The 112,145-nt window shown below is 61.5% G+C and carries 108 protein-coding genes, 3 tRNA genes and 4 pseudogenes (2 of these 115 only partly in view); 45 read left to right on the top strand and 70 right to left on the bottom strand.

Annotation, left to right across the window (positions count from 1 at the left end):
- From FJ936_RS13580 to FJ936_RS13565, 4 genes are all read right to left on the bottom strand, one after another.
- On the bottom strand, positions 1-368 hold the 5' portion of the coding sequence (locus FJ936_RS13580) for a TadE/TadG family type IV pilus assembly protein (protein WP_140723667.1). 58 nt of this gene lie to the left of the window's left edge; only the first 368 of its 426 coding nucleotides appear in the window; the start codon lies at positions 366-368; the stop codon falls past the left edge of the window.
- A gap of 21 nt (positions 369-389) precedes the next feature.
- Entirely contained in the window at positions 390-1,619 is a 1,230-nt protein-coding gene (locus tag FJ936_RS13575; RefSeq protein WP_181174582.1) for a pilus assembly protein TadG-related protein, read from the bottom strand.
- A gap of 114 nt (positions 1,620-1,733) precedes the next feature.
- Positions 1,734-1,997, bottom strand: a complete 264-nt coding sequence (locus FJ936_RS13570) for a DUF6074 family protein (RefSeq protein WP_023769988.1) — start codon at positions 1,995-1,997, stop codon at positions 1,734-1,736.
- A gap of 158 nt (positions 1,998-2,155) precedes the next feature.
- The gene (locus tag FJ936_RS13565; RefSeq protein ID WP_015317559.1) at positions 2,156-2,452 is read right to left on the bottom strand and encodes a DUF982 domain-containing protein; all 297 of its coding nucleotides are present in this window, start codon (positions 2,450-2,452) and stop codon (positions 2,156-2,158) included.
- 326 nt (positions 2,453-2,778) lie between these two features.
- Between FJ936_RS13565 and map the strand changes: the two genes are divergently transcribed.
- The 5 genes from map (at position 2,779) to FJ936_RS13540 (ending at position 8,313) form a co-directional block, all read left to right on the top strand.
- Entirely contained in the window at positions 2,779-3,606 is an 828-nt protein-coding gene (gene map / locus FJ936_RS13560; protein ID WP_140791034.1) for a type I methionyl aminopeptidase, read from the top strand.
- 593 nt (positions 3,607-4,199) lie between these two features.
- Positions 4,200-4,859 carry a DNA repair protein RadC gene (radC, locus tag FJ936_RS13555; RefSeq protein ID WP_141906664.1) on the top strand — a complete coding sequence of 220 codons (660 nt, stop codon included), beginning with the start codon at positions 4,200-4,202 and terminating at the stop codon, positions 4,857-4,859.
- Between the two features lie 147 nt (positions 4,860-5,006).
- Positions 5,007-6,260, top strand: a complete 1,254-nt coding sequence (locus FJ936_RS13550) for a site-specific integrase (protein WP_141906663.1) — start codon at positions 5,007-5,009, stop codon at positions 6,258-6,260.
- Positions 6,261-6,884: 624 nt separating this feature from the next.
- Positions 6,885-7,541, top strand: a complete 657-nt coding sequence (locus tag FJ936_RS13545; RefSeq protein ID WP_141906662.1) for a hypothetical protein — start codon at positions 6,885-6,887, stop codon at positions 7,539-7,541.
- Between the two features lie 331 nt (positions 7,542-7,872).
- Positions 7,873-8,313 (top strand): hypothetical protein, encoded by a 441-nt coding sequence (locus FJ936_RS13540; protein WP_246680466.1) that lies wholly within the window; start codon positions 7,873-7,875, stop codon positions 8,311-8,313.
- Between the two features lie 50 nt (positions 8,314-8,363).
- Here the strand turns inward: FJ936_RS13540 and FJ936_RS13535 are convergent, their stop codons facing one another.
- Positions 8,364-8,888, bottom strand: a complete 525-nt coding sequence (locus FJ936_RS13535) for a helix-turn-helix transcriptional regulator (protein ID WP_181763135.1) — start codon at positions 8,886-8,888, stop codon at positions 8,364-8,366.
- Between the two features lie 122 nt (positions 8,889-9,010).
- Complete coding sequence (locus FJ936_RS13530) at positions 9,011-9,568, bottom strand: hypothetical protein (RefSeq protein WP_141906660.1); 558 nt, start codon at positions 9,566-9,568, stop codon at positions 9,011-9,013.
- Positions 9,569-9,703: 135 nt separating this feature from the next.
- Here FJ936_RS13530 and FJ936_RS30885 point away from each other — a divergent pair, with 135 nt between their 5' ends.
- Complete coding sequence (locus FJ936_RS30885) at positions 9,704-9,934, top strand: transcriptional regulator (protein ID WP_246680465.1); 231 nt, start codon at positions 9,704-9,706, stop codon at positions 9,932-9,934.
- Here FJ936_RS30885 and FJ936_RS13520 read toward each other — a convergent pair.
- Together FJ936_RS13520 and traA are read right to left on the bottom strand one after the other, a co-directional pair.
- Entirely contained in the window at positions 9,925-10,128 is a 204-nt protein-coding gene (locus tag FJ936_RS13520; RefSeq protein WP_141906659.1) for an AlpA family phage regulatory protein, read from the bottom strand. The two genes, FJ936_RS30885 and FJ936_RS13520, sit on opposite strands and share 10 nt — an antisense overlap.
- Positions 10,129-10,256: 128 nt before the next feature.
- Complete coding sequence (traA, locus tag FJ936_RS13515; protein ID WP_141906658.1) at positions 10,257-13,292, bottom strand: Ti-type conjugative transfer relaxase TraA; 3,036 nt, start codon at positions 13,290-13,292, stop codon at positions 10,257-10,259.
- Positions 13,293-13,463: 171 nt separating this feature from the next.
- Here traA and FJ936_RS13510 point away from each other — a divergent pair, with 171 nt between their 5' ends.
- From FJ936_RS13510 to FJ936_RS13500, 3 genes are all read left to right on the top strand, one after another.
- Complete coding sequence (locus FJ936_RS13510; RefSeq protein ID WP_141906657.1) at positions 13,464-13,790, top strand: conjugal transfer protein TraD; 327 nt, start codon at positions 13,464-13,466, stop codon at positions 13,788-13,790.
- 1 nt (position 13,791) lies between these two features.
- Positions 13,792-14,040, top strand: a complete 249-nt coding sequence (locus tag FJ936_RS13505; RefSeq protein ID WP_141906656.1) for a conjugal transfer protein TraD — start codon at positions 13,792-13,794, stop codon at positions 14,038-14,040.
- Between the two features lie 386 nt (positions 14,041-14,426).
- Positions 14,427-14,957, top strand: a complete 531-nt coding sequence (locus FJ936_RS13500; RefSeq protein WP_141906655.1) for a MucR family transcriptional regulator — start codon at positions 14,427-14,429, stop codon at positions 14,955-14,957.
- 484 nt (positions 14,958-15,441) lie between these two features.
- On the opposite strand, the gene FJ936_RS13495 is transcribed toward FJ936_RS13500, so the two are convergent.
- Positions 15,442-16,194 (bottom strand): zinc-binding alcohol dehydrogenase family protein, encoded by a 753-nt coding sequence (locus FJ936_RS13495; protein WP_181763134.1) that lies wholly within the window; start codon positions 16,192-16,194, stop codon positions 15,442-15,444.
- Between the two features lie 13 nt (positions 16,195-16,207).
- Between FJ936_RS13495 and FJ936_RS13490 the strand changes: the two genes are divergently transcribed.
- Positions 16,208-16,603 carry a hypothetical protein gene (locus FJ936_RS13490; protein ID WP_246680464.1) on the top strand — a complete coding sequence of 132 codons (396 nt, stop codon included), beginning with the start codon at positions 16,208-16,210 and terminating at the stop codon, positions 16,601-16,603.
- Between the two features lie 868 nt (positions 16,604-17,471).
- On the opposite strand, the gene FJ936_RS13485 is transcribed toward FJ936_RS13490, so the two are convergent.
- From FJ936_RS13485 to FJ936_RS13470, 4 genes are read right to left on the bottom strand one after another with little or no spacing between them, the layout of a single operon-like run.
- Positions 17,472-18,491, bottom strand: coding sequence for a S1 family peptidase (locus FJ936_RS13485; RefSeq protein ID WP_181763133.1), 1,020 nt, complete (start codon positions 18,489-18,491; stop codon positions 17,472-17,474).
- Positions 18,491-19,795 (bottom strand): hypothetical protein, encoded by a 1,305-nt coding sequence (locus FJ936_RS13480; protein ID WP_141906652.1) that lies wholly within the window; start codon positions 19,793-19,795, stop codon positions 18,491-18,493. Before FJ936_RS13480 ends, FJ936_RS13485 begins: the two co-directional genes overlap by 1 nt.
- A gap of 53 nt (positions 19,796-19,848) precedes the next feature.
- Entirely contained in the window at positions 19,849-21,159 is a 1,311-nt protein-coding gene (locus FJ936_RS13475; RefSeq protein ID WP_141906651.1) for a hypothetical protein, read from the bottom strand.
- A complete protein-coding gene (locus FJ936_RS13470) occupies positions 21,156-22,235 on the bottom strand; it encodes a hypothetical protein (protein WP_141906650.1) in 1,080 nt (359 codons plus the stop codon). The genes FJ936_RS13475 and FJ936_RS13470 overlap by 4 nt, the downstream gene beginning before the upstream one ends.
- Before the next feature lie 306 nt (positions 22,236-22,541).
- Between FJ936_RS13470 and FJ936_RS13465 the strand changes: the two are divergent.
- From FJ936_RS13465 to FJ936_RS13455, 3 genes and pseudogenes are all read left to right on the top strand, one after another.
- Positions 22,542-22,842: pseudogene (locus tag FJ936_RS13465) on the top strand (arginase family protein); the annotation flags it as partial.
- A 387-nt stretch (positions 22,843-23,229) separates the two neighbouring features.
- On the top strand, positions 23,230-23,508 hold the full coding sequence (locus tag FJ936_RS13460) for a hypothetical protein (protein ID WP_141906649.1): 279 nt from the start codon (positions 23,230-23,232) through the stop codon (positions 23,506-23,508).
- A 690-nt stretch (positions 23,509-24,198) separates the two neighbouring features.
- Positions 24,199-24,738 carry a hypothetical protein gene (locus tag FJ936_RS13455; RefSeq protein WP_141906648.1) on the top strand — a complete coding sequence of 180 codons (540 nt, stop codon included), beginning with the start codon at positions 24,199-24,201 and terminating at the stop codon, positions 24,736-24,738.
- Between the two features lie 210 nt (positions 24,739-24,948).
- Here FJ936_RS13455 and FJ936_RS13450 read toward each other — a convergent pair whose 3' ends face one another.
- The 3 genes from FJ936_RS13450 to FJ936_RS13440 form a co-directional block, all read right to left on the bottom strand.
- Positions 24,949-25,854: a serine protease gene (locus tag FJ936_RS13450; RefSeq protein WP_141906647.1), complete on the bottom strand. Its 906-nt coding sequence runs from the start codon at positions 25,852-25,854 to the stop codon at positions 24,949-24,951.
- 15 nt (positions 25,855-25,869) lie between these two features.
- On the bottom strand, positions 25,870-27,729 hold the full coding sequence (locus tag FJ936_RS13445) for a caspase family protein (RefSeq protein WP_181763132.1): 1,860 nt from the start codon (positions 27,727-27,729) through the stop codon (positions 25,870-25,872).
- Positions 27,730-27,942: 213 nt separating this feature from the next.
- Positions 27,943-29,406 carry a hypothetical protein gene (locus FJ936_RS13440; protein ID WP_141906645.1) on the bottom strand — a complete coding sequence of 488 codons (1,464 nt, stop codon included), beginning with the start codon at positions 29,404-29,406 and terminating at the stop codon, positions 27,943-27,945.
- Between the two features lie 894 nt (positions 29,407-30,300).
- On the opposite strand from FJ936_RS13440, the gene FJ936_RS13435 reads away from it, so the two are divergent.
- From FJ936_RS13435 to FJ936_RS13425, 3 genes and pseudogenes are all read left to right on the top strand, one after another.
- A complete protein-coding gene (locus FJ936_RS13435) occupies positions 30,301-30,759 on the top strand; it encodes a MucR family transcriptional regulator (RefSeq protein WP_141906644.1) in 459 nt (152 codons plus the stop codon).
- A gap of 441 nt (positions 30,760-31,200) precedes the next feature.
- Positions 31,201-31,425 (top strand): helix-turn-helix domain-containing protein, encoded by a 225-nt coding sequence (locus FJ936_RS13430; RefSeq protein WP_141906643.1) that lies wholly within the window; start codon positions 31,201-31,203, stop codon positions 31,423-31,425.
- A gap of 119 nt (positions 31,426-31,544) precedes the next feature.
- Positions 31,545-31,703: pseudogene (locus FJ936_RS13425) on the top strand (JAB domain-containing protein); the annotation flags it as partial.
- 154 nt (positions 31,704-31,857) lie between these two features.
- Here the strand turns inward: FJ936_RS13425 and FJ936_RS13420 are convergent.
- Positions 31,858-32,358: a hypothetical protein gene (locus tag FJ936_RS13420; protein ID WP_246680463.1), complete on the bottom strand. Its 501-nt coding sequence runs from the start codon at positions 32,356-32,358 to the stop codon at positions 31,858-31,860.
- 175 nt (positions 32,359-32,533) lie between these two features.
- Entirely contained in the window at positions 32,534-34,018 is a 1,485-nt protein-coding gene (gene tig, locus FJ936_RS13415) for a trigger factor (protein WP_140791036.1), read from the bottom strand.
- A gap of 360 nt (positions 34,019-34,378) precedes the next feature.
- Here tig and FJ936_RS13410 point away from each other — a divergent pair.
- Positions 34,379-34,461, top strand: a tRNA-Leu gene (locus FJ936_RS13410).
- A gap of 111 nt (positions 34,462-34,572) precedes the next feature.
- Here FJ936_RS13410 and FJ936_RS13405 read toward each other — a convergent pair.
- Together FJ936_RS13405 and FJ936_RS13400 are read right to left on the bottom strand one after the other, a co-directional pair.
- Positions 34,573-35,157 (bottom strand): GDYXXLXY domain-containing protein, encoded by a 585-nt coding sequence (locus FJ936_RS13405; RefSeq protein WP_140661128.1) that lies wholly within the window; start codon positions 35,155-35,157, stop codon positions 34,573-34,575.
- The gene (locus FJ936_RS13400) at positions 35,154-36,272 is read right to left on the bottom strand and encodes a DUF2157 domain-containing protein (protein WP_140791038.1); all 1,119 of its coding nucleotides are present in this window, start codon (positions 36,270-36,272) and stop codon (positions 35,154-35,156) included. Before FJ936_RS13400 ends, FJ936_RS13405 begins: the two co-directional genes overlap by 4 nt.
- Before the next feature lie 236 nt (positions 36,273-36,508).
- On the opposite strand from FJ936_RS13400, the gene FJ936_RS13395 reads away from it, so the two are divergent.
- The 5 genes and pseudogenes from FJ936_RS13395 to FJ936_RS13375 all read left to right on the top strand — a co-directional run bounded on the left by FJ936_RS13395 (position 36,509) and on the right by FJ936_RS13375 (position 39,494).
- Positions 36,509-36,649, top strand: coding sequence for a DUF1127 domain-containing protein (locus FJ936_RS13395; RefSeq protein ID WP_140791040.1), 141 nt, complete (start codon positions 36,509-36,511; stop codon positions 36,647-36,649).
- Between the two features lie 49 nt (positions 36,650-36,698).
- Positions 36,699-36,839: a DUF1127 domain-containing protein gene (locus tag FJ936_RS13390; RefSeq protein ID WP_013531314.1), complete on the top strand. Its 141-nt coding sequence runs from the start codon at positions 36,699-36,701 to the stop codon at positions 36,837-36,839.
- A 571-nt stretch (positions 36,840-37,410) separates the two neighbouring features.
- Positions 37,411-38,823 (top strand): methylenetetrahydrofolate--tRNA-(uracil(54)-C(5))-methyltransferase (FADH(2)-oxidizing) TrmFO, encoded by a 1,413-nt coding sequence (gene trmFO / locus FJ936_RS13385; RefSeq protein WP_141906642.1) that lies wholly within the window; start codon positions 37,411-37,413, stop codon positions 38,821-38,823.
- Positions 38,824-38,894: 71 nt separating this feature from the next.
- The gene (locus tag FJ936_RS13380) at positions 38,895-39,197 is read left to right on the top strand and encodes a type II toxin-antitoxin system ParD family antitoxin (RefSeq protein WP_015317549.1); all 303 of its coding nucleotides are present in this window, start codon (positions 38,895-38,897) and stop codon (positions 39,195-39,197) included.
- Positions 39,169-39,494, top strand: a pseudogene (locus tag FJ936_RS13375) (type II toxin-antitoxin system RelE/ParE family toxin). The gene FJ936_RS13380 and the pseudogene FJ936_RS13375 overlap by 29 nt, the downstream one beginning before the upstream one ends.
- A gap of 8 nt (positions 39,495-39,502) precedes the next feature.
- Here the strand turns inward: FJ936_RS13375 and FJ936_RS13370 are convergent.
- The 6 genes and pseudogenes from FJ936_RS13370 to yajC all read right to left on the bottom strand — a co-directional run bounded on the left by FJ936_RS13370 (position 39,503) and on the right by yajC (position 45,178).
- Positions 39,503-40,448: pseudogene (locus FJ936_RS13370) on the bottom strand (sterol desaturase family protein).
- Entirely contained in the window at positions 40,448-40,882 is a 435-nt protein-coding gene (locus FJ936_RS13365) for a hypothetical protein (RefSeq protein ID WP_140616091.1), read from the bottom strand. Before FJ936_RS13365 ends, FJ936_RS13370 begins: the two are co-directional and overlap by 1 nt.
- Positions 40,883-40,966: 84 nt before the next feature.
- Positions 40,967-41,815, bottom strand: coding sequence for a phytoene/squalene synthase family protein (locus tag FJ936_RS13360; RefSeq protein ID WP_140791044.1), 849 nt, complete (start codon positions 41,813-41,815; stop codon positions 40,967-40,969).
- 1 nt (position 41,816) lies between these two features.
- Positions 41,817-42,209, bottom strand: a complete 393-nt coding sequence (locus FJ936_RS13355) for an Mth938-like domain-containing protein (protein WP_015317544.1) — start codon at positions 42,207-42,209, stop codon at positions 41,817-41,819.
- A 26-nt stretch (positions 42,210-42,235) separates the two neighbouring features.
- Complete coding sequence (gene secDF, locus FJ936_RS13350) at positions 42,236-44,785, bottom strand: protein translocase subunit SecDF (protein WP_015317543.1); 2,550 nt, start codon at positions 44,783-44,785, stop codon at positions 42,236-42,238.
- A gap of 51 nt (positions 44,786-44,836) precedes the next feature.
- Complete coding sequence (gene yajC / locus FJ936_RS13345; RefSeq protein ID WP_010909882.1) at positions 44,837-45,178, bottom strand: preprotein translocase subunit YajC; 342 nt, start codon at positions 45,176-45,178, stop codon at positions 44,837-44,839.
- A 291-nt stretch (positions 45,179-45,469) separates the two neighbouring features.
- Between yajC and FJ936_RS13340 the strand changes: the two genes are divergently transcribed.
- Positions 45,470-46,345 (top strand): ATP-binding protein, encoded by an 876-nt coding sequence (locus FJ936_RS13340; protein ID WP_140821919.1) that lies wholly within the window; start codon positions 45,470-45,472, stop codon positions 46,343-46,345.
- Between the two features lie 39 nt (positions 46,346-46,384).
- On the opposite strand, the gene FJ936_RS13335 is transcribed toward FJ936_RS13340, so the two are convergent.
- A complete protein-coding gene (locus FJ936_RS13335; RefSeq protein WP_140791048.1) occupies positions 46,385-47,206 on the bottom strand; it encodes an AraC family transcriptional regulator in 822 nt (273 codons plus the stop codon).
- A 115-nt stretch (positions 47,207-47,321) separates the two neighbouring features.
- Here FJ936_RS13335 and FJ936_RS13330 point away from each other — a divergent pair, with 115 nt between their 5' ends.
- On the top strand, positions 47,322-48,218 hold the full coding sequence (locus FJ936_RS13330) for an NAD-dependent epimerase/dehydratase family protein (protein WP_141906732.1): 897 nt from the start codon (positions 47,322-47,324) through the stop codon (positions 48,216-48,218).
- A gap of 103 nt (positions 48,219-48,321) precedes the next feature.
- Here the strand turns inward: FJ936_RS13330 and FJ936_RS13325 are convergent, their stop codons facing one another.
- From FJ936_RS13325 to FJ936_RS13265, 13 genes are all read right to left on the bottom strand, one after another.
- Positions 48,322-49,854: a peptidoglycan DD-metalloendopeptidase family protein gene (locus FJ936_RS13325; RefSeq protein WP_140791050.1), complete on the bottom strand. Its 1,533-nt coding sequence runs from the start codon at positions 49,852-49,854 to the stop codon at positions 48,322-48,324.
- Positions 49,855-50,018: 164 nt separating this feature from the next.
- Positions 50,019-50,678 carry a protein-L-isoaspartate(D-aspartate) O-methyltransferase gene (locus FJ936_RS13320; RefSeq protein ID WP_015317538.1) on the bottom strand — a complete coding sequence of 220 codons (660 nt, stop codon included), beginning with the start codon at positions 50,676-50,678 and terminating at the stop codon, positions 50,019-50,021.
- The gene (surE, locus tag FJ936_RS13315; RefSeq protein ID WP_140661118.1) at positions 50,675-51,433 is read right to left on the bottom strand and encodes a 5'/3'-nucleotidase SurE; all 759 of its coding nucleotides are present in this window, start codon (positions 51,431-51,433) and stop codon (positions 50,675-50,677) included. The genes FJ936_RS13320 and surE overlap by 4 nt, the downstream gene beginning before the upstream one ends.
- Positions 51,433-53,001 carry a serine--tRNA ligase gene (gene serS, locus FJ936_RS13310; protein WP_140791052.1) on the bottom strand — a complete coding sequence of 523 codons (1,569 nt, stop codon included), beginning with the start codon at positions 52,999-53,001 and terminating at the stop codon, positions 51,433-51,435. The genes surE and serS overlap by 1 nt, the downstream gene beginning before the upstream one ends.
- A 101-nt stretch (positions 53,002-53,102) precedes the next feature.
- Entirely contained in the window at positions 53,103-53,978 is an 876-nt protein-coding gene (tatC, locus tag FJ936_RS13305) for a twin-arginine translocase subunit TatC (RefSeq protein ID WP_140791054.1), read from the bottom strand.
- Positions 53,975-54,727: a Sec-independent protein translocase protein TatB gene (gene tatB / locus FJ936_RS13300; RefSeq protein WP_140791056.1), complete on the bottom strand. Its 753-nt coding sequence runs from the start codon at positions 54,725-54,727 to the stop codon at positions 53,975-53,977. Before tatB ends, tatC begins: the two co-directional genes overlap by 4 nt.
- 29 nt (positions 54,728-54,756) lie before the next feature.
- Positions 54,757-54,978, bottom strand: a complete 222-nt coding sequence (locus FJ936_RS13295; RefSeq protein WP_015317533.1) for a twin-arginine translocase TatA/TatE family subunit — start codon at positions 54,976-54,978, stop codon at positions 54,757-54,759.
- 180 nt (positions 54,979-55,158) lie between these two features.
- Complete coding sequence (scpB, locus tag FJ936_RS13290; RefSeq protein ID WP_140791058.1) at positions 55,159-55,923, bottom strand: SMC-Scp complex subunit ScpB; 765 nt, start codon at positions 55,921-55,923, stop codon at positions 55,159-55,161.
- The gene (locus tag FJ936_RS13285) at positions 55,920-56,720 is read right to left on the bottom strand and encodes a ScpA family protein (RefSeq protein WP_140791064.1); all 801 of its coding nucleotides are present in this window, start codon (positions 56,718-56,720) and stop codon (positions 55,920-55,922) included. Before FJ936_RS13285 ends, scpB begins: the two co-directional genes overlap by 4 nt.
- A gap of 62 nt (positions 56,721-56,782) precedes the next feature.
- On the bottom strand, positions 56,783-57,802 hold the full coding sequence (nagZ, locus tag FJ936_RS13280) for a beta-N-acetylhexosaminidase (protein ID WP_023783178.1): 1,020 nt from the start codon (positions 57,800-57,802) through the stop codon (positions 56,783-56,785).
- Positions 57,803-58,045: 243 nt separating this feature from the next.
- Positions 58,046-61,546: an SPOR domain-containing protein gene (locus FJ936_RS13275; RefSeq protein ID WP_140791066.1), complete on the bottom strand. Its 3,501-nt coding sequence runs from the start codon at positions 61,544-61,546 to the stop codon at positions 58,046-58,048.
- A gap of 103 nt (positions 61,547-61,649) precedes the next feature.
- A complete protein-coding gene (gene argS, locus FJ936_RS13270) occupies positions 61,650-63,407 on the bottom strand; it encodes an arginine--tRNA ligase (protein WP_140791068.1) in 1,758 nt (585 codons plus the stop codon).
- 60 nt (positions 63,408-63,467) lie between these two features.
- Complete coding sequence (locus tag FJ936_RS13265) at positions 63,468-64,682, bottom strand: deoxyguanosinetriphosphate triphosphohydrolase (RefSeq protein ID WP_140716620.1); 1,215 nt, start codon at positions 64,680-64,682, stop codon at positions 63,468-63,470.
- Positions 64,683-64,758: 76 nt separating this feature from the next.
- Between FJ936_RS13265 and erpA the strand changes: the two genes are divergently transcribed.
- The 4 genes from erpA to FJ936_RS13245 are packed head-to-tail and all read left to right on the top strand — an operon-like array spanning position 64,759 to position 66,679.
- Positions 64,759-65,106 (top strand): iron-sulfur cluster insertion protein ErpA, encoded by a 348-nt coding sequence (gene erpA / locus FJ936_RS13260; protein WP_140661113.1) that lies wholly within the window; start codon positions 64,759-64,761, stop codon positions 65,104-65,106.
- Positions 65,107-65,113: 7 nt separating this feature from the next.
- Positions 65,114-65,506 (top strand): VOC family protein, encoded by a 393-nt coding sequence (locus tag FJ936_RS13255; RefSeq protein ID WP_140791070.1) that lies wholly within the window; start codon positions 65,114-65,116, stop codon positions 65,504-65,506.
- Between the two features lie 7 nt (positions 65,507-65,513).
- A complete protein-coding gene (gene xth, locus FJ936_RS13250; protein ID WP_015317524.1) occupies positions 65,514-66,311 on the top strand; it encodes an exodeoxyribonuclease III in 798 nt (265 codons plus the stop codon).
- 50 nt (positions 66,312-66,361) lie between these two features.
- Entirely contained in the window at positions 66,362-66,679 is a 318-nt protein-coding gene (locus FJ936_RS13245) for a hypothetical protein (protein ID WP_015317523.1), read from the top strand.
- A 23-nt stretch (positions 66,680-66,702) separates the two neighbouring features.
- Here FJ936_RS13245 and FJ936_RS13240 read toward each other — a convergent pair whose 3' ends face one another.
- The 8 genes from FJ936_RS13240 to FJ936_RS13205 all read right to left on the bottom strand — a co-directional run bounded on the left by FJ936_RS13240 (position 66,703) and on the right by FJ936_RS13205 (position 77,712).
- Positions 66,703-67,551 carry a tetratricopeptide repeat protein gene (locus FJ936_RS13240; RefSeq protein WP_041163432.1) on the bottom strand — a complete coding sequence of 283 codons (849 nt, stop codon included), beginning with the start codon at positions 67,549-67,551 and terminating at the stop codon, positions 66,703-66,705.
- Entirely contained in the window at positions 67,538-69,262 is a 1,725-nt protein-coding gene (gene ilvD, locus FJ936_RS13235; protein WP_140791072.1) for a dihydroxy-acid dehydratase, read from the bottom strand. The genes FJ936_RS13240 and ilvD overlap by 14 nt, the downstream gene beginning before the upstream one ends.
- 290 nt (positions 69,263-69,552) lie before the next feature.
- Complete coding sequence (locus FJ936_RS13230) at positions 69,553-70,776, bottom strand: OmpP1/FadL family transporter (RefSeq protein WP_140791074.1); 1,224 nt, start codon at positions 70,774-70,776, stop codon at positions 69,553-69,555.
- A 360-nt stretch (positions 70,777-71,136) separates the two neighbouring features.
- Positions 71,137-73,920, bottom strand: a complete 2,784-nt coding sequence (locus FJ936_RS13225; protein ID WP_140791076.1) for a valine--tRNA ligase — start codon at positions 73,918-73,920, stop codon at positions 71,137-71,139.
- Positions 73,921-74,235: 315 nt separating this feature from the next.
- Entirely contained in the window at positions 74,236-75,060 is an 825-nt protein-coding gene (locus FJ936_RS13220) for a PopZ family protein (RefSeq protein WP_140791078.1), read from the bottom strand.
- Between the two features lie 253 nt (positions 75,061-75,313).
- Positions 75,314-76,699 (bottom strand): TolC family outer membrane protein, encoded by a 1,386-nt coding sequence (locus FJ936_RS13215; RefSeq protein ID WP_015317517.1) that lies wholly within the window; start codon positions 76,697-76,699, stop codon positions 75,314-75,316.
- 180 nt (positions 76,700-76,879) lie between these two features.
- Complete coding sequence (locus FJ936_RS13210; RefSeq protein WP_015317516.1) at positions 76,880-77,548, bottom strand: protein-L-isoaspartate O-methyltransferase; 669 nt, start codon at positions 77,546-77,548, stop codon at positions 76,880-76,882.
- A 90-nt stretch (positions 77,549-77,638) separates the two neighbouring features.
- Positions 77,639-77,712: transfer RNA gene (locus FJ936_RS13205), tRNA-Cys, on the bottom strand.
- A gap of 216 nt (positions 77,713-77,928) precedes the next feature.
- Between FJ936_RS13205 and FJ936_RS13200 the strand changes: the two genes are divergently transcribed.
- A complete protein-coding gene (locus FJ936_RS13200) occupies positions 77,929-78,171 on the top strand; it encodes a hypothetical protein (protein WP_140791249.1) in 243 nt (80 codons plus the stop codon).
- A gap of 47 nt (positions 78,172-78,218) precedes the next feature.
- On the opposite strand, the gene FJ936_RS13195 is transcribed toward FJ936_RS13200, so the two are convergent.
- Entirely contained in the window at positions 78,219-78,479 is a 261-nt protein-coding gene (locus tag FJ936_RS13195) for a hypothetical protein (RefSeq protein ID WP_015317514.1), read from the bottom strand.
- 222 nt (positions 78,480-78,701) lie between these two features.
- On the opposite strand from FJ936_RS13195, the gene FJ936_RS13190 reads away from it, so the two are divergent.
- A tRNA-Asn gene (locus tag FJ936_RS13190) sits at positions 78,702-78,776 on the top strand.
- A 141-nt stretch (positions 78,777-78,917) separates the two neighbouring features.
- Here FJ936_RS13190 and FJ936_RS13185 read toward each other — a convergent pair.
- The 3 genes from FJ936_RS13185 to FJ936_RS13175 form a co-directional block, all read right to left on the bottom strand.
- Complete coding sequence (locus tag FJ936_RS13185; protein WP_023791605.1) at positions 78,918-79,217, bottom strand: DUF982 domain-containing protein; 300 nt, start codon at positions 79,215-79,217, stop codon at positions 78,918-78,920.
- A gap of 43 nt (positions 79,218-79,260) precedes the next feature.
- Positions 79,261-79,713: a hypothetical protein gene (locus FJ936_RS13180; RefSeq protein WP_140791251.1), complete on the bottom strand. Its 453-nt coding sequence runs from the start codon at positions 79,711-79,713 to the stop codon at positions 79,261-79,263.
- A 68-nt stretch (positions 79,714-79,781) separates the two neighbouring features.
- Entirely contained in the window at positions 79,782-80,270 is a 489-nt protein-coding gene (locus FJ936_RS13175; RefSeq protein WP_140616045.1) for an Hsp20 family protein, read from the bottom strand.
- A 340-nt stretch (positions 80,271-80,610) separates the two neighbouring features.
- On the opposite strand from FJ936_RS13175, the gene FJ936_RS13170 reads away from it, so the two are divergent.
- Positions 80,611-81,042: a cupin domain-containing protein gene (locus tag FJ936_RS13170; RefSeq protein ID WP_140714930.1), complete on the top strand. Its 432-nt coding sequence runs from the start codon at positions 80,611-80,613 to the stop codon at positions 81,040-81,042.
- Positions 81,043-81,137: 95 nt separating this feature from the next.
- Here FJ936_RS13170 and FJ936_RS13165 read toward each other — a convergent pair whose 3' ends face one another.
- Positions 81,138-81,593 (bottom strand): carboxymuconolactone decarboxylase family protein, encoded by a 456-nt coding sequence (locus FJ936_RS13165; protein WP_141906641.1) that lies wholly within the window; start codon positions 81,591-81,593, stop codon positions 81,138-81,140.
- A gap of 103 nt (positions 81,594-81,696) precedes the next feature.
- Positions 81,697-82,125 carry an SRPBCC domain-containing protein gene (locus FJ936_RS13160; protein ID WP_140792302.1) on the bottom strand — a complete coding sequence of 143 codons (429 nt, stop codon included), beginning with the start codon at positions 82,123-82,125 and terminating at the stop codon, positions 81,697-81,699.
- A gap of 199 nt (positions 82,126-82,324) precedes the next feature.
- On the opposite strand from FJ936_RS13160, the gene FJ936_RS13155 reads away from it, so the two are divergent.
- Positions 82,325-83,083 carry a copper homeostasis protein CutC gene (locus FJ936_RS13155; RefSeq protein WP_181171436.1) on the top strand — a complete coding sequence of 253 codons (759 nt, stop codon included), beginning with the start codon at positions 82,325-82,327 and terminating at the stop codon, positions 83,081-83,083.
- The gene (locus FJ936_RS13150; RefSeq protein ID WP_141906640.1) at positions 83,080-83,568 is read left to right on the top strand and encodes a GNAT family N-acetyltransferase; all 489 of its coding nucleotides are present in this window, start codon (positions 83,080-83,082) and stop codon (positions 83,566-83,568) included. The genes FJ936_RS13155 and FJ936_RS13150 overlap by 4 nt, the downstream gene beginning before the upstream one ends.
- A gap of 127 nt (positions 83,569-83,695) precedes the next feature.
- Here the strand turns inward: FJ936_RS13150 and FJ936_RS13145 are convergent, their stop codons facing one another.
- The 4 genes from FJ936_RS13145 to FJ936_RS13130 form a co-directional block, all read right to left on the bottom strand.
- The gene (locus FJ936_RS13145; RefSeq protein WP_140616040.1) at positions 83,696-84,718 is read right to left on the bottom strand and encodes an acyltransferase; all 1,023 of its coding nucleotides are present in this window, start codon (positions 84,716-84,718) and stop codon (positions 83,696-83,698) included.
- Positions 84,719-84,977: 259 nt separating this feature from the next.
- Positions 84,978-85,775, bottom strand: a complete 798-nt coding sequence (locus FJ936_RS13140) for a xanthine dehydrogenase family protein subunit M (protein ID WP_140792296.1) — start codon at positions 85,773-85,775, stop codon at positions 84,978-84,980.
- Positions 85,776-85,889: 114 nt separating this feature from the next.
- A complete protein-coding gene (locus tag FJ936_RS13135; RefSeq protein WP_140714916.1) occupies positions 85,890-88,235 on the bottom strand; it encodes a xanthine dehydrogenase family protein molybdopterin-binding subunit in 2,346 nt (781 codons plus the stop codon).
- Positions 88,236-88,359: 124 nt separating this feature from the next.
- Positions 88,360-88,860, bottom strand: coding sequence for a (2Fe-2S)-binding protein (locus FJ936_RS13130; RefSeq protein WP_140661098.1), 501 nt, complete (start codon positions 88,858-88,860; stop codon positions 88,360-88,362).
- Between the two features lie 311 nt (positions 88,861-89,171).
- Here FJ936_RS13130 and FJ936_RS13125 point away from each other — a divergent pair, with 311 nt between their 5' ends.
- Positions 89,172-90,308 carry an FIST signal transduction protein gene (locus FJ936_RS13125; RefSeq protein ID WP_041163431.1) on the top strand — a complete coding sequence of 379 codons (1,137 nt, stop codon included), beginning with the start codon at positions 89,172-89,174 and terminating at the stop codon, positions 90,306-90,308.
- Positions 90,309-90,322: 14 nt separating this feature from the next.
- Positions 90,323-91,663: a hybrid sensor histidine kinase/response regulator gene (locus FJ936_RS13120; RefSeq protein WP_140714914.1), complete on the top strand. Its 1,341-nt coding sequence runs from the start codon at positions 90,323-90,325 to the stop codon at positions 91,661-91,663.
- A 13-nt stretch (positions 91,664-91,676) separates the two neighbouring features.
- Here the strand turns inward: FJ936_RS13120 and FJ936_RS13115 are convergent, their stop codons facing one another.
- On the bottom strand, positions 91,677-92,360 hold the full coding sequence (locus FJ936_RS13115) for a response regulator transcription factor (protein WP_015317499.1): 684 nt from the start codon (positions 92,358-92,360) through the stop codon (positions 91,677-91,679).
- A 230-nt stretch (positions 92,361-92,590) separates the two neighbouring features.
- On the opposite strand from FJ936_RS13115, the gene FJ936_RS13110 reads away from it, so the two are divergent.
- A complete protein-coding gene (locus FJ936_RS13110) occupies positions 92,591-93,286 on the top strand; it encodes a fumarylacetoacetate hydrolase family protein (protein WP_140792294.1) in 696 nt (231 codons plus the stop codon).
- Between the two features lie 3 nt (positions 93,287-93,289).
- Positions 93,290-93,940 carry a maleylacetoacetate isomerase gene (gene maiA, locus FJ936_RS13105; RefSeq protein ID WP_140792292.1) on the top strand — a complete coding sequence of 217 codons (651 nt, stop codon included), beginning with the start codon at positions 93,290-93,292 and terminating at the stop codon, positions 93,938-93,940.
- Positions 93,941-93,944: 4 nt separating this feature from the next.
- Here maiA and FJ936_RS13100 read toward each other — a convergent pair whose 3' ends face one another.
- Positions 93,945-95,177, bottom strand: coding sequence for an MFS transporter (locus tag FJ936_RS13100; protein WP_140792290.1), 1,233 nt, complete (start codon positions 95,175-95,177; stop codon positions 93,945-93,947).
- A 99-nt stretch (positions 95,178-95,276) separates the two neighbouring features.
- Between FJ936_RS13100 and FJ936_RS13095 the strand changes: the two genes are divergently transcribed.
- Both FJ936_RS13095 and FJ936_RS13090 read left to right on the top strand, forming a co-directional pair.
- Positions 95,277-95,738: a helix-turn-helix domain-containing protein gene (locus FJ936_RS13095; RefSeq protein WP_140792288.1), complete on the top strand. Its 462-nt coding sequence runs from the start codon at positions 95,277-95,279 to the stop codon at positions 95,736-95,738.
- Between the two features lie 110 nt (positions 95,739-95,848).
- On the top strand, positions 95,849-96,892 hold the full coding sequence (locus tag FJ936_RS13090; RefSeq protein ID WP_140661093.1) for a zinc-dependent alcohol dehydrogenase family protein: 1,044 nt from the start codon (positions 95,849-95,851) through the stop codon (positions 96,890-96,892).
- Between the two features lie 12 nt (positions 96,893-96,904).
- On the opposite strand, the gene FJ936_RS13085 is transcribed toward FJ936_RS13090, so the two are convergent.
- Positions 96,905-97,795: a DMT family transporter gene (locus FJ936_RS13085; protein WP_140616032.1), complete on the bottom strand. Its 891-nt coding sequence runs from the start codon at positions 97,793-97,795 to the stop codon at positions 96,905-96,907.
- A 107-nt stretch (positions 97,796-97,902) separates the two neighbouring features.
- On the opposite strand from FJ936_RS13085, the gene FJ936_RS13080 reads away from it, so the two are divergent.
- Entirely contained in the window at positions 97,903-99,303 is a 1,401-nt protein-coding gene (locus tag FJ936_RS13080) for a PLP-dependent aminotransferase family protein (RefSeq protein ID WP_140616030.1), read from the top strand.
- Positions 99,304-99,534: 231 nt separating this feature from the next.
- Here the strand turns inward: FJ936_RS13080 and FJ936_RS13075 are convergent, their stop codons facing one another.
- The 3 genes from FJ936_RS13075 to FJ936_RS13065 form a co-directional block, all read right to left on the bottom strand.
- Entirely contained in the window at positions 99,535-100,032 is a 498-nt protein-coding gene (locus tag FJ936_RS13075; RefSeq protein ID WP_140792287.1) for a MaoC family dehydratase, read from the bottom strand.
- Positions 100,033-100,291: 259 nt separating this feature from the next.
- Complete coding sequence (locus tag FJ936_RS13070; RefSeq protein ID WP_140616026.1) at positions 100,292-100,720, bottom strand: phasin family protein; 429 nt, start codon at positions 100,718-100,720, stop codon at positions 100,292-100,294.
- Between the two features lie 106 nt (positions 100,721-100,826).
- Positions 100,827-102,122, bottom strand: coding sequence for a DUF445 domain-containing protein (locus FJ936_RS13065; protein ID WP_140792285.1), 1,296 nt, complete (start codon positions 102,120-102,122; stop codon positions 100,827-100,829).
- Between the two features lie 267 nt (positions 102,123-102,389).
- Here FJ936_RS13065 and rirA point away from each other — a divergent pair, with 267 nt between their 5' ends.
- Positions 102,390-102,854: an iron-responsive transcriptional regulator RirA gene (gene rirA, locus FJ936_RS13060; protein ID WP_015317488.1), complete on the top strand. Its 465-nt coding sequence runs from the start codon at positions 102,390-102,392 to the stop codon at positions 102,852-102,854.
- 32 nt (positions 102,855-102,886) lie between these two features.
- Here the strand turns inward: rirA and FJ936_RS13055 are convergent, their stop codons facing one another.
- Genes FJ936_RS13055 through hemP form a run of 5 tightly spaced genes read right to left on the bottom strand, consistent with a single transcriptional unit; the run spans position 102,887 to position 107,002 of the window.
- Complete coding sequence (locus FJ936_RS13055) at positions 102,887-103,678, bottom strand: heme ABC transporter ATP-binding protein (RefSeq protein ID WP_140792283.1); 792 nt, start codon at positions 103,676-103,678, stop codon at positions 102,887-102,889.
- Positions 103,679-103,685: 7 nt separating this feature from the next.
- Positions 103,686-104,786 carry an iron ABC transporter permease gene (locus tag FJ936_RS13050; protein WP_140792281.1) on the bottom strand — a complete coding sequence of 367 codons (1,101 nt, stop codon included), beginning with the start codon at positions 104,784-104,786 and terminating at the stop codon, positions 103,686-103,688.
- A 5-nt stretch (positions 104,787-104,791) separates the two neighbouring features.
- Positions 104,792-105,700 carry a hemin ABC transporter substrate-binding protein gene (locus tag FJ936_RS13045; protein WP_140723818.1) on the bottom strand — a complete coding sequence of 303 codons (909 nt, stop codon included), beginning with the start codon at positions 105,698-105,700 and terminating at the stop codon, positions 104,792-104,794.
- A 10-nt stretch (positions 105,701-105,710) separates the two neighbouring features.
- Positions 105,711-106,772 (bottom strand): hemin-degrading factor, encoded by a 1,062-nt coding sequence (locus FJ936_RS13040; protein WP_140792277.1) that lies wholly within the window; start codon positions 106,770-106,772, stop codon positions 105,711-105,713.
- A gap of 23 nt (positions 106,773-106,795) precedes the next feature.
- Positions 106,796-107,002, bottom strand: a complete 207-nt coding sequence (gene hemP, locus FJ936_RS13035) for a hemin uptake protein HemP (RefSeq protein WP_140792275.1) — start codon at positions 107,000-107,002, stop codon at positions 106,796-106,798.
- Positions 107,003-107,200: 198 nt separating this feature from the next.
- Here hemP and FJ936_RS13030 point away from each other — a divergent pair, with 198 nt between their 5' ends.
- The 4 genes from FJ936_RS13030 (at position 107,201) to FJ936_RS13015 (ending at position 111,336) form a co-directional block, all read left to right on the top strand.
- A complete protein-coding gene (locus FJ936_RS13030; protein WP_140792273.1) occupies positions 107,201-109,390 on the top strand; it encodes a TonB-dependent hemoglobin/transferrin/lactoferrin family receptor in 2,190 nt (729 codons plus the stop codon).
- 2 nt (positions 109,391-109,392) lie between these two features.
- Positions 109,393-109,830: a hypothetical protein gene (locus tag FJ936_RS13025; RefSeq protein ID WP_015317481.1), complete on the top strand. Its 438-nt coding sequence runs from the start codon at positions 109,393-109,395 to the stop codon at positions 109,828-109,830.
- Positions 109,831-109,911: 81 nt separating this feature from the next.
- Entirely contained in the window at positions 109,912-110,964 is a 1,053-nt protein-coding gene (locus tag FJ936_RS13020) for a TonB family protein (protein ID WP_348643157.1), read from the top strand.
- A gap of 57 nt (positions 110,965-111,021) precedes the next feature.
- Complete coding sequence (locus FJ936_RS13015; RefSeq protein ID WP_015317479.1) at positions 111,022-111,336, top strand: antibiotic biosynthesis monooxygenase; 315 nt, start codon at positions 111,022-111,024, stop codon at positions 111,334-111,336.
- A gap of 8 nt (positions 111,337-111,344) precedes the next feature.
- On the opposite strand, the gene putA is transcribed toward FJ936_RS13015, so the two are convergent.
- On the bottom strand, positions 111,345-112,145 hold the 3' end of the coding sequence (gene putA / locus FJ936_RS13010; RefSeq protein WP_140792271.1) for a bifunctional proline dehydrogenase/L-glutamate gamma-semialdehyde dehydrogenase PutA. It continues 2,808 nt past the right edge of the window; the window shows 801 of its 3,609 coding nt (coding positions 2,809-3,609); the start codon falls outside the window, past its right edge — the gene reads right to left on this strand; the stop codon is at positions 111,345-111,347.

Below are 112,145 nucleotides of genomic sequence, written 5' to 3'. Positions count from 1 at the left end.
AAGGTGACGGGCGGCTGCCAGGTGGCAGATGCCTGGATTTGAACAAAGACCGAGGGCGCCTTCGGCCCGCTGCACAAAGTGGACGCGTCGACCACGGTAGTCCCGCACATATAAATCCGGCTTAGGGCGACCTGGCCGTCCGCCGGCCGCTTTTCCCAGCTCGCAATGGCAACGGCCTGGGTCGCCGTATCATTGGTCGACCCGGCCATGATCAGGTTCGCGGCGGTCTTTACGCCGGCGCGCATCGACAGCGAGCTGGTCACATAGGACCAGCCGTCCAGGATGCCAAGCAACGCCACGCACAGGAAAGGGAGCACCATTGCGAACTCGACCGCGGCGACGCCGGTGTCATCGCTCAGGATCGGCACTGATGGTCGTCCCATGGAAGGCTACTCGACCAGCGCTACGGATTGCGTGGCGGGAATGTCGCGCATTCCGAGACTTGTGCAGTCCTGATTGATGGTCGAGTTGCCGGACCATTGGATCATGTCTGCGACAACCTGAGTGCATCCGTTCTGGCCGGAGAAATTGCCGAGATAATTGACCTGCTGCTTGGGAAAATAGAGCGCGCCTGTCAGCAGCGAGGTTGCCGTGCCGTTGAAGGTGCTCTGTCCGCCGATGGCCGTTCTGTCGCCATACATCAGCACGCCCGAGTAAGTGCCGGACGTCGCCGCGCTCAGATTCACCGTGGCGTTGCCATTCATCGACACACGCGATCCGCCGGCGAGGTAGATAAGGACGCCATCGCCGGCGACGTTGGCGTTCGCGTTCACCTTGAAATCGCCACCCTGGATAACATAAACGCCAGGCTGCAGCGTCACGCTGCCGCTCAAGCTCAGTCCGTTGCAATATGTACCCGGGCCCAGCGCTGATTTGTTGGCGTTCTGACAGGGGTTCGAGGCCGCCGGGGCCGGCAGGCCGGCAAATGGATCCGCGGCAGGCAGCGCCTGGGTGATCGGGGCCGCGCAAACGGTGGTGACGGGATTGCTGAGAGAGACGCCGCCCGCCGTGATCAGACAATCGGCCTGGAGACCCGCCGATCCCTGAAGCTTGATGGCATCCGAGGCAATCGAATTGGCCATCACCGAGCAGCCTGTGACCTTCACGCTGGTGTTGCCTGAGAACAGGGCAGCCTGCGAGGCGGTCGGATCGAGCGCCAGCATGCAGGCCTTCGAAGCATTGGTGATGAGGGCCACGGCCCTCGCCTGTTCTGGAACCTGGGTCTGAGTGAAGATCGAGGTGAACATCCGATTGAGCTTTTGGCCGACGATCACTTCAACCGCTTTCTTGGCCGTGTTCGGTCCGGATGCAGGCGGCGTATTGACGACGATCGTGCCTGCGCCAAGCCCATTCGTCGCGGCCGACTGGGTCGCTGCGGCGACAATCGTCGGCGTGTCGGAACCCGAGATCTGCTCCAGCGCGCCGGCATAGGCCGCGGCATCCGCCGTGGCCTGCAGTCTCAAGCTGTTATAGTACCAATAGGAGGTTTCCACGCCAAAACCCGCCGCACCGACAACGATCGGCAGCGTGAGGGCAAAGATGGTGGCGACGTTCGCGGCTCTGCTGCGACCTATGCCAGCCGCCGTCAGCCGTATCCGGGTGAAGCAGTTGAATACCATGATCAATTAGAAAGCACGCATATATGAACGAATGGCTAAAAACTTAGGCTCATTTTCGATCAGGGGTGCCATTGTTTGATCGGAGATGCCATCGTCTGATCGGCGTCCGCCGCTTCAGGCGGAAAGAACTGGCACGGACTCACCGTTCGACTCAGCCAACAATTCTCTTTGCACGGCCAGGAAGAACCTGCGTACTTCGTCGCTGGCTGCCGTTCTGTCCCTGCCCGTCCCGACAACGAGATCGAGCAACTCCGTCGCTTTTGCCTTCCAGAACGAAGTGGCGGTCTCGCCATGCAGATTGCCGAGCTTGGCGGCAACTTCCCTGACCAAGAATAGCTGACGATCGATCGGGAACGCACGGACTTTTTCTGGGTACATCTTCCGAACCATGAAACTGACGCAACGAATCAACCATTGCCGAACAAGCAATGGCTAACAGCGAAGGTGGAAACGGAAGCTTAACGGTGACCGGCCGATGCGTCGCGCACGCGAATTGTCATGTACTTTCGAACCCGAACTGGTTCACCCGGCGGCCCTCAGGCCGGCAGTGCTCTCGCCTCGCCGCCGCGCTTGCGCGGCACCATCATGTCGCCAGCCATCAGTCCGGTGACACGGCAGAACGCCATGAACGCCCGGCAGGCGTCTTCGGTCTCGACCACATCCACCGTGGCACCGAAACAGGCATTGAAGGCTTTCTGATACACCGGCCCCTGCCGGCGTGCCGGCCAATCCTGCAGAAAATCGAGCGCCTGCTCGACGCTGTAGATTTCCTCGACGGGCAAGCCGGGGCCTGGTGCGATGCGCACCGGCACCTCGAATTGCAATCTGTCCATTCGACATCTCCCGCACCGGCATCGCCCAAGCAACGCCGTTCGTCGTCAAAAGTTGCTTCGTTCGTTTTGTGCCACGGAAATGTGTCGTCACTGCGGAAAGTCGCCGCTTTGCTGCAGCGGCAAAGGCAAAGCCTGCCGGCACCAGGCGGCCCGGCAGTGGAAAGCAACGCCGCGAAAACCGGAAAGGCATTGCCTCGGCAAGCGAATATCCGGGCGGCTGAGACCGCATCAGGCAGTTCTTCCTTGAACCTTTCGCCCCCAAGTGCCAAATCTGGTGCCACTTACGCGCCTCACTCCTGCCGCGCGCCACCTTCTATATGGACAAAATGGTCACCTATCTCGACGCCGCCACTGCACCGCTCAGAAACACCGGCCAGATCCGCCTCTATGGCGAGGAAGGCTTTGCCGGCATGCGCAAGGCATGCGACCTCACCGCGCGCTGCCTGGACGAGCTGGTGCCAATGGTCGGTCCCGGCGTCACCACGGACACGATCGACCGTTTCGTCTTCGAGTTCGGCATGGACAACGGCGCGCTGCCGGCCACACTCAACTATCGCGGTTACACGAAATCGTCCTGCACCTCGATCAACCATGTCGTCTGTCACGGCATTCCCGACAACAAGCCGCTGAAGGATGGCGATATCGTTAACATCGACGTGACCTACATCCTCGATGGCTGGCACGGCGATTCCTCGCGCATGTATCCGGTCGGCACGATCAAGCGCGCCGCCGAACGCCTGCTCGAGGTCACCCATGAGTGCCTGATGCGCGGCATCGCCGCGGTCAGGCCGGGCGCGCGCACCGGCGCCATCGGCGCCGCCATCCAGACCTACGCCGAAGCGGAGCGCTGCTCCGTGGTGCGCGATTTCTGCGGCCACGGCGTCGGCCAGCTGTTCCATGATGCCCCAAACATCCTGCATTATGGCGGCGCCAATGAAGGCGTGGAAATGCGCGCCGGCATGATCTTCACCATCGAACCGATGATCAATCTTGGCCGGCCGCATGTGAAAGTCCTGTCGGACGGCTGGACGGCGGTGACGCGCGATCGCTCGCTGTCGGCGCAGTATGAGCACACGATCGGCGTGACCGACACCGGCTGCGAGATTTTCACGCTGTCGCCCAAAAAGCTCGACCGCCCCGGCCTGCCGGTTTAGGACACCGTGGCGAGGTCTTGAATAGCGGCCTATTTCCAGTGTTTGCGCGGCCGCCAGTCTCGTCCTGATCTCTTAGCCAGCGCATTATTTCCCGGCAACTGCGCGGACGGCCGTCGCTGATCCTGCCATCGGTGCAGGGATCGTAGCATTCGCGCGGGTAATTGTCGTGCCGTTCCCGATAACGCTCCCGGCTGTCCAGCATGCGCAGGAGCTCCCGGCAGTTAACGGCTGGCCGTCGCTGTAACGGCCGTCTGTGCAGGGATCATCGTATTGGATGAAATGGATCGGGAGGTTCTGATCAGAGCGGCTACCGGCGGGTACGGCATCGATCACCAGGGCAGCCATTGCAGGGCTGAAGCTCAGAAGCAGCCCGGCGGACAGCAGGATACGAACGAGGCTGGGCATCTTGGTTCTCCGATGCGGGGCCATCAATGGCGATGCCGTGAGCTTGCGCGACCCCCATTGCCGCAACATTGCGTCGAGGTCGGTGGCTTACTTATTCCTTGCCGCCGAAAAGACCTCGACCGCCCCTGCCCGCCGTCCTAGTGTTTCGCGGGGATCAGCGATCATTGCTCGGGCTGGATGGGCGGCACATGGCGACACAGGGCGATGACGACGAGCGGAGTTTCTTCTCCGAGGTGCCAGTGCGGCAAGCCACGAAGGCCAGACAGGCTCCCGCCGAAAAGCCTCACTATCTCGGCCACCGTGATCGTCTGCGCGAGCGCTTTGCCTCGGCCGGCCCGGATGCCTTGCCCGACTATGAACTGCTGGAACTCCTGCTTTTCCGCCTGATCCCGCGCGCCGACACCAAGCCGGTCGCGAAGGCGCTGCTGGCCCGCTTCGGCACGTTGGCCGAAGTGCTCGGCGCGCCCGTCGGCCTGTTGCAGGAGGTCACGGGCATCGGCCCGACCGTGGCGCTCGAGCTGAAGGTCATCGCGGCGACCGCCCAGCGCATGGCGCGCGGCGAGGTTCAGGGCCGCGAAATCCTCTCGTCATGGCAGCAGCTCCTCGACTATTGCCGCTCGGCCATGGCGTTCGAGGCGCGCGAGCAGTTCCGCATCCTTTTCCTCGACAAGAAGAACGCGCTGATATCAGACGAGGTGCAGCAGACAGGCACGGTCGACCACACGCCCGTCTATCCTAGGGAAGTGGTCAAGCGCGCGCTCGAACTGTCGGCCACCGCGATCATCCTGGTCCACAATCATCCCACTCGGCCCTTTTCAATCACGCTCGATAACGCTTTAGCACGTTGATACATATCGCTTTTTCGACTTGTCGCAGAGTCGGACATTGTGGCATATTGGGGTCGGTTTTAGGGGGATCGAAGCCCGTTTTGAACCCAAGCACAGACCCCTACTACCCGTCAGCCGATCCCATTCGAAAGCCTACGGGAGACCCCAGTGCCAAGCCTTACCGATGGAGAGATTCGCCACGCTTTGAAGCAGGTCGAGGAGACCAGTAAGCAGCAGAACCTTGTCGATGGCGAGGGTCATGGAACAGGCCGCCTCGTTCTAGTGATAAAGCCAATGCCGACCCGCATAACGGCGGACTGGATGGCCCAGCAGTGGCGAGACCAAAAGCGTCTCAAGAAAAAGCTCGGCTCGTATCCGTCAATGAGCCTCAGCCAGGCTCGCGAGATTTTCAGACGCGACTTCGCCGACATGATTCAGAAGGGACGCAGCATCAAGATAGCCGGCGACACACGACCCGGCACGGTCGCCGATCTGTTCGAGGCTTACGTCGCGTCGCTTAAGGCAGATGGAAAACCGTCTTGGAAGGAGGCCGAAAAGGGCTTGAATAAGATCGCCGATTCGCTCGGTCGCAACCGCCCTGCCCGCGACATCGAGCCTGACGAGATCAGGGACCTCATTCGCCCGATTTATCAGCGAGGCAAACGGTCTATGGCCGATCATGTTCGCAGCTATATTCGATCGGCATACAGTTGGGGGCTGAAATCCGAGCATGACTACCGCACAACCTCGGTCCGTCGCTTTCGTCTCGTCTACAATCCAGCTGCGGGCATTCCAACCGAACCGAAAAAAGTTGGAACGCGCTGGTTGGACGAGGAGGAATTTATCCGTCTCTATCGTTGGCTCGAATCTCCCGATGCGCCGGTCCACCCCCCTTACACGCGTGCCGTAAGAATTCTTATGCTGACCGGCCAGCGCGTCGAGGAGATCGCTCGGCTACACGTCGATCAATGGGATGCGGCCGAGCGCATTATCGATTGGTCCAAGACTAAGAATGGAAAGCCTCACGCCATCCCCGTGCCCAAGATGGCGGCGGAACTTATCGGGTCTATCAAGCCGAATGAATTCGGCTGGTTTTTTCCATCCGCGACCGACCCGTCCAAGCCGGTCAGCCATGGCACGCTCTATTCGTTCATGTGGCGCCAACGCGATCGCGAGGTCATCCCCGTCGTGACAAACCGCGATCTCAGGCGAACCTGGAAGACGCTTGCCGGCAAGGCTGGGCTCTCAAAAGAAATCCGAGACCGATTACAGAACCACACTCTGCAGGACGTCAGTTCCAAGAGCTACGATCGCTGGAATTACATGCCGGAAAAGCGTGCCGCCATGGCGCGGTGGGACAAGTTTATCCGCGATATCCTGGTGAAGAAGAAGCGTAAAGCCACATTCAAGGAAGCTGCGTGACGATTTTCCTCCGAAGGCAGAGGTCACAGGTTCGAATCCTGTCGGGTGCGCCAAAAAATTCCTTGAAATCAAGATGTTGCGGACGTAGAAGGCACACCCTTCCCAAGGTGGCGAGAATTGCAACCGTATTGCTACCATTTCGGGGACGAGTGTAGCGTCCATCCTCGGACAAATGGCGGGAGACCTTCGTCCTAAGTACAACAGGTGATCCGGTATTATGGGTATTATGGGTCGGGCGCGCCACTTCACCGGACAAGACTCGAACTGCAGGGCAGTCGCTCCATTCACACCACCGCAGCCGGTCGTCTCATACCCATGGTGGCGCAATTCCAGCGGTCAACTCTGATAGGACGCGCCAAGGACGACGCCGCGAAGGAGTCAGCTAAAGAAAAGGCAGACAAGGACGAGGTCGGAACCGGGCTGGGTCGCGCTCTGAGCCACGCGGAAAGGGTGAGAAGTTTGTCGACTTGTTAGAGAAGAACAGCCCTCACATCTTAAACGCCGTGGGTTGGCTTGGCGCCAAGCCTCATCGATATTTGCCAGCAGCATAGCTGTCGAAGTTCATTCAAGGAGCTTGAACAATCTGATAGTGAACATACAATCCGGAGAAGCGGGGATTCACTCATGGCGAATACGGTCATCGTTGTCGGACTGTTAATTGTTCTTTTTGGCGCTGGCATTTGGGCCTTTCGTCCACCTACGGGAACCGGAACAAGCGTCATCAAGTTTCTAGGCTTAGAATTGACTTTGGACGTTCCCGCGCTCGGAGTTATGGCGATTGGTGTTGTCCTGGTCTTGCTGGGAAGCACAATGTCCCCGAGGCCGATATCGCCAGTTTCCCCTGAACCTGCCGATATAGCGCCGGCTCCGTCGCCTGTAGTAAAACCTCCTATAAACGCCGAGCCCAAAGTGGATGCGCCGCCTGCTCCGGCCAAGCCCGCACCAAAAACCCTCACGCATCCCACGGTTGAGCGGGAGGGGAAGATGCATGGGATTAAGGTAACTCTTATCCCGAATGGGGCCGGTGGCGGAGTGTATAACATCGACTTCTATTGGTCAGGCGGTACCTGGTCAGGAACGCAGAACGCGATCGTGACATTTGTTGGGGATAACGACGCGAGACTGCAGTCGGTTATGGTGCCAATTGATAGAAGCGGATGTTTCTATGGAGGTGGAAATCACCAGATCCAAGGTGGACAACTCACTGTGGATCCGGCAACTATATCTGGTCTCGAAGTAACTCTTTCAGAGGTTCACAACAAAACCGAGGACGGCTGTTAGCACCGTTGTGTATTTGGCCAGTTACCGCTCGATCGCTTCCGCGCTATATGTCACCAAGGCGCCAAGAAAGCCTTTGAAAATTGCTTGCCTTTTAGTCCTCACCAACGCGACCACATCGGCTCGGACTCCGGAATTCAGCCGGTTTTGGAAGAACGGACATCCTTTCGAACCGTATCGCAGCTTGGCGAATGGTGGCCCTCCTGTTTTCCTCTTGGTCAACACACGGCTCGATTAGATTCCCACAGACCGGGCCGCGGTCGTCGCGGCTAGCCAGTGTAGGCTTGAGGCCGCGGGTGTTGATGTTGCCGGCTTCCTGACGCAAAACCTAGAAATGACAGTCCGAAAAAACGAACCCCGTCTTCAGCTGCCGCCGCTTGTTGCAGGCGAATGGCGTGGTGAGATCGTCGGCTCAGCCAACATCAATTTTGGCCAGGTCGTGCAGCCAGGACCGCCCAGCCAATCCGTCGAGTTGACCTATGTCATACTGGCCGCCTCGCTCATCATGCCGAATGCAGCATTCAGATGGCCTGGCGTCGTCATGATCATGGCCCCAACTCCGATGAAGACGGAGCATCCCGACGCCGGCGCTCTTTTTGAAGCCGATCAGTTGGCGTCGCTGAGCCTCTCCCTTGACGTCACCAGGGCGCAATTTTCCGACATGCTGCCACGCTTCGAGGCGAAACGACTCAGGGATTTTCACTTCACGGTAGAGGAAAAGGAGGGCGGCAATAGATGGCCGGTGCGAAGCTGGGGCATGGGAACCCCGCTTTGAATACCTAGTGACGAACTCGCGGGTTGCTACGAAACCGCCGCAACCACTTATCAAGCGGTCTTGGGATTAGCAGGCGTGGGTTCGTCGGTCGCGTTGATGTCCCTATTCGCGTCGAGCTCCGCCAATTGCTCCCCCAATGCGGCAATTACGGCTGCCACGCGACCGCGCACCCTTGGATGAAGCTGCATCAGCCCCTTGGTGAGGCGCTGGCCTTCCGCGCTGGCGATAAAGTCGATGCGCTCATCGACCGGCAGAGGCGAAGCGTTGCGGCTGGTCTCGTCATTTCCTGGCAGGCCTTCGAAAAAACGACTTACAGGAATGTCCAGCGACCTGCCGATCTCGTAAAGCATGGATGCGCTCACGCGGTTCCTCGCGTTCTCGTATTTTTGGAGCTGCTGGAAGCTGATCCCTATGGATCGCGCAAGCTGAGCTTGCGATACGTCCGACTGCACGCGAACGATCGCGATCTGCCTGCCGACGTGCTGATCTGCGGGATGCGGGCTACACTCGGTTTCAGACTTTGGCCATGCCTGGACGGCGCGGGGGCGTGTTGATTCCACCAATGCCTTTAGCAATCGGATCACTCCCTTGTAGAAAAGTTGGTCGCGGTAGGCTTCCTCACGAGACTCGCCAACCTTCCGAATGACAGGGGAGCTGCCAATGCTCGAAACGGCCTGTGCAATCAGCGTGGCTGTGTCTACTCACCGAGCCGACCAATGTCCTCCAGGACCGAGCGGATTTGTGGCCAAGGAAACTCGGCATCGTCCTTCGAGGGCTGCCCTTCCCTGAGAATGGCATCGAGCTTCGCTGCGACGCCGGCAAGGGAGATAGCTGGCGTTTCTGACAGTGCCTCAAGCAACGTCTCCGCCTGACCGGCTGCCTCACTTTCAGCACGCAACGTGGCAGAATAGCCAATCGCGCGGTCAGAGGCGTCCCAACGCGCCTGATGAGCCGCCAAATCGGCCTCGACCTTCGCAGCTACCTCCGTCTCCATGACGCCGAGCACACCGCGAAGGGCCTCATGTGAAGCCGGCGTAGCGGTCCTATCATCTGACAATCGGATCATCACTTTGGGAAAGCCGACTTCTTCGACGAGTTTCCGCTCCAGACGCTGCTGCTCGCGGCACAACCGATCGGTCTCTTCATGAGCAGCTTGCCATTCGCGCCACACTGCGACGGCAGGGTCGGTTGTTGCGCGAAATAGTTCCCTGCGGATGACGGAAGGCAAAGTCGTGCTATTGTCGGAATCAGCCATGATCCGAGCTCCTCAACAGCTTTGGCGTGGCCAGGCCGGATTGGTGTTGCATCACCCATCCGGCCGCCAAGTGAAACCGAGACTACACACAGTGCATTATCTAAGCAACCAAAATCACCATAATATGGTGATTATATGAATCAGGTGCAGTGCCGCATGGCTCGGGCTGCATTGGGGTGGGGTGTTTTGGACCTCTCAAAGGAAGCTAGGGTTTCCACCCAGACCATTGTTCGCTTCGAGCGAGGTGAGGCGTTGAAGCAATCTACTGTAGATCAGATAAGAACTGCGCTTGAAGCTGCCGGGATAGAGTTCATTCCAGAGAATGGCGGCGGCCCAGGCGTGCGTTTGTCTCGCAATCAGAACTGATGCCCAGTTCGCCATGCAACTGGATTTTCGACCCATCGATTAACATCGGATTCATGCCAGCCCGCCCCGTTGATGCTGATCTTGATCTGGGCCGGGAACGTCCCTTCGGAGATCTTGCGATAGATGGTAGAGCGGGACAGGCCGGTCCGGGTAAGGACGGTTTTGAGGCGTATGATACGATCCGGCTCCGACATAGCACGCCTGCTTTTCACTGGTTGTCGCTGGTATCTGTTGGGACAGACAGAACGAACCAATGACGAACGCAAGCAGATTTGCCGCCTCACCCGCCTGCGGCGTGGAAACGGCGGCAAATCGGCGGGGTTCAGATCCCGATGCCGCGTCCCCTGCCGATGCCATGGCTGAATGCGAGTTCCGCGCCAAGGCGACGGCCGGAATCGGTGTGGATGCCAAGATCGCGCTTGCGGTTGGCCAGCAGGGAATCAAGCTGCGGATCGCGTTCGAGGCTTTTGGCCAAATCGGACATTGCCGAGCGGGTTGATTTGTAGCCGGACATGTCGCCGGCCTGGTATTGGCGCTGGCTCGTTCGATCGAGCTTTTGCCAGTTTTCCACGAAACGGTCGGCGCGGCGGCCCGGATCGGTGCGGATTTCCGTTTCAAGCTGAAGTGCGAGAACGATGCGGTTGACGCGGCCGGCGCCCGCTTCACGAACCAGCTCAGGGTTCTTGATATAAGCCGCTTCGGCATCGCGCCAGCCATGCGGCCGAACCTTCTCGAAGGCGCTGCGGGCATCCATCAATTCGCGCATCTGCTCCGGACTGCGCTGCCCGTCCACATTCTCGCTGCCAATAACAGCGTCCAGAGCGCGCGCGTGACGCACAAGCGCCTTGGTGCGAGCGCTGCGCAACGCTGCTTCCGCGTCCACCGGCGCATCCGTGTCGCGCTGCACTCCCATGGCGAGATTTTGTCTGCTCGGCGCAGCACCTGCATCTCCAATCCGCGCTCCAACATTTTCCCTTCCCGGCCTGCGCTCACGTTCCTGGCCGGGCTCGGCGTCTCCGGGCGAGCGCAACTCGTCCAGCAGCGCGCCAATCCTGTCGCGCAACGTCTCCGGAACGATCCGGCGCACGATCTCGACCACGCGCTGACGGAAGGTGATCCCGCGCCGTTCGGCATAGCTCTGCGTTGGATCGGCTTGCTCGTAGTCCGATGCCATGTCCTTGGCGCGGTCGCGTGACAGCGTGCGGACAAGCCGGTCCCGTGTGGCAAAGTCATCGCTGCCGTAGTGCAGATCCATGCCATCTCGATGGCGGGACAGGGCGACGTAGCTGCCGTGTGCATCCATGCCTGGCGTAGCAAGCACATGGGTGCGGTCAACTGTCATGCCCTGAGCCTTGTGGATGGTAGCGGCATAGCCGTGGTCAATGAGGGCATAGTTTTTCAGGTCAAAGCGCACCGACCTGCCGTCGTCAGTGCGCACGGCCATGCTCTGTGTGCTGACTTCTTCAATCATGCCGAGCGTGCCGTTCTTGACGCCGAGTCCGCGCTCGTTGCGCAGGAACATGACACGGTCGCCGCCGGCAAAGGCCCTTGCACCGCGCTCCACATTCACCTGAACATCGTCGCCGAGATCGCCGGCAGCGCGCATGCGCTCGCGTGCTGCCTGGTTGAGCGCGCGCACCTCGTCGTTTGTGTGGGTGAGAATGATCCGGCTTGCCTCAGGCTTCGCCTGCCTGTCGCGATCCCAGCGCTCAACCAGATCGCTGCGCGCCTCGTCGCGCGTTGCGGCTTGATGCACCATGCCTCGCGCATCATAGACGTCGATCGCGGCGCCGATCCTGCCGGTTGCCAGATCGCGCGTTGCCTCACGCTGCCAGTCCTGGCGCTGCCGGCGCACCTGGCCGATTTCAACGCCGCCATGACGCTCGTGGATGGACCGGAATGCAGCGCCCGCTTCGATCGCCTGCAGCTGCTGCGGATCACCAACCAGCACGATTTTTGCGCCAACGTCCGCCGCATGGGAGAGCACGCGCTCCAACTGGCGCGTGCCGACCATGCCGGCTTCATCGATCACCAGGACATCACGGGCGGTGAGCAGATCGCGGCCCCGTCCCCAACCATGTTCCATACTGGCGATGGTGCGCGACGGGATGCCCGATCCGCCTTCGAGATTCTCGGCGGCAATGCCGGAGAGTGCCGCCCCTCGAACTTCATAGCCAGCTGCTGCCCATGCCTGGCGCGCAACGCCCAGCATGGCGCTCTTGCCGGTACCGGCAAAACCGACAACGACACCAAGACCGCATCCATCGGTGATGTGATCCAATGCATCGGCCTGCTCGCCCGACAGGACAAGACCGCGCTGTTTGGCGCGCGCCATAGCTGTCTCGCGGTAAGCGTCACTCACCGCGTGACGCTCCGTCCCCACCATGCGTTCCGCCGCGCGATGCAGGCGTTGTTCGGTCTCGATCATCTGCCGGGTGGTGAAGCGATCTTCGCCGCGTCCGTCCTTGCCGAGTTCGACCAGATCGGGCGCGTTGCTGATGGCGCCCACGACGGCGTTGAACTGCCCAATTCCGTCGCTGTGCCGATGCGCAAACTTCGCGATGTCGCGGCGCGTGAAGGTCGATTGCTGGTGCGTGATGGCGTCCAGCGCCACGGATGGATCCGCAATAATCCGCGCGCCATTGTCGCGCGCAATCTCGCGATGCAGTTCGGCGCGATCCGCTTCAATGCCGGCACCGTCGAGGCCGTCGCCCTCGATGCGTTGTGCCGGTGCTCCGATCTGGGTCTGCGGCTCCAGGGCAATGCCCTGCGCTTCCAGACTGCGATGGTCGATGCGGGCGTCGATATCGAGTTCTGCCAAGCGCTCATTGACAAGCTCGGCCCATCGCTCGCGCCAACGCTCGACCATCTCGGTGCGGTTCCAGTCGCGCACCTTTGCGCCAAAACCATTCTCATTCACGGACCGCATGGTGAGCATGACATGGGCATGCGGTTTTGGACTGCCATCCTCTGCCCTGTCCCAATGCACATTGAGATCGGCGACCATGCCTCGGCTGACAAACTCGGCTTGCACGAAGTCGCGCGCCAGTTCGATGCCTTGCTCCTGGCTCAGCTCGCGCGGGAGGGCGAACTCCACCTCCCGGGCAAGCTGGGCATCCCTGCGCACTTCGAATGCTTCGACATCGTTCCACAGCCGTTCGCGGTCGCTCCAGGCGCCCAGTGCATTCTCCGGCAACAGAACCTCGGAATGGACGACGCCGCGCTTGGCTGAAAAGTCATGGCTGCGTTCGATCCGTTCGTCGCGCAACCGCGATGCCGAGCGGTAGGCGGCGGATGCCACAGCACTTGAGCCTGCCTTGCGGCCAATGACCTTGACGTGAAGATGATAGATCGCCATCGCGACAGGATCATTTGCACGTCAAAGCCCACGTCGGCACGACGTATAAGCGCGCCCTCCCTCGAAAAAATCTCGGGATGGACCAGCCCGTCCCGGACTGTCTCGGCAACCCTGAAGCCTTCCGGCAGGCGCTCGCCTATCATCGCCACATCGACATCGATGGAGACAGCCATGCGCAAACCACGCGACTTCGACGCCGAACTGAAAGCACTGGAAGACAAGGCGCGAGAACTCAAGACGCGAAAGGTGCAACAACTCGGCGAACTGGTGATCGCCACCGGCGCCGATCAGCTCAGCACCGACGAACTTGCCGGCGCGCTGGTCGCACTCGCTGAGACGAAAGACACCGCAAAGCGCGAGGCATGGGCCAAGCGTGGGGTGATGTTTTTCGAGAGCGGCTCCCGGCGAACTACTCCGGCATCTGAGCGCAACCCTCGCGGCGCTCCAGCGCAACCGGGCAGCCCGCAATCGCCGGCAAGCGGCTCGGGCTCGGCATGACATGAGCACCTGGCAGGTCGAACGTCGCCAGCGTACCCGACGTCTGATCGAGCTCGGTGGGCTCGTCGTCAAGGCAGGCATCGTCGAACTGAGCAATGACGATCGCGCTACCATCTACGGCGCGATGCTCTGGATTGCCGCCAAACTGCAAAGCGACGAAGGTCAGCATGCGCGAGACCTATGGGCTGCGAAAGGCAGGCAGGCGTTCGATGGTGAACGGCGTGAAGAGCAGATTGGCTGGCGAACATAGTGATGATCGCCGAACACAGGGCGAGCCGAAGCCGTCCACCTGGTCACACCGAGCCAACAGCCACTTAAGTCTGAGTGGGTATTATACACGGTCGAGCGGAGCTGATGGAAATTGGTGGCCCCTGTGCTGCAGTCGGCAGCTTTGCGAGCCTGCGGCCCTGCTCTGCACAGGCGGCAATGGCGCGGAAGCGAGGAGAAGCTCCTGGGTTTCGAACGGACCGACAAGGGCATCCGCAGTCGATCAGAACGATGAAAGCGAAGCTTACTCCTCTTATAATTCTGTGCAAGAGCCGGGGATTTTACAAAGAAATGTACTATTTTGCCTCGTTTGCGGGACGGGGAAGTCAAACGTAGCTCAATTCGTCCGATACAATCAGAGGAAATTAGATGACCACTGCTCTCGCACAAGACGGCCAACTGGATACAGTGTCCATAGCGGCTGACATTGTCGCCGCCTATGTGTCGAACAATCCATTGCCGGTCGGCGAGTTGCCGAAATTGATCGGCGATATCCATGCCGCTTTGAAACGTATCGGCACGCTCGCGACGGAACCTGTGGTCAAGCAGGAACCGGCAGTATCGATCAAGAAGTCAGTGACGCCGGACTTCATCATCTGCCTGGAGGACGGAAAAAAGTTCAAATCGCTCAAGCGGCATCTTCAGCACTTTAACCTGACCCCCGACCAATATCGGCAGAAGTGGAACCTGCCGACCGATTACCCAATGGTGGCGCCGAACTATGCGGCGACCCGGTCGGCCCTAGCGAAATCAATTGGACTCGGGCGCAAAGCGCCAGCGTCCACTCCTGCCCTGGCAGAAAAGCGCAAACCGGCCGTGCGTGCGGCGACAGCCAAAACAACTGCGGCAGCCGTCAAGTCGCCGCTGAAGAAGGTGCGCAAGGCACCAGCCAAAGCCTAGCGCGCTGGACCTGGCGGACGTGCCAGGCAGTGTAGGATCACAAGATGGCAAAGCCCCCGCCTTATGGCGGGGCCTCGGGTCAAGTCGGATCACTCGGCGGCGGCGGGACCAGATGAGCGAGAACTGGCCCTCGGTTTCGGTCTCGACCAGGTTCGGTGGGGGCGAATGTCGGCGAGCGCAGCTCGGCTTGGCGTCGAGCGGGGCAGATCGGACCAGTTCACAAAATGATGGTCATGGGCGTTCTTGCAAGCGTGCGGTCCCGCTCTGCGCAGGCGGCATTCGCGGGGAGAGATGGCCGAGACCATCACTCCCCATTTTGCACCCAGTGCATGATGAACCCGAATACTCATTGACCGGACGCCTCGATGTCTCGATCAGGCGTCGTGGCGAAGGACAATCTTGCCTTTGGCGCGTCCAGATTCCAGCACTTCATGCGCGTCAATTGCTTGCGAATCGGCAACGACGGCATGAATTTGTGGGTGGATCACACTGCCTCCCAGGTCATCCGCGATGAAGGCATGCTGCCAGCTTCCCAAAGCGTATAGAGGTCGGAATCCCTGATTGCGACGCTCTTGTCGAAATGGAGCATGAGCAAATCGCTTGCGGAATCCTGCGGCGGTCCGCCGAGATGACCAAAGCTTATGATCTGGCCGAACTTGCCGAGCACCTTCAGATCCTGAACGATTGTGGGACCGGCTACCGAATTCAGGCTGAGAGCCACGCCCTTTTCGCCTGTCACTCTCAGTATCTGCTCGACGACGTCACTTGCAGCGCGGTCGATTGCGACGGTTGCGCCTTGCGCCAGGACAAAGTCGAGCTTCGTCGATGTCGTCAGCGCGATCGTCCTGAAGCCGGCGTTGCGGGCGACCTGCAGCGTGGCAACGCCCACGCCGCCCGCCGCCGAATGAACCAGGATCCAGGCTCCGGGACCGGGAACTCCATAGGTGTATAAGTTGTTGCGGGCGGTTGCGTAAGCGACGGGGGCGGCGGCGGCAACCTCGAACGAAATGGAATCCGCGATCTTCGCGACATAAGCGGCGTCGATGACAGTGTATGGCCCGTAACCGCCTGCTCCCAGGCTGCCGAGCCAGATCACATGGTCGGCGGGATTGAGGTTGTCGACGCCCGATCCAACGTCATCAATCTCGCCCGCACCTTCGACACCCAATACATGCGGAAGAGGCGTCGCCTCGGCTGGAAGTGCGCCGCGGCGGATCAGCAGGTCGAGGTTGTTCACTCCCGCTGCTCGATTGCGGACCAGCACCTGTCCCGCCCCCGCCACAGGCTTCGGCAACGATATCCGGTCAAGCCTATCGGCGCCGAATTCGGTCAGTGCGGTCGTCGGCGATGCCCTGCGGATGGTGCTCGACGGCCTCGTCGTGTCCAGCAACGGCGGCGAAGGCGATACCAATTGCGCCGGATCCTTTCATTCGAGCAAGGTCAGCCTGGCGATGAGTCCGGCGAGACACCACGGTTATCACGGCATCACCGTGGTCGCGCAGGCGGATACCGATGAACCCCGTCCCGACAAGAATGGCGAGTGCCAGTCTCGTCCCGGCAAGTCCGTGAAGCGGCCCTACAGGCTGCGCTATGACGGCAGCCGCTATGCGGTTCCGGCGACGCTCAAGGTCCTGGGGCCGCCGTGAGAACGCCGCTCGCGTCCTTGCCGCAAGGATTCGTCTGGGAATAAGTGCTTCAGTCGGACGTCATTAAGGCATCGTGTGCGCGACGCCGTCATTTGCTCCAGCGACGGAGCCTGGGAGCGCGGACTTCTATATACCGTGAACTTATCACCACCAACGCTGACAACCGCTGCTTCCATGAAGTGATCGGGCGTCAGGCCGCGTAAGAAGTGTGGACGGCACCCCCAGCTCGTTGGGCCCGCGACCCCATCGGATCGAGCCCTTAGGAGAATGCCGGCGCCTTCATTGCATCAACCTGTGAGCATATGTCCAGTGAGGGTGACGGACAGATCGTCGAAAGGCATCGTGAAAAAGTTCGGCTCTGACGCGCTGCGTTTGCTTAAGTCCAACATACAGTCTTTCCCCAGCAAGCCGACTTTGCACGAAGAATAAGGAAGTGAGTTTATGACTGTGGAAGAATAGAAGAAGGCAATTCTGGTCGATTGGGAGAGCATTGCACCGGAGGTATGGCCGAGTACGACGAAAACACTGATGGAAGTCTCAAGCCGTTTTACCGGCACGAGATTTCAAAGTCCTACCTGAAAATCTCTTTGAACTGACTGTGGTCAATTTCGGTGAACTGAGCGGCACGAACACCGATCGTCGGCAATTGCGACGGCTACTGAACTTGAACCCCAAAGTGCAGTAAACAGGGATCCGTCGTAGGCAAGATCCCGCTGACCTGAAAGGCGCCGTTCAAGGCGAAATGCAGGAGCATCGGGATGACTTGTCCCTGCACGCCCCTTTAGTATGGGGGATGTGAGTATGCTTTGAAGGATGCACCGGCACGTGAACCGCACGACCCGGGCGCGACCAGATCGACCCCCGGCACTTATTGCTGTGGCGGCCTGGGCCACTCGCGGATAGTCCTTTTCGCGAAGCGCCGCGCCTTCATCCCGACTTCCATCGGCGCACCGTTCTGGCTGAGCCAGACCAGGACATTGACCTGGCCGACGGCGGTGTAGATACCGCCGCCGCCGCAGCCCGTAGCGCCGAATTGCGGCACACCGGCCAAGGCGCGTGAGGTGATGCCGATCAGAAAACGATGTATCTCCTCGGTGCCGTCTTTCGTCTTGACCACACCGAACCAGTACACGGGCCCGCCGCTGTCGCCATCGCAGGTGTCGGTGCCAAGTGCGGCGGCGTTGACCAGATCCGACAGGACAAATTCGCGAAACATCGCGCATGCCGAACCAAAGGCGTTGCCCCGCACGCAAAAGGGATCCTGCAGTGTTGAAAATGCACCCAGCAAACCCCGTGGATAGTCGCCTTGCTCGGTTCTGCCATAGCCGGCGATGAAGGCACGCTTCGCGGTGTCCTTGAAGGGATAGACCATGGGCGCCACCGGTGGAACATCGACGGGGCTCGGCCTGTCGAGGTAGAGGATCGCCAGGTCGCGTCCGGGTTGGGCGGAGAATGTGCCGCAATCATAGTGGGGAAAAAGTACAGGGTCCGCCGCGAGCAGGTATGGTTTGCCAAACCCGTACTGGCCGTTGTCCGCGATTTCGTTCGGGAAGCGGACAACATAGCTGTCGCGCGGTGCGCAGCCGCAGTGGCCGGCAGTCAGCACGCGGTCGGTGGCGACGGCGACGCCCGAGCAAAATCCGCCGCTTGTCAATTCGATCTTTACGACCTCGGGCAGGAAGACGGGATTTCCGTCGATAACCTTAATGCCAACCTCAAGATTGAAGGCCTGGTTCTTTGTGACGCCGCCATTGTCCGGGTCGTCGCCTTGCTGACGGCGTATGAAAAAGTCATCGTCGAGGCTGTAGTCTCGGGCGACCGCTCGAGGAACCGCCAGTGCCAAGAGCAGCACTGCAAACGCCGCGACGGCAAGAAGGCGGGCTGCCATCATTGTCCGCCGCTGGCCACGAGCCCCGCGCAAACGGCAGCGGGGTCCTCGTCCGGATTAATCAGGATCGAGTTCTGGATGCAGGCGTCATACGATAACGACCCGGTGGTTGCCACAGCGGTCGCCGATCTTGCGGTGGAGCGCTGGCTGTTGTTGTCGCCACCCGTGGTTTTGTCGTCTCCTTTGGTTTGCTTGCCCACCTCGTCATTATAGGCACGGATCGTTTCCAGAAGCTGCGCTTGCGCTGCAATCAACGCTGTCCTGTTTTTTGCATCGGTTTGGCCAATCACCAGGGCCCGGACAGGGATCGAGACGATGACCTGCGCCGTCCGCAGAACAAAGCCTGCCAGCGCGTCTGCTTCGCTCGGCTTGACGACCTTAACGGCTCGCAGGACGCCAGCGTCGAAGTCGATCGTCATCTGCCGCTGCACGAAGGCGGAACGCTGGATCTCTAGCATGAAGGCAGGGGAAGCATTGGCCATGGCAACGCGCTGCGAGCCGAACAATTGCCAGGGGGCGCCAACCGGATCGTGGTTGCGCTTCATAGTGACGAGTTTGTGGGTCAGAAGCGGCTTGTAGAGCACTCCATTGGCGCCTGCGGACCTGGGCGGCGGCTTGCTGTCGATGATCTCAAGACCATAGTAGGGAAAACGCTCGGCGGCCGCGGGCCGGTATCCCGAACAGAATTCGTTTTCCCAGTCCGGCACATAGGGATCGTTCATCGGATCTAAAAATACGCAATGGTCGAGCTTGTCCAGCGCGGCATTGGTTCTGACCATTGCGGCGTGATCGAACGGATCAACCTCGTATCGCGCTATGACATATTTCTTGTCGGCGGTGACATCCACCGCGCCTCTGTTCCCGGCAATCGATGCAGCCGCCACGGAGGCCGCCGCATCGACGATCTGATTGGCGATGTCGAGGGTCTGATCATTGTTCGATGTTGAAATCTGTTTAAGCAGCAGCAGGCTGCCGGCCTCGTCGGTGGCCGGTTCGCGCTCGACATGAACCTTGTCCTCCGCCAGGGCTGAAGCGATGAAATCGAGGCAGTAGATGCGGTCAGGATCCGGCTCAGCCACGACGGTTATCGGGCCGATATCGTAGCGAGCGGGAGTGCCGTTGGTGGCATCGGGCTCGGTCTTGGTGACGTCGAATTTGAGGACGTGCCGCGGCAGGGCGTATGCGCCGGCACTGTTTCGGCATGTGACCCCGGTGTCGCGATCACTCGATGCAGCCGGGTCCTCGAAGGAGGTCGTTGTCAGCACGGGCTGGCAGCCCTGCAAGACCAGCGACATCAAAAGCATTGGACCGCCGGTCCACAGGCACCTGGTGACTGACACCGCACGCGCCGACGGGTTCATGGTTCCAGCTTCCCGTCTATGTCCTTGCAAACGGCGGGCAATGCGGCGTCGCCGGAATTGTCCGGGAAGTCATCTTTCATATCCCTCACGCAGCCGGTGCTGGGGCAGCCTGTCTTCCCGGTCACGATCGCCGCCTTATCAGTTGTCGTGGGTTTGGCGTTGGCCTTCGACTGTTCGAAGGCGATGAACTGGCGCTGCGCCGCCAGCAACTTTGTCTGTGCGTCGACAAGCTCTGCCGATTGGTTCTGCCGGTTTATCTCGGCCTTGATGGTGCTGCTTGGCAGCGCCACGACGCCGTAGACGATCTCCAGCGGTATATCGATGAAGCCCCTGACGGAGCCGGATCTAGCCAGGCAGAAGTTCCTCAGCACGCCATTGTCGAATTCAAGGCCAACCCTTGTCTTGGCAAACGCCACCCGGTTGAGGTCCAGCGAAACGATCGGCGAGAGGTTTTCGAGGTAGACCGTTTTCGTCTCGCGCAATTCCCAAGGGCCAGGCCCGTTGGGATCATCACGCGTGTAGACGCTCAGGCCGTAGGGCATGCGGGGGCGATACAAGATGCCACCGCGGTCGGGTTTTTCCCTGAACCACCGCTTCTGTCTCGCTTTGGCAAGCGCCGGCGACGGGGATTGCCCGAGGATCTTCTGCGGATTGTCGCAATAAGCCTGGGGCCGGACGGTGTCCGTGTCGTAGGTATAGCCGTCAAGCGCCAGGCAAAAGCCAAACGACTTGATCCGCACATTGAGCGCGGCCATTTCCTCGGCATCGAGGGGATCTACCTCAAATGCTCCCAGTTTTTCCGGAGTGGCGCCGCTCGGTATCGCTTCCCTTGGATTGAAATCCGAATCCCCGGAAAGAACGACGAATATCGCCCTGATCAGTTTGCGCACGATGACCGACGACTTGTCGACGGCATAGGATGCGACGTAGCTCAGCATCCCGGAGGTGGAGGTCCGGTTTCCATCCGCAGCGGCTGTGTACCCGACCGCCAACGTATCGTCGGCGAACGCGTTGGCCATGTAGTCAAGACAATATGTGAACCGTGAATCGGCATGCGAGACCGGTTTCAGGTTGGTCAGATAGGGCCGGGAATTGGCATACCTGAAAATCTGGAACTGCCATGTCGTCATCGACAGCGAGTACGCGCCGGCTTCTGTGCTGCACCGGGCGAATCCCGGAGCCGTTTCGCCTGGTGCCAACGACACTCTGTAGGATTGGGCCACGGTGCAGCCTGCCGGGAACGAAAGAAGCACCATCGCCCATGCTGCGACAGGCAGGCGCTTTTTCAAGTCATTCCGGCCGCTCATTTGGGCGCCGTGCAATAGAAAATCTGGTTCTCGTTCGCGAGCGATACGGAAAAGTTGGCGCGCTCGTCGGCGGGCACGAACGCATTGTCACGGCCGAGGTTGGCGGTTACCCCGCTCCAGTTCTCGGCCACGTTGGATGCGAGGCAGCGATAGAAAACGACAGCGACCTTGTACTGCGGCAACACGAACGGAACGGGATCATAGCCACAAAGGCTGGCCGGCATGTTCCCGGGTGCCTTACAATCAGGCTTGTTCTCGCATTGCGTGCGCATCACGGCCGTCGCATTGCACCATCGGTCGAGCGAACCCGGCACCGCCTTCTTGCCGCGGGCGAGAACCTGGTTGATTGTGCGGCGGTCGCCGTAGATCGCGGAAACGATATGCACATGCCTTTCGGCGGCGACGGCGACTGGCATGATGGTCGTGGAGAGTGTCTTGATGACTTCGCCGGCCTTTTCGTCATTGGCAAGCATCTTGAGGTTGGCCGCAAGGGTCTTCTCGGTGCCAAGTTCAGCCAGTATGGCTGCGGAAAGCATCTTGATTTTATTCACGAGGTCGTTCTGCCAGGCGGTCAGAGAGTTCGCGACTAGTGTCGATATCTGCTCCGTGACAGCTTTGGGATCCTTCGGATTCGTGGCGGCAGCCTTGACCTGCGCGACCAGGCGTTTGAGCGCGTTCGCAGCGTCCTGTTTGATGAGGAACCTGTCGGCTTCATCCGCTAGCGCGCTCAAAGCGGCCGCATAGGCATCACCAGGGCGGGCTCCATCCTTCGTGTTGAGCGCAACGATCTTTTTGGTGAAGGCCTTGATCTCGTCAGTATCCGGGTCCGGCCGGTCGGCCTTGTTCGCGAGGCCCTGCAGGAGATCAATCAGCTTGATCAGCTTGGTGCTGCTGATGCCGTCGGCACCCTTTGCCTCAAGGTCGGCGATAAGAGCCGTCAGTTCCTTCTCGATATCGGATGGTGCGGGCGCTGGTGCTGGTGGAATTTCCCCTACAGTTGTTCCTGGAGAAACCGGGCCAACAGCGCCTGGGGGGGATACGTCACGCACCACGTTTTCTTGGCCGAAAGCGGTCATGGAACTGATTGTGAACAACAATATTGAAGCAGACCAGACAAATACACGATTGCCGAGTCGCATCCCTTCCCCCCCGAATCGATTGCTAGATAATTCTAGTAGGCGGATTGCGTATCCGCATTGACGATTAAATTTATCCACAAGGGATTTGCTTCAGCCCGCAATGTCGAACTGTGTAGGTGACCATCTCTTCTGAGAAGGTTTATACAGGTTTCGGCGATCATCTTGAGCGGGCTGGGTTTCAAATCCCGAGGCCCGCGATGGGCGACTGCGGTCTGCTGGAGACCGGGCGTGATAGAGTGGCTGGAGCATGGCGTCGCGCCGCCGCTTCGCGCCTTCCTGGCTCGTGTGTCGGCTGAAGACGGACTGCTGCATGTCAGTCTCGACGTCGACTTCCTCGACCCGTCGATCGCGCCGGCTGTCGGCACCAGGTTCCCGGCGGCGCGACCTTCCGCGAAGCACATCTGGTGATGGAGATCCTGTCCGACAGCGGCCTCGTCTCCAGCCTCGACCTTGTCGAGTTGAATCCCTTCTCGACGAGCGCGGCCGAACCGCGACGCTGATGGTCGATTGTGGGGTTCGGCTGCCACCCCTCGATGTCGCATGAGGCATGCGACGCGCGGCTTCCCAGATCGACGAATTCTTTAGATCAGGGCCGAGTCGTCTCCGGGGCAGGTTCGGCTCGAGTGCATCGATTACCTCGTCGAGGTAGAGCAAAAACGTTCCACCTGTTCGTGTAAGCAACAGTTCCTCGGCCATTCCGGCAGTTGTCTTCAGGTATCTTTGGCCAAACCACTCTGGATATGCTAGAATTTTTGCGGATCTACCCCTATCGGTACGACACTAGACAGACGGCCTTTGAGGCTCGTACACTAGATTTATGGCAGGCCAATGGCTATGTGCTTTCTGCCGTTTCTGTTCGACGATCAAACTGAGTAAGCACTCACCACGCTCAACGAGGCGGAAACGCCGCAGCGGCTGAAGGAGACATCCGGTGACGTTAGTGACGAAAATTGGCATTCTATTAGGAATGTGCGTCGTTATCGGTATAGCCGATGAAGCAAAAGCTGTTGCTGGTAAACTAAAAGGCGATGAAATTAGGATATTATTAATTTCCCACAAAATGCAAGTGACGGGCAATTTCTTTGGAAATAGATTCTCCGGAGAATTGCAATGGTTCACCTCCGGAAAATTCCGCGTAGTGGAGGGAATGTACGTGGACAGGTCGGGGAAGAGAACGCCTGCTGTTAATGCAGGGGTACGTGGAATATAGATGGAGATAATTATTGTCGGCATTTGAAAGATGACAATCACAAGGACGACTATCACTGCTTTTCAATTTATAGCGTTAGCGACAAAAAAATACAGTTTAGAAGTTTAGGTGGATTAATTATTATTAGCACAGGGGCTATCAAATAGATCGATGTTTTTAGCGGATCGGAAGTCGATTGGCCCCATGCGTCGTGGCGGGGTACCAGTCATCGCGGTCTTTTGCTATTTGACGGCTGCGCCGCTTAGCGTCACGCCAGCAATATGAATGAGACGGCATTCGTGGCCGGCCTTTCGTGTGTGACCGCTATTCGGGCCAAATGATCGGGGTCAAAAATGACGCGGCGTCACCGTCCCGGCGAGCAAAGGCCTGCCGAACAAAAGCCAGACAGGGCCGCAAACGCGGCCACCCATAGCTTCCACATCAGAATCACCCCTCCTGCAAAGATGATCCCGAAATAATGGACTCAAGGCCTGAGGCGCGGTTCTTTATCCCCAGCTTTCTGCTACTGCGAATTGGTTCGGGCGGAGATGATTTCGTGCCATGCTGAAGTCGATCTCGTTATAGCTGGCATTTTAACGCGAGGCGATATTTCCATTTGCTTGGCGCGTCGGTCGTGCTAAGTCGTGCTAGGCAGATATAATACTCACATTCTCGGTGTCTGTCGTCTTGCGCGGATAAGGTGGAGGGAGCATGGCGGACCTGGCACAGCCGGCCACTATCCAATGGGAAGAATTCTCGCAATTGGCCGCCGTTCCGGCTCATTCGCGCGTTGCCTCTGTAGTCAAATCTCCTGATGGGCGATCGCTGTCGATTCTAATCGAGGGACTTGACGCGCAGTGTGAGGGAAACGGGAAAAAATCGGCTACTGCCGTTCTGGTCGGATCAATTGAGGCGAACATCCCGGCCAAAACAGATTGGACTGCCACACGGGCAGATTTCAGAGGCCAGCTGGCCCTGACGAATGGCGCAAGAGCGACAGTTGAGTTAGGACTGGCTCGATCCGTCGAAGGCCAAACGACGGTCGCTCCCCTTCAAGGAGGGGCCGATAGCATCGAATTCGTCCGAACGCTGTATAGCCCGTCGGAAACCGCATTGCACACCGCTGAAGGCGAGGCTCCTTCATACGCTCCGCTCACGATCTCTGTTCAACTCACGCTCACTTGCCCTGGGAAAGACAGCGCCGCCCTAGCGGCTGTGGATTCCGTTGACCTTGAGCTGTGGCTTCGCTGAGACGAGGCAATCACGTCGCAGAATCGGCCAACAGGTCTGGGCGCACTTGGCAACCACATATACCGGATCAACAACCAGCTCTCTTGCCAGCAGACCAGCACGGCCAGCCACCGTTTCAGAACGTCACCCGGCTCGTCGCTTATCCGAACGCGACCTTTCAGGGGCGCAGCCCGATTGCCTTCGCTGGTGTTGAGCCGGTCAGCCCAAGGGCTATTTTTCGGTGCAATCCGCGGTTCCGGCAATGCAGGCGTCAATCCAACTGGTGAAGCTGGCGACGCGAGCATAGACGCCATATTTCAATGGTTGGGCGCATCCCTTACCCCAACTCACGATACCGGCAAGCCTCGGCGTGGGAGTCATTGTGGTCAACGGACCGCCGCTATCGCCCTGGCAGCTATCCTTGCCGCCTTCGGCAATGCCAGCACAGATCATGTCACCAGCAATTTTCCCGTCATACGACAGGGTTGAATTGCAAACATTGGAAGAAACCAACGGAACGGTTACGACGTTCAAAATCGCGCTTACTTGACCGCCTTGCTCCTTATAGCCAAATCCGGACGTCTTTAAGCTGGCTCCCTCGGCCAATTCCGTGGTTTCCTCCGCGGCTGTCAAAACCGAGATCGGGGACGCGGTGGACGCGTCTAGCTTTAGAGTATCTGTCAATTCGAGCAGCGCTATGTCCGAGCCGCCAGAAGGAGTAACATAGCCGTCCTTGACGATAATTCGGTTGATGTTCAGCCGCTGTCCCGGCTGGGTGAGATCAATGGTTCCGGCCGTGACTATGATGCTGGCAGGCGTGTTGCCATCGACGCAGTGGGCCGCAGTGATGATCCATTTTTCATTGAAGATTGAACCGCCACAGAAATGGGCTTCGGCTGGTGATGCAATCCACGATATTCCGAGCGACACCTGCCAGGGAAGTTCGCCGAGAACCGACGGGACGCCGCCAACGATCTTGTTCAGCTTTTTGTTCAAGTAAGCCTCGACTTTGTCTTTGTAGGGCTGAGATCCAACCGACCGGTCGACGCTTTCCGCCAACGTCGCTGCCGACAAAGTCGGCGGCATGATCGATAGGAACAACATGAACGACGATAGGGCGGCAACAGCGAATTTCATGCGTCCCTCCTCTGATTATTGTGCGTAAAATCGGATACGCAGCGTCTCATTCCCCACGTCGGGATCGCCGATAACTGAAGTGATGTGGTCACGGGATATGCCGTTATTGTTGAGCAGGTATGATACATTGCTGATCATGAAGCCGATGTCGGCCGCCTCTCCGTCGGCGTCGTTACTGACGGGAGCTGCGATGGATACCCACGAGACCGATTTGCCCTCGGTCTTGGCTTGCTGCAAACTTTCCAGGATCGGTTTCTGGTCAACCAGGCCAGTTGGGGCGGTTTCCCTTTGCTTGACGGTCAGTTCCTTGAAGGGTTTTCCGATATCGACATCGTAGGCGGTGTTGTCGGCGTCGATAGGAACATAACCAGCCATTTTGGCGGGGCCGACTGCCATCGACGTCCAGCTCCGTGGGATCCACGTCGGATCAGGTTCGACCTTTGAAACCAGTTCCGGAACATCGTTGCAGACTTGCTGGGTGAGAATTTGAACGCAGACCGTCTTGGCGACGACATCGGTGACGACCTTTGTCCGAGCGGGTTCATTCAAGGCGACTGAATCGAAGGGAGCTGGACTGCCGCGATCGGCTTGTGCGACAAGTTCCGAGTCGTCACGAGGCTCCGCGTAGACCGCGGACGTTTGATTGAACGCGAGACCCTCGTATCGGGTCAGTTGTTCAGACCAGCTGGCCAGAGCCTCCGCCGTCGGTCGGCTGGGTCCGGTGCGGGGCTGAATTCCGTATCGCTTTACAATATCTTCCACACTCATTTTTCTCTGCTCGAAAGGCATCGACGGCGGGAAGGAAACAACGGAGGACAGGCCTTCTACGTTCTGTGAAAGGCGCCATGCCGCGTCAACTCCAAGCGGTGATACCGCAGTTAGCCGCGGGACCGGCTTCTGATCCTGAGGATGATCTTCGAGCCACTTTCTTGCGTCCCGCACATAGGGGTTCAATGTCTTCCTCCGGACGAACTGATTAATCCGTGTGCGGTCGCCGTCCTTAAGCAGGCTGCTCCACAGCTCGCGCTCTGCACCATGCCAATCTTCAGTGATTTTCAAGACAATGTCAGTTCTCGAAGATTGTATCTGAATAGGAACCTGATGGTCATCGGTGGCGTCCAAAACATCACCTTCGACATCCTGGTGAATGCTGTGGAATGTTTTTTCTTCAAGTATTCGCCCAACGAGCGCCTTGGTGTAGGTACTCATCTCGTTGGGATTTGACGATCCCTCCGAAGGGTTGCCGTTGGTCACGGACAACGCCATCACATAATTGGTCGTGCTCTGCGGCCTTTGATCTTGATCCTCGCCTTTGGGAAGCGTGTTGCCATCTTTGTCGACCACCTTGAAATTGGCGACCGTCCGACAGGCGTCGACAATCAAGAGCACCGCCCCAGGTCCTTCGCGGCCAAGAGCGTCGATAACGGCTTCTACCGGAATGGCAGTGGTCGATACCTTCCCTTTGATCAGTGGTAGTGACATATCGCTTGGGGCAAAATATTGGTAGCCACCGTAAGAGAAACCGTGCCCCGAGAAGTACACCACCGCCAGGTCGTCACGTTCGATCTTGTGCCTGAACGGCTTCAAAATATCGTGGTCGAATTCATCCCAAGTCCGGACATTCGAATGTACGTCAATAAGATCAAACCCAAGTTGCTCGAACCTATCTTTGACATTGGTGATGTCGCTCTCGACACCTGGTAGATCGCCAAGATGGGGGTATTTGTAGTTCCCGATGATTAGAACAAGTTTTCGAGGTGGATGCTCGCTCATGTAGGGAGCGGAGGTCTCAGCCGTATTTGTATGGTTCGCTGCCGCCATCGCGGCGTTGTCGATGCACAAACACATCACTGCAAGGAAGAGGATCCTTATCATCCCAAACACCAACATGTTGTGGAAACATAAATCAGCATTTCTTGTTTCTCTTGATGTTTTTTGGTCCCAAGGTTCAGAAAATAAGGGCCTCCCAAGGTTACCTCGTATTGCTGAAATTCTCGCCGGCGGTCCGTTCGGTGAACAGCATTCGGCCATTTGTCGCCTGACCGAGCGCTGGCGGTGCGTTGCCAGCACCACGGCCTCTGCCCGCGGTCAGTCGGGCTTGCGGAAAGTCGTGAATGCGCCAGGTTCTGCTTGTGATGCGCGCCTTACTTGATCGGCCAGGAGCGCGATTATCGCGAGATCGGCCGCTTTGTCGTCTTTCAGCAGGCCCTGGCCCGTCTGTTTTCGGCTATCGAGCATTTGATGGAGCGTGGTTCGTTGGGAACCAATGTTTTTCGGCCCGTCGAGTGCAGCTAGGACGGCGGTGGTAATTGTCGTCTGAACATTGTCGAACCGCGCCGGCAAAAAGTGTTTGGTGAGCAGGTCCGACAGTTGACCGCCTTCATTGATCTGCACAAACCCTAGCGAGTCAGGCCATTTCACCCCGGGGGCGATCTCTGCCCCATTGGAGAAGTTGTGGCAGCCGCCGCAAGTCATTGCTCCCATGCGATTCAGAACCTGCTCAGGGGTGACGCCGCATCGATCTACCTTGGCGTCCGCGAGGGTGCGCGCAATCCCTGCGATTGTGGGCGTGTTGGCTGCATTTACTGCTGGATTGTCGCTGTCGGCTGCTGCGCTTTCGACGGCATAGTACTGATCATCGATGTCGACGCCGAGGTTGTCGATCAGCGTTTCTCCGGACGATGACTGCAGTAAGGCAGTGCGGTCCGTATTGATCAGTTGCCACACGTTCCGATTGACGAAGTCGTTGCCAAACTGCCCGGAAATCCGGTTGTAAGTCTCAGTCGGCAGGGCGGCTGCTGGGGTCCCGCCGAAGAATGCCGGCACCGGAGTTTCGTTGACGGGTGTGTTGCGGAAGACTGGGACCCCTGCCTCGTTGGGTGCAATTTCCCATTGCATGAGGTGCCAAATGAAAGCCTGCGGGTCGGGTATGAACGCGTTGGCGCGCACCTGTCCGTCAGGAAGGCCGTAGTGCTGGTAGTGCACCACCGGCTCAAACTTTACTGTCCCACCGTCAACCACACCGCCGTCATAGTAGAACGCTGCGAGCTTGGTCGCAGCGTCTTGGTCGCTCATACCACTCAGACCATTCCAGAACGTTGCGACTTCTTTACACCCTTCCTTCGATCCATGGGGATCAGCGTTCGGAAGCGCGGCCTCAAAGATAAGGAAGAAGCGATCGGTGGGAGATGAACTCTTCTTCGCATAGACGATCCGGTACTCACCGCAATTGGCATAACTTGCCGGGGCGAGGTCAAGCCTGTTGAAAAGCCCGACCGGCGTCATGAAATTCGCACTGCTTGGATCGAGCAGACTGGCAGCCGTAAGTGCGGCCTCTTTGGATCGAACTGCGATTGGAAACGTCAACTTGCTGCCTGGATTGAACAACGTGTTCTGCTTGAAGCCGGAGAGCAGCGAATTGAGCAGGTCCTCACGCTCGCCTTTAGATACGGGAGCTGAAGCGTCAACCCTGGATGTCCTGATAATATTGTCGAGGGTCCGGTCCAAAGGAAACTTGGCTAGCACATCCGGCTCTTTGCCGGACGTGAACACCACAGTCCTCATCTGCTCTGGGGACAGCGCCCTGCTTGCCGGCGGCGTGAAGCACTGCTGAGCCGACGTCATGTCGCTACAAAAAAGCGCTATTGCAAATGACAAAAGCGAAGCAGGTCTATTCCAAGCCATTTCCAGCCCCCCAATATTTCAAGTGTTAATTAGCAACCCATGTTTTCTTACCATGACTCCAACCAACTCCATTGACCAGCGATTTTTCCAAGACACTGAACGATCTTATGTATTTTTGTTTACAGACCCCCCTTACTGACTGACCCGGTCAACGCCCGCATTGCTGAGTACGGCATGCCAGTGTCCCGCTTCAACGAATACCACTGATGCGCGCCGACCATCCCCACGCTATTCTGCGCGAGTCGGATTGACTGGAACTTCATATCGGGTGTGCCCCGGCCTGTGGCGAACGTCCGCATAACCGCGCCATCTAAGAACCAGGCGACCCTCCCGCGTAGCGGTTCGTGGATGCAGCGCAAAGCTGCCGTTCAGAACATAACACTAGAGGGTCCGTGCAGATGCTCGCTTTTAGGAATGTGCACGTCCCGGAAATTGAGCCCCCCAAATCATTCAAAACCCGAATCTAATGTCCCACTTTGTCCATAAGCACCCGCAGTTCGGGCTGAGGCGCCACCCAGAAAGTTCGAAAGGCTTCCAGGAACCCCAGCCAAACCGGATGCTGGGCAGGCAACTTCGCTCCGCGAACCTCTTTCGTCTACGGTCGCGAATACTTCTGAAATTTATCATCAAAGGGTTGTCCGAAGTCCGTAATGAATTCTGCGTCCGCTCCACTGCAGTTCGATAGACCGGGGCTTAGGAGGGCGGCTGCGTCGTTGATCATCAGCCCATAGAGAGGGTATAAATCAGACAAAAGGACCATCAATGACCAACGAATCCGACACCCGCCCCGCCGAACTCGCTGAGTTAACAGCCGATATTGTCTCAGCATATGTCAGCAACAATCCATTGCCGGTGCCTGGCTTGCCGGACGTGATAGCATCGGTTCATGCTTCGCTGTCCGGACTCGGCACGCCGATCCCGCCTGTCGTTGAACCGCAAACTCCCGCGGTCAACCCGAAGAGGTCGGTGACGCCGGACTTCATTATCTGCCTCGAAGACGGCAAGAAATTCAAATCCCTGAAGCGCCATCTTAGCACGGAATTCGGCCTGACGCCGGATGCCTATCGCGCCAAATGGAACTTGCCGCACGACTACCCTATGACAGCTCCGAATTACGCGGCTCAGCGCTCGCAACTGGCGAAGTCGATCGGGCTTGGCCGCAAGGCTGAACCCGTCGCAGCAACCAAGAAGGCACCTGCGAAGCGGAAAGCCAAAGCGTAGTCCGCCACCACCTGACGCTACGGAAAGACTCAGCTATGTCTGGAGAGTGGCGGACCTGAAAAGGACCGTCTGGCCGGCGCCATTCGGCAACCTCCCAGCGAGGGCGCCGGCCGACACGCGTCTGGAAAAGCCTTAAATCTCGATCGCCTCATTCCAATTCGTCGACTCCCACGTCAACCCCAAGTACGAACGCGTCGAGGCGACGGTGCCGGAGATAGCCCTCCTCATTTTCCGGCTGGCCGGGTCGACCGGCCTTGCACACTTTGTTGGCAGTTGATCCGATTTCTATCCAGGCATATCCCCTGCTTCTACTTCCCTCGCTCAGGGGCTTTTATTTCCAGTGCACATACCGACTCATGGCCGCGGAACTGCATGATTCAGGGTTTGGGAGCGTGCTTAGCCTGCTGACATGCTTCCGACGTCGCACATTTGGGGAGCCTGATGGACAACAAGAAGTTTTTGACAGCTGAGGAAGTGTCGGAACGCTATCGCGGCAGCATCTCTCTTGGAACGCTGCGAAATTGGCGAGCCAAGAGGATTGGACCGGCGTACGTCAAGCTTGGCAAAGCCGTGTTGTACCCAATTGAGGAACTCGAGACATGGGATCAAAAGAATACAGTGGCGTGCCGTGCATCAAAGCGATCCAGCATGAACGGCGGTGAGTGAGCGTGATTCGTGACGGAGATGCATCCAATACCGCCCCCAGAAGCGGCTCCCAATGCTCCCGGAGTGATGGCACTTTTTCGTTAAATTTCAACAAGGTAGCTTACGGCGAGAGGAAGTTCCACAATCACCCCTCCGGCGACCCGACGCCGTCGCGTGCCGATATCGAGATGACGAAAGAGATCATCGAAGCCGCCAAGCGGCTGGGCATTTCCGTGCATGACCACATCATCATCGGGCGAAAGGGCTATTCCAGCATGAAGGGCCTGCTGCTGATCTAGGTCTTGTATTCGCGAGACGGCAACGCCACGGCGCTGGCGATTATCCTGGCCGGAATTTGAAATCATTCAATTGTGGAAAGAACGATGCTGATGCCGCGCACTCGCGGATCATCTTCCAGTGGCGACAGCCCAAAAGATCGCCACTCTTCTAAAATCAAGGCCGATCGGTCTTGCAGCTGCCGGCAATCTGGCTGACCGCCTCGTCGAAGCCGGCGAGGTCGAAATCGGCTTGGCCACGCCCCGACAACAATCCGAAGCGCCATGACAGCAGCAGGCGGTTTGCCGGAACGAGGCGCTTGATGCCATCGGCGCCGTCGCGCATCAGCTGCCTGCCGCGCGTGCCGACGGACCAGCTCTCGTCAAATTTGCCGGCGCCGTCGATGGTCACCGACATGGTGATTTTCCGGCTGGCGGAGACCGCGTCGTTCAATTGCAGCCATTCGGTCCAGGCCGGTTCGCCGTCAGCCCGGCAAGCGATGGTCAGCACCGGGCTGTAGCTCAGCGCGCCGCCTCCGGTGATCAGTTTGTTGGTGGCATAGACCGACGCCGTGACGAGGCCGTCATTGGCCGTGTCAAAACGCCAATTCTCCGTACCGGCCCCGGCAGCGCCGCAGGCCAAGGCAAGGAAAAGCACCGCGGCGGCAGCGCGCCTCATTCCCACGAACACCCCCAACGACATCACCAATTACCTCTGGTCTTCCAACCAACCAGATAATGATCAAGGCTTCGTATCGCCACCGGTGCCCATCAGGAACGAATCCGATGTTGCAGTTTGGCAACGAAAAAGGCCGCCCGGAGGCGGCCTTTCGGAATTCGCTGCAATGGGTGGCCTATTCGGCGTCCTTGGCGGCCTTCTTTTTCGGCGCGGCCTTTTTCTTCGGCTCTTCCGTCTCGTCAGCGGCATCGCTTGCCTTGGCTTCGGCCTTCTTCGACGCGGCTTTCTTGGCCGGCTTCGCCTTGGCCTTAGTCTCGTCTTCCTCGTCGTCGGCCATCAGCTCTTCCTTGCTGACCTTGACGTCGGTGACCGAGATCTGTTCGAGCAGGTGGTCGACAACCTTCTCCTCGAACATCGGCGCCCTCAGCGCGTTGAGCGCCTCGGGATTGCTGCGATAAAACTCGAAGGCTTCCTGCTGCTGGTTGGCCGGGAAGCGGCGAACCTGCTCGAACAGGCCGCGTTGCAGTTCCTCGTCCGAAACCGTGACGCCGGCCTTCTCGCCGATCTCGGCCAGCACCAGGCCAAGGCGCACGCGGCGCTCGGCAAGGCGCATGTATTCGGCGCGCGCATCTTCCTCGGTCGTCTCTTCGTCGGCGAAGGTGCGGCCAGCGGCTTCCAGGTCGCGGTTGACCTGCGCCCAGATGTTGTTGAACTCGGCTTCGACGAGCTTCGACGGCGCTTCGAACGAATAGGCCGCATCGAGCTGGTCGAGCAGCTGGCGCTTGACCTTCTGGCGCGTCATCGAACCGAACTGGTTCTCGATCTGGCCGCGCACGATGTCACGCAGGCGCTCGAGCGATTCCAGGCCAAGGTTCTTGGCGGTCTCGTCGTTGATTTCGAGGTCGCCGGGCTTCGATACTTCCTTGATGGTGACCTCGAAGGTCGCTTCCTTGCCGGCCAGATGCGCCGCCTGGTAGTTTTCCGGGAAGGTCACGGTGATCTGCTTCTCGTCACCGGCCTTGGCGCCGATCAGTTGATCCTCGAAGCCCGGAATGAACTCCTTGGAGCCCAGCACCAGCGGCTGGTCGTTGCCGGCGCCGCCAGCGAAAGCCTCGCCGTCGATCTTGCCGACATAGTCGATCGTGACGCGGTCGCCTTCGGCGGCCTTGCCGGTCTTCGGCTCGTAGCTGCGCGCCGATTCGGCGACGCGCTTGACCTGGTCGTCGATTTCCGAATCCGGAACGTCGAACACCTGGCGCGTCACCTTGATGTCGGAGAAATCCTTGATCTCGATCGCCGGAATGACCTCATAGTTGAGGCGGAACTCGAAGTCGGCGCCTCCTGCCAGGATCTTCTCGGCTTCCTTCTCGTCCTCGGTCATGATGACCTCGGGCTGCATGGCGGCCTTTTCGCCGCGCCCGGTGATGATCGAGCGGGTCGAGTCGTTGAGGATCTCGTTGACCACTTCGGCCATGAACGACTTGCCATAGACCTTGCGCAGGTGCTGCACCGGCACCTTGCCCGGACGGAAGCCGTTGATGCGGACCTTGTTGCGGGCGTCCGACAGCCGCGCCATCAGCTTGGCTTCCATATCACCGGCCGGCACGGTGATCTTGATCTCGCGCTTGAGACCGGAATTGAGAGTTTCGGTGACCTGCATCGTAAAACCTTTGTTTTCACCAATGAGGCTGCCAAACGGCTCCCTGCCGTTCACAGCCTGCCGGTAATTCTTGCCGGGAATGGCTTTTGGTACGGAACCTGGCGATTTGACCGGAAATACGGCTCAAACTCTCCCAAACTGCGTTCCAAAATGTGAATAAGTTCTTGTTTTTCCTACTTCTTATCACATCTTGTAGAAGCGGATCGTCGCGTTCCGTCACATTTGACACGCCTTTTGTCACAGGCGAGCCTAATTTTCAACAGTCTTCGCGTTTAGGCGAATAACCAACATTCCGGCCCTGAGCCGACATCTTGTCTCCGACATTGACAGAATGATGGCTACATGGGATTGCCGGGCCACGCGGGTATGGCGGAACTGGTAGACGCACCAGATTTAGGTTCTGGCGAGAGATCGTGGGGGTTCGAGTCCCTCTACCCGCACCACTTTTTCGCGCTTTGAGCGTCGGGTGGCAGGTCACCCGGGCTCGCTAGACGAAGGAGCGTCCTGCGAGACCTGGCGAAGAGGACCGGCGTCGTTATCGCGCGTCCCACGACCTAATAGAGCGGCTCCTCGAAAAGCGTCTTGTCGCCATCCATCAGCGCCTTGATCTGCGCCGTGCCGTCGGCGGCGAGCGCCAGCTTGATCCCGAACGGGCGCACCCGCATGTCGCTCTGGATCGCCATCCCCTCGCCTTCGGGCAGATAGAAGCGCTCGATGCCGTAATCCGGGGCGATCGTCATGCCTTCGCCGCGAAGATCCCAACCTGCGGCGACATGGCCCGAAATGTCGGCTTCGTCCGCGGCGGCCGGCGTCGGTGCCGTGCCGAACCAGGCGGCGGTCGGCGTCCAGTAGCCGTCGGCGCCCTTCTTCAGCCGGACCACGATCGAGGTGTCGTCGCTGGACTGTTTGTCGGACGCAATGTTGGCGATCATTTTCACCGGTATGCGCGAGATGTCATAGCCGAGGACGATATAGTCGCCGCGCAGCAAGTCGCGCGGATCGACTGGTTGGATCTTCAGCAGCACTTCCTTGCCGTTACGCAGGATCGCCGCACGGCTGGCAATGATCCAACTGAGAAAACCGAGTTGGACGAGCGCCAGCACCAGCGCCGAGATGACAAGCCTCTTCCCGGTCATCATGCCGTGGCTCCCCCAATGGCCGGACCCTTCATGCGTTTTTCGACGCGGATGATGACGATCGCAAGCACGCCCAGCAGCAGCGCGGCGGCAAGGAAGAAGCCGGCGGTGTCGAGCATCGACTGAAGCGTCACGACATAAATGATGGCGAGTTCGAAGGCGAAGCCGAGATAGGCCAGCCAGCGCAGGCCACGGCTCTCACGGCCTGCGAACACGACTGCCGCGACGATCCCCGCCAATGCGACGACCGAAGCGATGGCGAAACCGCTGTTGTAGGTGCTCTCGTCAGCCAGTTCGAACTGGATGATGGCCAGGCCGGTGAGGAAGCCAAGCAGCGCGTGCAGGGGCAAACGACCGCCGAGTTGCACGATCCTGTCGACCGGTTCCGGCGCAAGGGCGGCAGCAGCAAAAAGCGCGACAGAGACGATGACCAGAGGGATCGCTACCGGCAGTGTCGCGTGATCCATGGCCAGGAGCACCAGATAGAAAAGCAGCGACAGGATGATCAGATGCCGCGCCGGCTGGCTGCGGGTCCAGAACGATACGGCAAACAGCACCACCGCCATGACGACGAAGGCGTGCGGAAACTCGCTACGGCTGTAATAGTCGAACCCTTTCAGGAACAGCCAGGCGTCGGCGATGCCGATCGCTGCCACGGTCAGCGCGTTGGAGCGCAGCACCACCGCCGCCAACGCCGTTCCGGCGCCCCAGGTGACCAGGGCGGAAGCCTCGTCGCCGGACAAATGGTACATCTGCCCGATCAGCGCGATCGAACCGCCGAACGCGGCCGCCGCCACGATCCACAGGGCTTCGCCGATCGCCGCATGGTCGCGCGTCTTCAGCACCGCCCCGCCGACATAGCCGCCAAGGATAACGGCGAACAGCGCGGCCACCCGCGCCAGCCGCGGGATTGCTTCCCAATTGGCGGCGACGAAGATCAGGATGGCCGCTCCAAAGAGCAGGGCCGCCATCATCGCGAGGATCGAGCCAAAGCTGAACGACTTGCGCTCGTTGGCCTCGACATCGCGCGTCAATGCGTCGGCCGTCGGAGCATCGATCAGTCCGGCCTGGAGCCATCGCGCAATGTCCGACCTGACCCGTGTCGAGTAGCCCGCCATGTCCCTCCCCCTCTCCGCCGGGTCATTGTTCAGCCGGACCGGCCAAACCTTTGACACCACGGCGCTTTCTGATTCTGGCTTCTTTGTGTCGGGTCGGTGAAGCCGCGTTAATGTTGCATTGCACAATTTGCATTGCTGCCATGCAGCCATAGCGCTTTTAAATCGATATGGGTCCCCCTACTTATGGTTCGTACACAAACGGAATGATCCGCAAGAAAGACGAAACGAGAACTACCATGAACCTGATCCGCAACTACCGCAACTGGCGCCGCTACTGGGACACCGTCTCCGAGCTGAGCCGCCTGAGCAACCGTGAACTGACCGACCTCGGCATCAGCCGCAGCGACATCCCTTACGTCGCTCGCAAGGCGGTCTAATCCTTCGGGCCGCGAATGGTCCGAACCAGTTTTGAAAAAGAGAACGACAATGAACCTGATCCGCAACTATCGTAACTGGCGCGTTTATCGCGAGACGGTTACCGAGCTGGGTCGCCTTTCGAACCGCCAGCTGCATGATCTCGGTATCGTCCGCGACGAAATCAAGATCATCGCCCGCCAGGCGATCTAACCAAGGAATTTCGCTGGGGTCGACCTCCTCCCCGACCCAAGCGAATTCGGTCCGCCCTTACCTCCTCCCAAGGGTTGACCATCAAAACGGCGCCCGCCGCACCTCCTCCCGCGGCGGGCGTTGTTTGCCCGGGGCAAAAGGATTTTGCCCCAGAGGTTTCGCCCTCTGTAAAAATGCGAAGAGAATTTCGTCAAAGCCGACCTCCTCCCCGGCGATGACGAATAGGCCCAACCTTCACCTCCTCCCGAAGGTTGGCCACCCAAACGGCGCCCGCCGCACTTCCTCCCGCGGCGGGCGCTGTTTCCCCGGGGCAAACGAATTTTGCCCCAGAGGTTTCGCCCTCTTTAAAAATGCGAAGAGAATTTCGTCTGAGCCGATCTCCTCCCCGGCGATGATGAATACGGTCGGCCTTCACCTCCTCCCGAGGGTCGACCCCCAAAACGACACCCGCCGGACCTCCTCCCCCGGCGGGTGTTGTTGTATTCAGGGGCAGGTGTTCCCGACCCAGGCGTTTCGCGTTACCGCCACGCGACAATTGCAATCGCCGCGGCAAGCGATTATTCCGGCGGCCATGAGCAAAAATCCAATCCATATCATCGGCGGCGGCCTCGCCGGTTCCGAGGCGGCATGGCAGGCCGCCGAGGCCGGTGTTCCCGTCATCCTGCATGAAATGCGCCCGGTTCGCGGCACCGATGCCCACAAGACCGATGGCCTGGCCGAACTCGTCTGTTCCAATTCCTTCCGCTCCGACGACGCCGAAAACAACGCCGTCGGCCTGCTGCACGCCGAAATGCGGCTGGCCGGCTCGCTGATCATGAGCGCCGGCGACGCCAACCAGGTGCCCGCAGGCGGCGCGCTGGCCGTCGACCGCGATGGTTTTTCCGACGCAGTGACGAAAAAGCTCGAGGCACATCCGCTGATCACCATCGAGCGCGAGGAAGTTCCCGGCCTGCCGCCGGCGGAGTGGGACCAGACGATCATCGCCACCGGGCCGCTGACCGCGCCGTCGCTTGCCCAGTCGATCGCCGAAGCGACCGGCGCCGATGCGCTCGCTTTCTTCGATGCCATCGCGCCGATCATCCATTTCGACACGATCGACATGGATACCTGCTGGTTCCAGTCGCGCTACGACAAGGTCGGGCCTGGCGGCACCGGCAAGGATTATATCAACTGTCCCATGGACAAGGATCAGTACCTCGCCTTCGTGCAGGCGCTGGTCGACGGCCAGAAGACCGAGTTCAAGCAATGGGAAGGCACGCCCTATTTCGACGGGTGCCTGCCGATCGAGATCATGGCCGAACGCGGCGTCGAGGCGCTGCGCTACGGACCGATGAAGCCGATGGGCCTCACCAATGCGCACAATCCGACGGTGAAGGCCTATGCGGTCGTCCAGTTGCGGCAGGACAATGCGCTGGGGACGCTCTACAACATGGTCGGCTTCCAGACCAAGCTGAAGCACGCCGAACAGGTGCGCGTGTTCCGCACCATTCCGGGCCTCGAAAACGCCGACTTCGCCCGCCTTGGCGGCCTGCACCGCAACACCTACATCAACTCGCCGACCTTGCTCGACGGCTCGCTGCAGCTGAAGTCGCGACCCGGCCTGCGCTTTGCCGGCCAGATCACCGGCTGCGAAGGCTATGTCGAGAGCGCCGCCATCGGCCTGCTCGCCGGGCGCTTCGCCGCGGCCGAGCGGCTTGGCCATGCACCATCGCTACCGCCGCTTACCACCGCCTTCGGCGCGCTGCTCAACCACATCACCGGTGGCCACATCGTTTCCGACGACGAGCCGGGCAAACGCTCTTTCCAGCCGATGAACGTCAATTTCGGCCTGTTCCCGCCGGTCGAGGCGCCGAAGAGCGAGGGCAAGCGCATGCGCGGCAAGGACAAGACCGTCGCCAAGCGCCACGCCATCACCTCGCGTGCCCTGCAAGACTGCCGTGAATGGCTGGGTGTGCCGGCGCAGACGGCTGAGGCTGCCGAATAAGCTCGCGGCCTGATTGGACGCTCGGCGTAAAGTAGGATACTATCCTACTTTACGCCGAGCGGAGTCGTTCCATGGAAGCAGCCGAGAAACTATCCGTCACCGTCACACCCGCGATGGCACGCATGATCCGCGAAAGAGTCGAGGACGGTTCGTTCGGCTCGGCCAGCGAGGTTATCCGCGCAGCTCTTCGCGCTTTCCAACGCGAAGAAGAGGAACACGCCGAGCGCATGGCCTCGATCAGGGCGCGTGTGAAGGCGTCGATCGAGGATACGAGACCCGCCGTTCCGCTCAATGAGGCAATCGACAGAGTAAAGAACCGCATTTCGCAACTGGCGCGAGACAATGATGATTCAGCGTCTCGCCGTCGTTCTTAGTGAAGGAGCTATATCCGACCTCGAGGCTATCGCCGCCTATGTGCTTGAGAGCAGCGGAAGCGAAAGCATCACCAACGGTTTCGTCGACCGGATCAAGGAACGCTGCCTGGGCGTTGGAAACGTCCCTCGTGGCGGTCGCCCGCGTGATGACATCGCGCCGGGACTGAGGACGGTTCCTTTCGAACACTCCGCTGTTATAGCCTACGTGGTCGAAGCGATGTCGTTCACATCGTCAACATCTTCTACGGCGGCCGCGATTACGAAGCGCTGATGCGCGATAGCGACAAGTCCTCTTGATCGGACAGCTACTCGGCCGGCTCGGCGGTCGCTGACGGCAAGCCTGGCTTGCCCGCCTCCGCAGGATTTCGCCTGACATAAGCAGCCTTCAGCGTCTCCGAAGTTTCGCGTGAGCCGTCATGGCTCCAGCCTGGTGGCTTGATCAGGTAGTTCAGTCGTTCGCTCACTGTCAGCCCCGGTGCGAACGCATCCCTGAACATGCCGATCCATTCGTGAAATGCCACCTTCAGCGGGTTGAAAGTGCCGAGATTTTTCACGATGCCGTAGCGCGGCCGGTCCTCTTCCAACTCATCGACGAAGGTACCGAACATCCGGTCCCAGATGATCAGCGTGCCCGCATAGTTGGCGTCGAGATAGCGCGGGTTGGTGGCGTGGTGGACGCGGTGGTGCGAGGGCGTGTTGAAGATCGAACCAGTTCCACATCTTGCCGATCGTCTCGGTGTGGATCCAGAACTGCCAGACCAGGTTGAAACCGAAGGTGAAGGCAATCACCGCCGGATGGAAGCCGAGCAGCACCAGCGGCGCCTGCAGCACGAACATGAAGGTGAACAGGCCGGTCCAGCTTTGCCTGAGCGCCGTCGACAAATTGTAGTGCTGGCTGGAATGATGGTTGACGTGCTCCGCCCACACCCAGCGCACCCGGTGCGCGATGCGGTGGTAGACGTAGTAGCGCAGATCATCGAGCAGGAAGGCCGCCAGGAACACCCAAACCGACAGGCCGAGATTGAAGACTCGGAACTGCCACAGCCACAACAGCGCCCAGTAGGACACGACGCCGAGCAGCAGCCCGGCGACGACGTTGCCGGTGCCCATCATCAGGCTGGTCAGCGTGTCGCGGGTCTCGAACGAGCCCTTGGCGCGACCGGTCCGCACCAGCCAGAGCTCGATCAGGATCGCGGCGACGAAAAACGGAATGGCCAGTTGGGTGACCTGCGGAAACTCGTAGCTGTCCATCACGCTGCCTCCTTCCCGGAACTCGTGCCTCGCGGCCCAAGAGCGTTCAGCAAGGCCTGCACGTCGACGGCATTGGCGAAGCGGAAGCGGCCGCCCTTCCAGGTGAAGTCCGTCAGCCGCAGGTGGATCGTGTCCGTCTCGTCGGCATTGGACACAACGACGTCCCGAGGCGTCACGACGCGGGTCAGAAAGCAGTCGCCGATACCGTGGACGATGCCCGTGCGGCCATGGCCAAGATCGAGAAAAGCGGACCGGCCGTCCGCGGTTAGTCGAACCGCGGTCGCAGTCTCGTCGGGAAAGTCCTCTGCGAAACGGCCCATGGCTTGATCCGCGCCGGTCAGAGTGACCATCTTGCTGCCGCCGGTGAAATGCACGGCGGTAACCGACAGCGCGATGCCCAGAACGACGATCACGACCAGCACGGGCAAGCTCATGAACGGGAATCTCCTCCGGGCCAGCCTGTCGTCTTAGGCGACAGTTCTCGGCAGGCGGACTTCTTAACACGATTGACGTTTACGTCAATGTGTCGGCCAGCCCTTGCCCGCATGGCGCAACAGCAGCCAGTGCCGGCGCAACGCCGACAGCCGTGCCACGCCCCCGAGCGGGGTCCGGCGCGAGCCTTCCATCTTGTCGAGATAAGCGCGTGACAGCGCCAGCGGCAGGAATGCCGGATGCAACGACCCCGGCAGCGCGGCGGCACCCCGCTCGAAGGCGGAAAGATGTTCGCGCGCCAGCGAGATCATCGCGGCCACGGCGCGCTGGGCGCCAGGACCGCCATCGCCGGCAATAAATTCTTCCGGCGACGAGCCCGCGGCCGCCAGGATGTCAGCCGGGACAAAACACTGCCCGCGCCCGCGGTGCAGCGGCAACAGAAGCAAAAGGCCCGTCATTGCCTGCGCGCAACCTGCCCTGCCCGCCAGTTCGGCGAACCTTGGCGCCTCGACAGGATCGAGCACCATTGCCGCAAGCTGGATCAGCGCGGCTGCCGTCTCGCCGCAATAGCCTTCCAGATCGGTGCGCGACGGCATCGGATCGTCGTAGAGATCGAAAATGCGTGCTTCGAGCATGTTCTCAAAGGCCAGTTTCGGCAGCTTGAACGCCGCAATGGTGGTGTTCAAGGCTTCGGCAACGGGATGGCCCGCGCCCGCCTCGCCGCCGGCGGCGATGACATCGCGCCACCATTGCAGCCGGACCTCCCCGGGCAAAGGCTCATGGATGCGGTCACGAATGCCTGATATCTCGGCATTGAATGCGTACAGCGAAAACAGCGCCTTGCGCTTGTCGGCCGGCGCGTAGAGCGCGGTGAGATACCGATCATGGTCGGCGACGCGCACCGCATCCGTGACGATTTCAGTATTCTGCGACATATCAATCGACGGCGATGAGCGCGGCCGCCACGGCGCGGTTTTCAGCCAGAAGGACATTGTAGGTCCGCACTGCTGCCCCAGTCGACATCGGGTCGGACGCTATGCCGGCATCCTTCAGCGCGGCCCGCAGCGCCGCCGGCAACGGCCTGAGATCCCGACCCATGCCAACCAGCAGGATCTCGACCTTGTCGGCCTCGGCGAGCAGCCTGTCGAAATCCGCCACGGTCAGCGCTTGGGGATTTGCCGGCTCCCAACCATGGATGCCTGTGGGCAGGCACATGAGAGAGCCGCGATGCGACATGTCGGCAAAGCGGAAGCCGCCATTGCCATAGGCCTCGATCGGCGCGCGGCCGGGGAAATGCGCCTCGCGGATAATGATGCCTTTGCCGGCCATCACTCTATCACCCTCGGGGCCGCGCGTCAGGTCGCGACGGCCTTGCCGCCGCTGACCGGCTTTTCCTCGTCGGCCGAAGCCTGCGGCCGCAGCTTGAACAGGATGAGCAACGGCGCCGCGATGAAGATCGACGAATACGTGCCGAACACGACGCCGAACAGCATCGCCAGCGTGAAGGAGCGGATCACTTCGCCGCCGAACAGCACCAGCGCCAGCAGCGCCAAGCTGGTCGTCACGGACGTCAGCGTCGTTCTCGACAACGTCTCGTTAATGGCGTTGTTCAACAGCTGCGGCAACGGCATTCGCTTGTATTTTCGCAGATCCTCGCGGACGCGGTCATAGACCACGATCGTGTCGTTCAGCGAATAACCGATAATGGTCAGGATCGCCGCCAGTGACGACTGGTTGAACTCGAGCCCGGTGATGACGAAGAAACCGAGCGTCATGACCACATCGTGCACTGTCGCGACAATGGCGCCGACCGCGAACTGCCATTCGAAGCGGAACCAGACATAGATCAGGATGCCGGCCAGCGCGACGATCATGGCGATCGTGCCTTGCTTGGCCAACTCGCCGGAAACCGTCGGGCCCACCACTTCGACGCGACGGAAATTATACTGATCCTGCAGCTCGCCGCGCACCTTGTCGATCACGGTCTGCTCGGCATTTTCACCGGCATCCTGCGTGCCGACGCGGATCAACACGTCGTTGGGTGCACCGAACTGCTGCACCTGCACTTCGCCGATGTTCAGTTCCGTCAATCGGCTGCGGATGTCACCAATATTGGCATCGCCGCTCTTTGACTGCACCTCGATCAGGGAACCGCCCTTGAAGTCGATGCCGTAATTGATGCCGACGCTCATGAACAACACGACGGACAATATCGACAATGTGCTGGACAGCGCGAACGTCCACCGGCGGATACCCATGAACGGAATTTTCGTGCCCGGCGGAACGAAGGTCACCGGTGCGCGCGGCAGTTCCTTCGGACGTGCGCGGCGTAGCCAGATCGATACCAGCAGGCGGGTGAAGGTGAAAGCGGTGAAGACCGTGGTCAGGATGCCGATGGCATAGGTGATGGCAAAGCCCTTCACGGGTCCGGTACCGAGATAGAACAGCACCACTGTCGCAATCAGCGAGGTGACGTTGGAATCGACGATGGTCGCCAGCGCCTTCGAGAAGCCGGTGTCGATCGCCTGGATCACCGAGCGGCCGGCGCGTCGCTCCTCGCGGATACGCTCGTAGATCAGCACGTTGGAATCGACCGCCATGCCGATGGTCAGCACGATACCGGCAATACCGGGCAAGGTCAGCGTCGCGCCGAGCAGCGACAGCAGCCCGACGATCATAGCCACGTGCACCGCCAGCGCGATATTGGCGAGGAAGCCGAGGAAACCGTAGGCGACGAACATGAATGCCACGACGAGGATCGAACCGATGATGCCCGCGACCTTGCCCGCATGGATCGAATCCTGGCCCAGGCCCGGACCCACGGTACGCTCCTCGATGACCGTCAATGTCGCGGGCAGCGCGCCGGCGCGCAGCAGCACGGCGAGGTCGTTGGCGCTTTGGGCTGTGAAATTGCCGGAGATCTGGCCGGTGCCGCCAAGGATCGGTTCACGGATCTGCGGCGCCGAAATCACCTGGTTGTCGAGGATGATGGCGAACAGCTTGCCGACGTTCTGCGCGGTGGCCTGGCCGAAGCGGGCGGCACCCTTGGAATCGAAGCGGAACGAAACCACCGGCTCGTTGTTCTGCGAATTGTACGTCGCTTGTGCGTCGACGAGGTTTTCACCCGACACGATAACGCGGTTCTCGATCAGGTATGGAACCGGCGGATCGTCCTGGGAATAGAGCACCGACGAACCGGCTGGCGGGCGCCCCTTGAGCGCGTCCTGCACCGGCATCGACTGGTCGACCATCTGGAAGGTCAGCTTCGCGGTCTGGCCGAGAATTTCCTTCAGCCGCTGCGGATCCTGCAGGCCAGGCACCTGGACGAGGATGCGGTCCTCGCCTTGCCGCTGCACGATAGGCTCGGTCGTGCCGAGTTCGTTGACGCGGCGCTCGACCACCTCGATCGATTGTGCCAACGCGGTCGACGTGCGGTATTTGATGCCGGCGTCGGTGACGGTGAACTTGAGCAGGCCCGGCTCGGAATCATCGAGCGCCATTTCCTGGATGGAACCGCCGGTGAACAAGCCGGCGGCGACAGGATCGGTCAAAGTCTTCAATGCCTTCTTGGCGGCATCGAGCTGGGCGGGATCGGTGATGCGGACCTGCAGGGTCTTGCCGGTGCCGGCAAGACCGGTATAGCCGATCTTGGCATCGCGCAGCAGTGTGCGGATTTCGTCGCGCGTCGTCTCCAACCGATCCTTGATCAGATCGTTCTGGTTCATCTCCAGCAGGATGTGCGAACCGCCCTGCAGGTCAAGGCCGAGCGTCATCTGCCGCTTCGGCACCCAACTGGGCAGCTGAGCCAGCGTGCTGGCGGGGAACAGGTTGGGCGCGGCGAGGATCACTGTGGCGGCCACGGCCAGCCAGATCAGGATCATCTTGAAGCGCGAGAAATAAAGCATAGGGCGTCGTCCGTCAGAGCGTGTCCGCGGATCGCTCCGCCTTGAATCTGGTTATTTCTTGGCGTTCTGGTTGGCGACCGGTTCGCCCTTGACTCGCACATCGGCGATCGTCGAGCGCAGCGCCGTCACCTTGGTGCCGCCGCCAAGATCGATCTCCAGCTCGTTGTCGTCGATCACCTTCGTCACCTTGCCGACAAAGCCGCCGCCGGTGACGACAGTGTCGCCGCGACGAACCGCCGCCAGCATCTCGCCGCGCTTCTTCAGCTGCGTGCGCTGCGGGCGGATGATCAGAAAATACATGATCACGAAAATCAGGACAAACGGCAAAATGCTGATGAACATATCGGGAGAGGCGCCGCCGATGCCTTGGGCGTATGCCGGTGTCACGAACATCGAGGTACTCCTGAATTTTGAAAAACAGCCACCAAACGATCAAGCGGGATTTGGCGGCCCCTAGAAATTTGGCCGGAATATAGTCGGTAAAGTTGTCAATGCAACTGCGCGGCCGGGCAAATCGGCTGCTTTTCCGGCCTGTTTAGCCGTGTTAGAGCAGGATCGCGAAAACCGCGAGCCAGTTTTCGGAAAAGATCACGCTCGAACAAATGGTTGCAACCGGTTTCGAAACCGCCGGAATCGAACCGGACCTACCTGCCACCGCAAAAACCGAAGCAAAAAAGACCCGACATGACCGATACCAGCATCGACGCCCTGAACCAGAAACTCGACCGCCTGATCGAGGCGGTCAGCCGCCTCGCGCCGCCGCCGGCGCCTGAAACCGACCTCAACGTGGCCGACTGCTTCGTCTGGCAGGCCGATCCCGGATATCTGGAGCCGGTGCGCAAGGTCAACCGCGTCGATATCGGCCTGATCCGCGGTGTCGACCGCGTCCGCGACATCCTCGTCGACAACACTGAGCGCTTCGCCGCCGGTTTCGCCGCCAACAACGTCCTGTTGTGGGGTGCCCGCGGCATGGGCAAATCGTCGCTGGTCAAAGCCGTACACGCGCAGATCAATGCCAAGGCGAAGCACGGCCTGCCGCTCAAGCTGATAGAAATCCACCGCGAGGACATCGACACGCTGCCGAAGCTGATGGGCCTGCTGAAGGCGGCCCCCTTCCGCGTCATCCTGTTTTGCGACGATCTGTCCTTTGACCATGACGATACGTCCTACAAGTCGCTGAAGGCAGCACTCGAAGGCGGCGTCGAGGGCCGTCCGGCCAACGTCATCTTCTACGCGACCTCGAACCGCCGCCACCTGTTGCCGCGCGACATGATCGACAATGAGCGCTCGACCGCCATCAACCCATCGGAAGCGGTCGAGGAAAAGGTCTCGCTATCCGACCGTTTCGGGCTGTGGCTCGGCTTCCATAAATGCTCGCAGGACGAATATCTCGACATGGTCAACGGCTATGCCAGCCATCATGGCCTCGACATCGACCCCGAGCAGTTGCGCGCCGAAGCGCTGGAATGGGCCACCACACGCGGCAGCCGCTCAGGCCGCGTCGCCTGGCAATTCACCCAGGATCTGGCCGGCAGGCTCGGCAAGCCATTGAAGGATTGAGGCGATGGATCGCGCCGCCAACCCGATCGACCGACCAGGTCATTTGGGCGGCTGCGTCCGTCGCAAATCGCGCGGCGTTTGACCGATCTCGCGGCGCATCCAATGCGCCAGGTGTGACTGGTGCGCGAAGCCCGTCATTTCAGCTACTTCGCTTGTGCTGAGGTCGCCTCGCTGCAGCAGAACGCGTGCGCGTTCAACGCGACGCCGTAACACATAGCGGTGCAAGGTGACGCCCGTCGCCACTTTGAACCATGTCCGCAAATGCGAGCTGCTCGCGCCGGCAACGCGGCTTAGTCGATGAATCGAAAGCGGCTCGTGAAGAGACGCCTCGATGTGCTCCAGCACGCGTTTGAGCTGGGTATCCGACAAACGGTTCGTTCGACCGATATCAGGTTCACCAAGGCCGAGCAGCCTCACCGCCAGTGCGGCGCCAATGCTGTCGGCAAACAAAGGGCCGCTTGGCGAATCTGCATTCAGTTCGCTCTCGAGCGCCCAGGCGAGATGTGCGATGCGCTGGTCGCGAAGCAGGTGGCGCGTGTCGAGCCGCAATGCTTGCCCCTTGCCGCCAAGCTCCGCCACCACCCTTTCCATCAGCGCTGGCTGCAACGCAATCTCGATCGTGTCGAACGGGGTTTCGGCCTCGAAGCCGCCCTCCTGGCCGGCTGGCACCAGGTCGATATCCCCGGCGCGCCTGACGAAATATCGCCCAACCTGATCGCAGTAGGAGCGTGTCGCCGCGCTGGCATGCACCATGATGCGATGGTGTGGAGCCCGGGACAGGCGGTGGACTCCGGCTTCGATATGCCGGGAGGCCATTGTTACATCGGACACGGCTTGAGCCGGAGCGTATTGCGACTGCATGCTCTCTCTCGATTCATGGCAAAACCTGTCCGAGATTTGGCAATTCCCGCGCGATTTTCAATGCCGTCGACCTGTACTCACGCCTCTCCATCAAACTTGGACGAGAGGTTACACCATGAGTTTCTATGTTGTTGTCGGAGCGGGCCCGGTCGGTCGCGAAACCGCTCGCCTTCTTGGCGAGGAAGGACATGATGTCGTTCTCACCAGCCGAAGCGTCGGCTCGAACGCATTGCGGAACGTGCGGCCCATGCAGGCCGATGCTACCGATGCGTCGGAACTCGCGCGTGTCTGCCAAGGCGCCGATGCCATCTTCATGTGCGCCATGGCCACCTATCACAGGTGGCCAACCGATTTTTTCCCCATCATCGACGGCACCGTGCGCGCGGCCGAAGTGGTCGGCGCGAAACTCATCGTGTTGGGCAACCTCTATGGCTATGGGGAAAATGCCGATAGCCCGCTTCGTTCCGACCTGTCCCTGGATCCTACTTCGAAGAAGGGAACGGCCAGGACGATCATGTGGCAGCGAGCCGCCCGTGCCGACGTGCCGGCAATCGAAGTGCGGTCCAGCGACTATCTCGGCCACGGCGCGATCAGCTACTTCTCGCTGGTCGCCCTGCCCTCCATCATCGAAGGGAAGCCTACCGCTTTCATTGGAAACCTCGATGCGACGCATGCCTGGGCCTTCACCAAGGACGTCGCCAGGACGCTGGTCGCGGCTTCCCGCTACACGGGCGAATGGGGACGGGCGTTTCACGTCCCCTCGCAATACGCCTCACCCCGGGAGCTCATCCAGAAAACCGCTGCGATGCTTCGACAGGAGGTCTCGGAAATCCGTTCTTATTCGATTGCCGAGATGGAAGCATTGGGTATGCATGAGCTCATCGAGATGAGCTATCTTTTCGAGAACCCCTTGCTGGTGGATTCTTCCGACGCCGAGGTGCTTCTCGGTATCAAGGCCAGCAGCCTTGAGGTCATGATCGCCGACACGCTGCGTGATCATCTCCGCGCTTGAGGGCCGGCCTTCGACAGAACTGAAAAAGCCCGCTCCTTGCGGAACGGGCTGAGCCGGCGGGCTGGACTGGAGGTCAGGCGGCCCACATATCGCTTTTTTTCTTCTATTCGAGATAGCCTGACGGATCGACCGGGGCGGAGTTCTTGCGCACTTCGAAGTGCAGCTTCGGCGAATCCGTCGTGCCGCTCATGCCTGAGAGCGCGATTTCCTGGCCGCGCTTGACCTTCTGGCCGCGCTGGACCTCGATCGAGCTGGCATGGCCATAGACGGTGACCAGGCCGTTCTCATGGCGCACCAGCACCGTGTTGCCGAATTCCTTGAGGCCGTCGCCGGCATAGATGACAACACCGTTCTCGGCCGCCTTGACCGGCGTGCCCGTGGGCACGGCGATATCGACGCCGTCCTTGCCGGATCCGAAACCGGAGATCACCCGGCCGCGCACCGGCCAGCGCATCTTGCCGATGCCGGTGGCATCGGGTGCCACCGCGTCGTCGTCCTCAGCCTGCTGGATTACCTTGGCGTCCTTCTTCGGCGGCGTGTAGGAGGCCAGCGTTTCCGAAGGCGTGGCCTTTGCCGGGACTTGCGTTGTCGCGGTGGTCACCGGATCGACCTTGGCCGGCTTGGCGCTGGCGACTGTCGCCGTTCCGCCGCCCGGCACCTTCAAGGTCTGGCCGATTTTCAATATGCCGTCCTTCATGCCGTTGGCCTGCTTCAGCGCGACCACGCCGCCGCCGGTCTTTCTGGCAATCGAGGACATCGTGTCACCCGACTGGACCGTATACGTACCGGCGGCGCCGGTTGCCTTGGCCATCTGCGCCGGCTTGGGTTCCTTGGGCTGGTTCGCCGTGGCCGACGCATCGACCTGGGCGGCGGACTTGCCCTCCTTCAGCTTAGGCTGCTGCGGCAGCACCGCCACCTTGTCCGGCGCGCTGGCCGGCAGGTCATGCTTGCCGTCCTTTGCCGGCTTTGCGTCGGCGACCTTCGGCTCGGCCTTGCTCGAATAGGCATAGGCCGGGATGAAGATCTTCTGGCCGGTCTTCAGCCCCTTGGTCGGGCTCAGGCCATTCACCTTCATGATGACATCGGCCGGCACCTTGTAATGCGCCGCCAGGCCGGAAATGGTCTCGCCGTCCCTGACGGTGATTTCGGTCGCGTGCGGCGTGCCTGCCTGGGCCATCCTCGGCTCGTCGGGCTGGGCATTCTTGAAAGGCTTGGCGGCCGGCGCGACAGTGCCAGTCGTCGTCCTGTCGACATGAGGAGCGGGCCGAACCAAGGCCGGCGCCGATGCGACACGCACCGGATTGGCGGCAGGCGCGAGCGCTGGAGCCGGCTGCGCTTGCGCGGAAGCCGGCGGCGGCAAAGGCCGGCTCGAAACCGGATCGAGGCTGGAACGGCTCACCGACTGCGTGTGGCTGCCATCAAGCGGAGCAGCCGAGACGTCGCCCGGATAAGGCTGCACCGCATCCTGCTTGTTGATGATGGCACGTTGATTGTTGGTCGAGGACGTGAAGACGTCGTCGACACTGTTGAACCGCGAAGCCTGGGAACTGCACCCGGCCGCCGCGCCTGCAATCATCAGAACAGCGCAGCCCCGCGCCAGATTGCGACTATTTGTCTTCAAAACACTGAGTTGCATCGCACTAACCCGCACAAACGCTGCACCAACTGGACAGGATTAAAGCGCGTTAATGTTACTGGCCGGTTAACCCATTAGAATCCGACGAAAATTTTCTTAAAACATTTGGGGATGATCAGCGGCACGATGGCGAGCCCGAAAGAGATCCGGCGGCCGGCCGGAAACTAGATAACCGCTGCAATGCTTCGCAGGATCGGCTGCAGCCGCACGAGGCCGATATCCTCGCGCTCGAAACGGCTGCCGACCTTGGTGAGCTTGGCCAGCACCTGCTCGCCCTCCTCCGGCCCGATCGGCGCGATGACGATGCCGCCGCTCGACAATTGGTCGAGCAGGAAGCGCGGCAAACTGTCGAATGCAGCCCAGGCGACGATGCGGTCAAACGGCCCTTCATTGGGCAATCCGTTGGAACCATCGGCCTGCCGCACGATGGCATTGCCGATGCCGAGTGCCTCGAAACGCTGCCTGGCTTGCTCGACCAGCGTCTTGTACCGATCCACGGTCACGATCCGCGCCGCCAGCCGCGACATGACAGCCGATGTGTAGCCGGAACCGGTGCCGATCTCGAGCACGCGGTTTCCCGTTTCAATGGCCAATGCGGCGATCACCGCCGCCTGCAGATCCGCCCCTTCGATCGCTTCGCCGCATTCGATCGGCAGCATGCGGTCCGACCAGGCGATCTGGTGGTATTGCGCTGCCAGGAAGCCGCGTCGCGGCGTTGCCTCGAAAGCCGCGATCAGCGCCTTCGGCACCGTTCCCCTGCCGCGCAGGCGCAGCAGGAAAGCGGCAAATCCTTCGCGATCATCGATTGGAAAGCCCTGATTCATGCAAGCGCCTTGCTCAGTTGGTCACGGATCTCATGCGCGGTAAGGTCAAGCTGCAGCGGCGTCACCGACACCAGCCTGTTGCGCAGGGCAAAGAGATCGGTGCCCTGCTTGCCCTCGACCGGCTCGCGGCCGAAGCGCAGCCAGTAATAAGGCAGGCCGCGCCCGTCGCGGCGCTCGTCGACCCACAGGCTGTGCACCAGCTTGCCCTGCGTGGTGACCACCGTGCCGGCCACTTCCTCGGGAAGGCAGTTGGGAAAATTGACATTGAGCAGGACGCCGTCCGGCAGCGGCGTCGCGACGAGCTTCTTCAGCAGTGCCGGCGCCAGCGCTTCGGTGGTCTCATAGGGGACGACGCGATCCTCGCCGACAGTGCTGTAGCCCTGGCTGAGCGCTATCGACCGGATGCCGAGCAGCGCGCCTTCCATGGCGCCGGCGACGGTACCGGAATAGGTCACGTCGTCGGCGATGTTGGCGCCCGAATTGATGCCGGACAGGATCAGGTCGGGTGCACCGGGCAGGATCTTCTTGACGCCCATGATGACGCAATCGGTCGGCGTGCCGCGCACGGCAAAATGCTTCTCGCCGATTTTCCGCAACCGCAGCGGCTCCGAGATCGACAGCGAATGCGCATAGCCCGACTGGTCCTGTTCCGGCGCCACCACCCAGACATCGTCGGACAGGGTGCGGGCGACGCGCTCGAGCGAGGCCAGGCCCTCGGCATGGATGCCGTCGTCATTGGTCAGAAGAATGCGCATTATTTCGATTCGATCTTTTCCAGGCCGCCCATGTAAGGCCGCAGCACTTCAGGAATGGTTACGCTGCCATCCTCATTCTGATAGTTTTCGATGACAGCTATGAGCGCGCGGCCGACAGCGGTGCCCGAACCGTTCAGCGTATGGACGAAGCGGTTGCCCTTGCCATCCTTGTCCTTGTAACGGGCATCCATGCGGCGCGCCTGGAAATCGCCGCAGACGGAGCAGGACGAGATTTCGCGATAGGCGTTCTGGCCGGGCAACCAGACCTCGATGTCATAGGTCTTGCGCGCGCCAAAACCCATGTCGCCGGTGCAGAGCACCATGGTCCGGAACGGCAGCTCAAGCCGCTTCAAGACTTCCTCGGCGCATTGTGTCATCCGCTCATGCTCGGCGAGTGAGGATTCCTGGTCGGTGATCGAGACCAGCTCGACCTTGTAGAATTGATGCTGGCGCAGCATGCCGCGCGTATCGCGGCCCGCCGAGCCTGCCTCCGAACGAAAGCAGGGCGTCAGCGCCGTGAAGCGCAGCGGCAGCTTTTCATGCGCGGTGATCTCTTCGCGCACCAGGTTGGTAAGCGGCACTTCGGCGGTCGGGATTAACCAAAGTCCCGTTTCTCGTGCCGACTCTTTGCGTTCAAACTCTTTTGCCATTTCGATGAATCGATCGTGAAACGATTCGAAACGCCCTTTTGATGCGTCGAAATGCGTCGCCAAACTATCAAACAGCTCTGAAGTCCAACGAACATCAATACCCCGACCCAAGGCCTGCCGCATCAAATCGTCGAACTTCTTGTTAAATCCACCCAACCAATCATTTTCTTGGCCAAGAGCAGTATTCACACCGGAGAGAGCATTGGTCGAAATTTTGAGGCGCTCATACTCGTTCAATATTGAAAATAGGTCTTCTCGGAATTTTGGAAGTTGACCGGTTCCAAAAAGAACATGATCCCGTACCATCAGAGGCGGCTGAACCTCCTCATAGCCGTGCTCGGTCGTGTGCAGGTCGAGCATGAACTGGCCGATGGCGCGTTCCATCCGCGCCAGGCCACTCCTGAGCACGGTGAAGCGCGATCCCGACAGTTTCGCCGCGCGCTCGAAATCCATCATGCCGAGCGCTTCGCCGATCTCGAAATGCTCCTTCACCCAGTTCGGCCGTGTCGGCACCTTGCCGACGACATGCTTGACGACATTGTCGTGCTCGTCCTTGCCGACCGGCACGTCGTCGAACGGCACATTCGGCAGCACCGCCAGCGCATCGTTCAGCGCCTTGTCGAGCTCGCGCTCGCGCGCCTCGCCGTTCTGGATGAAGGTCTTGATCTCGCCGACTTCGGCCTTGAGTTTCTCGGCAAGGGCGGCATCGCCCGAACGCATGGCGTTGCCGATCTCCTTCGAGGCGGCGTTGCGGCGCTCCTGCCTGGTCTGCAGCTCGGTGACATGTTCGCGCCGCGCCTCGTCCTTGGCGATCAGCCCGTCGACCGTGGACTGCGCCTCATCCGCCGACCACGAGCGCTTGATGAGCGCCTCGACAAGGGCCTTCGGGTTGTCGCGAATCCATTTGATGTCAAGCATGGTGTCCGTCCTCAAGCTGGGTTTGAGGGGCGTAAACCGCATCCTTGATCGATGCAAGATGGGCCGGGCGGCGGTTGTCGTTTTCCGCCGCCGCCGATGCCCTACCAGGCCGCCGGCGCTGGCGGCTCGTCCGGCGCCTTGTCGGCCACGGTCTCGCCGGCTTCCTGCTTCTCGCGCGCAAGCCGCTGTTTCTCCTGGTCGCGCTCGATCCACCGCGCGGCCCAGATGGAAACCTCGTAGAGAAGGATGGTCGGAATGGCCAAGCCGATCTGGCTCATCGGATCCGGAGGTGTCAGCACCGCGGCAACGATGAAGGCGATGACGATCGCCCATTTGCGTTTTTCGGCCAGCGCCTTGGACGACAGCATGCCGACGCGCGTCATCAGGCTGGTTACCACCGGCAGCTGGAACACCAGGCCGAAGGAGAAGATCAGCGTCATGATCAGGCTGAGATATTCCGACACTTTCGGCAGCAGCGAAATCTGTACCTGGTCGTCGGTGCCGACCTGCTGCATGGCGAGGAAGAACCACATCACCATCGGCGTGAAGAAGAAATAGACCAGCGAGGCGCCCATCAGGAACAGGATGGGCGATGCGATCAGGAACGGCAGGAAGGCATTGCGCTCGTTCTTGTAGAGCCCGGGCGCAATGAATTTGTAGATCTGCGTGGCGATCAGCGGAAAGGCGATGACCATGCCGCCGAACATGGCGAGCTTGACCTGCGTGAAGAAGAATTCCTGCGGCGCGGTATAGATCAGCTCGACCTTGTGCGGGTCCAGCCCTGCCCATTTCGTCGCCCACTTGAAGGGGACAACCAGAAGGTTGAACAGCCTCTTGGCAAAGAAAAAGCAAACCAGGAAGGCAACGAAGAAGCCACCGAGAGACCAGATCAACCGCCTGCGCAGCTCGATCAGATGCTCCATCAGAGGCGCCGACGATTTTTCGATCTCGTCCTTTTCCTTGTCCGAAACGCTCACTTGGCGGCTCCAGCCGTCTTTTTGGCTACCGGCTTCTTGGCCCCAGCAGGTTTCGGTTCGGTTTTCGCGGACGCCTTGGCTGCAGGCGCCTTGGCGACGGCAGGCTTCGTCACAGCCGCGGTTTCAGGAACTGCCGCTGTCGTGGCCTTTGTCGACGCCTTGGGCGTGGGTGCGGTTTTTGCCGCCCCCGCGGGTGAGGCTTTTGCCGCCACCACCTTAATGGATGGCGCTTTTGAAGCCGGCACCGCCTTGGCGGTTTTCCTGGATGCCTTCGGTTCCGTGGAAGCCGCCACCACCGATTCATCGGTCATCGCCGGGAAAATCGATGCCGGTGTCGTGACTTCCGGGCCATTGACGCCAGGCATGGTCGTTGCACCGTTCTTCAACGGCTCGGCCGCTTGTGGCGTCGCCGCGGCAGGGGCCGATGGATCGGCGGCCGGCTTCGGCTTCATCGCCGCGTCGACGCCGGCGCGCACATCGGCTGCCGCCTGCTCGAACGGATTGAGCTGCTTCTTGATCTCGGCGACTGGGCTGAGACCCCGGAGTTCGTCGACCGACTTCTTGACGTCGTCGAGCTCGGCTTCCTTCAAGGCCTCGTTGAATTGCTTCTGGAAATCGGCGGCCATGGCGCGCAGCTTCGCCGTCGTGCGGCCGAATGTGCGCAGCATGTTGGGCAAATCCTTCGGCCCGACGACCACGATCATGACGATCGCGATCACCAGCATTTCGGTCCAGCCGACTTCAAACATGGCAATCTGTTCCGACTAGAACTTTTGGCTCAGCTCTTGCTGGCCTTTTCCTTCGCGGCCGAAACGGTCTCATCGGCACGGTGTTCGACGGTGCGCTTGTCGTCGGCAACGTCGTCGTCGGCCATGCCCTTCTTGAAGCTCTTGATGCCCTTGGCCATGTCACCCATCAGCTCGGGAATCTTGCCGCGGCCGAACACCAGCAGCACGATCACCAGCACGATCATCCAGTGCCAAATCGAAAATGAACCCATAACCAAATCTCTCTCGAATGTTTTCCCTGGCGATGATCTATGCGTTTTCGCTTTGGGATTCAAACACAACCGCGACAGAGTTTATGAAAGGCCGACGGATGTCACGCATTTTCGGCGATGCGGCCCGCTACCAAACGGCGCATGTAAAGCCGGAAAGCAGCTTTTGAAAGGCGCTCGTGGTCAATCTTCCGTGACGCGCGGCGTCAGCAGACCGAGCTCCTCGAGGTCGATGTCGGTCAGCGGATCCTCGTCTTCGGTCAGCGCGTCGGGATCGGCCGGCGGTTGCGGGATGGAGAAATTCGACGGCATGCGGCCCGAAAGCAGGCCGGCGCCCTTCAGTTCCTCCATGCCTGGAAGATCACGGATTTCCTCGAGTGCGAAATGGTCGAGGAAGGTTTCGGTTGTGCCATAGGTGACGGGGCGGCCGGGCGTTTTGCGGCGGCCGCGCATGCGCACCCATTCCGTTTCGAGCAGCGTGTCGAGCGTCCCCTTCGACGTCTCGACACCTCTGATGTCCTCGATCTCGGCGCGCGTCACCGGCTGGTGGTAGGCTATGATCGCCAGCACCTCGAGCGCCGCCCGTGACAGCTTGCGCTGCTGCACCGTATCGCGGCTCATCAGGAAGGCCAGGTCGCCGGCGGTTCGGAAGGCCCAGGCATCGCCGACCCGCACCAGATTGACGCCGCGCCGGGCGTAGATCTGCTGCAGCTCCCTCATGGCTAGCGCGACATTGATGCCATCGGGAAGGCGTGCGGCAAGCTGCTTTTCGCTGACTGGTTCGGCGCTGGCGAACACGATCGCCTCCGCCATGCGCACGGCTTCCGCCATATGCAGACGCTCGGCCGGGTTTTGCACCTGCTCGGCCACATCCTCGGAGAACAACTCCTGCCCAGGCTCGTCCTCGACCTTGAACTGGATAACCGAAGCGTTGGCGCGTTCGCTCATGATGCCACCTCGACTGCCTTGATTGCTTGCGTGCGGCCGCGCAAATAGATCGGGGCAAATGTCTGATCCTGCCGCACGTCCATCGTGCCGTCGCGCACCAGTTCCAATGTTGCCGCGAAGGAACTGGCGATCGCCGTGCGCCTTTCCTCGGGGCTGGTCATGTACACGATCAGGAAACTTTCCAGTGTCGTCCAGTCGCTTACAGCCCCGACAAGGCGGGTCAGGATGTCGCGCGCGTCCTTGAGCGACCAGACACCGCGCCTGGCGATCGTCACGTTGTTGATCGCCTGCTTCTGCCGCTGCTGGGCATAGGCCGTCAGCAAGTCGTAGAGCGACGCTGAATAGGCGTTGCGCTTCTCGATGATCACCATTTCCGGCATGCCGCGCGCGAACACGTCGCGACCGAGCCGGTTGCGGTTGACCAGACGCGCAGACGCGTCGCGCATGGCTTCGAGCCGCTTCAGCCGGAACTGCAGCACCGCCGCCAGTTCCTCACCGCTTTCGCCCTCCTCGCCCGGCTGCTTAGGGATCAGCAGCTTCGACTTGAGGAAGGCCAGCCAAGCCGCCATCACCAGATAGTCGGCGGCAAGTTCGAGCCGCAGCGTCCTCGCCGTCTCGACAAAGGTCAGATATTGCTCGACCAGTGCCAGGATCGAAATGCGCGCCAGATCGACCTTCTGGGTACGGGCAAGATGCAGGAGAAGGTCGAGCGGGCCTTCGAAGCCGGCCACGTCGACGACCAGCGACGGGTCGCCGGTGACGCGTGAATCGTCGTTCTCGGCCCACAGGCGGTCCATCGGTGCGGCCTTCGGAGCCTTGCTTTCCAATGCTTCCGCCACTGCCCTGTCACTTCCCTCGGCTATGCCACCGCGTCGAAATAGGTGGCGAATTCAGCGCGTATCTCGGTTTCTTCCACCGTGTCGCTTTTCTTTATATAGGTCATTGCTCGCTTGGCGCGCTCCAGCGACTTGCCTTCAAGCCCTTTGGTGCGCGATGCGATTCCCGCCATCTCCTCGAAAACGCCGTTGCAGTGAAGGACCAGATCACAGCCGGCCGCAAGGATCGAGGCGGCCTTTGTCGGGAAATCCCCAGAAAGTGCCTTCATCGAGGTGTCGTCGCTCATCAAGAGCCCGTCGAAGCCGATCTCGCGGCGGATGATCTCGTCGATGACCTTGCCGGAAGTCGTCGCCGGGTTCTTGGGATCGATGGCGCTGTAGACGACATGCGCGGTCATGGCCATCGGCAGATGGTTGAGTTCGCGGAACGGGGCAAAGTCGTGCCGTTGCAGATCGCTGAGCGAGGCGTCGACGACAGGCAGCTCGAAATGCGTGTCGGCAAACGCGCGGCCGTGCCCCGGAACATGCTTCATCACGGGCAGCACGCCGCCCGACATCAGGCCTTCGGCCGCGGCGCGGCCGAGTTCGATGACCGGACGCGGATCCTTGCCATAGGCGCGCGCGCCGATGACATCGCTGGCCCCTTCGATCGGGACGTCGAGCACCGGCAGGCAATCCGCCGATATGCCGTAGCGCAGGAGGTCGAAGGCATGCAGCCGCGCCATCAGCCAGGCGGCGCGCGCGCCTGCGTCGTGATCGTCGCGCCAAAGCGCCCCCAGCGCGCCACCGGCCGGATAGTTCGGCGCCAGCGGCGGTCGCAGGCGCTGCACCCTGCCGCCTTCCTGGTCGATGAACACCAGCGCGTCCGGGCGCCCGATGCAGTCGCGCATCTCGGCGACGAGATCGCGGATCTGCTCGGCCTCGCCGATGTTGCGGGCAAACAGGATGAAGGCCCACGGGCACTCATTGCGATAGAAACGGATCTCTTCGCGGGTGAGCGTTTTCCCGGCACAGCCGAGGATCATGGATTTTGATTCGGTCATTTCAGGAGTCTAGGGCTTCGCGAGGTCAAAGGGAATCATCCCTGACCGCATGGCCGGCTGCAAAACAGGCTTCCACATGAAAAAGTCGGCGCGGCCTTGGGCCGCGCCGACTTTAAGAGATTGGATCGACGTCTAGAGCATGATGCCGAAAAGTGTGAAACGGTTTTCGTACGACATGCTCTATTTCTTTGATTTAGAGACGGATTCAGATTTCGGGTCGACTCGACCTGAAATCATCCGGCTCTAGCGCGATACGAAGCAGTTGCCGCCCGCGGTCTTGTAGCTGGTGCACAAATTGATCGCATCGTTGCGCGACTGAGCTGGAACGCGCACGCGGTAGAACGTGCCCTTGCCGGCGATCTCGGCCTTGACGATGTTGGCCGTGCGGCCGGAGAGCACGCTGCCGTAGCGGCGCTGCAGGTCCTGGTAGGTCGACTGGGCACTCTCTACCGTCGGCTGAGAAGCGATCTGCATCGACCACGAACCGCTGCCGGTCGCGGTCGAGGCGGGATCGATGGAAGCGACCTGATCTGGCTTGACCTCGCCGACCACGTCGACCGGCTGGTCGGACGGACGCTGCGGCGCGATCGCAACCTTGGCCGGCGTGTTGGCCGACTGCGCCTTGGCTTCAGCCTTGGCAGGCTTGGCCGCGGGCTTCAGAGCCGGCTCATCGTCGGCCTGCGCGGCGGCGGGCGCCACGGTGCCAGTCTGGTCGGTGCCAGTCTGGGCGGTACCGGTCTGGGCGGCGCCAGTCTGGGCGGCGCCAGTCTGGTCGGCATTGGCCAGCGCGGCAGGCGCCACATGCTGTGGTGCCGGATCGGTCGGCTCCGCCGCGGCGACCTGGGGTGTCGCCGGTGCCGGATCCTCACGCGCCACCAGCGAGCCGTCGGACTTGACCACCATGGTCCTGACCTTGCGCGGCGCAACGGCAACGACATCGTTGCTGGTGCCCTTGTCGGCTTCCTGCAGGACCTGCGCGATGCGATCCTCCGACTTCGGCGTGGGCGCCGCTATGTTGGCGGGGGCCGCACCAGCGGTCGAGACGTCGCCTGCGCCATCCGTACCGGCGGCGGCGTTCTGGTCGGGAGAAAGATCGACGGCGCGGGCCGGGTCCTTCGCCTGCACGTCCACCGGCTCCTCGGCGTTGGTGACGAGCTTCTGCTGGACCGGCTCGGCCGGCTTCGCGCCCTTGACCACCGCGTCATAGACCTTGTTGTCCTGGTTCGGCACCACGGTGCCACCCGGATTTTCCGGCTTGATCTTGATCGGTGAATTATCGGCCTTGACGATCACCGGAGCCTCACTGCCGCCCTTGCCGCCGAAAGACAGCGCAAAGGCGCCAAGGCCGCCCGCGACCGCCACGGCACCGACAATCGCCGCGATGAAGAGGCCGCGCCGGCCGGACGACCGGGCGGCTTCCCGCTCGCCGAGACCCGGAACCGACATCGCTTCGTCCAGTTCGGGATCGTAGTCGAGTTCATCGACGGTGAAATCGTCCGCCTGCGAGATCGGCTGGCTGCCGGGCAGATCATCGAAGCCTTCAGCAGCATCGGCATAGGTCGAGGCCGTCGCCGCGCGGGCAGGCATTTCCGCCGGCCGTGCCGCATAGGTCCGCGCTTCCGGCTGATAGGCCGGCCTGGATTCTTCATATCCCGGATTGACCGCGTCATATCCCGGATTGACCGCGTCATATCCCGGATTGGCGTTGCCATATCCCGGATTGACCGCGTCATATCCCGGATTGGCGTTGCCATATCCCGGATTGGCGTTGCCATATGCCGGATTGGCCGCGCCGTATCCCGGATTGAACCCGGCATTGTAGGATTCGTCCGCATAGGCGGCGCTAGTGGCAGAAGCAGGCGCGACCTCCACCGAATTCATTTCAGTCAGAAGGCTGGCGAATTCGGCGTCGAGATCGTCATAACCGGATGCTACCGGCTCATCATCCTCGAAATGCAACTCTGGAATGTCGAGATCGTCGGCCAGCGCCACGACGCGCTCCGGCACATCGACCGTCTCGACATCGGGCATCTCTTCATAACGCGAAGACTGCTGCGCCTGCGGTGCCGACGGAGCCACGTAGGGAGCGGCTGCAACCGGCTCGGCCGGATGGTAGGACGGCACCGCGGCCGTTTCCGGTGCTGCCGTCCAGGCCGCCATCGAGGCGGCAGGCTGCGCGGCAAATGCCGGCTGCTGGGGAACCGGTGTCACGCGGCTCCACGAACGGGCCGGCTCCGACGGCGCGGAGCGTTCCGCCAGCCAATCGAGCGAATCAGCTTGATCCTGCGGGGAAGCTGTTTCGTCACGCGGGTCGACGCCCTTGGCCCGGGTGGCGTCGATGGTGTCATTGTCGAAATCGACCTCGCCCTGTTCAGCGGTCTCCGAGCCGAAATCATGGTCCCGAAGCTCATCGAGCAGCAGGTCGTCGAGGTCAACGTCAGCGGCATGGGCGGAACCGGACTGATGCACATCCTCGGACGCTGCTTCATCGAGATCCCAGTCGAGATCACCAACAAGATCGACAGGTTCCTCCGCGGCCTTTGCAGTCGAGACGAGTGGCGGCTGAACAGGCGCGGCGGCCGGCTGGGGCACGACCAGCTGAGCCATGGCCGGCTCCCTGGCCGACGGCAGGGTGCGCGCAGTCATGGCGCCAAGAAGCGCGTTCAACTCGTCTTCGAGGCTTCGTTCGTCCGTGATGGGCGCCTGCACTGGCGACGCGATGGCTGCCGCGGGCGCCATCGGCTGCGCGGGAGCCGCTGCGATTTCGGCGACGGGCTCTTCGGCGGGCTCGGCAAACGCCTCGTCCAAATCCAGGTCGAAAGCATCATCCGAAATGGCTTCAGCGCCTGGAACCTCGTCCTTCATGCCGATGACATCGGCAAGCAACTCACGCGCTCGCGGCTCCTCAAAAGCCTCTGGCTCATCGGCCTGAACGTCAAAATCCACGTCGACATCGGCCATGGCATCGTCGAACTGACCAACGAAATCCTCGCCGGAGATCGACTGGGTCTCATCCGCGGCGGCCGGCGCCGGCTCTGGATATTCGGCAGCAGCCACTTGGCGCTGATCCGCCGAATGGTCGTCGAGCATCAACTCGTCCTCAAGCGAGATCGCAACGGCATCGTCGAATTCTTGATCGGAAGCCGGCTCGGCCGCTGCCGCCACTTCTGCAACCGGCGATTCAACGGCATACCGGGGCTCGGCGGCGTCGTCCTCGATATGGAAATCCCGGTCGAGGGAAGCGGCAAGCTCGTCTTCCATTGGCAGATCGTCGTCAAGGGCCGAAACGTCTTCGAGCGAGCTGGCCACGGTATTGTCGAAATCGATGTCGACGGCAGGCTCGACGGACGGCACGGCTTCCGCGGCGCCGGCATGGCTGGCGGCCACCGTCCGGTCATCGAGCTCAGCCATGTCCAGGTGAAAATCGTCATCAAGCGACAGCGCGAGATCGTCATCCGACACATCGATTGCCACCGGCTCGAATGCCGGCTCATGAGCCTCGACAAGCGGAGCGGCGACGCTGTCGGCAGCGTCGAATTCGCCCATCAGTTCCTTCTCGAGATCAATGTCGAAATCGCCCTCTCCCGCAGCCTGATCGGCGACCATGGCTTTCGGCTCGGCCGGCGCCTGCGGCTTGACCGGCTGGCGGGGGTCGAATCCCATGATCCTGGTCAGTTCCGCGAACGGATCATCGGCGGCGATGTCGTTGTTGTCGGCTACTCTCAGCTGGGTTCTGTCTGCCATTATTGTTCCCGAACTCGCACTCATTCGGACGCCATGGACGTCGCGCAGGGTTGGCCCTTACCAGCGCAATGTGGGCAAAAGGTGACAGGTTTTTTAGTCAAACCTAACGCATTTCGGTGGGCGCGGCGGCCCCGATCAACGTCAGGCCGGACGTCAGAACATCCGAAACAGCCTGCACCAGCCCTAGTCTGGCATGCGTCAATTGTCGGTCGTTAACCTTAACAAAACGTAAGTCCGGATTATCCGTACCCCGGTTCCAGTGTCCATGGAAACTGGAAGCCAGATCATAAAGATAAAATGCCAGCCGATGCGGCTCGAGCGCAAGAGCGGCGGACTCGATCAGGCGCGGATATTCCGCAAGCTTCCTGATCAAGCCGATTTCCCCTTCGTCGGTCAACGACGTTGACGCTGCCGCCAGGCTGTTGCGGTCGAAATTCGCCTCGCCCAATTGTTCGCTCGCCTGCCGGAACACCGAATGGCAGCGCGCCGAGGCGTACTGCACGTAAAACACCGGATTGTCCTTGGACTGTTCGGTCACCTTGGCGAAGTCGAAATCGAGCGGCGCATCGTTCTTGCGATAAAGCATCATGAAGCGGATCGGATCGCGTCCGACTTCTTCCACCACCTCGCGCAGCGTCACGAAGTCACCGGACCGCTTCGACATCCGCACCGGCTCGCCATCGCGAAACAGCTTGACGAGATTGCACAGGAGAACGGTGAGCTTGACGTCGTCGCCGGCAATGGCCCGCGCCAGGGCTTCCAGGCGCTTGACGTAGCCGCCATGGTCGGCCCCGAGAACATAGATCAGGTCGACGAAGCCGCGGTCGACCTTGTCCTTGAGATAAGCCACGTCGGCCGCGAAATAGGTGAACGAGCCGTCGGACTTGACCAGCGCCCGATCCATGTCGTCGCCGACGGCGGTCGAACGGAACAGCGTCTGTTCGCGGTCTTCCCAGTCGTCCGGCTTCTCGCCCTTGGGCGGCGGCAGCTTGCCCTTGTAGATATGGCCCTTCAGCGTCAGGTCGTTGATCGCCGAGCGGATCTTCCTGGCATTGTCGGCATGCAGCGTGCGTTCGGAGAAGAACACGTCGTGATGCACGTTGAGCAGTGCAAGGTCCTCGCGGATCATCACCATCATCGCATCTATGGTGCGATCCTTGACGATGGCCAATGCCTCGTCATCAGGCATCTGCAGCAAGGAACGGCCAAACTCCCTGACCAGAGCCTCGCCGACGGAGACCAGATAGTCGCCGGGATAAAGTCCTGCCGGAATCTCGCCAATATCGTCGCCAAGCGCCTCGCGATAGCGCAACATCGCCGAGCGCCCGAGCACGTCGATCTGCGACCCGGCGTCGTTGATGACATATTCCTTGGTCACGTCGTAACCGGCGAACGCCATCAGGTTGGCGAGCGCATCCCCGACGACGGCGCCCCGGCAATGGCCGACATGCATCGGCCCGGTCGGATTGGCCGAGACATATTCGACATTGGTTTTGCGGCCGGCGCCGATCGTCGAGCGGCCGTAGTTGGGACCCTCGCCCAAAAGCGCCGACAGATGCGCCTGCCAGAAACCGTCCCGGAGCCTGAGATTGACGAAGCCGGGACCGGCGACCTCGGCGGCGGCGACATCCTGGTCGGCCCGCAGGGCGTCCGCCAATCTCTCGGCCAGCGCGCGCGGGTTCTGTCCGGTTGGCTTGGCCAGCACCATCGCCGCATTGGTCGCGAGATCGCCATGGCTGGCGTCGCGCGGCGGCTCGACGGCGATGCGCGACAGATCAGGCGAAACGCCGTCCTGGTCCTTCAGGTCTAGCGCTTCGACAGCCTTTGTGACTCGCGCGGTGAAATCGGCGAAGATGTTCATGGTGTATGCTCGGTGGCTTTATGACGAATCCGGCCCTTTGGCCGGCAAATCGAGCCCGCCCTAGCTCAAATCCGGGGTGCGGTCAAACAAACGCCTGTGTTCCTTGAGCGCGTAGGTGTCGGTCATGCCGGCCAGGAAATCGGCGACGCTGCGCGCTTTGATGCGATCCTCGGCGCGGTCCAGCCCTTCGCGCCAGCCGTCCGGCATGGCGCGCGGGTCGGCAAAATAGACGTCGAACAGGTCCCGGACGATCTGCTCGGCGTCCGCACGCACCCGCATGACCTCCTCGTGCCGGTAGAGGTGCTTGTAGAGGAAGGCCTTCAGTTCCTTCTCGGCTTCCGCCATCTCGATCGAAAATGTTACCATCGTTTCGCCCGCCGCCCTGACCGCGTCAGCGCTCAGCGGCCTGATCCGCTCCAGATTGGCGGTGGTCGACTTGATCACATCCTCGACCATGGCCGTGATCTGGCGCCGCATCAATTCGTGGCCGGTGCGCACGTCATCAAGCCTGGGATAGCGCTCGCGCACAGCTTTCAGGATCGTTCCAGGCAGCGAAACGGCCTTCAGCATGTCAAGCGTCAGCAGCCCTGACCTCAGCCCATCATCGATATCATGCGTGTTGTAGGCAATGTCGTCGGCAATCGCCGCGCACTGCGCTTCGATGCCGGCGAACCGGTCTAGCTCGAGATCCTGTAGTTGCGAGTAGTCGCGGATCGCCTGCGGTACCGGCCCTTTCAGGCCTTGGCCGCTACTGTCGGTGAGCGGACCATTGTGCTTGACCAGGCCTTCCAGCGTTTCCCAGCTCAGATTGAGCCCGTCAAATTCAGCGTAGCGCGCCTCCAGCCTGGTCACGATGCGCAGCGATTGTGCGTTGTGGTCGAAGCCGCCCCACGCCGCCATCTTTTCGTTCAGCGCGTCCTCGCCTGTGTGGCCAAAAGGCGTGTGGCCGAAATCATGCACCAGCGCCACCGCTTCGGCGAGATCCTCGTCGCCGCGTAGCGCCCGCGCCAGGGCACGTGCGATCTGCGCCACCTCGATCGAATGGGTCAGTCTTGTGCGGTAGTGGTCGCCTTCGTGCGCGATGAAGACCTGCGTCTTGTGCTTGAGCCGCCGAAACGCCGTCGAATGGATGATCCGGTCGCGGTCACGCTGGAACGGTGTGCGGGTCGGACTTTCCACCTCGTCGAACAGCCGGCCGCGCGAACGTGCGGGATCCGTGGCGTAGGCCGCGCGTGGCCGATAGCCAAAACCGATGTCGCCAAGCTCATTTGTCATGGCTGATGCTGCCGCAGTTGACTTGCCCCGTCGCGCTTCATACCTATCATGTGAAACCGAAAGCAAGGTGACGCCCATGGGCGCGGATGCCAAGACTGCCATGAAAGTCGATATGACCGAGGCCGCGGCCAAGCGGATTGCCAGGATTGTTTCGGCCGAAGCCGGCAAGACGGCGCTGCGTGTGTCCGTCGAAGGTGGCGGCTGCTCCGGCTTTTCCTACAAATTCGATCTGGTCGACACACGCAATGACGACGACGTCGCCATCGAGAAGGATGGCGCCACGGTGCTGATCGACGACATGTCGCTGGTCTATATGGGTGGCTCGGTGATCGATTTCGTCGACGATCTGATGGGACAGTCGTTCCAGATCAGGAACCCGAATGCGGTCGCCTCCTGCGGCTGCGGCACCAGCTTCTCCATCTAGGACCGAGATGCCCGCAACTGGCGCGGTTCGTCAGGTTGCGCTCTCAGCCGGTCGCGACCTCGACGCGACGCTGGCCTTTTGGCGCGACGTCCTCGGCATGAGCATTCATGCCCGCTACGATCCGCCCGGCATCGCCTTCATCATGGCAGGCAATGTCAGGCTGTTGTTTACCGACGGCATCCCGGCCGGCACCCTCTATCTCGACATGTCAGGCCTCGAAGCCTTCCACGCCGAGGCCAAGGCAGCCGGCATCCCCTTCACCGCGCCGCCGGCGCTCGTCCATCGCGACACCGAGGGCCAGTTCGGCCCGGCGGGGGAAAGCGAATGGATGGCCTTTATAAAGGACCCGGCAGGCAATACGATCGGTTTGGTCGAACGCCGTCCGCCGCAGGAACAATGAGACCGTCATGAAAATCGTCACCTGGAACATCAACGGCGTGCGCGCCCGCATCGGCAACCTGACCCATTGGCTGACCGAGAGCGCGCCCGACATCGTCTGCCTGCAGGAGATCAAGACGGTCGACGAGCAGTTCCCGCGCGCCGAGATCGAGGCGCTTGGCTATAATGTCGAAACCCATGGCCAGAAGGGCTTCAACGGTGTTGCCCTGCTGTCGAAGCTTCCTTTCGACGAGGTCATCAGGGGCCTGCCGGGCGACGACATCGACGAGCAGGCCCGTTTCATCGAGGGTGTTTTTTCCACCGACAAGGGCGCGCTTCGTGTCGCCTCGCTCTATCTGCCCAACGGCAACCCGATCGATGACGAGAAGAAGTTCCCCTACAAGCTGTCGTGGATGGCGCGGCTGGAGCGGTGGGCGCAGGAGCGCCTGAGGCTGGAAGAGGCGTTGGTGCTGGCCGGCGACTACAATGTCATCCCCGAGCCCATCGACGCGCGGTTTCCGGAGAACTGGCTGGGCGACGCGCTGTTCCAGCCGCGGACGCGGCAGGCTTTCCGCCGGCTGCTGAACCTCGGCTTCACCGAAGCGGTGCGCGCGGTCACCGATGCGCCTGATACCTACACATTCTGGGATTATCAGGCCGGCGCCTGGCAGAAGAACAACGGCATCCGCATCGACCATCTGCTGTTGTCGCCGGAAGCCGCAAACCGGTTCTCATCGGCTTCGATCGAAAAACATGTGCGCGCCTGGGAAAAACCGTCCGATCACGTCCCGGTAGCGATCAACCTCGCGCTGCAGCCGGCCGGATAACCAGAGAAACCCTCATATCGCCACATTCCGACGCATGATGGGAGATCATCATGGCGGCCGGGGTTCCCATGACCATTCGATTTGCTCTTTGTCCGATCGGCTTGGCACTCGCCACGGCCGCGATCGTGCCGGCCTTCGCCGCGCAGGAATGTCTTGCCAATGGAAAATCCTATCCGGTCGGCCAGGTCGCCTGCCTGACGGTCGCCGATCAGAGTCATTTGGCTCGCTGCGACATGGTGCTCAACAACACGTCGTGGACAAAGGTCGGCGATAGCTGCCCCGCAAACACGATGGCGCCGCACCTGCACGTCACGCCGATCTCCACACCCGCGCCAAGCATGGTGCCGACGGAGCCAACCGAAAACTGATTTTCTGGTTCCTCGAAAGAACCTTACTGATCGACGTTGCTGCCCTTGGTCAGGATATCGTCGGCCAGTGAGATCGCGGTTCGACGGTCGGCTTCGCCGGCAGCGGCGAAGGCCTCTTCCTGCATGCCGCGAATCCAGGGCTGATCGGCCGGGGAAGCACGCTCGAGGGCCGCTGTCATCATCGCCAGACCGCGCACGACCTTGCCGCTCTGGAACAACAGATGGCCAAGCGTCGCCTGCGCGCCGGCATGGCCCTTCTCGGCGGCGAGTTGGAACCAGCGCCCGGCCTGCTTGACGCTGGCTTTCACGCCGCCTTCGCCCTTCAGGAACATCTGCCCCATCTCGAACTGGGCGTTCGGATTGCGGTAATTGGCGGCGGCGCGCATGTAATATTCCTGCGCCGCCACCTCGTTCTCGCTGACCGGGCTGCCGGGAATGCCCTTGCGCAGATAGTCGCCCAGCGCCACCAGCGCGTCGGAGACGTAACTTTCTTCCGGAGAGCCGGGCTCGACGTCCTGGTCTACGATCTCCGAGAAGAACTTGAACGCCTCATAATCGTCGCGGGCCACGCCGTCGCCTTCGGCATACATGCGGGCAAGCTTCCAGGTGGCGCCGATCTGGCCGTTCTCGGCGGCGTATTTATAGGCCTCGGCCGCCTGTTCCTTGTGGCCGTTCTTGTAGGCGGAGAAGCCGAACTGGAACACCGCCCAGGGGCTCGACTGCGGCTTCACTCCGGTCTTGTCGTCGAACACCTTGTCGTCGAAAGCCACGGCCTGGCCCACGGCGCCAAAGATCGCAACCGCGACCAGTGCCGGAAGGACAGATGACCTCAGCAACTCTGGTGTTGACTTCAACAACTCAGATATCCGCATAGCAGTGTGTTTCTTTCGCACCGCCCGGATGGGTGACCGCGCCATCCCGGGCGGACCCTACCGTCTGTGCGTATTTCCATATCGCGCCCGACTGATAGTCGGTCGTACGCGCCTTCCATGTCTTCGCCCGAGCCGCCAGCTCGCTATCGGACAGCGCCACCTCGATCGTGCCCTTCACCGCGTCGATCGTGATCACGTCGCCATCCCTGACGAGACCGATCGGACCACCAACCGCAGCTTCCGGCCCGACATGGCCGATGCAGAAGCCGCGTGTCGCGCCCGAGAAGCGACCGTCCGTGATCAGTGCCACCTTGCCGCCCATGCCCTGGCCGTAGAGTGCCGCCGTCGTCGACAGCATCTCGCGCATGCCAGGGCCGCCGCGCGGTCCCTCATAGCGGATGACCAGAACCTCGCCTTCCCGGTAGTTGCGATGCGTCACCGCTTCGAAACATTCCTCTTCCGAATCGAAGCAGCGCGCCGGGCCGGAGAATTTCAACTCCGCCATGCCCGCGACCTTCACGATCGCGCCTTCGGGGGCAAGGTTTCCCTTCAAGCCCACGACACCGCCGGTTTGGGTAATAGGTCTGTCGGCCGGGCGGACCACATTCTGGTGTTCATTCCAGGCAACGTGCTCCATATTTTCGGCCAAAGTGCGGCCAGTGACCGTCAGGCAATCGCCATGCAGATAGCCATGGTCGAGCAGCGTCTTCATCAGCAGCGGAATGCCGCCGGCCTCGAACATGTCCTTGGCGACATATTTGCCGCCCGGCTTGAGATCGGCGATGTAAGGCGTCTTCTCGAAGATGCGCGCCACGTCGAACAGGTCGAATTTCAGTCCGGCCTCATGCGCGATCGCCGGCAGGTGCAGTGCCGCATTGGTCGAGCCACCGGTGGCCGAGACCACGGTCGCCGCGTTTTCCAGCGCCTTCAGCGTGACGATGTCGCGCGGGCGGATGTTTTTGGCGATGAGCTCCATGATTTTTTCGCCGGAGGCGAAATTGAAGCGGTCGCGCATTTCGTAGGGCGCCGGCGCGCCGCAGGAATAAGGCAGCGCGAGGCCGATCGCCTCGGCGACCGTGGCCATGGTGTTGGCGGTGAACTGGGCGCCGCAGGAACCGGCCGATGGACAGGCCACCTGTTCTATTTCAAGCAACTCGGCATCGCCGATCGTGCCGACCGAATGCTGGCCGACCGCTTCAAACACATCCTGCACGGTGATCTGACGGCCGCGATAGCTGCCGGGCAGGATCGAACCGCCATAGATGAATATCGACGGCACGTTGAGCCGCACCATGGCCATCATCATGCCGGGCAGCGACTTGTCGCAGCCGGCGAGACCGACCAGCGCATCGTAGCAATGGCCGCGCATGGTGAGCTCGACCGAATCGGCGATGACCTCGCGCGACACCAGCGACGACTTCATGCCCTGGTGGCCCATGGCGATGCCGTCGGTGACGGTGATGGTGCAGAATTCGCGCGGCGTACCATTGGCGGCGGCCACCCCTTTCTTGACCACCTGCGCCTGGCGCATCAGCGAGATGTTGCAGGGTGCCGCTTCGTTCCAGCAGGAGGCGACGCCGACCAGCGGCTGCGCGATCTCGGCCGCCGAGAGGCCCATGGCATAGAGATAGGACCGGTGCGGCGCACGCGCCGGACCGACAGTCACATGGCGGCTAGGGAGCTTAGCCTTTGAGATGACCTTGGCGTCCATTCTCTTCCTTGCCGCGGGCGGTGCGGCCTGTCCCATCGCCGAGCCTTTTGGCGCGTGTCCCGAGACAAGGTTCGAGGTGCGCCGGGTTTATGGCGGGAAATGGGCAATTTCCTCGACCTGACTTCTAGCGCGGGGGTTGTTCAGAAAGTGTTGCCAAAACGTCACAATCGCACGAGGCGGCCACAGTGCGGCTTATATACAACGCAGCTTGGATGACGGCGCCGCCGATAAACCCGGCTCAAACGAAAAGGCCGGGCAATGCCCGGCCTTTTATTATAGTTTTCAGAGATTTAGAACTTGATCTTGATTCCACCCGATAGCGCCGTGACCAGATCGTTGCCGAAGTCGTAGCTGGCGTCTTCGCCAGCAACGTAGCCGTTTTCTCCAGCCAACGTGCCGGAATGGCCGCTGGTCAGGACGCCAACCGCACCCGCCAGACGTACTTCGATATTAGGCCGAGGCGTATAAGCAACGCCGCCGCCCAGCGTCCAAGTATCGGTCTGCGCGCCGTAACCATGCGAGGTGCCACGATCCCAGGAAAGCTGACCGGCAGCGCTCCACTGATCGTTAAATTTGTGACCGACACCGCCGGTGACGGTCCAACCGTCGCGATACATCAGGTCGAGTGAGGTGACTGCACCCGGGGAACCGGTAAAGCAAGACGCGGATGGAACAAAACGAGTCGGGCAGATCGGAACGCTTTGCAGCACACTCCAATTGACCCACTTGATCGAGCCGAAGGCAAGCCAGCCGGGTGCGATGCCAGACTGAAGTTTCAACTCCAACGAGTCTGGCATGTATTGCGTCGAGCCATAAATCGGCTCAGACCCAAGTGGCGTCGTGAGTGTGCCGGTGATGTTGTCAAGTTTGACCTGGGAATTGTAGACCAAGCTCGCGCGAAGAGCGATATCGGGGATTTCGTATGCAACGCCGGCTCGCCAGCCCCATCCATTGGCCTCCAGGTCGACGCGGCCAATCGGTGACGGCCCAATTGGATTGAAACCAACCAGGCTCTCCTTGAAGCCTGAAATATCCTGGTAGAACACGCCGCCGATAAAACGGAGTTGGCCCTTGCCGACATCGAACTTGTAGGAGCAGGTACCAGCGTAGTTATTGCTCTTGATATCCGTTTCGACGTTGGAAAACGCGCCATTCCAAGACGTACCAGGCGCTGTGTGGGCACCCCACGGCTGTGAATAGTCGACCATGCAGTCGACTCCCTGCACGACCTGCACCTTCGCCCCGATACGGGGTACCCAATAGCCCTCGGCGCCATCCGCCGTCGAACCGAGAAAATTGAAGCCACCCGGACCCGTCGCATTCTTGTACTTGCGATCCGGCATCACATAGGTCGCTTCGGCTTCAGTCGCGAACGGCGCCGGATCGAACAACAGGTCGATGTCGTAGCCGCCGCGCTCCAGGCCGCCTGCATGCGCCGGATGGATAACCGAGCCCACCAAAGCCAGCGAAAAGCATCCTGCTCCCAGCAGTGCTTTCAGACGCGAATTGTTCATGGATGTCCTCCCCGAATAACCAGTGCATCAAGCTAGAACCAATTCGGGTTAACGGTGCAATAACGAATTCTTGGGGCGTACATGTACATGCTTGCCAAACGCATTTCCGACAAAATGCTGAGGGCCACCGCGGGGCGGGAAAACGGCTCTAGGCGTGCCTATCCGACCACGAAATGAAGAAAAGCCGCCTCAAAAGGCTCAAAAAACAGCCATTTTTAGGGAGTTTCGGCCCCATTGTTACATTATGGCAACAATGGGGCTAAAACTTCCGTTTACGTCAACATTAACGCAACGGAATGCCTGCTTTCGAGGCAGAAGTACTGCCATTTTAGACGGGGCTAAAGTCCTCGAATCTATCCCTCAACCTGCGTCGCGAACCCTGGTCAGCGCCACCAAAAGCTTGTCCTGCGCGTCGCGATATTCGGCGAGCTTTTCCCGCTCGCCTTCGACGATCTCGGCCGGCGCACTGGCGACGAACTTCTCGTTCGACAGTTTCTTGTGCAGGCGCGCGATTTCCTCGGTGACCTTGGCCAGTTCCTTCTGCAGCCGCGCGGCCTCCGCGGCGAGGTCGATCAGGCTGCCCAGCGGCAGGCAGATCGTCGCCTCGTTGAGCACGATCTGTGCCGACCCCTTGGGTGCCGCATCGGCAAGCGAGATGTCGCCGACACGCGCCAGCCGCTTGATCGCCGACTCCTCGCGAACCAGCCGCTCGCGCGTCACATCGTTGGCGCCGACCACCACCAGCGGCGCAATGGCTGCCGGCGGCACGTTCATCTCCGAGCGCACCGAGCGGATGCCGGAGACGAGATCGACCAGCCAGTTGATGTCGCCAGCCGCTTCATGGTCCTCGAAATCCGGCGACGGCCATGCGGCATGACACAGCAGCGAGTCCCGATCCCTGCCCTCGCCCGCCGTCTGAGCCCAGAGCTCCTCGGTCATGAACGGCATCATCGGATGCAGGAGCTTGTAGATCTCGTCGAGCACGAAGGCGACGCAGGCGCGGCTTTCGGCCTTGGCGGCCTCGTCCGAGCCCATGAACACCGGCTTCAACAGTTCCAGATACCAGTCGCAGAACAGGTTCCAGACGAAGCGGTAGGCGGCTCCAGCCGCCTCGTTGAAGCGATACGAGGTGATGCCGTCGGTGACCTCGCGCGCGGCGCGTGTCAGTTCGGTCAGGATCCAGCGGTTGACCGCCAGCTTGGCGTCGTTCAGCCAGAAATCGTCGTTGCGGGCGACCTCATTCATCTCGGCGAAGCGCGTCGCGTTCCACAGCTTGGTACCGAAATTGCGGTAGCCGGCGATACGCGCCGGATCGAGCTTCACGTCGCGCCCCTGTGCCGCCATCACCGTCAGCGTGAAGCGCAGCGCATCGGCGCCATATTCGTCGATCAGGTCGAGCGGATCGATGACGTTGCCTTTCGACTTCGACATCTTGGCGCCGTTCTTGTCGCGCACCAGCGCATGCATATAAACGGTGTGGAACGGCTCCTCGCCCATGAAGTGGAGGCCCATCATCATCATGCGGGCGACCCAGAAGAAGATAAGATCGAAGCCGGTCACCAGCACGTCGGTCTGGTAATAAGTCTTCAGCTCCGGCGTCTGCTCCGGCCAGCCCAGCGTCGAGAAAGGCCACAGCGCCGACGAGAACCAGGTGTCGAGCACATCCTCGTCGCGGGTCAGGATCTCGCCCGGCTTGAAGTTCTCGAGCTTGTCCTCGACCCAGGCCTTCCATGGCCCTTCCAGCGCCAGATAATATTCGATGGCGGCGCTCAGCGCCTCTTCCTCGGTCTTCTCGACGAAGACACGTCCATCTGGCCCGTACCAGGCCGGAATCTGGTGACCCCACCAGAGCTGGCGCGAAATACACCAGGGTTCGATATTCTCCATCCACTGGAAGTAGGTCTTGTCCCAGCTGCTGGGGATTATTTTGGTGCGCCCCTCGCGCACCGAGGCGATCGCCGGCTTGGCGAGTTCCGCCGCGTTGGCGTACCACTGCTCGGTCAGGAACGGTTCGATCGGCACGCCGCCACGGTCGCCATGCGGCACCGCATGGCGGTGCGGCTCGACCTTGTCGAGAAAGCCGCCGGCCTCCATCAGCTCGACGATCTTCTTGCGCGCAATGAAACGGTCGAGGCCGTCGAGCTCGTCCCAGACGGCCTGGCGCTCCGGCGTCACCTCGACGCCGGCGAGGAAGTCCTCATTATCCCTGAGCTTGATGGCCGCTTCGACGGTCAGGATGTTGATCGCCGGCAGCTTGTGGCGCTTGCCGACCTCGAAGTCGTTGAAATCATGCGCCGGCGTGATCTTGACCGCTCCGGACCCCTTTTCCGGATCGGAATACTCGTCGGCCACGACAGGAATCTTGCGCCCGACGATCGGCAGGACGACATTCCTGCCGACGAGATGCTGGAACCGGTCGTCCTCTGGATTCACCGCGACAGCCGTGTCGCCCAGCATTGTCTCGGGACGAGTCGTCGCCACGATGACGAAGGTTTTTGGATTCTCGGGATCGAACGCAACGCCTTCGACCGGATAGCGGAAGTGCCAAAGATTGCCGTTGACCTCCTGCTGCTCGACCTCGAGGTCGGAGATCGCGGTCAGCAGTTTCGGGTCCCAGTTCACAAGGCGCTTGTCCTTGTAGATCAGCCCTTCCTTGTACAGCGTGACGAAGACTTCGAGCACGGCCTTGGACAGGCCTTCATCCATGGTGAAGCGTTCGCGCGACCAGTCGGCGGAAGCGCCGAGACGTTTCAGCTGGTTGAAGATCGCGCCGCCCGATTCGGCCTTCCACTCCCACACTTTCTCGATGAATTCCTCGCGGGTGAGATCGCGGCGGTGGATCTGCTTCTCCATCAATTGCCGCTCGACCACCATCTGCGTGGCGATGCCGGCATGGTCCATGCCGGGCTGCCACAAGACGTTCTTGCCACGCATGCGCTCGAAGCGGACCAGAATGTCCTGCAGCGTGTTGTTGAGCGCATGGCCCATATGCAGCGAGCCGGTGACGTTGGGCGGCGGAATGACGATGGTGAAGGCCTCGGCCCCCTCCTCCGCCCCAGCGCCGGCGCGAAACGCGTCGGCTTCCTCCCACACCTTGGCGATCTTCGGCTCGACGGTTTTTGCGTCGTAGGTCTTTTCAAGCATGGGAAAACGGTCCGCGCTGTCGGGAATTTTGCTGGTTCGGTGTAAATCGGAAGGTCTTGGCCAAGTCAACCGCGAGGGACGGCTGGGCTCATCACAAGCAGATAGGCGTCGGCCTATTCATTTCAACGGACGGGCCGTGGGCGTCTTGACGCCAATCGATCGCTGGACCGAGCCCCGGGGCTCGCGCACCTTCATTTTCAGCGACTCCGACGGCAAGTTGATCGCCTTCACCAGTTCGGTGACCGGCGGTTGACCTCGCCACCACGAGAAACGCCGCCTCGGCGGCGGCCTTTCTTCGGGATGCAAGCCTGGACGTTATTGCGCTCCGCGTGCCACGCGCTCGATCTCTTCTCGCACCAGCCTTTCGACCAGCGTCGGCAGATTGTTGTCCAGCCAATCCTGCAGCATCGGCCGCAGCATTTCTTCGGCCATCTCGTCGAATGTCTTCTTGCTGCGGCTGGCAAAGGCGTCGGACAGTTCGCCGAAGGCGGCCGCGACCTGGCGGCCGGTATGTTCGGATAGAATCGCGGGACGCACCGCGGGCGTTTCGTGCGCCGCCGCGCGCGCCTCACCCGTACCCGTTGGAGCATCGCTTGAAGGAGCCGGGTCGATCGTAGGTTCCGCCGCCACTGGTTTGCTTGCCGAAACCTCCGGCTGTGCCGCTGGCTTGCGGACGCTACGGTCCGGCATCGCCTTGGCTTGCTCGCCAACCGCCGCGATCTCGCGCCGCCAATCGGCGACGATGGCTTCACTTGTCGCAACCTCCGCGGGAGCCGCTGGCGCGTCGGCGGCAGGCTCGGCGGCAACCCGGGCGCTGACCTCGGCCAGGGTCATCGGCGTCCTGCCCGGAACCGGATCGGCACGCGGCGGCGCGTCCATGCGCGCAATCGCCGGCTGCGCCTGGATTTTTTCGGCCACAGTGACCGGCCCCCTGACCTCGGGAGCGGCATGCAGTTCGGCGCGGAACGCATCGATGTCGGCGGCCGCGACAGCGCTCGGTGCCGGCTCCAGGTCCTGCTGCAATTCGTCGGCCTCGCCGTGCTGCTTGCGGCCATTGTCGCTGTCTTCGATGATCCTCCTGATGGAAGCCAGTATCTCTTCCATGGAAGGTTCGCGCTGTGCGCTGCTTGCCGTTGCCATCGTCACATCCGCCGCCCTTGTGACCCGTTGCAGATTTTCCGCTCCGGCAAAAGCCGGATTCGAATCATGGCGACAGCGTAACCGACGGATCGCCGCACGAGAATCCCCAATCTGGGGACATGTGGGATTTCAACAGATTAGAGCAAATCCGCCAAAGCCGTGTGACGGTCCCGTCAGCCACCGGCCAAGGGAGAACGATGGTCCAACGGTGTCGATCGAATCCTAGCCAGAAAACGCCGATCGAGCGAACGGCCTAGCGGCCGTCCGGCGTACGCAGGCCGATCCACTTGTCCTTGACGGCATTGTAGTGCTCTTCGGGCCTATACTTCGTCACCTGCAGCGCAAGCCGGTCGACAGACAGGCGGCCAATCGCCTGAAGGATGGCATAGCTCGCCACGACAACGTCGTGTTCGGAATTGGCCTGGTTGATCTTGGCGGTAATCACGGTGGCCTGCGCATTCAGCACGTCAAGCGTCGTGCGCTGGCCGACATTGCGTTCCTCGATGACGCCGTTCAGCGCCAATTGTGCGGCGTCGATAACCTGCCTGTTGGCGGATACGCTTTGCTGCGCGGCGGTGTATTGCGACCATGCCGTGGCGATGGCCTGGCGCACCTGGTCGCGGGTAACGTCGACCTGGATGCGTGCTTGCCCCAGCGATTCCTTGTTCTGCCGCACGACCGCCGACGTCCGGCCGCCGGAGTAGATTGGAATGGTCAGCGTCGCGCCGATATTGGCCGAGGTCGAATTGCCGTTGGAACCGGTGATGTCGGGAATGGACTTGCGGTAATCTTCCGAAACGCCGGCCGAAGCCGACAGCTGCGGCAACAGCGCGCCTTCAGCCGATTTGACTGAAAACGCTGCGGCGTCGACCAGATGCTGGGTGGCAAGGATGGCCGGGTGTTCGGCCGAGCCGACGGCGATCGCCGCGTCGAGGCTCGACGGCAGCAACCGGCCCAATGGCGAAGCGGGCCTGAGCTTGCCAGGCTCGTCACCGACGACCTGGTGATAGGTCGCAGCGCTGGCCAGCGCCTGTGCGCGGGCCGCGCTCAGCGATGCCACCGCGGAAGCTCGTGAGGCATCGGCCTGCGCGACATCGGTGCGCGTGCCTTCGCCGACTTCGAAGCGCGAGCGCGCGGCGCGCGCCTGCTCGCTCAGGAACTGCAGGTTCTGCTCGGTCAGCACCGCGATCTGCCGGTCGCGAATCACGTCCATATAGGCCATGGCCGCGTTGAACAGCGTGTTTTCCTCGGTATTGCGCAGGCTTTCTACCGACGCTTTGACCTGGGATTCGGCGGCCGCGACATTGTTCCTCGTCTGAAACCCGTCGAACAGCGATTGATTGATCTGAATGCCGTAGCTGCCGCTTGTCAGTTTCGAACTGCCGCCGCCATTTGCCCGGCGCGTGTTCGTATAATCAATGTTGGCTGAACCGGTAACCGTCGGGCGCCAGCCCGACTTGGCGATGGCCACACTCTCGTCGGTGACACGCACGCCGGCGCGCGATGCATTCAGCGTGGAATTGTACTGATAGGCTTTTGAAAGCGCGCCGGTGATGGTTTCAGCCGAAGCAGCCAGTGGGGATAGCGCGGTCGCCGAAACAAGGACGGCGGTGAAAAGTGACTTACGTACTGACGGCACGGTGTATCCCTCATTCGTTTTCCATGGGAACCGCGCCGCGCCGGCTTCTCCTTCCAGAGCAGGCGGCGTGGCGTGTTTATGTTCCCTGTCGCTCAGCCCAAAGTGCCCCCAGTCTGGGATCAGCAACGATCGTTCAAATGCAAGCGACCATGACAAGGTCTTTGCTGCAAGGCAAATCATTCAGAATTCGAAAGCATGCTCACGTTCGAACCCGGGTAGTGGCTTAATTGCCGCATTAAACGCCCTTCTCCCGGTTACAACCCCCCCGGCTTTGACAAAAAGTCGCGCCACGCCTGAATTGCCCTGGCCCTCGACCGCCACCAGGCGGCCGCCTTCGGCGAGCTGGTCGAGCAGCGCCGACGGCACTTTACTGACACTGCCGCCGATGAAGATGACCTCGTAAGGCGCCTTCGCGGCATGGCCTTGCGCCAGGGCGCCCTGAACCACGGTCACATTGCCGCAGCCAAGCCCGGACAGGGTCGACGCGGCGGTTTGCGCCAGTGCCGAATCGCTTTCGAGGGCCACGACGGATCTCGCCAGGCGCGACAGGATGGCCGAGGCATAACCGGTGCCGCAACCGACATCGAGCGCCGAGTCGGTCGGGTTGATCTCGGCCAGTTGCATCAGCTTGGCCAGTGGCGAAGCTTCCATCAGGTAACGCGGGCCATCGGCGCTGTCGGCGATGCGGATGTCCTCGTCGATATAGGCCAGATCGCGCTGGCGATCGCCGACGAAGACCTCGCGCGGCACGGAAAGCATCGCGTCGAGCAGCGGCGCGCTGGTCACGTCGGTGGTGCGAACCTGACCATCGACCATCTTGACGCGAAGTTCGGAAAAATCAGCGCTCATGCTCCAACCAATCTGCTTGCCGCGCCAGAATCGCGGTTCATTTCGACCGGAACTTCAGGCTCCGGCGCTGACGCGCTGGAGCCCGGGTATTGGAGGCCTCGCCCGGAATCGAACCGGGGTGCAAGGATTTGCAGTCCTCTGCGTAACCACTCCGCCACGAGGCCTCATTGCTCCCGGCGTTCCACCCGGTTCCAATAGGTTGCGGCGAAAATGCCGTCAAGCGGCCACGCGCATTCCAAAACGGTTTCCTTGCGCCGGCTCCGCGCCCTGTTGATCGCCGTCAGAGCCGCCCACTCACATTGGCAATCCGTTAAGCATGGCAAATGATCGAGCGAAACTCCGCGCACCGGCTTGCGTTGAGACACAGGGAGGACTGCATCATGGCCCTGGCCAAACCGAAGGACGAAACCGAAAGCGTGCCGCTACTGGGATGCGAGGAATTGGTGCGCTATGCCATCGACTGCCTGAGAATAGAAGGCACCGGCAGGCTTTCACCCCGCGACCGGGCGCGCCTGGCCTCGGCTTCAGCCGTCCTGAAGGAGATCAGCGAAGATCTGAAAGCAGGCCAGCAACCGGATTCGGAGGAATCCGGCACCGACACGGAAAAACAGCGCGACGATTGATTCTCGTCGAAGGCGATCGCCATGCGACATGCATCGGTATCGGCCGCTCAATTCGGCCGGCGTCGCCGCTCCCACCAGACGACCAGGCGGCGCCGGTGGCGGCGCACCATGGCAATTTCGTAGGAGAGCACCAGCAATCCGAGCGGCACCATCCAGAAGCCGAGGATCGGCAAGAACCCGAGGATGCCGCCAAGGGTCAATAGCACGCCGATCGTGATTCTGAGGCCGCGCGACTGCGGCATGGTGAATTCACGCCCGAACACCGAGATCTTTCTTGCGGGTATCGGGTTTTCGTCCGCTGCCGTCATCGTGAAGAACTGCCTGTGTTAGGGCTCGACAATTTCATTTTACGAAAGCCGCGACCGCCCTTTCGGTTCCGCGCTCGTCGCCAAGACGGCTAATATGAGGGTGGGCAAGGCCGATTGCGAGAAACGCCTGAGCGAAAAAGTCTCGGAAAAATGCGAAATGCTTCTTTGCAAAGCCGAAACGGGTTTGCTATAGGCTGCGCCACTTGCTCAAAGAGCCTCCGTTCCCCGGTAGCTCAGTGGTAGAGCAACCGGCTGTTAACCGGTTGGTCGCTGGTTCGAATCCGGCCCGGGGAGCCAATTTCTCAAAAGACCTCTCTGCCTGCCATCGTCGGCACCACGCGACATAGTGGGGTTTGCCGTGGCTGTGACCCGTCCTGCTAACCCGTATGGGACTGCGGGCAGCGACACCTCTAGGCAGTGCCGCTGCCGTTGTCGCAGCTAGGCGGCCACCCCACCGCGGCCAGATTTGGTGCCGCTCATCCAGGGCAGCGGAGCAAGCGGCTCCTGCAGCATCTTGACGGATCTCGCGAACCCAGCGACGGCATCGCGCGCGACCGACAGTGGTATCTGGCCATCGTAAGCACGCTGGCAAGCCCGGAACGCCGTTTCGAAAATCGGGCCTCGACGCTCCCGCGGCCACTCATCCAGGAAATCGAACGCATCCTCAAGGCTTCCTATTTCTTGGATGAACTGGCCATCCTTGACCAGCACCGGTCGATCGAACGTCCTGTCGCTCATATAGTCCTCCATTCGGTCGAGCGAGTTGGTTTGCTTCAGCTTTTTACGCGACGGCATGCTCAGGCTCCGCGAACATGCCGCCATCCCCGCATCTGGGTGGGACTCCGGCGTATGCCGGAACCGGCGGCGGATCATCGTCATCGTCATCTCGCCAGGGGTATCGCAGCCAGCTGCGCCTGGTTTTGTTGCGATGCCGGTTCGAGGATGGACCGCGATCAAACGGCGCTCTGGCCGGCGGCTTGCGCGCAATCTCGTCCAGGGTGTGGAGCGCACGAAGAATCTCGCTGACCTGCGCCATCGCACCGTTGTCCAATTGACGCAGGGTTGGATTGTCAGGAACCGCATGGGCGTCCGAGGCCCAGAAGGCGAGCAGAGCCCTCTTCTCGCCGATCGTCATGTTCTCGTTCAGGACGTCCTCGGGCGTACGCAGCGCAGCGAATTCCGCTGCGTAATCCGTCGGTTTGGATTCATGAAAACTGTAAGCTTGGGATCTCATCTCCGTTCTCCGCGATCTGTGCCTCCCGGCCGAGCCGGGAGGCGGACCACAGACTGAGGTTTCCTGTATCAGGCCACCTTGCGTTGCGGCTCGGCATCCACATCTATGGACTGCTTGTTGCCGCCATCCTGAAGCGGAACCGCTGCGGCGTTGGAACCGATCTCGATGCGCCGGGGCTTGAGTTCCTCGGGCACTTCGCGGACCAGGTCCACCGACAGCAGGCCATTATGAATATTGGCCGCCTTGACCTTGACGTGGTCTGCAAGTTTGAACACCTGCTTGAAGTTACCTATCGCCAGGCCCCGGTGGAGGATCTCCCGATGTTGCTGATCGGGCTTTCTCTGTCCGATGACGGACAATTCAGGGCCGTTCTGCACAAGTTCCACTTCGTCGAGACCGAAGCCGGCGACGGCCATCGTGATACGATAGTCGTTGTCGCCATTCTTCTCGATGTTGTAGGGCGGCCAGTCGGAGCGCACGCTGTTTTCGAGCATGTCGAAGAGCCGGTCGAAGCCGACCGTGGTGCGGTAAAGAGGCGAATAATCAAAGCTTCTCATAGCCATATCCTCCGTGAAGCAACATGGTTTACGGGTCGCCGCAGCGTCGCCGCGACGCAGTATGTCGAGCCGAAGCCTCGACGGAAAACGATCTGGGAATCATGATTTTTTTGTTCAAGAGGTCGCCCGAAATTTTTTTGAAGCAGCACCATGGCCGTTCATGACCGGGCATGCATCAGACCTTGCAGGACAGCCTTCCGGTTGGAAGCGGGTGAGGAACATGGCCCGGGTGGTGGATCAACTGCCCGTGCAAATGCACGCCAGGTTCGGCCTCTGGTCACGAGCGGCCTTGCACGCTGCCGCCGCCGCGCGATAGATGCGTCGGTCAAGGGAGGACATCATGCGGAAAATCCTGGCATCAGCATTGCTGCTCACGGCAGCATCGTTCGCGACCGGCGCTCATGCACTGGACAGCAGCGGAACCCCGGTCGTCGTGACGCCACTCGCATCACGTACCACCACTGCATCCGGGCAGCCGATCACGCTGCCGCGGAAGAACGTGCAGGTGCTGGTCTCGACCTATGACATCGCGCCCGGCGCGACCTTGCCGGTCCATCGCCATCCCTTCCCGCGCTACGCCTATGTCCAGGCCGGAACGCTGAAGGTCACGAATGTCGAAACCGGCAACAGCAACACCTACAAGACTGGCGATTTCATCATCGAAATGATCGGGCAGTGGCACCAGGCCACCAACATTGGCGACGGGCCGGTCAAGCTCCTGGTGATCGATCAGGTCGAGGAAGGCGCCAAGAATACCGAATTGCGACAGTAGCCACCAGGTTGCATAGGTGCTCCCGGCGGGGCGGGAAGGCAATGCGCCGCCCGCCCCTCGCCTCGTGGACCCAGCCCCCCATGTGAACCCGGCGCTCAGCCCCAGGCGCCAACCGGCTGCCGGGTCGTCGCGTTCAGCCTATTGAAGGCGTTGATCAGGGCGATCTGGATGACCAGTCCGGCAAGGGCCTTCTCGTCATAATGCCGGGCCGCCTCCTCCCCGATATCGTCCGGCACCGCGTCCGGTCGGTCGGCGAGCCTTGTGCCGGCTTCTGCCAGCGCCAATGCCGCGCGTTCGGCGTCGGTGAAATAAGGCGTTTCCCTCCAGGCAGCGAGGGCAAAGATGCGCTCTTCCTTCTCGCCGGCTTTCTTGAGCTCGCGCGCGTGCATGTCGACGCAGACGCTGCAGCTGTTGATCTGACTGGCGCGCAGATGCACGAGCTTGCGTGTCACATAGGGCAGGTCCGCTGCCTCGGTCGACTTGTCCAGCGCCAGAAACGCCTGCAGGGCGCCTGGGATGAGCATCACCGGGTTCTTGATTCTCGCTTGCATGTGTCTTTTCCTTTTGAACTGTTCTCCGGGCGTGTTTTCCCGGCCCGGACGCCTCGCATCCAGGGTTTCGAACTTGATGAAACTGTTAGCTGCCTGCCGGGTGTCAGGCCTGGTTTGAGGTAACCTGTTCGAGCCGTTCGAGAATGCGCGGCCAGCCACTTCCCATGCCGATATAGCCACGCTCGTCGGCGGGCCGGAATCCCGACTGCTCCATTCGCACCCGGGTCGCCGTCCCCTCAGGTTTCAGTGACCACGTCACCACGGTTTTCAACCCACTGTCCGATTCCGTCCCATCGCCCCAGCTATAAGCCAGCAGCCGCGGCGCCTCGACTTTTAGCACCACACAGTTCGTCACCCCGGACCATCCGGGAACTGGTGTCGCACGGAATGTGAAGCGATGCCCCTCTTGGGCAGCGAAATCATTCTGCATGAGCCATTCGCCGACGAGTACCGGCAGGGTCAGTGCGCGCCATATCTTTTCCGCCGAATATGGAATCAGCCTTTCGACGACGATCGATTTGGTTTCCGTCATGCCTTGCTCCTCTCGTTGCTGTCGTGGTGCCCCGCGCAAAATCATAACCCATCAGCTATGTATAACCCATAACCCTGCAGTTATGTGACTGTCAAGAATGGAATCTGCCGTCTGGTCCAAGTGGCGGCGTAGCGTTCACGCTTCCGCGCCAGGCGCCCGGGTGCTAGGGCTTGCGCAACACCATGGATTGGATCGCCCCTTGACCCCAAAAATTCGCCCGCCGCTTATAGAAATCTGTGTCGAAGGCATTGATGGCCTGCTCGCCGCGCAGGCCGCCGGCGCCGACCGGATCGAACTCTGCGCCAGCCTTGTCGAAGGCGGCACCACGCCGAGCCTCGGCACCGTGCGCGCCGCTCTCGACCAGGCGACCGTGCCCTTTCATGTCATGGTGCGGCCGCGCGGCGGGGATTTTCTCTACAGCGAGACCGAATACCGCTCGATGCTTGCCGACGTCGCCGCGCTTCGCGAACTCGGCGTGCCCGGCGTGGTGTTCGGCTGCCTGAACGCCGACGGCGCCATCGACGAGCAGCGCATGCGCGAATTGACAGAGGTGGCGGGCCCCTTGAACGTCACCTGCCACCGCGCCTTCGATATGACTCGCGATCCGGCCGAAGCCCTGGAAGCGCTGATCCGCTGCAGGGTTGGCCGCGTGCTGACCAGCGGCCAGCGCGACACGGCGATCGAAGGCCTGGCATTGCTGCAAGAGCTGGTCCGGCTGGCCGGCGAGCGCATCATCATCCTCGGTTGCGGCGGGCTCGATCTCGGCAATATCGCCGAGGTGCGCGCAAGGACTGGCCTGGCCGAAATGCACTTCGCCGCCCTCAAGGACGTGTCGAGCGCCATGCGCTACCGCAATCCGAAGGTCGGCATGGGCGGCTCCGATCTCGACCGCGAATATCGCAACACGCTGACCGATACAGCGCTGGTGGCGGCGACAATCGCGGCGGCCAAGGCATGACCTCGCCCATTGACCGCATTGCGCAGGCCGACGAAGCGGCAATACTGGCGCTCAACAACGAGCACGCCGCCGAATTGTCGTGGCTTGAAGCCGAACGGCTGTCGTTCCTGCTCGCCGAGGCCTTTTACGCGCGCCGCATCGGCGATCTCGAAGCCTTCATGATGACCTTCGACCAGAATGCCAACTACGACAGCCCGAACTTCGTCTGGTTTCGCGAGCGTTACATCAGCTTCATCTATGTCGACCGCGTCGTCGTGGCGGCGCACGCAAGAGGCCGCGGCCATGCTCGCCGGCTCTATCGGAACCTGTTCGACCATGCACGGAGCGCCGGTCACGCGCTGGTCACCTGCGAGGTCAACACCGACCCGCCCAACCCCGCCTCGGATGCCTTCCACGCCGCACTCGGCTTCGTCGAAGTCGGCGACGCGGTGATCCATGGCGGCAAGAAAGCGGTGCGCTATTACGTCAGGCAGATCGCCACCTGATCGGGTGGCACCCGCCGACTCACCTGGACGTTGCGCCACCCCGGAAAACAGCTAAGCGCTATCTGACGAAAAGGGACCTCGCGGTCGTACGGCTATCGTCTGGCCACCATCAAAACAATCGGGCGGCTCACCAATTGCGGTTGAGCCATTCGCGTGCTGGGCGCTCGATCAGGTAGTAGCTGCAGAGCGCGCAGGCAAAAACCCCGGCCAGCATCGGCCATGGATTGCTGCCCTGCTCGTAGACGAATTTGTAGAAGGGCTGCTGCCACAGATAGAGCGAATATGACCATAGACCCAGCGTCGTCATCGGCAGGGACGACAGCCATCCGGACAAGAACCGCGTGCTGAAATCCAGCGCGTTGACGGCAATCGCCAGCAATGGCACCGCGGCCAGGTAGTGGATCGGTGTCGGTACCGAGTCCATGAACAGGCAAACCGCGCCGACGGCCGCCGCAACGGCGACATAAGGCCCCTTCAGCAAGGTCGGCAGCTTGCCGTCCGCTTTGAGCAGGCAGATCGCGGCCGACAGCAGGATCGAGGCGATGTGCACGTCGGTGCGCCAGTACGTGGCTTCATAATCCAGGTGCAGGAACCAGTAGGAAACCGCGCCATTGACCATGGCCAGCAGAGCCAGGACCAGCAGCAGCGGGATGACACGGCTGCGGCTGGCAATCACTGCGCTGATCGCCGCCAGGATGATATAGGCATGCTCTTCGATGCAGAGCGACCAGATGTGGTCGAGTGCGCCAGCCCGATTCAGGAGAATTCCGGCATAGTTGTAGGTGAAGGTCAGCGCCGTCAGGGCCGCCTTCCATTTGAAGGCGATGAACGTGCCTGAGAGCGCGATCATGGCGACGATGACAAAGACCAGAAGCGCCGGATAGATGCGCGAGAACCGGCGTTTGAAAAATTTCTTCAGCGGATAGCGTTCGATGAACAGGATTTCGGCCATCAGCCGGCCGCTCAGCACGAAGAAGAATTCGACGCCCAGCACGCCCAGATTGATCCCGGGAACGGGAAAAAAATGCCCGATCAGCACGAGCGCGATCGACAGACCGCGCCAGCCATCGAGATAGGCCAGTCTTGTCCTGGCCGGTCGCTCGACGATCGCTCGGGGCGGAGCCAGATGGGTCGCGGAAATTTCGGACATGCCGATCCCTTCGCATTGTAATGCGAAAGGCACGGCTATTCCCGAACCCGGCTCGCATTCCCGCCCTGATCTATACTGCAGCGCAATATAAGTTTGTGCAAGTGCGAGATTGCCGCCGATGCATGTCCCCCGCAGCATGGGCCGGAATTGCTTCAAGCAAGAGTGGAGACGCGGCGGCCGGGAACTGGGCAACGACAGTCGCCGGGAGTGAAAAACGGGGCCGTGACAGCCCGTTCCCCCGTCCGTAATCGATCTTGCGTCAGGCGTTGGCTGCCGCCACCGCGCGCTTGGCCATGACTGTGATCAGATTGGCACGGTAGTCTGATGAAGCGTGAATGTCGCTCATCAGGTTCTTCGCCGGAACTTTCACACCATTGAGCGAAGCGGCATCGAAGCTCTTGGCAAGTGCTGCCTCGATCTCCTTCGAGCGGAAGACGCCGTCGTCGCCGGCGCCGGTGACGGCAACACTGACGCCGTCCTTGCCCTTGGCCACGAACACGCCGACGATCGCGTAGCGCGAGGCCGGATTGCGGAATTTTTCGTACGCAGCCTTCGCCGGTGCCGTAAAGGAGACCGCCGTGACGATCTCGCCGTCCTTCAAGGAGGTTTCGAACAGCCCCTTGAAGAACTTGTCGGCTGACATCTCGCGCTTGTTGGTGATGATGGTGGCGCCGAGCGCCAGAAGTGCGGCCGGATAGTCCGCCGCCGGATCGTTATTGGCGATCGAACCGCCGATCGTGCCCTTGTGGCGTACCGCCGGATCGCCGATCAGCGACGCCAGCTGGGCAAGTGCCGGGCAGGCCTTGCGCAGCTTCTCGTCATTGGCGACGTCGAAATGCGTGGTGGCAGCGCCGATCGTGACCGTCTTGCCCGACACCTTGACCCCCTGCAGTTCCTTGATGCGGGACAGGTCGACCAGATCGGACGGCGCCGCCAGCCGCGTCTTCATGGCGGGGATCAAGGTCATGCCGCCGGAAAGCAGCTTGGCGTCGCCGCTCTTCACGAGCTTGGCGGCTTCAGTGACCGAGGCGGCACGGTGATAGTTGACTGCGTACATGGGATCCTCCCCCTAAGTGGTTAGTCAGCAGTGAGTAGTCAGTAGGGAGCAGGGAATGGCCGCCGCCGGAGATGGCACGCTGCCCTACTCGCTACTCACTACTTTCCCAGTCACTCATTTCGCGGCGCGGATCGCGGCCCACACGGTGGACGGTGTGGCCGGCATGGCGATATCGACGATGCCGATGGCGTCGGTGATGGCATTGATCACTGCCGGCGGTGAGCCGATGGCACCGGCCTCGCCGCAGCCCTTGATCCCGAGCGGGTTGCTCGGACATGGCGTGTTCGACGTCGAGACCTTGAACGACGGCAGGTCGCCGGCACGTGGCATGGTGTAGTCCATGTAGCTTGCCGTCAGCAGTTGCCCGCTGGCGTCGTAGTGAGCGCCTTCCAGCAGCGCCTGGCCGATGCCCTGGGCGATGCCGCCATGCACCTGGCCTTCGACGATCATCGGATTGATGATGTTGCCGAAATCGTCCGCAGCCACGAACTGGACGATCTCGGTCGTTCCGGTTTCCGGATCGATCTCGACCTCGCAGATATAGCAGCCCGCCGGGAAGGTGAAGTTCGCGGGATCGTAGAACGCCGTTTCCTTCAGGCCTGGCTCCATGCCGGCCGGCAAATTGTGCGCGGTATAGGCGGCCAAAGCCACCTGGAACCACGGCAGGCTCTTGTCGGTGCCGGCGACCTTGACCTCGCCGTTCTCGATGACGATGTCGCCCTCGTCGGCTTCGAGCAGGTGGGCGGCGATCTTCTTGGCCTTGGCCTCGACCTTGTCGAGCGCCTTGGCAATCGCCGACATTCCGACCGCGCCCGAGCGCGAGCCGTAGGTGCCCATGCCCATCTGCACCTTGTCGGTGTCACCGTGCACGATCGACACCGAATCGATTGGCACCCCGAAACGCTGGTTGACCAGTTGCGCGAAGGTCGTCTCGTGCCCCTGCCCATGGCTGTGCGAGCCGGTCAGCACCTCGATCGTGCCGACGGCGTTGACCCTTACCTCAGCCGATTCCCACAGGCCGACGCCGGCGCCGAGCGAGCCGACCGCCGCCGACGGCGCGATGCCGCAGGCCTCGATGTAGCAGCTCATGCCGATGCCGCGCAGCTTGCCATTCCTGACCGAATCCGCCTTGCGCATGGCAAAGCCGGTATAGTCGGCGGTCTTCATCGCCGCATCGAGCGAAGCGCCATAGTCCCCGGCGTCATAGTTCATGATCACCGGTGTCTGGTGCGGAAACGTGGTAATGAAATTCTTGCGCCTAAGGTCTGCCGGCGAGACGCCGAGCTCGCGTGCCGCCGCTTCCATGGTGCGTTCCAGAAGATAAGTGGCTTCCGGCCGCCCTGCCCCGCGATAGGCATCGACGGGTGCCGTGTTGGTATAGACAGTGCGCACATTGGCGTGGATGGCCGGGATGTCATATTGGCCCGACAGCAGCGTTGCGTAGAGATAGGTTGGCACGCAGGAAGAGAACAGCGACATGTAGGCGCCGAGATTGGCGATCGTATCGACCTTGAAGCCGGTAATCCTGTTGTTCTTGTCGAATGCCATTTCCACCGTCGAGACGTGGTCGCGGCCATGCGCGTCGGTGAGGAAGCTCTCGGTGCGATCGGCGACCCATTTGACCGGCACTCCGGTCTTCTTCGAGGCCCACAGGCAGACGATCTCTTCCGGGTAGATATAGATCTTGGAACCAAAGCCGCCGCCGACATCCGGCGCGATCACGCGCAGCTTGTTTTCGGGCGCGACATTGTAGAAGGCGCTCATCACCAGCCGCGCGACATGCGGGTTTTGCGATGTCGTCCAGCAGGTATAATGATCCTCGGCCTTGTCGTAATGGCCAAGTGCGGCGCGCGGCTCCATGGCGTTCGGCACCAGCCGGTTGTTGACGATCTTCATGCGCGTAACATGCGCAGCCGCCTTGATGGCGGCGTCCGTGGCTTTGGCATCGCCGATCTCCCAGTCGAAGATCAGGTTGTTCTCGGCTTCGGCATGGACCTGCGGGGCGCCCTTTTCGAGTGCCTTTGTCGCATCGACGACCGCCTTCAATTCCTTGTAGGTGATCTCGACCGCCTCGGCCGCATCGCGTGCCTGGCCCTTGGTTTCCGCCACCACCACCACGACCGCATCGCCGACATAACGGACCTTGTCGACTGCCAGCGGCGACCATGCGCCCATCTTCATGGGCGTGCCGTCCTTGGAATGGATCATCCAGCCGCAGATGAGGTTTCCGATGCCGTCGGCCTTGAGTTCCTTGCCGGTCAAGACGCCGATGACGCCCGGCATGCCTTGAGCCGCTTTCACGTCGATCTTCTTGATCTGCGCATGGGCGTGCGGGCTGCGCACGAAGGCCGCATGCTTCATGCCGGGCACCACCATGTCGTCGACATAGCGGCCGGCGCCGGTGATGAACCTTTTGTCTTCCTTGCGCGCGACCCGAGCGCCGACACCTTCGATACCCATGCAGAGATTCCTCCCGAAAAGTGAATAGGAAGTGTGAATAGGAAGTGTGAATAGGAAGTAGTAGTGAGGACAGCCGCCGGTTCAGACCGATTACTGACTATCGACTACTCCACTCCTCTTTCCCTCATGCCGCTTGCTTCGCCTTGCCCTTGGCCCCCTTCGACATCGTCGTCGATGCGGCGAGGATGGCTTTCACGATGTTGTGGTAACCTGTGCAGCGGCAGATATTGCCTTCGAGTTCTGCCCGCACCGTGGCCTCGTCGAGGCCTTCGGGGTGGCGGTTGATCATGTCGGTCGCGGCCATGATCATGCCCGGCGTGCAAAAGCCGCATTGCAGACCATGATGTTCCTTGAAGGCTGCCTGGACGGGATGCAAGTCGGCGCCACTGGCCAGGCCTTCGATCGTAATCACGCTCGACCCCGAGGCCTGGACCGCGAGCATGGTGCAGGACTTCACCGCCTTGCCATCGACATGGACGACGCAGGCGCCGCATTGCGAAGTGTCGCAACCGACATGAGTGCCGGTCAGGCCGAGGTTCTCCCGCAGGAAATGGACGAGCAGCGTTCGATCCTCGACGGCACCGCCGACCCGCTTGCCGTTCACCATCAACGAAACGTCCGACATAGCCCCTCCCTGGGTGTCAACCTTGGTCTTACGCTGCCGACGCGCCGCTGGCACTTCGGCCACGTGCTAGTCGTACACCGCACAACGCACAAAAAACAGCACGACGGAAAAGGCGGATCATTGTACTTTCGGTCATGGCCAGGGCACCAAAGTGCATTCCTCCGGCCCCATTGCCAAAACGCCTTCTGGCGGCAACAATGCCCTCGTCGCCCGCGCGCCAGAAGCACTTGAAAAGCCGCGCACAAGAAGGCGTCGGAGGAAATGCGGGAGGACCGCCGCTGACAAGTTCACGGACGCGCTACGCATGCGGCTTGTCGGCGCTGACCACGGACCAGCCCGACCCGGATGTCTTCGCACGAGCGGTAGCCGCCGAGGCCGCCGCCATCAATGCCGGCTTTGCCCTCGTGTTCTTTTCCCAGAGCCTGATCGAGGCCGGCGCCCTGTCACGGGCACTCTCGGCCCACGCGCCGTGTCTCCACCATGCTGGCTGTTCCACCGCCGGCGAGATCACGCCGCAGGGGCTCGAGGAAGGCCATATGCTGGCGATGCTGCTGCCCTCGGCGTCCTTCACGGCGGTCAGCACGATGATCGACAATCTGTCGACATCGGGCATGGACAGGATCACCGAAGAAGTCGAGGCCCTGCGGCGCACGCTGCGCGCCCGGCTCGGCGGCGAGCAGACCAGCAACACCTTCGCGCTCTGCTTCATCGACGGGCTGTCCTATGCCGAGGAAGCGGTGAGTTCGGCCATCCACTGGGGTCTCGACGACATACCGCTCCTCGGCGGCTCGGCTGGCGACGATTTGAAATTCGAGACGACGCGTCTGATCTCGAACGGCAGGGTCACCTCCGACAGCGCCATCATCGTGCTGGTCGCCACGGAAATTCCGTTCCACGTCTTCAAGACCGACAATTTCGTTCCCACCGACGAAAAGCTTGTGGTGACCGCGTCCGATCCGGATCACCGCGTCGTGCGGGAATTCAACGCCACCAATGCGGCGGAGGAATATGCCGCTTCGGTCGGGATCCTCCCACAGACCTTGACACCGTTGAGCTTCGCCTCGCATCCAGTGGTGGTGAAGGTGGGCGGAGAATATTACTGCCGCTCGATCCAGAAGATGCACGCGGATGGCTCGCTGTCGTTCTTCTGCGCCATCGACGACGGTGTCGTGCTGTCGATCGCCCAGCCCAAGGACATGGTGGACGCGACACGAGCGGCATTGCGCGAGGTCGAGGAAAGGCTGGGCGGCATCGATATGATCCTTGGCTTCGACTGCGTGCTGCGCCGGCTGGATGCGCGCAACCGCCAGGTCTTTCGTGACATTTCGGAACTCTACCGGATCAACAATGTCATCGGCTTCGGCACCTATGGCGAACAATACCGGTCGATGCACCTCAACCAGACTTTCACCGGCATCGCTTTCGGCGACCGCCAGGCGGCTGAATAGGGCGGCGCAACAGCATGCCGCTCAGGAACATAAACGATCTCGACAGGCTGAAGAAGATCAACGCCGCCCTGGTCAGCCGCGTCGAGCGCTCGATGGACCAGCAAGGCAATGCCTTTTCGCTGTTCCAGACGGCGATCTCGTTGGAAAGCCGGGTGCGTACGCGCACCGAGGAACTGCATTCGACGTTGCGGCGGCTGGAGCAGTCGAACATCGATCTCAGCGCCGCCAAGGAAAACGCCGAACAGGCGAACCTGTCCAAGACACGGTTTCTGGCCGCGGCCAGCCACGACGTGCTGCAGCCGCTGAACGCCGCCCATCTCTCCGTCTCAGCCCTTGCCGAGGTGCAGACCAGCGAAGAGGGAAAGAAGCTCGTGCGGCAGGTCGAGCGCTCGCTGGAAACGATGGAAGACCTGCTGCGCACCTTGCTCGACATCTCCAAGCTCGACGCCGGCGTGGTTCAGCCCGACATTGGCGACGTCAGCCTGGAGGCGCTGTTCTCGTCGCTGCGCTCGGATTTCCAGCCTGTGGCGGAATTGAAGGCGCTGTCGCTGAAATTCCGGCCGGTCAATGCCGTGGTCCGCTCGGACAGGACGCTGCTGCGCCGCATCCTGCAGAACATCCTTTCTAACGCGCTGGGCTATACGCGCTCGGGCGGCGTCCTTGTCGGCACACGCCATCGCGGCGACACCATCCGCATCGATGTCGCCGACACGGGCTGCGGCATCCCCGAGGATCAGCGCGAAGCGGTGTTCGAGGAGTTCCATCGCGGGACCTTGCCGGCTACCGCCGAACTCGACGGCGGCGGTCTTGGGCTGGGGCTCGCCATCGTGCGCCGCATGGCCGGCGCGCTCGGCCATCCCGTCACGTTTTCATCCAGGGTCGGCCGCGGTACCATCTTCCACATCGATGTCCCCGTCGGCCTCGGCGCGCCGGCCGATGCCATCGCCAGCGCCGCCAGCATGGAGCGGCCGCGCGGCTACGGCCTGTTCGGCACCAAGGTGCTGCTGGTCGAAAACGACGCCGAAGTGCTGGAAGCCATGACCTTCCTGCTCGAACGCTGGCAGTGCCTGGTACGCGCGGCGACCTCCACCGCCGATGCGCTGGACATGCTTGGCGACACCGACTGGCTGCCCGACATCGTCATTGCCGACCAGCATCTCGACGGCGGCGATCTCGGCACCGCCACCATATCGGAGGTCCGCGACTATCTCGGCCGCGCCGTGCCGGCGCTGATCGTCACCGCCGACAGCTCCGAAGCCGTGGCCAAGGCAGCACGGGCCGGCGGCATCGAACTGATGCGCAAGCCGGTGAAGCCGGCGCAGCTAAGGGCACTGCTGGCGCATCTGCTGGCATAGCGGGAGGGTTGGCTCAAAACCCTACCTGATCCCGGAACAGCTCGGCGCTGTCCAGCTTCGACACCTCGATCACCGCTTGCGTGCGGCTATACACATTGAGCTTGCGCAGGATCTCCGACACATGCGCCTTCACCGTGGTCTCGCCGACCTGCAGCTCGTAGGCGATCTGCTTGTTGAGCAGGCCCTGGCGCAGCATCTGCAGCACGCGCAATTGCTGCGGCGTCAGCTTGGAAAGCCGCTGCACCATATCGGCGCGATCGGTGCTGTCCGCGCCCGGCGGCAGGCCCTCATAGGTTTCAGGCACATAGATCGCGCCGTCCATCACCGAGCGAATGGCGGCGGCGAGATCGCTCTTGCGCGCCGATTTCGGAATGAAGCCGGCAGCGCCGTAGGACAAGGCCTCGGAAATGATGCGAGGCTCCTCATAACCCGACACGATCACCACTGGCAGGCGCGGATAGCGGGTCCTGAGCTGCAACAACCCCTCGAAGCCGTGCACGTCGGGCATGCTGAGGTCCAGAAGCGCAAGGTCGAAAGGCTTTGCGTCGGCCAGCAAGTCCAGCGCCTCGGCGATCGAGCGCGCTTCGACTGTGTCGACCTCGGGATAAGCCATTTGAACGGCGCTGTGCAGCGCCTCGCGAAACAGCGGATGATCGTCGATGATAAGGAACCGGACGCGATCGGTAGGGGCTGTCATAGGGCTCGTTCCGGTTTACCGGGCACACCATAGTCTCCTGACCATGGCCGGATTATTGGCAAATAGTCTATCGCCGTCGAACAGGTTTCATCGCTGCAAAAAAATGATCGGAAGCCTGAATTCCTTATACAGCCTAGGCGAAGCCCATGCTTTATCAAAAGCGACGCCTTGCCCGCCCCTGGAAATCGGCCGAATGTGCCGCCGACTCCCCGCCAAACGCAGAGACCGCCATGACCGCCTTTGTCCTTCCCGCCCCGCCAACGCCTTCCGTCGCCATTGCGGGTTCCGGCGAACGCTTTGCCGTGCGGCGCATTTTCTGCGTCGGCCGCAACTATGCGGCACATGCGCGCGAGTTCGGCAATGACGATCGCGATCCGCCCTTCTTCTTCACCAAGCCGGCCGACGCGGTGGTCGATTCCGGCACTGATATCCCCTACCCGCCGCTGACGGAAAACCTCCACTTCGAGATCGAACTGGTGGTGGCGATCGGCACCTCAGGCTTTCGCATTTCCCGCGACAAAGCGCTGCACCATGTCTGGGGCTATGGCGTCGGCATCGATCTCACCCGCCGCGATCTCCAGGATGCCGCCAAGAAGGCGGCGCGGCCCTGGGACTGGTCAAAGGCCTTCGACCGTTCCGCGCCCTGCGGCCCGCTGGTTGCCGCACGGAAATCCGGGCACCCGGCCAAGGGACGCATCTGGCTCGCCGTCGACGGCGCGGTGAAACAGGATGCCGACCTCGCCGAACTGATCTGGCCGGTATCGGACATCGTCTCGATCTGCAGCGAAGGCGTGGAATTGCAGGCTGGCGACCTGATCTTCACCGGCACGCCCGCCGGTGTCGGCGCGATCAAGCCGGGTGAAACGATATCAGGCGGTGTCGACGGCATCGGCACGATCGAACTGACCATCGGCCAGCGGAAGTAACGCATGAGCGACATTGTCTTGCACAACTACTTCCGCTCCTCCACCTCGCACCGGGTGCGGATTGCCCTGGAGACGAAAGGGGTCGGCTATGACTACATCCCGCATCATCTGCGCCATGGCGAGCATCTGGAGGCGGCCTATCTCGCGGTCAATCCGCAGGGGCTGGTGCCGGCACTGATCTGGAGTGACGGCATGCTCCTGACGCAATCGCTCGCGATTATTGAGTTTCTCGACGAGACCATACCTGACCCCCCGCTATTGCCGAAGGATCCGCCGAGCCGGGCACGAGTGAGAATGCTGGCGCAGATGATCGCCTGCGACATCCACCCAGTGAACAATCTGCGCGTGCTGACTTCGCTGCGCACCCTGTTCGGCGCAGGCGACCAGGACGTCGCCAACTGGTTCCGGCATTGGGTCAATGAAGGATTTGGACCGCTCGAAAAATTGCTCACCGCGTCGCCCGAAACCGGCGCATTCTGTCATGGCGAGGCGCCGGGGCTGGCCGACATCTGCCTTGCCGCGCAAGTCACCAGCAACGCCCGCTTTGGCGTCGACATGACGCCCTACCCGACAATCGCTCGCATCAACGCCGCCTGCATGGCGCTTCCCGCCTTCCAGAAAGCCGCGCCGCAAAACCAGATCGACGCCGAGTAAGATCTCACCGGCCAACGCGCAGCGTCAGCGCCCAGAACAATAGCGCCATCAAGCCGATGCCGGCGCCGAGCAATGAGACACCGCTCCAGCCGGCCGCGGCATAGGCCATGGTCGAAGCGATCGAGCCGAGCGCACTGCCGACCGAGTAGAAGATCATGTAGCCGCCGACCAGCCGGCTGCGCGCATCCGGCCGGCGGGTGAAAATCAGGCTCTGGTTGGTGACGTGGACGGCCTGGATTGCCAGGTCCAGCATGACGATGCCGGCGACAAGCAACCATAGCGACGTGCCCATGAAGGCGATCGGCAGCCAGGCCGCCGTCATCATAAGCAGGCTGAGACCAGAGACCAGTTGACCATGCGCGCGATCGACAAGGCCGCCTGTCCATCGGGCCCCCAGCGCGCCGGCGACACCGGCAAGGCCGAACAGCCCGATCACGGTGTGCGACAGTGAAAATGGCGCCGCGCTGAGCGGCAACACCAGCGGTGCCCACAGCACGTTGAAGCTGGCGAAGATCAGCAAGGCGAGCACCGCGCGCACGCGCAGCAGCGGTTCCCGCACGAATAGCAGCACCATCGAGCCCAACAGCCTGATGTAGGATGTGCGCGGCCGCTCTGCCTCATGGCGCGGCAGGATGGTGTGGAGAACAACCGCCATGACAAGTGTAAGTCCGGCCGAGACAAGATACACCCAGCGCCAGCCGGCGAGATCGGCGACGAGGCCGGCGACGAAGCGGGCAAGCAGGATGCCTGTTATGACGCCGCTGGTGACGGTGCCGACCGCCCGCCCCCGTTGCGACGGCGCGGCGAGGTCGGCCGCGTAGGCAACCAGTACCTGCACCATCACGGCAAGCAGCCCGACCGCCGCGAGGCTCGCCAGCAGCATCGCCGCATTCGGTGCAAGTCCAACGGCTATCAGCGCCACGGCCGAAAGGATCGCCTGGCCGGCGATCAGCTTACGGCGATCGAACAGGTCGCCCAGCGGCACGATGAAGAACAGGCCAAGCGCATAGCCGACCTGCGTGACCGTCACCACGATGCCGATCGAGGCCGGCGCAATGGCAAAATCATGCGCCATGGCGTCGAGCAGCGGATGGGCGAAATAGACATTGGCGACGCTCAGGCCACAGGCGATGGCGAAGACCAGCGCGGTCATTGCGGACAATCCCGGTGTGACTTGCCTCGGCTCTTCGGGCTGCGCCGCCTTCGCTGCCGCGCCGTTCACCACCTGTATATTCATGAGGCTCTCCAGAAAAGGTTTCAATTTGAAACCACTTGTGGGATAAACAAAACAGTTTTATCTTGCAACCAAAATGAACAATCTGGACCAACGAAAGCCATGGTGAAACGAACGAGCCACCAGAGTGCGGATTGCCTGATCGCGCGACCGCTGGATGCGATCGGCGACTGGTGGTCGCTGCTCATCGTGCGCGACGCGTTCGACGGGTTGCGACGCTTCGGCGAGTTCCAAAAGAGCCTCGGCGTTGCCAAGAACATCCTGTCGGCGCGGCTCCGAAATCTGGTTACGCACGGCATCCTCGAAACCGTCCCGGCCCCCGACGGCAGCGCGCATCGTGAATATGTGCTGACGCAAAAAGGACGCGGCCTGTTTTACGTGCTGGTCGCCTTGCGGCAATGGGGCGAGACCTATTTCTCCGGTCCGGGCGAGCCCTACACCTTCATGGTCGACACGGAGAGTGGCCGGCCGATAAGGCGCCTTGAAGTGCACGCAGAAGACGGCCGCCTGCTTGCCCCCGGCGACACACGGCTTGCCGATTTCCGCAGCCAGGAAAACAGCTGACCGCGGGGTCCGCGGACTGGCCAGCCCGGCGGAATCGATTTCCGCTTGACCGAACAGGGAATCGGCTATCGTTTCCCACAGTGCGTGCCGTCTCAAGGGTGGAGTGAACGATGAAAGCTGTCGTCTTCGAGAAATTCGGCGAAGCGCCGACGATCCAGACCGTGCCAGATCCCAAGCCAGCGGCCGATGGCGTCGTCATCAAGGTCGAGGCGACCGGGCTTTGCCGCAGCGATTGGCACGGCTGGATGGGCCATGACGCCGATATCCGCCTGCCGCATGTGCCGGGCCACGAACTGGCCGGCGTCGTGGTTGCCGCCGGCAAGCACGTCACCCGCTGGAAGGCGGGCGAACGCGTCACCGTGCCGTTTGCCGTCGGCTGCGGCCACTGCTTCGAATGCACATCAGGCAATCACCAGGTCTGCGAACACCAGTCCCAGCCTGGCTTCAACGCCTGGGGCTCATTCGCCGAATATGTCGCTATCGAACACGCCGACACCAATCTCGTGCGCCTGCCCGACGAAATGGAATTCGCCACCGCCGCCAGCCTCGGCTGCCGCTTCGTCACATCGTTCCGCGCCATTGTCGATCAGGGCCGGGTAAAGCCCGGCGAATGGGTGGCGGTGCATGGCTGCGGCGGCGTCGGCCTGTCGGCAATCATGATCGCCAGTTCGATGGGCGCCAACGTCATCGCCATCGACCTCACCGAGGAAAAGCTGGACTTCGCCAAACAGATCGGCGCCGTGGCGACCATCAACGCTTCGACGACGCCGAACGTCGTCAAGGCCGTCAAGCAGATCACCAATGGTGGCGCTCACATGTCGATGGACGCGCTCGGCCATCCGACGACGTCCTTCAACTCGATCGCCAACCTGCGCCGGCGCGGCCGTCACGTGCAGGTCGGCTTGATGCTGGGCGAACACGCCCGCCCGCAGGTGCCGATGGACAAGGTGATCGCCTTCGAACTCGAAATCCTCGGCAGTCACGGCATGCAGGCCTATCGCTACCCCGCGATGATGGAGATGATCCGCCACGGCAAGCTCAAACCCGAACTGCTGGTCGGCAAGAAGATCAGCCTCGACGAAGCGCCAGCGGCCTTGATGGCGATGGGCGGATTCGAGGGTATCGGCATTGGGGTGGTGACGAAGTTCTCGTGAGGGTCGGCATCGCTATGCAGCCGCACGACGCGGCAAATCCTGCTTGGCAAACTTCTTCGCGCCGAAAACGCAAAGCACCACGCCGAGCGTGACGACGATCATCATCGGGCTGACCTGTTCATGCAGCAGCGTCGCCGCCAGTGCGAGCCCGAAGAACGGTTGCAGAAGCTGCAACTGCCCCACCGCCGCAATGCCGCCTTGCGCTAGGCCGCGATACCAGAACACGAAGCCGATCAGCATGCTGAACAGCGAGACATAGCCAAGACCAATCCAGGCATTGGAGCCTACGCTGGCGAAGGATGGCGGCAGGGTCGCAAAGGTCAGCACCAGCATGACCGGCAGGGACAGCACCAGCGCCCAGCAGATCACTTGCCAGCCCCCGAGCTTGCGCGACAGCGCGGCACCCTCGGCATAGCCAAGGCCGCAGGCGACGATGGCCGCAAGCATCAGCCCATCGCCAACCGGCGAAGCCGTCACGCCTTGCGCAAGCGCGAAGCCCGCCACCAGCGCACTGCCCAGGCATGAGAACAGCCAGAAGGCCGGCCGGGGCCGTTCACCGCCGCGCAGCACGCCGAAGATCGCGGTCGCCAGCGGCAGCAGGCCGACGAAGATGATGGAGTGGGCCGAGGTGACATGCTTCAGCGCCAATGCCGTCAGCAAGGGAAAGCCGACGACCACGCCAAGCGCAACGATGACGAGCGACAGCAAGTCATGACGCCCGGGGCGCTTCTCGCGGAACACAAGCAGCAGCGCGAGACCGAGCAGGCCGGCAATAACCGCGCGGGCCGACGTCAGGAATATCGGGTCGAGATCCATCACCGCCACGCGCGTCGCCGGCAACGAACCGCTGAAAATCAGCACGCCGATAAATCCGCTCACCCAGCCGCTCGCCGTCTTGTCCATCGCAGGCTCCGTTTGTTTCGCCCCTCTATGGGGCCCGCGGCTATGGCGCCACCAGAGACAATGCAGTACAATTCGATAAAACTGTCATGGTTTTCTGGAAGGTACAGATGGACGAAGCAGTCAGGCTCGACAGCGGCGGAACTCTCGTCGAAGGGGTCATGGCCGCCATCCGGCAGCGGATTGCCGCGCGCAGCCTGACGCCTGGAGCAAGGTTGCCCTCGATCCGCGCTTTCGCCAAATCCATGCAGGTGTCGAAATCCACCGTGGTCGAGGCCTACGAACGGCTTGCCGCCGAAGGCGCGATCCGTTCGCGGCCCGGTTCCGGTTTCTATGCCGCCGGGTCGCTGGCACCGCTGTCGCTCGCCGAGATCGGTCCCCGGCTCGACCGTGCCGTCGATCCGCTCTGGGTCTCGCGCCAGTCCCTGGAGGCTGGCGACGAGGTCCTGAAACCCGGCTGCGGCTGGCTGCCGGCTTCATGGATGCCACAGGCCGGGCTGCGCCGGGCATTGCGCACTGTCGCGCGTGCCGACGATGTCGCGCTCGCAGATTACGGCACGCCGCTCGGGCTGCCGCCGCTGCGGCAATTGCTGGCGCGGCGCATGGCCGGGCACGGCATCGAAGCCTTCCCCGACCAGATCATGCTGACGGAATCGTGCACCCAGGCCATCGATCTGCTCTGCCGGTTCCTGATCGAGCCGGGCGACACAGTGTTGGTCGACGATCCCTGCTACTTCAATTTCCATGCTCTGCTGCGCGCCCACCGCGCCAAGGTCGTCAGCGTGCCCTACACGCCGTCGGGGCCGGACATCGAGCTGTTCGCCCAGGCGCTGGCCGAACACCGGCCGCGCCTCTACATCACCAACTCGGCCATCCACAACCCGACCGGCGCGATCCTGTCTCCGGTGACGGCCCATCGTTTGCTCAAACTGGCCGACCAGTCGGATCTGACCATCGTCGAGGATGATATCTTCGCCGATTTCGAGCACATTCCCGCCCCAAGGCTAGCGGCGTTCGACGGCCTTAGTCGCGTCGTCCAGATCGGCAGTTTCTCCAAGACGCTGTCGGCGTCGGTCCGCTGCGGTTTCATCGCCGCGCCCCGTGACTGGATCGAGGGCCTGACCGACCTCAAGATCGCCACGACGTTCGGCGGCGGACGGCTGGCGGCCGAACTTGTGCTGACGCTGCTGAAGGACGGCAGCTACCGAAAGCACATGGATTTGCTGCGCGCCCGCCTTTCGCGGGCCATGGGCGAGACCAGCGCCCGGCTGAAGGCGATCGGCATCACGCCCTGGATCGAGCAGCCGGCTGGGCTGTTCCTGTGGTGCACCCTGCCGGAAGGCGTGGACGCGGCCGAAATCGCCCGCAGTGCGCTCGCCGACAACATCGTGCTGGCGCCCGGCAATGCGTTCAGCCTGTCGCAGTCCGCCAGCCGCTTCCTGCGCTTCAACGTCGCCCAGTGCGCGGACGAGCGGATTTTCAAGGCGCTCGAAACGGCGATGACTCGCTGATATGGGAACCACCAAGTCAGCAGACAAATAAGCCGCGACAACACCTCGTTGTTGCGGCCTTCTGCCCCATCAAATCAGACCATCCATGAAACGGCAGAACGCCGCCAAATCTCACCATTTGCGCGGATGCTCAATCATGCCTTTTCCGAAATGCCATACCCAGATCTGGGCCTATTCCTTGCCGCACAAGAACAGCTGAAGGAACGACGCAAGGGGCCTGGCGGGCGCCGTTCAGGCCCCTGCCCGTTTGCGGCGCTCGTAGAGCATGACGAGTGTTTCAGCCATCAGCGCCGGCTTTTCCTCGCCTTCGATCTCGACCGTGTTGGCTGCCTTCATCAGATACTGGCCCGGGCCTTTGTCTTCCATGGAAAGCAGCGTCGTGCGCAGGCGAATGCGTGCGCCGACCTTGACCGGCGCCAGGAAACGCACCTTGTCGAAACCATAGTTGAAGGCGGCCTGCGTATTCTCGGGCACGATACCCATTTCAAGGGCCAGCGCGCCGATGATCGACAGTGTCAGATAGCCATGCGCGATCGTGGTGCGGAACGGGCTTTGCCGCCGCGCCCGTTCAGGATCGACGTGGATCCATTGATGGTCGCCCGTGCATTCGGCGAACTGGTTGATACGGTTCTGGTCGACCGTGGTCCATTCCGAGACGCCGAGCTCCTGTCCGGACATCGTTCTCAGCTGCTCGTAGGTTGGCGGCGTTTTAGGCCGTACTTCCGTCATGCCTGCTTTCCCGATCGCTTCCAAAGCTTCCGGACCACGAACCGGCGGCCTCTGTCAATTCGTCCCTCGCAAATCCGTTCCGGCGGATTCGCGCTCACTCGTGCCATGTCTTGCCATGCGATGGCAGGCGAATTGGGACTTTTCCGACCTTTCAGACTGCCGGGAGCTTATGGCGTGGCGCTAATGCAACTGTGCGAAGGGTTACGGTATCGGGAACGGGGTGTGCCCGGCCGAGAGCGGAACGACAGCCCATGAGAACCTACTTCTGCCCGTAACCGGCGCGGACCTCCTCCATCGCCTCCTTGATGCGTGCGCGCAGGATGTCGATCGATTCGGTGCCTGATTTCCTGGCCAGCTCAGCCACTTCACCGGCGTTCTTGAGCGCCGCCTCAAAGGATTTTCTAGCAAACTCGGTCTGCTTGGCCATCAACTCCTGCGGATTGCCCGGTGCGCGGTAGCTCTGCGCCATGTCGGCGATCTCGCGCAGCGTGTCCTGCAGCATTTCGCGTTGCCGAGACAACAGCGAGGACGTCCCAGCCGCCCCGGCACGCGCGGATTTCTCCAAAGCTTCGAGATTCTTGCGGTGATGCGCAAGAATCGCTTCGACATCCACATTCGGCACCTTCAGGTCACGGCCGAACCTGCCGAACATTTCCATGAAAGAATCGGATTCCGATTGTCTGGCCATGATTGTCATCTCCCCTTTGCCGCGATCGCGGACGCCCTCATCGAGGAGAATAGCACTCGAACGCCTCGTGTCCATTTCGAACACGGGCCTAGGCGATCGCTAGGGATCAATTGACCGGGAGCAGCAGCTCGATCGTGTAAAGCACGATGCCCGCCAGCCCACCGATGATCATGCCGTTGAAGCGGATATATTGCAGGTCCCTGCCAATGTTCATCTCGATCAGGCGTGTCAGTTGGGCAAGGTCCCAGCGCTTGACCTGGTCGGCGATGAATTTCGACACACCGCTCTTCTGGCTTTCGACGAAGGAGGCCAGCGCCACCACGAATCCTTGGTTCATGTCGGCCCGGATCTGCGCGTCTCCGGCAAGATGGCGGCCGACTTCGACAAACATGTTGGCCAGATGCTCCCTGATCAACGAATTCGGCGCCTTGGCGTCCTGCTCGATGAACAGGCTGAGGCTCTCCCACATATCGCCGGCCAGCGCCCTGATTTCGGGTCTGGCGAGGAAGTCGCGCTTCATTTTCTCCGCTCGCCTGGCATATTGCTTGGACGTGCGCAGCCGCTCGACGAAACTTTGCGCGAAACGGTCGAATTCGGCGCGCATCGGGTGATCTGGATCGGCACGCACCTCGTCCAGCAAGGAGCCAGCCGAAGCGACGATCTTCTTCAGGAGATAGGCGTCGGCCCGGAACAGGTTGAATAGCGACGGGAGTTCCTCGCGGATCTTGTCGCGCATCGTCGCCAGCGCCTGTTCGTCGTTGAGGAACCGGCCGATGACCTTGATGAACTCGTCGAACAGCTTCTGGTGGCGGCGGTCGTCGGTGAGCGCGGACAGAAGTTCGGCCGCAAGTGGCGCCAGCGGCACCTTTTCGATCTGTTCGAGCATGCGGCTGGTGACGAAGCCGCGCAGACCGGATTGTTCGACGGCGGCAAGCGTCTGCGGCACCAGCCGCACGACGAAGCGCGACAGGCCGGCGGCGCGTTCGGCATCGGCCAGCCAGTCGGCCACGAGCGCCGAAAAATCGACCTCGGCGAGTTTTTCACGCACCGGTTCCGGCGCCAGGAAATTGGCCTCGATGAAACGGCCGAGATTGTCGGCGATACGGTCCTGGTTTTCCGGGATGATGGCGGTGTGCGGGATGGGCAACCCGAGCGGCCGTTTGAACAGCGCCACCACCGCGTACCAGTCGGCAAGGCCGCCGATCGTTGCCGCCTCGGCGAAGGCGGCGACGAAGCCGAGCCATGGATAGCTGCTCTGGAAGGACTTGGCCAAGGCAAAGACCACCAGGCAGAGTGCCAATGCCGCCGTGGCGACGAACTTTGTCCGCCGCAGCGCGGAAAGCTTGCCGCCCGCGTCGGCATCGAACCGCACTGGCGCCAGGGATTGGTCCGATTGAGCCATGCCGCTCCTCGTCTATTAGGCCTATCTAGTGCCGCGGCCGCCGGAATGCCCGTGGCAGCCGGTTTGTCTGTCCCGGCTTTTGCCCGGCGGCGCACATAAAGTTGACGAGTTTATTCATCTATGATGCCCGGCTAGTCTGGAATTATTCCAAGGTATAGGCCATATTCCGCCGAGACCAGTGCAGCGATCCGGATTCCGGACGAGGCCGCGCCAGCAAAGTTTAGAATCTGGCGTGGTTGCATCATATCAGCGCCGAGTGAGGACAAGATGCGGCTTACGCGCCAAACCAACTATGCCATGCGCATTCTGATGTATTGCGCCGCCAACAATGACCGGTTGAGCCGCATCCCGGAGATCGCGGCCGCCTATTCGGTGTCGGAACTGTTCCTGTTCAAAATCCTGCAGCCTCTGGTCGAGAATGGCATGGTCGAGACTGTGCGCGGCCGGAACGGAGGGGTACGGCTCGGCCGTGCCGCCGAATCGATAAGCCTGTTCGACGTTGTGCGCGTGACCGAGGAAAGCTTCGCCATGGCGGAGTGCTTCGAGAACGATGCCGCCGAATGTCCCCTGGTCGACAGCTGCGCGCTGAACTCCGCATTGCGCGAAGCGCTCAACGCCTTCTTCGCCGTGCTTGCCCGCTACACGATCGCCGACCTCGTGGCGGCACGGCCGAATGTGCGCGCCCTGCTCGGCATCGACATGCTGATGGAGCGCCGCGCCCCGGCGGCCTGATCCCTGCCGCATCGTGCAGTGTCGGCTGAATATCAGCTGACCGACGATTGCGGGAGCACGAACGGCATGTTGCCGGCCGGCAGCACGCCGACCTTGAGCCGGCAATCGAACACCTTCTCGATCAGGTGGTCACTCAGCACGTCGCGGGGCGAGCCGCTGGCGGCCAGCCGGCCGCGATGCATCACGAAGATGCGGTCAGCGTACATGGCCGTCAGATTGAGGTCGTGCAGGATCGCTACCACGCCCCCGCCCCTTCTGGCGAAGTCGCGGGCGATGTTCATGATGATCAGCTGGTGCTTGATGTCGAGGCTGGACACCGGCTCGTCAAGGAACAGATAGCGCGGCTTGCCGTCGAGCACCGGCGCCCAGACCTGGCACAGCACGCGCGCAAGCTGGACACGCTGCTGCTCGCCACCGGAAAGTTCCTGGTAGAAGCGGCCGGCAAAGCCGTCGAGATCGACCCACGCCAGCGCCCGTTCCGGCAGGCGTCCGTCCTCGCCCGGCAGCACGCCCGAACAGCCACCGACCAGGCCAAGCCTGACGACCTCCCTGACAGTGAAAGGAAACGACAGTGTCGTCGCCTGCGGCAACACAGCCCGCTGGACGGCGACCTCCACCGGCTTCATCGCTGCGAGGTCGCGGCCGTTGAGGACGACGCTCCCGGTATAGCCGAGGTCCCCCGACAATGCCCTCAGGAAGGTCGTCTTGCCCGAACCATTGGGGCCGACGATTGCGGCCACCTCGCCCGGCCTCGCATCGAAATCGACACCGGCAACAATTCTCTTGCCGGCAATATCGACCGAAACATCCCTCGCCTCGATCATTCCAGCCTCACAAATCGATCACGCCGCGCCTGCGCAGCAATATCCACAGGAAGAACGGCGCGCCTGATATCGCGGTGACGATGCCGATCGGCAGCTCGGCCGGCGCCACGATGGTGCGGGCGACCGCATCGGCGAGCAGCAACAACGAGGCGCCGAGCAGCGCCGAGGCCGGCAGCAGGTAACGATTGTCGGGTCCGATCAGCAGTCGCAGCAGATGCGGCACGACGATGCCGACGAAGCCGATGCCGCCGCTGACGGCGACGGAGGCGCCGACCGCCGCCGAAACGCCGATGATGGCGGTGTATTTCAGCCGCTGCACCGGAATGCCGAGATGGCCGGCGGTCGCTTCGCCCAGCGCCAGCGCGTTAAGGCCGCGGGCCAGGAACGGCATCGCCGCCAGTGCCAGGACGATTATGGGTCCTACGGAAGCTATCTTGGCCCATGTCGCACCGCCGAGCGATCCCAGTGACCAGAAGGTCAAGTCGCGCAGCTGGCGATCGTCGGCCATGAATATGAGGATTCCGGTCAGCGCCATGGCAAGTGCCGCCAGGGCTATGCCCGCGAGCAGCATGGTGGCGACCGAGGTTTGCCCACGTCGCGTGGCGACCTGATAGAGCGCCAATGTGGTGACGAGACCGCCGACGAACGCCGCAAGCGGCAGCGCCAGCGTTCCGAGCAAGGCGGTCACCGGCGCCAGCACGGTCCCGCCAAGAACGATGATGACCACCGCGCCAAGGCTGGATCCTGCGGAAACGCCGATCAGACCGGGGTCGGCGAGCGGATTGCGGAACAGTCCTTGCATGACGGCGCCACAAACCGCGAGCGCCGCACCCACCAACATGCCGAGGATGACGCGTGGCATGCGGATGTCATGGACGATCAAGCTGTCGCGGGCGTTGAGCGCCGCATCGCCGGGGACGGAGCCAAAGAGCCAATCCCTGAAGACGGTCACGGCGGATGCATCCGATGCGCCGGATGTGAGCGAAAGCAAGATGGCGATCGCCAAGCCCAGGCACAGCAGAAGGATGACGGCACGGGCGCGGCCGGAACGATCCCCTTCGGATGCCCTAATCGCCTTCGCCGGACCTGCGATCGACTGGTCGGCCATGATGCTCAGTCCGTGACCTGTGCGCCATAAAGCGAAACGGCGAGATCATGGATCGCGTCGGCCGTGCGCGGCCCGAAGCCGAGTAGATAGGCGCCATCGATGCGGATCAGCTTGCGCGCCGTTCCGGCCGGCGTTGAGGCGATGGATGGATTGCCGAACACTTCGTCGTCCGAGACCGGCGGCCCGGCATTGCTCATCATCAGGATCACGTCCGGCCTTGCGGTGATGATCGCTTCGTCCGACATTTGCTTGTAGCCGGAAAAGCCTTCCACCGCATTGACCCCGCCCGCCAGCTTGACCATGCCGTCGGCCGCGGTTTCGCTGCCGGCCGCCAGGATCTTGCCACCCTGCGTCGAGAGAATGAACAGCACGCGCCTGCGCTCCTTGATCGAGGCTGTCCGCTTTTCGGCGGCTGTGAGTTTCGCATCGAGCGCCCTGGCCAGCACCTCGGCCTTGGCCTCGACCCCGATCGCCTTGCCGACAATGCGGACCTTCTGGAGGATGCCTTCGCGGTTGTACTGCTCGGGCACTTCTATGAACGGAATGCTCGTCTTCTTCAGCACGTCGACGGCTTCCTTGGGACCGCTGCCGTGCAATGCCAGTATGCCCGTCGGATTGACCGACAAGACGCCTTCCGGCGACAGCTGGCGCATGTAACCGACATCAGGCAGGTCGAGCGCGGCCTTTGGATAGAGGCTGGTGGAATCGCGCGCCACCAGATGCCTCTCCTCGCCCAGCGCATAGACGATCTCGGTGATGGAGCCGCCAATAGCGGCGATCTTCGAAGGATCGGCGAACACCGAAACGCCTTCGGTGGCGCCGGCTGGTTGCAGCGCGGCGAAAGCCATGGAAAGGCCGATTGCATAACCGACCCTCGATCCGCGCAGGGCGGACGGCCTCGAAACAAACCGCATCGCACTCTCCTCAGGCTGCCGTCGGGTTCGGAATGCGCGGCAGGTGCTCGGCCAGAAAACGCCAGTCCTCGCGCTCGCTTTCGCCTTCATGGCGCTTGCCGAAGAACTGGATGATCATGTCGCCATTGGCGGCATAGACCTCGAGCGATGTGACATGGCCGTCCTTGGTCGGCTTGCGCACCGCCCAGACTTCATGGATGTGGTCGGTGCGCAGGTGCAGGTGGAAGGTCTCGTCGAGCACGTTGATCCACGGCCCCATGGGCTTGATCGATTTGATCGGCCCGGAGTGGATCTGGATGCAGCCGCGGTTGCCCACGAAGCACATGATCGGCATCTCGCTTTCGGCGGCGTGATGGAACATGGCGCGCACCGCGTCATTGTCGAGCAGCCAGGCGTAGTCCTGGCCAACCATGCGCACTGCCTGGCGGCGGCTGAGCTTCAGCGTCTTCAGCATGCCGAAGAACTGGTGCACGTCCGTCAGCCGGCTCCAGCGGTCACGCAGGTCGTCCAGGCTCGCCGTCGATGCCCCGGCCTCGCTTTCCTCATCGAGAACCGGCCCCGAAATGTCGATCGTCGGCTCCTGGTTCCGCGATTCCAGCGAGGCGACCAGTTTCTGGTAGGCATGGAGGCTGGAGGCCGGGCGCAGATGCACCTTGTGCACCGCGTCGCCGGCCGCATCGAAGAACTGCAGGCTGCGGCGGATGTCGTCGCCGTCGCGCTTCTCCACGGCAAAGCCATGCGCCCAGATTTTCGGAAAAATGCGCAGGTCGATGTTCTCGCCGAGCACTATGGCATTGTGATTGCCGGTGACGACCTTGTCATAGACGCCGATCTTCTCGTGTACGGCGCTTTCGTTGCGGGTCAGCGCCATAACCTCGCCAATGGCCTCGAGACCGGTCAGAAGGTCGTTGACGCGGGGTTCGACGCGGACGATGCCGTCGCCGCAATGGGCGGCCACCAGCTCGGCCTCTGAAATGCCGAGCTGGGCGGCCAGGTCACGCTCGCGCGCTTTCGGATTCTCGGTCCGGGCCCGCCGGATCTCATGCGGAGCGGGTTTTACGCGCTGGTCCATGTCTTTACCTCTGATGCCTTGCCTTACTTGTTGAGAATGAGCTTGCCCTGGCGGGTGATCTTCAGCCGGTAGAGCGCGCCATGATGCTCGATGCCGATTTCGTGCTCGCCCTGGAACAGCGTGTTGCTGGACAGCGTCCGCATCGCCAGCGAGACCCGATCGAAACGGGTGGAGGTATCGTCGGAACGGCGGACGCGATAGCGAAACTCGTTGGGATTGTGCGTGTTCATCTGGGTCGATCCCTTTCCTGTGCCGGGCATCTGGCTAGGCGTTGCGAATTGCCGATTCATTTCTTGACTTGAATAATCATGTTTACTAGTCAGTGCAATACCGGACTAAATGAGTCAACATTTAAGATGCCGGATACGATCAAAATGCCAGCAAGCCCCGGGCCAGCCAGCATGGAACCTGGGATTTGGAGTTGGGGCATGGGGTTGATAAGTTGGGAACGGCGCGGCCGGTCGGCGGCGAACGGTGCGGCGGCTTTGCTCGCAAGCGTGGCGGCGATCGCTCTATCCGCGCCATCGGCGCACGCGCAACCTGCGACGCAGGCGGCGAGCGAGCAGACGGATCAATCGAAGAAGACTGACCAGCAAAAGGCAGCCCCCGCGGTCGCTACGTTGCTCGACAGGATCCTGGTGCTCAGCCGCACTGGCGAAACGGCGATACAGTCGCTGGCCTCGGCCAGCCATGTCGACCAGGAAAAGCTCGATCGCCGCATGGCGACAACGCCGAACGAGATGCTTTTCGGTGTGCCTGGCGTCGCTGCGCAGGCCGACGCCAGGCGCGTCAGCACCAGCATCAACATCCGCGGCCTGCAGGATTTCGGCCGCGTCGCGGTGATCGTCGATGGCGCGCGCCAGAATTTCCAGCGTTCCGACCACGGCACCCAGTCGCCCTTCTATATCGATCCCGAGCTCGTCAAATCCGTCGACGTGATCCGTGGTCCTGTCGCCAACACCTATGGCTCGGGCGCCATTGGCGGCGTCGTCTTCTTCGACACCAAGGATGCGGTCGATTTCCTCAAGCCCGACGAGACGTGGGCCGGTTCCGTCACCGGACGCTACGAGAGCAACGGCAAGGGCTGGACCACGAGCGCCACCGGTGCCTATCGCATCAATGAGAACTGGGACGTGTTGGGCAACATCGTTTACCGCGACTACGACAACTACAAGGACGGCGACGGCGACACGGTCAACGGCACCGGCTTCGACGTGCTGAGCGGCCTGCTCAAGACGACGATCCGGCCAACCGAGAACAGTGAGCTCAAGCTCGGCTGGGTCGGTTCGAGCGACGGCTGGAACGAGACCAGCGGCGGCCTGCCGGTCAACGATGTCGACCTGAAGTCGAACACCTTCACGGCCCGCTACAACATCACGGACGAAGACAAGAGCTGGCTCGATCTCCACATCAACACGTCCTACAACAAGACCAATCTCGACCTGACCAGTCTCGCGCCGCAGAACCGCTTCGATCCGGTGACCGGTCTTCCCGTGGTGCTGCCGGCAGGATCACTGTCGACATTCGATGTCGGCACGACCGGCATCGATATCTGGAACACGTCGCGGTTCGAAACGAACGGCATCGCGCATGAACTGACCTATGGCGGCGATTGGGTCGGCGACAACGTCAAGACGGGTGGCGCGGCCGGGGGCGACAGTTTCTACACGCCGTCGGGCAAGCGCAACGTGTCCGGCGCCTACGTCCAGGACAAGCTCACCTGGGACTGGCTCGAAGTCGTCGCTGGCCTGCGCTACGACAGCTACAGCCTGAAGGATGACATGCATGATATTTCCGGCGACAGGCTATCCCCGCGCGTCACCGTCGGTGTCTCGCCGTTCGAGAGCGCCAGGCTTGCCGGCCTGCAATTCTACGGCACTTATGCGGAAGGCTACCGCTCGCCCTCGATCACGGAAACGCTGATCAGCGGCAATCATCCCGCCGGCGTCAGCTTCCCGTTCCTGCCCAATCCAAATCTGCGGCCTGAAACCGGCAAGACGACCGAGTTCGGCGTCAACTACAAGCAGAACGATATCTTCGAGCCGGGCGACGCCTTGCGCCTGAAAGCAGCCTATTTCAACAACGATGTCGACGACTATATCGACGGCGTAACGCTGTCGCCGTTCGCTCCAGGCAGTGGCTGCCCCTTCGGCCCCGGAATCCCGATCTGCTTCCAGTACCAAAATTTCGCCAAGGCCAAGATCAACGGTTTCGAGCTGGAAGGCGTCTATGACGCGGCATGGGGCTATGCCGGCTTCTCGGCCTCGATCACGGATGGCCACACCGTTTCCTACAAGGGTGTGGAAGCCGACCTCGCCACTATTCCCTCCTCTCAGGTCACCGCTCAGCTTGGCCTGCGTTTCCTTGAGGACAAGCTGACCGTCGGCGGTGAGGTGCAGTATAACGGCAAGCCGAAGGGCAATGCCGTTGCGACGGACTACACACTGGTCAATGCCTTCGCCAGCTATCAGGCGACCGACAATCTGAAAGTCGATTTCCGCGCCGACAATCTGTTCGACGTCAAATACGCCAATCCGCTGAACGGCAGCACCACGGTTGCGGTCTACGAACCCGGTATCACGCTGAAGCTAGCGGCAACCATGCGCTTTGGAGGCTGACCATGACGCCCTTGACGGCATCCCTTCGTTTGCTGACCTCGACGCTGGCGATGTCGCTGACGACAATTCCGGCGTGGGCTGAGCAGTCCGCGCCGGTCCTGACCCTCGAACTCAATGCCGCGCAGCCTTCCGGCAAGGGCTGCCGGCTGACCTTCCTGGTCAGCAACAATCTCGGCGCCGACCTGACCAAGGCGGCGTTCGAGATCGCTCTGTTCAACAAGGCCGGCATCGTCGACCGGCTGACCGTGCTCGACTTCAAGGACCTGCCGCACGGCAAGACCAAGGTGACACGCTTTGACCTGGCCGGCACCGACTGCACCAAGGTCAGCCGCGTGCTGGTCAACAGCGGAACGGATTGCGCTGGCACGGGCGTCGAACCAACTGCCTGCATGCGCAAGCTGAAGACGGACACCAGGACCGGCATCGCTTTCGGCGTCTGAAGTGGGACCGCATAAGAAAAGACCGTGGCAGGGCCGCTGGCCGGCTTCGATTGCTTACCGGTTGAGGCAGCCGATCTTGATTTGACAAGTCTGCGCGTATCGCTGCAATTTCGCGCCCGCGACATGCAGGAAATCAATCCACTCCCCGACGCTGGCAGCGAGTTGGCAATAGCGCCGGCAGAGCGACTTGCCCAGGCACGACCGCAAGCCAGCAACGGCAAGTGGCAGGCTGCGATCGCCATCTCCTGCCTGCTCCATGCCGGCGTGGCGGCGGCTTTTCTGATCTCGTCCGCCGGCAAGTTCGATTCCAGGGAGGCAGAGCAGTCGGAAGGCGGCGATCACAAAGGTGACAAGGTCGCCGGCAGTGCATTGGACAAGGACCCGGCGGCAATGAATGTCACGCTGGTGCCGCCCCCGCCGACGGCCAAGCCTCATCCGGCAAAGGCGGCCAGACCGGCGCCGACCGCACCTTCACAGCCCGCGCAGGAACCGGTGACACACGCTCCCGAGCCTGCCCGTGACGCCGCGAAGCAGGCTTCGGAGCCCTCGGCGGAACCGGTCAAACAGCTCGTGGCCACGCCGGACATACTGGTGGCGGCAACCCCGCGCCCGGATGACCAGAGCGTGGCTGCCAGGACAGAAACGCCGGCACAGCCGAACGCCCAGGCCGGAACCACCGAAATTCCTGTCACCGTTCCGGACCAACCGCCGATCCCCGTTGCAAGGCCAACTCCGGCGGCTGCCCCTGCCACTGCTGGAGCAGCGAATGAACGGAGCGGCACGGCCGATGGCCAGGACCGGCTGGCGGAAGCGGCCAGCAAGGGCAAAAGGCAAAAAGACCAAGGCAGCGCCGCGGAAGACAGCTACCGCGGCAACGTCTTTCGAAAACTCGGCAGCGTCAATCGTACTCTCCCGCCTTCGCTGCAACTGGCCGCGCGTAACAATGCGGTTGTGGCATTCGCCATAGGCAGGAAGGGCGACATAGACCAGTTGCGCATTCTGGAAAGCTCAGGATCGCCGACTTTCGACGAGGCCGCGCTTGGCATCGTGCGCAAGGCCGCTCCCTTCCCTCCAATTCCGTCACAGGCATCGAACCCGAGCTTGGAGTTCGAGGTCGGCATCGGCCCGTTTTGACTAGGCCCGGGACAAACGTTGCGGCGCAACCATCAACATCCGCGTGAAAGGGACCCCATGTACATCGCCATGAACCGCTTCAAGGTCCAGACCGGCTCGGAGGGCAACTTCGAAGCCATGTGGAAGAACCGCGACTCCAGCCTGGCCGAGATGAAGGGTTTTCGCGAATTTCACCTGCTGCGCGGCCCGGTCAACGAGACCGAGGGCTACACGCTGTTCGCGTCGCACACGGCGTGGGCAAGTCACGATGATTTCGTCGCCTGGACCAAGTCGGAGAACTTCCGCGCCGCCCACCGGAATGTCGGCACGACGAAAGTCCACTATCTCGGCCACCCGCAATTCGAGGGCTTTTCCGTCGTCGAGGGCGCGTAGATGCCGACCTATGCGGCGGCCAAGAGGCTGGCATTGCCACCCGCGGCGGTCGTGTCGACGCAGACCGCCCGCTCATGCGCATAAGCCGCCGGATAAAGCACCTCGCTGACCAGCGGGACGATCGGCCCGCTGCGCTCGGCGATGACCTTGCGCACGATGCGCGCCGCCTCGGGCGTGCCTGAAAAAGCAACCACATCGACGCGCAGCGAGCGCGCCTCGACAGGATCGGGGCGGCCGTCGATGGCCGCCAGCGGCAGGCCTTTGCCGGTCAATGCCGAGAGCGCCGCCGGTGCACCCGGCGCAACAGCCAGCACCGCATTGCCGGCGGCGAGCGCCTGGATGGTCTGCGCCAGCAGCGTGTCGCCGTCCGGCCCCAAGCACAGCACCCGGCCGCGCGGCGACAGCGACAGCGTGTTGGCCTCGCCGGTCGGCCCGGGCAGATCGACCTGGCCGAAATCAATGCTGGCGGCGGCACCGATCGCGGCCGCGCCCTTGCCGCGAAGATGCTTCCTGAGGATGGCGACCCGGTCCGGCCGCGTCGACCAGCCGCCGAGAGCGGGATCGGGCAGATTGTCGGCCAGTTCGGTCGCCGTCACCTTATGGCCTTCGCCGACTTCCGTGCCCGCTTCAGGCCCTTTGCGGAAACGCCTGAGATAGTGCGGCCCGCCGGCCTTTGGCCCGGTGCCGGACAGGCCCTCGCCGCCAAATGGCTGCGAACCGACGACAGCGCCGATCTGGTTGCGGTTGACATAGATGTTGCCGGCATGGATGCCGTCGACGAAATGCTGCACCCGGCCCTCGATACGGGT

It is taken from the genome of Mesorhizobium sp. B2-4-13 (assembly GCF_006658535.1).
Lineage (GTDB): Bacteria > Pseudomonadota > Alphaproteobacteria > Rhizobiales > Rhizobiaceae > Mesorhizobium > Mesorhizobium australicum.
Note: the sequence above shows the minus strand (reverse complement) of the source record. Positions and strands in the feature narration are given on the sequence as shown.

Bases quoted from the DNA above. Each gene is read 5' to 3' on its own strand.
- FJ936_RS13540 (WP_246680466.1), top strand. From the start codon at position 7,873: ATGACAGTCCGAAAAAACGAACCCCGTCTTCAGCTGCCGCCGCTTGTT.
- FJ936_RS13055 (WP_140792283.1), bottom strand. From the start codon at position 103,678: ATGATCGAGGCGAGGGATGTTTCGGTCGATATTGCCGGCAAGAGAATT.
- FJ936_RS13015 (WP_015317479.1), top strand. From the start codon at position 111,022: ATGTACATCGCCATGAACCGCTTCAAGGTCCAGACCGGCTCGGAGGGC.
- xth (WP_015317524.1), top strand. From the start codon at position 65,514: ATGAAAATCGTCACCTGGAACATCAACGGCGTGCGCGCCCGCATCGGC.
- nagZ (WP_023783178.1), bottom strand. From the start codon at position 57,802: ATGACCGAATCAAAATCCATGATCCTCGGCTGTGCCGGGAAAACGCTC.
- yajC (WP_010909882.1), bottom strand. From the start codon at position 45,178: ATGTTCGTGACACCGGCATACGCCCAAGGCATCGGCGGCGCCTCTCCC.
- erpA (WP_140661113.1), top strand. From the start codon at position 64,759: ATGGGCGCGGATGCCAAGACTGCCATGAAAGTCGATATGACCGAGGCC.
- FJ936_RS13405 (WP_140661128.1), bottom strand. From the start codon at position 35,157: ATGATGACCGGGAAGAGGCTTGTCATCTCGGCGCTGGTGCTGGCGCTC.
- FJ936_RS13045 (WP_140723818.1), bottom strand. From the start codon at position 105,700: ATGCGGTTTGTTTCGAGGCCGTCCGCCCTGCGCGGATCGAGGGTCGGT.
- FJ936_RS13175 (WP_140616045.1), bottom strand. From the start codon at position 80,270: ATGAGAAGCTTTGATTATTCGCCTCTTTACCGCACCACGGTCGGCTTC.
- surE (WP_140661118.1), bottom strand. From the start codon at position 51,433: ATGCGCATTCTTCTGACCAATGACGACGGCATCCATGCCGAGGGCCTG.
- FJ936_RS13295 (WP_015317533.1), bottom strand. From the start codon at position 54,978: ATGGGTTCATTTTCGATTTGGCACTGGATGATCGTGCTGGTGATCGTG.
- FJ936_RS13505 (WP_141906656.1), top strand. From the start codon at position 13,792: ATGAGCACCTGGCAGGTCGAACGTCGCCAGCGTACCCGACGTCTGATC.
- FJ936_RS13565 (WP_015317559.1), bottom strand. From the start codon at position 2,452: ATGGACAGATTGCAATTCGAGGTGCCGGTGCGCATCGCACCAGGCCCC.
- FJ936_RS13530 (WP_141906660.1), bottom strand. From the start codon at position 9,568: ATGGCTGATTCCGACAATAGCACGACTTTGCCTTCCGTCATCCGCAGG.
- FJ936_RS13150 (WP_141906640.1), top strand. From the start codon at position 83,080: ATGACCTCGCCCATTGACCGCATTGCGCAGGCCGACGAAGCGGCAATA.
- traA (WP_141906658.1), bottom strand. From the start codon at position 13,292: ATGGCGATCTATCATCTTCACGTCAAGGTCATTGGCCGCAAGGCAGGC.
- FJ936_RS13095 (WP_140792288.1), top strand. From the start codon at position 95,277: ATGGTGAAACGAACGAGCCACCAGAGTGCGGATTGCCTGATCGCGCGA.
- FJ936_RS13135 (WP_140714916.1), bottom strand. From the start codon at position 88,235: ATGGGTATCGAAGGTGTCGGCGCTCGGGTCGCGCGCAAGGAAGACAAA.
- FJ936_RS13520 (WP_141906659.1), bottom strand. From the start codon at position 10,128: ATGTCGGAGCCGGATCGTATCATACGCCTCAAAACCGTCCTTACCCGG.
- argS (WP_140791068.1), bottom strand. From the start codon at position 63,407: ATGAACATCTTCGCCGATTTCACCGCGCGAGTCACAAAGGCTGTCGAA.
- FJ936_RS13400 (WP_140791038.1), bottom strand. From the start codon at position 36,272: ATGGCGGGCTACTCGACACGGGTCAGGTCGGACATTGCGCGATGGCTC.
- FJ936_RS13030 (WP_140792273.1), top strand. From the start codon at position 107,201: ATGGGGTTGATAAGTTGGGAACGGCGCGGCCGGTCGGCGGCGAACGGT.
- FJ936_RS13335 (WP_140791048.1), bottom strand. From the start codon at position 47,206: ATGCAGTCGCAATACGCTCCGGCTCAAGCCGTGTCCGATGTAACAATG.
- FJ936_RS13510 (WP_141906657.1), top strand. From the start codon at position 13,464: ATGCGCAAACCACGCGACTTCGACGCCGAACTGAAAGCACTGGAAGAC.
- serS (WP_140791052.1), bottom strand. From the start codon at position 53,001: ATGCTTGACATCAAATGGATTCGCGACAACCCGAAGGCCCTTGTCGAG.
- trmFO (WP_141906642.1), top strand. From the start codon at position 37,411: ATGAGCAAAAATCCAATCCATATCATCGGCGGCGGCCTCGCCGGTTCC.
- FJ936_RS13355 (WP_015317544.1), bottom strand. From the start codon at position 42,209: ATGGCCGGCAAAGGCATCATTATCCGCGAGGCGCATTTCCCCGGCCGC.
- hemP (WP_140792275.1), bottom strand. From the start codon at position 107,002: ATGAACACGCACAATCCCAACGAGTTTCGCTATCGCGTCCGCCGTTCC.
- rirA (WP_015317488.1), top strand. From the start codon at position 102,390: ATGCGGCTTACGCGCCAAACCAACTATGCCATGCGCATTCTGATGTAT.
- tig (WP_140791036.1), bottom strand. From the start codon at position 34,018: ATGCAGGTCACCGAAACTCTCAATTCCGGTCTCAAGCGCGAGATCAAG.
- FJ936_RS13090 (WP_140661093.1), top strand. From the start codon at position 95,849: ATGAAAGCTGTCGTCTTCGAGAAATTCGGCGAAGCGCCGACGATCCAG.
- FJ936_RS13220 (WP_140791078.1), bottom strand. From the start codon at position 75,060: ATGGCAACGGCAAGCAGCGCACAGCGCGAACCTTCCATGGAAGAGATA.
- FJ936_RS13140 (WP_140792296.1), bottom strand. From the start codon at position 85,775: ATGTACGCAGTCAACTATCACCGTGCCGCCTCGGTCACTGAAGCCGCC.
- FJ936_RS13070 (WP_140616026.1), bottom strand. From the start codon at position 100,720: ATGGCCAGACAATCGGAATCCGATTCTTTCATGGAAATGTTCGGCAGG.
- map (WP_140791034.1), top strand. From the start codon at position 2,779: ATGGTCACCTATCTCGACGCCGCCACTGCACCGCTCAGAAACACCGGC.
- FJ936_RS13065 (WP_140792285.1), bottom strand. From the start codon at position 102,122: ATGGCTCAATCGGACCAATCCCTGGCGCCAGTGCGGTTCGATGCCGAC.
- FJ936_RS13420 (WP_246680463.1), bottom strand. From the start codon at position 32,358: ATGAGGCGCGCTGCCGCCGCGGTGCTTTTCCTTGCCTTGGCCTGCGGC.
- FJ936_RS13160 (WP_140792302.1), bottom strand. From the start codon at position 82,125: ATGACGGAAACCAAATCGATCGTCGTCGAAAGGCTGATTCCATATTCG.
- FJ936_RS13085 (WP_140616032.1), bottom strand. From the start codon at position 97,795: ATGGACAAGACGGCGAGCGGCTGGGTGAGCGGATTTATCGGCGTGCTG.
- FJ936_RS13360 (WP_140791044.1), bottom strand. From the start codon at position 41,815: ATGTCGCAGAATACTGAAATCGTCACGGATGCGGTGCGCGTCGCCGAC.
- FJ936_RS13075 (WP_140792287.1), bottom strand. From the start codon at position 100,032: ATGACGGAAGTACGGCCTAAAACGCCGCCAACCTACGAGCAGCTGAGA.
- FJ936_RS13265 (WP_140716620.1), bottom strand. From the start codon at position 64,682: ATGACAAATGAGCTTGGCGACATCGGTTTTGGCTATCGGCCACGCGCG.
- FJ936_RS13435 (WP_141906644.1), top strand. From the start codon at position 30,301: ATGACCAACGAATCCGACACCCGCCCCGCCGAACTCGCTGAGTTAACA.
- FJ936_RS13500 (WP_141906655.1), top strand. From the start codon at position 14,427: ATGACCACTGCTCTCGCACAAGACGGCCAACTGGATACAGTGTCCATA.
- secDF (WP_015317543.1), bottom strand. From the start codon at position 44,785: ATGCTTTATTTCTCGCGCTTCAAGATGATCCTGATCTGGCTGGCCGTG.
- FJ936_RS13395 (WP_140791040.1), top strand. From the start codon at position 36,509: ATGAACCTGATCCGCAACTACCGCAACTGGCGCCGCTACTGGGACACC.
- FJ936_RS13170 (WP_140714930.1), top strand. From the start codon at position 80,611: ATGCGGAAAATCCTGGCATCAGCATTGCTGCTCACGGCAGCATCGTTC.
- FJ936_RS13455 (WP_141906648.1), top strand. From the start codon at position 24,199: ATGGCGGACCTGGCACAGCCGGCCACTATCCAATGGGAAGAATTCTCG.
- FJ936_RS13450 (WP_141906647.1), bottom strand. From the start codon at position 25,854: ATGAAATTCGCTGTTGCCGCCCTATCGTCGTTCATGTTGTTCCTATCG.
- FJ936_RS13275 (WP_140791066.1), bottom strand. From the start codon at position 61,546: ATGGCAGACAGAACCCAGCTGAGAGTAGCCGACAACAACGACATCGCC.
- FJ936_RS13200 (WP_140791249.1), top strand. From the start codon at position 77,929: ATGGCCCTGGCCAAACCGAAGGACGAAACCGAAAGCGTGCCGCTACTG.
- FJ936_RS13255 (WP_140791070.1), top strand. From the start codon at position 65,114: ATGCCCGCAACTGGCGCGGTTCGTCAGGTTGCGCTCTCAGCCGGTCGC.
- FJ936_RS13130 (WP_140661098.1), bottom strand. From the start codon at position 88,860: ATGTCGGACGTTTCGTTGATGGTGAACGGCAAGCGGGTCGGCGGTGCC.
- maiA (WP_140792292.1), top strand. From the start codon at position 93,290: ATGAGCGACATTGTCTTGCACAACTACTTCCGCTCCTCCACCTCGCAC.
- scpB (WP_140791058.1), bottom strand. From the start codon at position 55,923: ATGAGCGAACGCGCCAACGCTTCGGTTATCCAGTTCAAGGTCGAGGAC.
- FJ936_RS13390 (WP_013531314.1), top strand. From the start codon at position 36,699: ATGAACCTGATCCGCAACTATCGTAACTGGCGCGTTTATCGCGAGACG.
- FJ936_RS13025 (WP_015317481.1), top strand. From the start codon at position 109,393: ATGACGCCCTTGACGGCATCCCTTCGTTTGCTGACCTCGACGCTGGCG.
- FJ936_RS13430 (WP_141906643.1), top strand. From the start codon at position 31,201: ATGGACAACAAGAAGTTTTTGACAGCTGAGGAAGTGTCGGAACGCTAT.
- ilvD (WP_140791072.1), bottom strand. From the start codon at position 69,262: ATGGACGCCAAGGTCATCTCAAAGGCTAAGCTCCCTAGCCGCCATGTG.
- FJ936_RS13445 (WP_181763132.1), bottom strand. From the start codon at position 27,729: ATGATAAGGATCCTCTTCCTTGCAGTGATGTGTTTGTGCATCGACAAC.
- FJ936_RS13485 (WP_181763133.1), bottom strand. From the start codon at position 18,491: ATGGCAGCCCGCCTTCTTGCCGTCGCGGCGTTTGCAGTGCTGCTCTTG.
- radC (WP_141906664.1), top strand. From the start codon at position 4,200: ATGGCGACACAGGGCGATGACGACGAGCGGAGTTTCTTCTCCGAGGTG.
- FJ936_RS13145 (WP_140616040.1), bottom strand. From the start codon at position 84,718: ATGTCCGAAATTTCCGCGACCCATCTGGCTCCGCCCCGAGCGATCGTC.
- FJ936_RS13570 (WP_023769988.1), bottom strand. From the start codon at position 1,997: ATGTACCCAGAAAAAGTCCGTGCGTTCCCGATCGATCGTCAGCTATTC.
- FJ936_RS13320 (WP_015317538.1), bottom strand. From the start codon at position 50,678: ATGAATCAGGGCTTTCCAATCGATGATCGCGAAGGATTTGCCGCTTTC.
- FJ936_RS13325 (WP_140791050.1), bottom strand. From the start codon at position 49,854: ATGCAACTCAGTGTTTTGAAGACAAATAGTCGCAATCTGGCGCGGGGC.
- FJ936_RS13545 (WP_141906662.1), top strand. From the start codon at position 6,885: ATGGCGAATACGGTCATCGTTGTCGGACTGTTAATTGTTCTTTTTGGC.
- FJ936_RS13470 (WP_141906650.1), bottom strand. From the start codon at position 22,235: ATGACCGCTTTCGGCCAAGAAAACGTGGTGCGTGACGTATCCCCCCCA.
- FJ936_RS13040 (WP_140792277.1), bottom strand. From the start codon at position 106,772: ATGGACCAGCGCGTAAAACCCGCTCCGCATGAGATCCGGCGGGCCCGG.
- FJ936_RS13480 (WP_141906652.1), bottom strand. From the start codon at position 19,795: ATGCTTTTGATGTCGCTGGTCTTGCAGGGCTGCCAGCCCGTGCTGACA.
- FJ936_RS13330 (WP_141906732.1), top strand. From the start codon at position 47,322: ATGAGTTTCTATGTTGTTGTCGGAGCGGGCCCGGTCGGTCGCGAAACC.
- FJ936_RS13380 (WP_015317549.1), top strand. From the start codon at position 38,895: ATGGAAGCAGCCGAGAAACTATCCGTCACCGTCACACCCGCGATGGCA.
- tatB (WP_140791056.1), bottom strand. From the start codon at position 54,727: ATGTTTGAAGTCGGCTGGACCGAAATGCTGGTGATCGCGATCGTCATG.
- FJ936_RS30885 (WP_246680465.1), top strand. From the start codon at position 9,704: ATGAATCAGGTGCAGTGCCGCATGGCTCGGGCTGCATTGGGGTGGGGT.
- FJ936_RS13285 (WP_140791064.1), bottom strand. From the start codon at position 56,720: ATGGACCGCCTGTGGGCCGAGAACGACGATTCACGCGTCACCGGCGAC.
- FJ936_RS13115 (WP_015317499.1), bottom strand. From the start codon at position 92,360: ATGACAGCCCCTACCGATCGCGTCCGGTTCCTTATCATCGACGATCAT.
- FJ936_RS13165 (WP_141906641.1), bottom strand. From the start codon at position 81,593: ATGCAAGCGAGAATCAAGAACCCGGTGATGCTCATCCCAGGCGCCCTG.
- FJ936_RS13340 (WP_140821919.1), top strand. From the start codon at position 45,470: ATGACCGATACCAGCATCGACGCCCTGAACCAGAAACTCGACCGCCTG.
- FJ936_RS13110 (WP_140792294.1), top strand. From the start codon at position 92,591: ATGACCGCCTTTGTCCTTCCCGCCCCGCCAACGCCTTCCGTCGCCATT.
- FJ936_RS13185 (WP_023791605.1), bottom strand. From the start codon at position 79,217: ATGAGCGACAGGACGTTCGATCGACCGGTGCTGGTCAAGGATGGCCAG.
- FJ936_RS13225 (WP_140791076.1), bottom strand. From the start codon at position 73,920: ATGCTTGAAAAGACCTACGACGCAAAAACCGTCGAGCCGAAGATCGCC.
- FJ936_RS13365 (WP_140616091.1), bottom strand. From the start codon at position 40,882: ATGAGCTTGCCCGTGCTGGTCGTGATCGTCGTTCTGGGCATCGCGCTG.
- FJ936_RS13080 (WP_140616030.1), top strand. From the start codon at position 97,903: ATGGACGAAGCAGTCAGGCTCGACAGCGGCGGAACTCTCGTCGAAGGG.
- FJ936_RS13100 (WP_140792290.1), bottom strand. From the start codon at position 95,177: ATGAATATACAGGTGGTGAACGGCGCGGCAGCGAAGGCGGCGCAGCCC.
- FJ936_RS13230 (WP_140791074.1), bottom strand. From the start codon at position 70,776: ATGAACAATTCGCGTCTGAAAGCACTGCTGGGAGCAGGATGCTTTTCG.
- FJ936_RS13050 (WP_140792281.1), bottom strand. From the start codon at position 104,786: ATGGCCGACCAGTCGATCGCAGGTCCGGCGAAGGCGATTAGGGCATCC.
- FJ936_RS13195 (WP_015317514.1), bottom strand. From the start codon at position 78,479: ATGACGGCAGCGGACGAAAACCCGATACCCGCAAGAAAGATCTCGGTG.
- FJ936_RS13180 (WP_140791251.1), bottom strand. From the start codon at position 79,713: ATGAGATCCCAAGCTTACAGTTTTCATGAATCCAAACCGACGGATTAC.
- FJ936_RS13240 (WP_041163432.1), bottom strand. From the start codon at position 67,551: ATGCGGATATCTGAGTTGTTGAAGTCAACACCAGAGTTGCTGAGGTCA.
- FJ936_RS13575 (WP_181174582.1), bottom strand. From the start codon at position 1,619: ATGGTATTCAACTGCTTCACCCGGATACGGCTGACGGCGGCTGGCATA.
- FJ936_RS13245 (WP_015317523.1), top strand. From the start codon at position 66,362: ATGGCGGCCGGGGTTCCCATGACCATTCGATTTGCTCTTTGTCCGATC.
- FJ936_RS13475 (WP_141906651.1), bottom strand. From the start codon at position 21,159: ATGAGCGGCCGGAATGACTTGAAAAAGCGCCTGCCTGTCGCAGCATGG.
- FJ936_RS13120 (WP_140714914.1), top strand. From the start codon at position 90,323: ATGCCGCTCAGGAACATAAACGATCTCGACAGGCTGAAGAAGATCAAC.
- FJ936_RS13210 (WP_015317516.1), bottom strand. From the start codon at position 77,548: ATGAGCGCTGATTTTTCCGAACTTCGCGTCAAGATGGTCGATGGTCAG.